This is a genomic window from Streptomyces spirodelae (assembly GCF_017676385.1).
Taxonomy (GTDB): Bacteria; Actinomycetota; Actinomycetes; order Streptomycetales; family Streptomycetaceae; genus Streptomyces; species Streptomyces spirodelae.
Genome location: NZ_JAFFZN010000024.1, coordinates 1 through 113056, shown reverse-complemented (window position 1 = coordinate 113056; position 113056 = coordinate 1). Strand labels below are relative to the sequence as shown.

General features: G+C 71.7%; 98 protein-coding genes and 2 tRNA genes (1 of these 100 cut by a window edge). 43 read left to right on the top strand and 57 right to left on the bottom strand.

Annotated elements, in window-relative coordinates; genetic code table 11:
- The 3 genes from JW592_RS24000 to JW592_RS23990 form a co-directional block, all read right to left on the bottom strand.
- Positions 1-42 carry the beginning of a type II toxin-antitoxin system Phd/YefM family antitoxin gene (locus JW592_RS24000; protein WP_209267286.1) on the bottom strand. It extends 231 nt beyond the left edge of the window, so only the first 42 of its 273 coding nucleotides appear in the window; its start codon is at positions 40-42; the stop codon falls past the left edge of the window.
- Between the two features lie 126 nt (positions 43-168).
- Entirely contained in the window at positions 169-1140 is a 972-nt protein-coding gene (locus JW592_RS23995; RefSeq protein WP_209267285.1) for a nucleoside triphosphate pyrophosphohydrolase, read from the bottom strand.
- Between the two features lie 95 nt (positions 1141-1235).
- Complete coding sequence (locus JW592_RS23990) at positions 1236-1904, bottom strand: SurA N-terminal domain-containing protein (RefSeq protein WP_209267284.1); 669 nt, start codon at positions 1902-1904, stop codon at positions 1236-1238.
- A 289-nt stretch (positions 1905-2193) separates the two neighbouring features.
- On the opposite strand from JW592_RS23990, the gene JW592_RS23985 reads away from it, so the two are divergent.
- Positions 2194-3456: an FUSC family protein gene (locus JW592_RS23985; protein ID WP_209267283.1), complete on the top strand. Its 1263-nt coding sequence runs from the start codon at positions 2194-2196 to the stop codon at positions 3454-3456.
- 44 nt (positions 3457-3500) lie between these two features.
- Here JW592_RS23985 and JW592_RS23980 read toward each other — a convergent pair whose 3' ends face one another.
- The 3 genes from JW592_RS23980 to JW592_RS23970 all read right to left on the bottom strand — a co-directional run bounded on the left by JW592_RS23980 (position 3501) and on the right by JW592_RS23970 (position 7581).
- The gene (locus tag JW592_RS23980) at positions 3501-4787 is read right to left on the bottom strand and encodes a serine/threonine-protein kinase (protein WP_209267282.1); all 1287 of its coding nucleotides are present in this window, start codon (positions 4785-4787) and stop codon (positions 3501-3503) included.
- On the bottom strand, positions 4784-5527 hold the full coding sequence (locus JW592_RS23975; protein ID WP_209267281.1) for a hypothetical protein: 744 nt from the start codon (positions 5525-5527) through the stop codon (positions 4784-4786). Before JW592_RS23975 ends, JW592_RS23980 begins: the two co-directional genes overlap by 4 nt.
- Before the next feature lie 146 nt (positions 5528-5673).
- Complete coding sequence (locus tag JW592_RS23970) at positions 5674-7581, bottom strand: N-6 DNA methylase (RefSeq protein WP_209267280.1); 1908 nt, start codon at positions 7579-7581, stop codon at positions 5674-5676.
- A 244-nt stretch (positions 7582-7825) separates the two neighbouring features.
- On the opposite strand from JW592_RS23970, the gene JW592_RS23965 reads away from it, so the two are divergent.
- Positions 7826-8440: a DUF4352 domain-containing protein gene (locus tag JW592_RS23965; RefSeq protein ID WP_209267279.1), complete on the top strand. Its 615-nt coding sequence runs from the start codon at positions 7826-7828 to the stop codon at positions 8438-8440.
- A 41-nt stretch (positions 8441-8481) separates the two neighbouring features.
- On the opposite strand, the gene JW592_RS23960 is transcribed toward JW592_RS23965, so the two are convergent.
- From JW592_RS23960 to JW592_RS23930, 7 genes are all read right to left on the bottom strand, one after another.
- Positions 8482-9072 (bottom strand): Uma2 family endonuclease, encoded by a 591-nt coding sequence (locus JW592_RS23960; RefSeq protein WP_209267278.1) that lies wholly within the window; start codon positions 9070-9072, stop codon positions 8482-8484.
- 90 nt (positions 9073-9162) lie between these two features.
- A complete protein-coding gene (gene mfd / locus JW592_RS23955) occupies positions 9163-12720 on the bottom strand; it encodes a transcription-repair coupling factor (protein WP_209267277.1) in 3558 nt (1185 codons plus the stop codon).
- Positions 12721-12874: 154 nt separating this feature from the next.
- Positions 12875-13795 carry a coiled-coil domain-containing protein gene (locus tag JW592_RS23950; protein WP_209267276.1) on the bottom strand — a complete coding sequence of 307 codons (921 nt, stop codon included), beginning with the start codon at positions 13793-13795 and terminating at the stop codon, positions 12875-12877.
- Between the two features lie 107 nt (positions 13796-13902).
- Positions 13903-14895 (bottom strand): LCP family protein, encoded by a 993-nt coding sequence (locus JW592_RS23945; RefSeq protein ID WP_209267275.1) that lies wholly within the window; start codon positions 14893-14895, stop codon positions 13903-13905.
- A 131-nt stretch (positions 14896-15026) separates the two neighbouring features.
- A complete protein-coding gene (locus JW592_RS23940) occupies positions 15027-17525 on the bottom strand; it encodes an SUKH-4 family immunity protein (RefSeq protein ID WP_209267274.1) in 2499 nt (832 codons plus the stop codon).
- A gap of 7 nt (positions 17526-17532) precedes the next feature.
- Positions 17533-18546: an SMI1/KNR4 family protein gene (locus JW592_RS23935; protein ID WP_209267273.1), complete on the bottom strand. Its 1014-nt coding sequence runs from the start codon at positions 18544-18546 to the stop codon at positions 17533-17535.
- A 111-nt stretch (positions 18547-18657) separates the two neighbouring features.
- Positions 18658-19524: a hypothetical protein gene (locus tag JW592_RS23930; protein WP_209267272.1), complete on the bottom strand. Its 867-nt coding sequence runs from the start codon at positions 19522-19524 to the stop codon at positions 18658-18660.
- A 186-nt stretch (positions 19525-19710) separates the two neighbouring features.
- Here JW592_RS23930 and JW592_RS23925 point away from each other — a divergent pair, with 186 nt between their 5' ends.
- Together JW592_RS23925 and JW592_RS23920 are read left to right on the top strand one after the other, a co-directional pair.
- Positions 19711-20358 carry a YwqJ-related putative deaminase gene (locus JW592_RS23925; protein ID WP_209267271.1) on the top strand — a complete coding sequence of 216 codons (648 nt, stop codon included), beginning with the start codon at positions 19711-19713 and terminating at the stop codon, positions 20356-20358.
- The gene (locus tag JW592_RS23920; RefSeq protein ID WP_209267270.1) at positions 20355-20903 is read left to right on the top strand and encodes an SUKH-3 domain-containing protein; all 549 of its coding nucleotides are present in this window, start codon (positions 20355-20357) and stop codon (positions 20901-20903) included. The genes JW592_RS23925 and JW592_RS23920 overlap by 4 nt, the downstream gene beginning before the upstream one ends.
- Before the next feature lie 42 nt (positions 20904-20945).
- On the opposite strand, the gene JW592_RS23915 is transcribed toward JW592_RS23920, so the two are convergent.
- Positions 20946-22553 (bottom strand): sensor histidine kinase, encoded by a 1608-nt coding sequence (locus JW592_RS23915; protein WP_229376693.1) that lies wholly within the window; start codon positions 22551-22553, stop codon positions 20946-20948.
- 179 nt (positions 22554-22732) lie between these two features.
- Here JW592_RS23915 and JW592_RS23910 point away from each other — a divergent pair, with 179 nt between their 5' ends.
- From JW592_RS23910 to pth, 6 genes are all read left to right on the top strand, one after another.
- Positions 22733-23608 (top strand): hypothetical protein, encoded by an 876-nt coding sequence (locus JW592_RS23910; RefSeq protein WP_209267269.1) that lies wholly within the window; start codon positions 22733-22735, stop codon positions 23606-23608.
- Positions 23609-23615: 7 nt separating this feature from the next.
- Positions 23616-23687 (top strand) — tRNA-Gln (locus JW592_RS23905).
- 131 nt (positions 23688-23818) lie between these two features.
- Entirely contained in the window at positions 23819-25393 is a 1575-nt protein-coding gene (glmU, locus tag JW592_RS23900; RefSeq protein WP_209267268.1) for a bifunctional UDP-N-acetylglucosamine diphosphorylase/glucosamine-1-phosphate N-acetyltransferase GlmU, read from the top strand.
- Between the two features lie 145 nt (positions 25394-25538).
- The gene (locus JW592_RS23895) at positions 25539-26516 is read left to right on the top strand and encodes a ribose-phosphate diphosphokinase (RefSeq protein ID WP_209267267.1); all 978 of its coding nucleotides are present in this window, start codon (positions 25539-25541) and stop codon (positions 26514-26516) included.
- A 222-nt stretch (positions 26517-26738) separates the two neighbouring features.
- Positions 26739-27338, top strand: coding sequence for a 50S ribosomal protein L25/general stress protein Ctc (locus JW592_RS23890; protein WP_209267266.1), 600 nt, complete (start codon positions 26739-26741; stop codon positions 27336-27338).
- Positions 27339-27593: 255 nt separating this feature from the next.
- Entirely contained in the window at positions 27594-28184 is a 591-nt protein-coding gene (gene pth / locus JW592_RS23885; protein WP_209267265.1) for an aminoacyl-tRNA hydrolase, read from the top strand.
- Between the two features lie 28 nt (positions 28185-28212).
- Here the strand turns inward: pth and JW592_RS23880 are convergent, their stop codons facing one another.
- A complete protein-coding gene (locus JW592_RS23880; protein WP_229376691.1) occupies positions 28213-28932 on the bottom strand; it encodes a DUF421 domain-containing protein in 720 nt (239 codons plus the stop codon).
- A 132-nt stretch (positions 28933-29064) separates the two neighbouring features.
- Here JW592_RS23880 and JW592_RS23875 point away from each other — a divergent pair, with 132 nt between their 5' ends.
- The gene (locus JW592_RS23875) at positions 29065-29580 is read left to right on the top strand and encodes a hypothetical protein (protein ID WP_209267264.1); all 516 of its coding nucleotides are present in this window, start codon (positions 29065-29067) and stop codon (positions 29578-29580) included.
- A 39-nt stretch (positions 29581-29619) separates the two neighbouring features.
- Here JW592_RS23875 and ppc read toward each other — a convergent pair whose 3' ends face one another.
- On the bottom strand, positions 29620-32355 hold the full coding sequence (gene ppc, locus JW592_RS23870) for a phosphoenolpyruvate carboxylase (RefSeq protein ID WP_307805520.1): 2736 nt from the start codon (positions 32353-32355) through the stop codon (positions 29620-29622).
- 396 nt (positions 32356-32751) lie between these two features.
- Here ppc and JW592_RS23865 point away from each other — a divergent pair, with 396 nt between their 5' ends.
- The 3 genes from JW592_RS23865 to JW592_RS23855 all read left to right on the top strand — a co-directional run bounded on the left by JW592_RS23865 (position 32752) and on the right by JW592_RS23855 (position 35309).
- Positions 32752-33891, top strand: coding sequence for an acyl-CoA desaturase (locus JW592_RS23865; protein WP_209267262.1), 1140 nt, complete (start codon positions 32752-32754; stop codon positions 33889-33891).
- 73 nt (positions 33892-33964) lie between these two features.
- Positions 33965-34648, top strand: a complete 684-nt coding sequence (locus JW592_RS23860) for a TetR/AcrR family transcriptional regulator (protein ID WP_209267261.1) — start codon at positions 33965-33967, stop codon at positions 34646-34648.
- Positions 34649-34754: 106 nt separating this feature from the next.
- Positions 34755-35309 carry a GNAT family N-acetyltransferase gene (locus tag JW592_RS23855; protein WP_209267260.1) on the top strand — a complete coding sequence of 185 codons (555 nt, stop codon included), beginning with the start codon at positions 34755-34757 and terminating at the stop codon, positions 35307-35309.
- Positions 35310-35359: 50 nt separating this feature from the next.
- Here the strand turns inward: JW592_RS23855 and JW592_RS23850 are convergent, their stop codons facing one another.
- On the bottom strand, positions 35360-36163 hold the full coding sequence (locus tag JW592_RS23850) for a trans-aconitate 2-methyltransferase (protein ID WP_209267259.1): 804 nt from the start codon (positions 36161-36163) through the stop codon (positions 35360-35362).
- A 71-nt stretch (positions 36164-36234) separates the two neighbouring features.
- Here JW592_RS23850 and JW592_RS23845 point away from each other — a divergent pair, with 71 nt between their 5' ends.
- A complete protein-coding gene (locus tag JW592_RS23845; RefSeq protein WP_209267258.1) occupies positions 36235-36732 on the top strand; it encodes a MarR family winged helix-turn-helix transcriptional regulator in 498 nt (165 codons plus the stop codon).
- A gap of 82 nt (positions 36733-36814) precedes the next feature.
- Positions 36815-37570, top strand: a complete 756-nt coding sequence (locus JW592_RS23840; protein WP_209267309.1) for an SDR family NAD(P)-dependent oxidoreductase — start codon at positions 36815-36817, stop codon at positions 37568-37570.
- Between the two features lie 19 nt (positions 37571-37589).
- On the opposite strand, the gene JW592_RS23835 is transcribed toward JW592_RS23840, so the two are convergent.
- From JW592_RS23835 to galT, 5 genes are all read right to left on the bottom strand, one after another.
- Entirely contained in the window at positions 37590-38021 is a 432-nt protein-coding gene (locus JW592_RS23835; RefSeq protein ID WP_229376690.1) for a PPOX class F420-dependent oxidoreductase, read from the bottom strand.
- 120 nt (positions 38022-38141) lie between these two features.
- A complete protein-coding gene (locus tag JW592_RS23830; protein WP_209267257.1) occupies positions 38142-39068 on the bottom strand; it encodes a response regulator transcription factor in 927 nt (308 codons plus the stop codon).
- A 322-nt stretch (positions 39069-39390) separates the two neighbouring features.
- Positions 39391-40548: a galactokinase gene (galK, locus tag JW592_RS23825; RefSeq protein WP_209267256.1), complete on the bottom strand. Its 1158-nt coding sequence runs from the start codon at positions 40546-40548 to the stop codon at positions 39391-39393.
- Positions 40545-41552: a UDP-glucose 4-epimerase GalE gene (gene galE / locus JW592_RS23820; RefSeq protein ID WP_209267255.1), complete on the bottom strand. Its 1008-nt coding sequence runs from the start codon at positions 41550-41552 to the stop codon at positions 40545-40547. The genes galK and galE overlap by 4 nt, the downstream gene beginning before the upstream one ends.
- Before the next feature lie 64 nt (positions 41553-41616).
- Positions 41617-42741, bottom strand: coding sequence for a galactose-1-phosphate uridylyltransferase (gene galT, locus JW592_RS23815; RefSeq protein WP_209267254.1), 1125 nt, complete (start codon positions 42739-42741; stop codon positions 41617-41619).
- Positions 42742-42951: 210 nt separating this feature from the next.
- Between galT and JW592_RS23810 the strand changes: the two genes are divergently transcribed.
- On the top strand, positions 42952-44622 hold the full coding sequence (locus tag JW592_RS23810) for a sodium:solute symporter family protein (RefSeq protein ID WP_209267253.1): 1671 nt from the start codon (positions 42952-42954) through the stop codon (positions 44620-44622).
- Positions 44623-44662: 40 nt separating this feature from the next.
- Positions 44663-44986 (top strand): hypothetical protein, encoded by a 324-nt coding sequence (locus tag JW592_RS23805; RefSeq protein ID WP_209267252.1) that lies wholly within the window; start codon positions 44663-44665, stop codon positions 44984-44986.
- A gap of 113 nt (positions 44987-45099) precedes the next feature.
- Here JW592_RS23805 and JW592_RS23800 read toward each other — a convergent pair whose 3' ends face one another.
- The 7 genes from JW592_RS23800 to JW592_RS23770 all read right to left on the bottom strand — a co-directional run bounded on the left by JW592_RS23800 (position 45100) and on the right by JW592_RS23770 (position 56304).
- The gene (locus JW592_RS23800) at positions 45100-45774 is read right to left on the bottom strand and encodes a helix-turn-helix transcriptional regulator (protein ID WP_209267251.1); all 675 of its coding nucleotides are present in this window, start codon (positions 45772-45774) and stop codon (positions 45100-45102) included.
- 223 nt (positions 45775-45997) lie between these two features.
- The gene (locus JW592_RS23795; protein ID WP_209267250.1) at positions 45998-47803 is read right to left on the bottom strand and encodes an outer membrane protein assembly factor BamB family protein; all 1806 of its coding nucleotides are present in this window, start codon (positions 47801-47803) and stop codon (positions 45998-46000) included.
- Positions 47804-47963: 160 nt separating this feature from the next.
- Entirely contained in the window at positions 47964-49310 is a 1347-nt protein-coding gene (locus JW592_RS23790) for an outer membrane protein assembly factor BamB family protein (protein WP_209267249.1), read from the bottom strand.
- A 320-nt stretch (positions 49311-49630) separates the two neighbouring features.
- Complete coding sequence (locus JW592_RS23785; RefSeq protein WP_209267248.1) at positions 49631-51502, bottom strand: ABC-F family ATP-binding cassette domain-containing protein; 1872 nt, start codon at positions 51500-51502, stop codon at positions 49631-49633.
- Between the two features lie 55 nt (positions 51503-51557).
- Positions 51558-52418 carry an EamA family transporter gene (locus JW592_RS23780; protein ID WP_209267247.1) on the bottom strand — a complete coding sequence of 287 codons (861 nt, stop codon included), beginning with the start codon at positions 52416-52418 and terminating at the stop codon, positions 51558-51560.
- Positions 52419-52569: 151 nt separating this feature from the next.
- A complete protein-coding gene (locus JW592_RS23775; protein ID WP_209267246.1) occupies positions 52570-54210 on the bottom strand; it encodes a penicillin-binding transpeptidase domain-containing protein in 1641 nt (546 codons plus the stop codon).
- A 297-nt stretch (positions 54211-54507) separates the two neighbouring features.
- The gene (locus tag JW592_RS23770) at positions 54508-56304 is read right to left on the bottom strand and encodes a dolichyl-phosphate-mannose--protein mannosyltransferase (protein WP_209267245.1); all 1797 of its coding nucleotides are present in this window, start codon (positions 56302-56304) and stop codon (positions 54508-54510) included.
- Between the two features lie 104 nt (positions 56305-56408).
- On the opposite strand from JW592_RS23770, the gene rsmI reads away from it, so the two are divergent.
- From rsmI to JW592_RS23745, 5 genes are all read left to right on the top strand, one after another.
- Positions 56409-57263 carry a 16S rRNA (cytidine(1402)-2'-O)-methyltransferase gene (rsmI, locus tag JW592_RS23765; protein WP_209267244.1) on the top strand — a complete coding sequence of 285 codons (855 nt, stop codon included), beginning with the start codon at positions 56409-56411 and terminating at the stop codon, positions 57261-57263.
- 210 nt (positions 57264-57473) lie between these two features.
- Entirely contained in the window at positions 57474-57773 is a 300-nt protein-coding gene (locus JW592_RS23760; RefSeq protein WP_209267243.1) for a hypothetical protein, read from the top strand.
- 101 nt (positions 57774-57874) lie between these two features.
- The gene (locus JW592_RS23755; RefSeq protein ID WP_209267242.1) at positions 57875-58774 is read left to right on the top strand and encodes a TatD family hydrolase; all 900 of its coding nucleotides are present in this window, start codon (positions 57875-57877) and stop codon (positions 58772-58774) included.
- 53 nt (positions 58775-58827) lie between these two features.
- Positions 58828-59775, top strand: coding sequence for a 16S rRNA (adenine(1518)-N(6)/adenine(1519)-N(6))-dimethyltransferase RsmA (rsmA, locus tag JW592_RS23750; RefSeq protein ID WP_209267241.1), 948 nt, complete (start codon positions 58828-58830; stop codon positions 59773-59775).
- Positions 59772-60707 carry a 4-(cytidine 5'-diphospho)-2-C-methyl-D-erythritol kinase gene (locus JW592_RS23745; RefSeq protein ID WP_209267240.1) on the top strand — a complete coding sequence of 312 codons (936 nt, stop codon included), beginning with the start codon at positions 59772-59774 and terminating at the stop codon, positions 60705-60707. The genes rsmA and JW592_RS23745 overlap by 4 nt, the downstream gene beginning before the upstream one ends.
- Before the next feature lie 103 nt (positions 60708-60810).
- On the opposite strand, the gene JW592_RS23740 is transcribed toward JW592_RS23745, so the two are convergent.
- From JW592_RS23740 to JW592_RS23725, 4 genes are all read right to left on the bottom strand, one after another.
- A complete protein-coding gene (locus JW592_RS23740) occupies positions 60811-62025 on the bottom strand; it encodes a serine hydrolase domain-containing protein (protein WP_307805518.1) in 1215 nt (404 codons plus the stop codon).
- A gap of 115 nt (positions 62026-62140) precedes the next feature.
- Entirely contained in the window at positions 62141-62932 is a 792-nt protein-coding gene (locus JW592_RS23735) for an energy-coupling factor ABC transporter ATP-binding protein (protein ID WP_209267239.1), read from the bottom strand.
- Positions 62920-63684, bottom strand: coding sequence for a cobalt ECF transporter T component CbiQ (gene cbiQ / locus JW592_RS23730; protein ID WP_209267238.1), 765 nt, complete (start codon positions 63682-63684; stop codon positions 62920-62922). The genes JW592_RS23735 and cbiQ overlap by 13 nt, the downstream gene beginning before the upstream one ends.
- Positions 63685-63697: 13 nt before the next feature.
- Positions 63698-64810: an energy-coupling factor ABC transporter permease gene (locus JW592_RS23725; protein ID WP_209267237.1), complete on the bottom strand. Its 1113-nt coding sequence runs from the start codon at positions 64808-64810 to the stop codon at positions 63698-63700.
- A 310-nt stretch (positions 64811-65120) separates the two neighbouring features.
- Here JW592_RS23725 and JW592_RS23720 point away from each other — a divergent pair, with 310 nt between their 5' ends.
- Positions 65121-65534: an SsgA family sporulation/cell division regulator gene (locus tag JW592_RS23720; protein WP_209267236.1), complete on the top strand. Its 414-nt coding sequence runs from the start codon at positions 65121-65123 to the stop codon at positions 65532-65534.
- A 119-nt stretch (positions 65535-65653) separates the two neighbouring features.
- Here JW592_RS23720 and JW592_RS23715 read toward each other — a convergent pair whose 3' ends face one another.
- Entirely contained in the window at positions 65654-67912 is a 2259-nt protein-coding gene (locus JW592_RS23715; RefSeq protein ID WP_209267235.1) for an MMPL family transporter, read from the bottom strand.
- Between the two features lie 236 nt (positions 67913-68148).
- Between JW592_RS23715 and JW592_RS23710 the strand changes: the two genes are divergently transcribed.
- Positions 68149-71583, top strand: a complete 3435-nt coding sequence (locus JW592_RS23710; protein WP_209267234.1) for a S41 family peptidase — start codon at positions 68149-68151, stop codon at positions 71581-71583.
- Positions 71584-71690: 107 nt separating this feature from the next.
- The gene (locus JW592_RS23705; RefSeq protein ID WP_209267233.1) at positions 71691-71873 is read left to right on the top strand and encodes a hypothetical protein; all 183 of its coding nucleotides are present in this window, start codon (positions 71691-71693) and stop codon (positions 71871-71873) included.
- Between the two features lie 172 nt (positions 71874-72045).
- On the opposite strand, the gene JW592_RS23700 is transcribed toward JW592_RS23705, so the two are convergent.
- Genes JW592_RS23700 through JW592_RS23690 form a run of 3 tightly spaced genes read right to left on the bottom strand, consistent with a single transcriptional unit; the run spans position 72046 to position 75580 of the window.
- Positions 72046-72936: an SDR family oxidoreductase gene (locus JW592_RS23700; RefSeq protein ID WP_209267232.1), complete on the bottom strand. Its 891-nt coding sequence runs from the start codon at positions 72934-72936 to the stop codon at positions 72046-72048.
- Positions 72933-73958 (bottom strand): alpha/beta fold hydrolase, encoded by a 1026-nt coding sequence (locus JW592_RS23695; RefSeq protein ID WP_209267231.1) that lies wholly within the window; start codon positions 73956-73958, stop codon positions 72933-72935. The genes JW592_RS23700 and JW592_RS23695 overlap by 4 nt, the downstream gene beginning before the upstream one ends.
- Complete coding sequence (locus tag JW592_RS23690) at positions 73955-75580, bottom strand: flavin-containing monooxygenase (protein WP_209267230.1); 1626 nt, start codon at positions 75578-75580, stop codon at positions 73955-73957. The genes JW592_RS23695 and JW592_RS23690 overlap by 4 nt, the downstream gene beginning before the upstream one ends.
- Before the next feature lie 178 nt (positions 75581-75758).
- On the opposite strand from JW592_RS23690, the gene JW592_RS23685 reads away from it, so the two are divergent.
- Positions 75759-76733, top strand: coding sequence for a MerR family transcriptional regulator (locus JW592_RS23685; RefSeq protein ID WP_372446563.1), 975 nt, complete (start codon positions 75759-75761; stop codon positions 76731-76733).
- Here JW592_RS23685 and JW592_RS23680 read toward each other — a convergent pair.
- The 3 genes from JW592_RS23680 to JW592_RS23670 form a co-directional block, all read right to left on the bottom strand.
- Positions 76677-77987: a cytochrome P450 gene (locus JW592_RS23680; RefSeq protein ID WP_209267229.1), complete on the bottom strand. Its 1311-nt coding sequence runs from the start codon at positions 77985-77987 to the stop codon at positions 76677-76679. The genes JW592_RS23685 and JW592_RS23680 overlap by 57 nt on opposite strands.
- Entirely contained in the window at positions 77984-78868 is an 885-nt protein-coding gene (locus JW592_RS23675; RefSeq protein ID WP_209267228.1) for an alpha/beta fold hydrolase, read from the bottom strand. The genes JW592_RS23680 and JW592_RS23675 overlap by 4 nt, the downstream gene beginning before the upstream one ends.
- A 302-nt stretch (positions 78869-79170) precedes the next feature.
- A complete protein-coding gene (locus JW592_RS23670; protein WP_209267227.1) occupies positions 79171-79974 on the bottom strand; it encodes an exodeoxyribonuclease III in 804 nt (267 codons plus the stop codon).
- Between the two features lie 22 nt (positions 79975-79996).
- On the opposite strand from JW592_RS23670, the gene JW592_RS23665 reads away from it, so the two are divergent.
- Positions 79997-80500, top strand: coding sequence for a GNAT family N-acetyltransferase (locus tag JW592_RS23665; RefSeq protein WP_209267226.1), 504 nt, complete (start codon positions 79997-79999; stop codon positions 80498-80500).
- Here the strand turns inward: JW592_RS23665 and JW592_RS23660 are convergent.
- On the bottom strand, positions 80481-81218 hold the full coding sequence (locus JW592_RS23660; protein WP_209267225.1) for a hypothetical protein: 738 nt from the start codon (positions 81216-81218) through the stop codon (positions 80481-80483). The genes JW592_RS23665 and JW592_RS23660 overlap by 20 nt on opposite strands.
- Before the next feature lie 93 nt (positions 81219-81311).
- Between JW592_RS23660 and JW592_RS23655 the strand changes: the two genes are divergently transcribed.
- Positions 81312-81926 carry a DUF1269 domain-containing protein gene (locus tag JW592_RS23655; RefSeq protein WP_209267224.1) on the top strand — a complete coding sequence of 205 codons (615 nt, stop codon included), beginning with the start codon at positions 81312-81314 and terminating at the stop codon, positions 81924-81926.
- Positions 81927-82043: 117 nt separating this feature from the next.
- Here the strand turns inward: JW592_RS23655 and JW592_RS23650 are convergent, their stop codons facing one another.
- A complete protein-coding gene (locus tag JW592_RS23650; protein WP_209267223.1) occupies positions 82044-82625 on the bottom strand; it encodes a class I SAM-dependent methyltransferase in 582 nt (193 codons plus the stop codon).
- A gap of 54 nt (positions 82626-82679) precedes the next feature.
- On the opposite strand from JW592_RS23650, the gene JW592_RS23645 reads away from it, so the two are divergent.
- A complete protein-coding gene (locus JW592_RS23645) occupies positions 82680-83456 on the top strand; it encodes an AraC family transcriptional regulator (RefSeq protein ID WP_209267222.1) in 777 nt (258 codons plus the stop codon).
- A gap of 68 nt (positions 83457-83524) precedes the next feature.
- Here JW592_RS23645 and JW592_RS23640 read toward each other — a convergent pair whose 3' ends face one another.
- Positions 83525-84349: an alpha/beta fold hydrolase gene (locus JW592_RS23640; RefSeq protein ID WP_209267221.1), complete on the bottom strand. Its 825-nt coding sequence runs from the start codon at positions 84347-84349 to the stop codon at positions 83525-83527.
- A 103-nt stretch (positions 84350-84452) separates the two neighbouring features.
- Here JW592_RS23640 and JW592_RS23635 point away from each other — a divergent pair, with 103 nt between their 5' ends.
- A complete protein-coding gene (locus JW592_RS23635) occupies positions 84453-84908 on the top strand; it encodes a MerR family transcriptional regulator (protein ID WP_209267220.1) in 456 nt (151 codons plus the stop codon).
- On the opposite strand, the gene JW592_RS23630 is transcribed toward JW592_RS23635, so the two are convergent.
- On the bottom strand, positions 84905-85879 hold the full coding sequence (locus tag JW592_RS23630; protein WP_209267219.1) for a putative RNA methyltransferase: 975 nt from the start codon (positions 85877-85879) through the stop codon (positions 84905-84907). The two genes, JW592_RS23635 and JW592_RS23630, sit on opposite strands and share 4 nt — an antisense overlap.
- Before the next feature lie 38 nt (positions 85880-85917).
- Positions 85918-86628, bottom strand: a complete 711-nt coding sequence (locus JW592_RS23625; RefSeq protein WP_209267218.1) for a maleylpyruvate isomerase family mycothiol-dependent enzyme — start codon at positions 86626-86628, stop codon at positions 85918-85920.
- Between the two features lie 124 nt (positions 86629-86752).
- On the opposite strand from JW592_RS23625, the gene JW592_RS23620 reads away from it, so the two are divergent.
- Together JW592_RS23620 and JW592_RS23615 are read left to right on the top strand one after the other, a co-directional pair.
- On the top strand, positions 86753-87691 hold the full coding sequence (locus JW592_RS23620; RefSeq protein ID WP_209267217.1) for a LysR family transcriptional regulator: 939 nt from the start codon (positions 86753-86755) through the stop codon (positions 87689-87691).
- Positions 87692-88232: 541 nt separating this feature from the next.
- Entirely contained in the window at positions 88233-89072 is an 840-nt protein-coding gene (locus JW592_RS23615; RefSeq protein ID WP_209267216.1) for a DUF2637 domain-containing protein, read from the top strand.
- 64 nt (positions 89073-89136) lie between these two features.
- Here the strand turns inward: JW592_RS23615 and JW592_RS23610 are convergent, their stop codons facing one another.
- Positions 89137-89745 carry a helix-turn-helix domain-containing protein gene (locus JW592_RS23610; protein WP_209267215.1) on the bottom strand — a complete coding sequence of 203 codons (609 nt, stop codon included), beginning with the start codon at positions 89743-89745 and terminating at the stop codon, positions 89137-89139.
- A 92-nt stretch (positions 89746-89837) separates the two neighbouring features.
- On the opposite strand from JW592_RS23610, the gene JW592_RS23605 reads away from it, so the two are divergent.
- A complete protein-coding gene (locus JW592_RS23605) occupies positions 89838-90833 on the top strand; it encodes an NAD(P)/FAD-dependent oxidoreductase (protein ID WP_209267214.1) in 996 nt (331 codons plus the stop codon).
- Entirely contained in the window at positions 90830-91711 is an 882-nt protein-coding gene (locus JW592_RS23600) for a class I SAM-dependent methyltransferase (protein ID WP_209267213.1), read from the top strand. The genes JW592_RS23605 and JW592_RS23600 overlap by 4 nt, the downstream gene beginning before the upstream one ends.
- Before the next feature lie 322 nt (positions 91712-92033).
- Here JW592_RS23600 and JW592_RS23595 read toward each other — a convergent pair.
- From JW592_RS23595 to galU, 7 genes are all read right to left on the bottom strand, one after another.
- A tRNA-Ala gene (locus JW592_RS23595) sits at positions 92034-92107 on the bottom strand.
- Positions 92108-92179: 72 nt separating this feature from the next.
- Positions 92180-93622 (bottom strand): divisome protein SepX/GlpR, encoded by a 1443-nt coding sequence (gene sepX / locus JW592_RS23590; protein ID WP_307805517.1) that lies wholly within the window; start codon positions 93620-93622, stop codon positions 92180-92182.
- A 184-nt stretch (positions 93623-93806) separates the two neighbouring features.
- Complete coding sequence (locus JW592_RS23585) at positions 93807-94436, bottom strand: GNAT family N-acetyltransferase (protein ID WP_209267305.1); 630 nt, start codon at positions 94434-94436, stop codon at positions 93807-93809.
- Positions 94433-95203, bottom strand: coding sequence for a MogA/MoaB family molybdenum cofactor biosynthesis protein (locus JW592_RS23580; protein WP_209267211.1), 771 nt, complete (start codon positions 95201-95203; stop codon positions 94433-94435). The genes JW592_RS23585 and JW592_RS23580 overlap by 4 nt, the downstream gene beginning before the upstream one ends.
- A complete protein-coding gene (gene moaC / locus JW592_RS23575) occupies positions 95200-95706 on the bottom strand; it encodes a cyclic pyranopterin monophosphate synthase MoaC (RefSeq protein ID WP_209267210.1) in 507 nt (168 codons plus the stop codon). Before moaC ends, JW592_RS23580 begins: the two co-directional genes overlap by 4 nt.
- 65 nt (positions 95707-95771) lie before the next feature.
- Positions 95772-97109, bottom strand: coding sequence for a molybdotransferase-like divisome protein Glp (gene glp, locus JW592_RS23570; RefSeq protein ID WP_209267209.1), 1338 nt, complete (start codon positions 97107-97109; stop codon positions 95772-95774).
- Between the two features lie 3 nt (positions 97110-97112).
- Complete coding sequence (gene galU, locus JW592_RS23565; RefSeq protein ID WP_209267208.1) at positions 97113-98015, bottom strand: UTP--glucose-1-phosphate uridylyltransferase GalU; 903 nt, start codon at positions 98013-98015, stop codon at positions 97113-97115.
- Between the two features lie 108 nt (positions 98016-98123).
- On the opposite strand from galU, the gene JW592_RS23560 reads away from it, so the two are divergent.
- Positions 98124-98738, top strand: a complete 615-nt coding sequence (locus JW592_RS23560; protein WP_209267207.1) for a 5-formyltetrahydrofolate cyclo-ligase — start codon at positions 98124-98126, stop codon at positions 98736-98738.
- 104 nt (positions 98739-98842) lie between these two features.
- Here the strand turns inward: JW592_RS23560 and JW592_RS23555 are convergent, their stop codons facing one another.
- Positions 98843-101665: a penicillin acylase family protein gene (locus JW592_RS23555; protein ID WP_209267206.1), complete on the bottom strand. Its 2823-nt coding sequence runs from the start codon at positions 101663-101665 to the stop codon at positions 98843-98845.
- A gap of 211 nt (positions 101666-101876) precedes the next feature.
- Here JW592_RS23555 and JW592_RS23550 point away from each other — a divergent pair, with 211 nt between their 5' ends.
- The 6 genes from JW592_RS23550 to mscL all read left to right on the top strand — a co-directional run bounded on the left by JW592_RS23550 (position 101877) and on the right by mscL (position 108116).
- On the top strand, positions 101877-103553 hold the full coding sequence (locus tag JW592_RS23550) for a potassium/proton antiporter (RefSeq protein ID WP_372446562.1): 1677 nt from the start codon (positions 101877-101879) through the stop codon (positions 103551-103553).
- Positions 103554-103897: 344 nt separating this feature from the next.
- Positions 103898-105271 (top strand): MFS transporter, encoded by a 1374-nt coding sequence (locus tag JW592_RS23545; RefSeq protein ID WP_372446561.1) that lies wholly within the window; start codon positions 103898-103900, stop codon positions 105269-105271.
- A 66-nt stretch (positions 105272-105337) separates the two neighbouring features.
- Positions 105338-105694: an FmdB family zinc ribbon protein gene (locus JW592_RS23540; protein WP_209267204.1), complete on the top strand. Its 357-nt coding sequence runs from the start codon at positions 105338-105340 to the stop codon at positions 105692-105694.
- 114 nt (positions 105695-105808) lie between these two features.
- Entirely contained in the window at positions 105809-106645 is an 837-nt protein-coding gene (locus tag JW592_RS23535) for an S-methyl-5'-thioadenosine phosphorylase (protein ID WP_209267203.1), read from the top strand.
- Between the two features lie 205 nt (positions 106646-106850).
- Positions 106851-107393, top strand: coding sequence for a hypothetical protein (locus tag JW592_RS23530; protein ID WP_209267202.1), 543 nt, complete (start codon positions 106851-106853; stop codon positions 107391-107393).
- Positions 107394-107567: 174 nt separating this feature from the next.
- A complete protein-coding gene (gene mscL / locus JW592_RS23525; protein ID WP_267878075.1) occupies positions 107568-108116 on the top strand; it encodes a large conductance mechanosensitive channel protein MscL in 549 nt (182 codons plus the stop codon).
- Between the two features lie 217 nt (positions 108117-108333).
- On the opposite strand, the gene JW592_RS23520 is transcribed toward mscL, so the two are convergent.
- Positions 108334-108534 (bottom strand): hypothetical protein, encoded by a 201-nt coding sequence (locus tag JW592_RS23520; protein ID WP_209267201.1) that lies wholly within the window; start codon positions 108532-108534, stop codon positions 108334-108336.
- A gap of 47 nt (positions 108535-108581) precedes the next feature.
- Between JW592_RS23520 and JW592_RS23515 the strand changes: the two genes are divergently transcribed.
- Complete coding sequence (locus JW592_RS23515; protein WP_209267200.1) at positions 108582-109760, top strand: P1 family peptidase; 1179 nt, start codon at positions 108582-108584, stop codon at positions 109758-109760.
- A gap of 167 nt (positions 109761-109927) precedes the next feature.
- Here JW592_RS23515 and JW592_RS23510 read toward each other — a convergent pair whose 3' ends face one another.
- Both JW592_RS23510 and pfkB read right to left on the bottom strand, forming a co-directional pair.
- On the bottom strand, positions 109928-112042 hold the full coding sequence (locus JW592_RS23510) for a PTS fructose transporter subunit IIABC (RefSeq protein ID WP_209267199.1): 2115 nt from the start codon (positions 112040-112042) through the stop codon (positions 109928-109930).
- Positions 112039-113007, bottom strand: a complete 969-nt coding sequence (gene pfkB, locus JW592_RS23505; RefSeq protein ID WP_209267198.1) for a 1-phosphofructokinase — start codon at positions 113005-113007, stop codon at positions 112039-112041. Before pfkB ends, JW592_RS23510 begins: the two co-directional genes overlap by 4 nt.
- Positions 113008-113056 lie beyond the last annotated feature (49 nt).

Sequence of the window (113056 nt, the reverse complement as noted above, 5' to 3'; positions counted from 1 at the left end):
ATGTGCGCGTGCGTCCCTGACGGTCGCGGTGTTCTCAGCCATGGATTCAGTGTACACAACTTCGTGTACACAAGCCTTGGGGGTCGCGTTCGTGAGTCCCCGACGACATCGCCTTCGAGGCGGCCGCCGAGGCCATGGGCTGACGGCGGCGCGTCACCGTGGCCGCGGTCAGGACTCTCGGTCCTTGATGAGGTCGCGGTATTCGCGGGCCGCGGCGCGCAGGGCCGCCTCCGGGTCGATGCCCTCCCGTTCGGCCTGGGCGGCCAGTGCCAGCAGGGCGTAGCCCACCCCCTCGCGGGAGGTCTCCGGGGCGGGGAGGCCGGCGGTGCGGGCTCGGCCGGCGAGCTTCGCGGCGAGGGAGAGGGCCGGCTGGCCCAGTGGGACGCCCTCGGTCACCGATACCCGTCCGGACTTCTCCAGGGCCTTGCGACGCTGCCAGTGCGCCTCCACCTCGGCGGCGGTCTCGGCGACGTCGTCGCCGAAGACGTGCGGGTGGCGGTGGACCAGCTTCTCCACCAGGGTTCCGGCCACGTCGTCGATGCCGAACGGCTCCTCGGGGTCGTCCTGGGCGATACGGGCGTGGAAGACGACCTGGAGCAGTACGTCGCCGAGCTCCTCGCGCAGCTCTTCGCGGTCGCCGCGTTCGATGGCGTCGATGAGCTCGTAGATCTCCTCGACGCCGTACTTGAGCAGGTCCTCATGGGTGCGCAGGGCGCTCCACGGGCATGCGCGGCGGATGCGGTCCATGATCTGGACGGCGTCCAGCAGCCGGGCGCCGGGCAGGTCGTAGGAGCCGGGCAGCAGCTCCAGTTCGGGCATGGCCACCCGTCCTGAGCCCGCCAGCCGGGCGAGGCCGTCGGTGAGCGCGGGCTCGCCCTCGGCGGTGGCCAGCACGACGACCGACCTGCCGCCGCCCTGCGCGCACTCCTCCACCAGGGCCCGCGCGTCCAGCTCGACGCCGGCCTCCGCCTTGACCCCGGCGTCCCGCACATAAGGGAGCTGCGGGTGTGCCGGGTCGGCGCACAGCACCCGGTCGGCGGTGCGCAGTGCTTCCCAGGCGGGCCAGGACAGCAGTCCGGGCGCCACCCGGTGGGTGGTGGTGAGCAGGACGATACGGCCGGTCTCGGGGATCTCGTTCACCCTACGAACGTACTGCGTCCGCGGGGGAGGGACGTACCCGGTTTCCCGCGGGGCTCCGGACGATTCCGCGGGCCCCCGGACCGGGGGCGCCCCGGCTACATCCGCTGGTCCGGGGCCTGGCGGGCCGCCTCACCGGTCACCTCGCGCAGCCACGGGGTCTTCGCTCCCGTGAGGGTGGAGCGGTTCGCGTCCCACTTGCCGTAGCGCGGATTCACATTGATCTTCATGCTCTTGGAGACCTTGGCCAGCTCCGTGGTCAGCCGCTGGTTCCCGTCGGGCGACGTCGGGTCGATGCCCTTCGCCTCGGCGATCTTCCCGACGAGCAGCTGCATCCGGATGCGGTCGTCGATCTCGTCGGGAGCGACGCTCTGCTGCCGCAGCAGCACCGCCTCGAGCTGCTTGCGGCCGCCCGCCTGTCCTTCGAGCTCCGTGCGGACCCGCTGGACCTCGCGGCGGCTGACGCGCACTCCCTCGTCGTCGGCCGCCTGTTCGACGATGCGCTGGCGGATCATGCCGTCGAGGGTGGCCCGGGTCAGCTTGCCGCTCTGCTTGATCATCTGCTCGCCCTGCGGGGTGGCGCGCTGCGCGTCCCGGACGGCACCGACCCGGGACTGGAGCTGCGCCATGCTGATCCGGTCGCCCTTCACCAGCGCCGCCGCACCCGGGTGCGCGTCGTTGCCGCACGCGGTGAGCAGCGGTGCCGCGACGACGAGCGCCGCGACGGCGGAGAGGGTGAGCGCGGACCTGCGGTGACGGCTTTCCATGGGGCCTCCCGGCGGCGGCGAGGGGTCGCGCGTCCTCGCACGACCTGGCGATGATCGATGGTAGGGAGTCGAACGGGTCCATGACCACCGGTTCGACATCAAATCGACCAACGATTCGGGACGAGTTGGGTAGCTGCCGACCCGCCGCCCGTGGGGCGCGCGGTGATTTCCGGGTCACTCGGGTGACCCGGGGCCGATGGAGTCCTGCGAGCCGCCGACCGAACCGGACCTGTCACCCCGACGGCGCTCTCCCTGTGGCAAGGGGAGGAAAACCGGGGAGGGACGCAGGGTGCGCGAAGTCACCGACCCACTGCTGAGCCTGGTGCGGCGGCACCGGGAGCCCGTGGTCGCCCAGACGGCCCGGTCGACCATCGCCGCTGTGATCAGCTACGCCGTCGCCACCCAGCTCAGCAGCGAGGCCGCGCCGCTGACAGCGCCGCTCACCGCGCTGCTGGTCACCCAGGTGACCCTCTACACGACACTGCGGACGGGTATCCGCCGGGTCAACGCGGTCGTCGCCGGTGTGCTGGTCGCCAGCGGCTTCAGCGCCCTGGTCGGTCTGACCTGGTGGAGCCTGGGGGTGGTCATCCTCGCGGCGCTGATCATCGGCCGCTTCGTGAAGGCGGGCGAGTTCGTGCCCGAGACGGCGATCAGTGCGATGCTGGTGCTCGGCGTGACCCAGAACCAGGTGGCGCAGATGGCCTGGGACCGCGTGCTGGAGACACTGATCGGCGCGGTCGTCGGGCTCGGCTTCCAGGTGCTGTTCGTCCCTCCGGTATGGGTGCAGCCCGCCGGGGACGCCGTCATCGACCTCGCCGGCCGGATGCGGCGGCTGCTGCTGGGTCTCGGCGAGGACGTGTGCGGCTTCACCCCCGTCAGCCAGGCCGCCGACCGGCTGCACCAGGCGCGGCGGCTCGACCACGACATCGTGGAGGTCGATGTCGAGCTGCGGCGTGCCGAGGACAGCCTGCGGCTCAACCCGCGCGTGCGGGAGGGGCTGCTCTCCCGCGTCGTACTGCGGACCGGCCTGGACGCGCTGGAGATCTGCGCCGTCGTCCTGCGCACCACCGCGCGGACGGTCACCGACCTGGCCAAGAAGCGCTTGGACGAGCCGCTGTTCAGCGAGGAGATCGCGAACAGCATGCGGGAGCTGTACGTTCATATGTCCGCTGCTGTCGAGGCGTTCGCCGTGCTGATCACCACCCCGGTCAGCGCCAGCGCCGAGGAGGCCGAGGACCGGCTGGTCCGGGAGCTGGAGGCCAGCCGCGCCAGCCGGGACACGGTCGCCTTCCAGCTCCTGGACAAGGTGCGCGAGCACCCCCGGCAGTGGCAGTTGCACGGCGCGCTGCTCGCCGAGGCCGACCGGCTCCTCGACGAGCTGGATGTGGAGAAGCGCTCCCAGCGGCTCTGGGAGGAGCTGGACCGGCAGTCCCGTGAACAGCGCGAACGCAACCCCGTGCTCCGCCGTATCCGCCAGATCCGCAGCCGCGAACGCGCCCACCAGCGCGAACTGGAGGAGGAGCGGGAGCTGGAGTGGGAGGAGGAGCACTGACCGCGGGCGGCGCCGGGCGCGGTCACGGTGTCAGGATCACCGCGTCAGTAGGGGCCGGTATGCGGCGCCGGCGGGGCCAGCTGCCGACGGCAGAGCGCCTCGTCCTGGAGGAGCTGGGCGACGGCGGGGTCGTGCAGCCCGCGCTCGCGGATCAGGTCGCGCAGCAGTGCGCCGAGCTCGGGCAGCGCCTGGGCGTACTGGGCGGTGTCCACCAGCACGGTGGCGTACTGCTTGCGCAGGGTACGCACGACGGACGAGGTCTCGCCGTAGGTGGTGACCGCCACCGGCAGGGCCCGGCCGAGCAGCGCCGCGACCTGGGCGTAGCGGCCCGCGGCCAGCAGCCGGCGGATGTCCTCCAGCACGGCGTTCAGGTCCCCGTCGGGCGTGGGCGCCGCTCCGCGCCGGGGCGGCCACGGTGCGGCGGGGGCCAGGAAGGGCCGGGTGGGGTCGAGCGGCGGCCCGGGCACGCGCTCCCCGGCTCGGGGCAGCAGCGGGGCGAGGGCCGCGTACACCTCGTGGGCGTCGGCGGGACGGCGGGCCGGGTCGCGGTCGAGCAGGCGGCGGACGAGCCCGGGCAGCGGCGCGGGGACGTCGGGGCACAGCAGTTCGAGCGAGTCGGGCTCCTCGTGCAGCTTCTTGTAGAGCAGCCCGGCCGCCTCCGGCGCCTCGAACGGGGTGCGCCGGGCGAGCAGTTCGTACAGCACCACGCCCAGCGCGTACAGATCGGCGGCCGGGCCGACAGCCGCGCCGCCGGTCGCCTGCTCGGGCGCCATGTAGACGGGGGTGCCGACCAGCGCACCGGTACGGGTGAGACGGGTGACGTCGGGCGCGCCGACCGAGGCGATGCCCAGATCCAGGATGACGACCCGGCCGTCGGGTCTGACCATCACATTGCCGGGCTTGAGGTCCCGGTGGACGACACCTGCGGCGTGCACAGCGGCGAGCGCCGAGCACAGCTGCGCGGCGACCGCGACCGCCCACTGCCACGGGTAGGGATCGTGTTCGGCGAGGTGGTCGGCCAGGTCGCTGCCGTCGAGCCGCTGCATCACCAAGTACAGCTCCTCGCCGTCCTGGCCCGCGTCATAGACCGTCACCAGCCCCGGGTGGTCGATCTGCGCGGTCACCCGGCATTCGCGCGCGAAACGGCGCCGCAGTTCCTCGGGGTCGGCGCTGCGCACAAGAGAGGCCATCCGCTCCGAGTGCGCCAGCTTCACGGCGACGGGACGGCTGCCGAGCCCGGCGTCGAGGGCGCCCCACACCTGGCCCATACCACCCTTGCCGAGCGGTTCGGACAGCTCGTACCGGCCCGCGATCAGCCGGCCGGGCGTCACGCCGGGCCCCGGGAGTCGGGCCGCTGCCGCCCGTCCTGCGGCTGCTGCCGCAGCAGTTCACCCAGCTCGTCGAGTTCGGAGGCGACCTGCCGCATCCGGGGTGAGGTCGAGGACGCCGGGCCAGGCTGCGGGGCCGCCGTCACGGTGGGGGCGTACGGCGAGGCGCCACCGTACGGGGGCGGGGTCGGGGACGAGGGCTGCGACGGGGGCTGGGGCCCGGGGGCGTACGACCCAGGCGCGTGGGGTCCGGAGGCGTGCGGCCCAGGCGCGTGCGGGCCTGGGGCGTACGGGCCCGGTGCGGGCGGAGGTGTGTGCGCCGGCGCGTACGCGGTGTGCGCGGCGGTCTTCGGCCGACCGGCGCGCGGGGCACGGTCGGCGAGCACGGCGTGCACCACGGCACCGCCGATCAGCAGCACGATGTAGACCCCGGCTGCGAGCTGCGCGTTGCCCTCCTCCCCCGGTTTCGTCTCCGGTACGACGAAGAGCAGCACGATGTAGACCGCGGTCAGCACGCACGCCCCCGCGAACACCGCCCAGTCGCGCGATCGGCGCCGCAGCACCGCGAACCGCAGCGAGGGCACCCAGGTCAGCAGCCCCAGCGACCAGAGAGGGAACGACGCGAAGGCGATCCGTACCAGCAGGGCACGGGTGGTCGCGCTGCGCGCCCCGGCACCGGCCGCGCCGGCGGTACCGGGACCGGGCGGCGGCTGGGGTGGCTGGGGCGCGGCCGGGCCGTACATCTTTCCTCCTGTTGGACAGGGCGGACAAGGCAGGAGGTGAGCGTATACAGCGGTACGGACTCGCGGATACGCGGCGGCGGAGGGAAGCGGAATCGTTGCCAAGTCCCGCCGCCCGCCGGGCGGTCGCCGGTGGCCGGCAACCGCCGTCACGACGGCGGGACGGTGCCGTCTGCCAGTCCGTCGAACATGCCCTGGACGAACTCCTCGCCCAGTTCACCCACCCGCCGCAGGGCGGCCTCGAACTCGGCGAGGCGGCGAAAGCGTTCCCCGTAGGCGCGCTGCCGCTCCAGCGGCAGCCGCGGCAGCCGCAGTCGGCGCACATCGATCCGGGAGGCGCTGGAGGCGTAGCTGCTGGCCTGCCGGGTGTTGGCGGTTGAGCGCAGGAACCCGACGACGAACCAGGGGTCCAGCGCCGTCGGATCGGGCCGCAGCAGACACAGCGGCTTGCCCAGCCGGGCCCCGCCCTCGCCCTCGGCGACCACATGGGCCGCGCCCCGGCCGGTCACCGGGAGCACGACGTCACCCGGCGCGGTGGTGACCGGTTCGGCGCCGGCGGTGTGCACTTCCAGGGCTCCGCTGCGGGCGAGTTCCCCGACGGTCGCCTCGGGCAGCGCCGCGCCTGCGGGCCCGGGCGGCTGCTCCCCCTCCGGGGCGGACGTGTCGGCTCCGCTCAGCTCCAGGGTGCGGCGCAGGGTGCGCTCCAGATCGGCGCGGACGGAGGCGAGCGCCGCGGCGTCCGTTCCGGTACCGCCCGGCAGCAGATGGCGCGCCGGGCTCAGGTCCACCTCGTCGTCCAGCAGGTCGATCACCGGCAGGGTGGCGCACACCCCGGGTTCCTCGGGCACGCTCCGGCCCGCGTCGTGCGCCCGCCACGCGGCCACCACGGCGTCGGCCGTCCGTTCCCAGGAGGGCGGCTCCTCGTCCTCGGCACGGCCGCCCGCGTCCATCAGCAACAGCCGTGAGGCGGCGCCCGAGGTGCCGCCCGGCTTGCGCAGCACCCACAGGTGGAGCGGCAGGCCGTGCGGGGCCGCGGCGCCCGGCGGGAGCGCGAGGACGGCGCGGAGCGCCCCCTTGCGCAGCAGCGCGGCGCGCACCCGGCGGCCCGTGCGGCGGGCGGCGACGGCGGGCGGCAGCAGCAGTACGGCGGTGCCGCCCGGCCGCAGCCGGGACAGCGCGTGCTGCACCCAGGCCAGTTCGGAGTCGGTGCGGGCGGGCAGGCCGTAGGTCCAGCGCGGATCGTAGGCCAGTTCGTCGTGGCCCCAGTTGCGCTCGTTGAACGGCGGATGGCACAGAACCGTCGTCACCAGCGGTGCGTCGGCCGCGGGTTCGGTGCGCAGCGCGTCCTCGGTACGGACATCCACGGCGGGCGGCCCTGCCCGGCCCGTACCGGCAGCGCGCAGGGTGAGGCGGAGCGCCGCCAGCCGGGCGAGGAGAGGGTCGCTCTCTTGGCCGTGCAGCGCGACGCGGACGCCCGAGGGAGCGCCGCCCGAAGGAGCGCCGCCCGAGGGGCCGGGAGCTTCCGGGTCCGGGGAGGCGGCCAGGAGCAGTTCGGCCGAGCCGCAGGCCGGGTCCAGCACCGCCTCACCGGGTCCGGCGAGCCGGGCCATGAGCGCGGCGGTGGGCTGCGGAGTACGGGCGTACTGGCGGGGGTTGGCGTCGAAATAGTCGGCGAGCAGCTGCTCGAACGCCGCGGTCGGCCCCGCCTGAGCCGCCATCAGGCCGAGTTCGCGCCGGGCCTCGCCGAGCGGGTCCCCGGCCGGCAGCTCGCCCAGGCCCGCCAGGTGTTCCCCGGCCCGCACCAGCGCCGGGCCGTATCCCTCGGGGGCGCTCTCCAGCCGGCGGCGTACGCGTTCCCGCAGCGGGGCCTCGGCGAGCTTGCCCTGGTCGCGGAGCCAGCTCTCCACCTGGGCGAGGGAGAAGGTGGGGCTGGTCTCGGTGCCGCCGACGGGGCGGGGGAAGTCGGCGTAGCGGCGTCGCCAGTTGCTGACCGCGGCCCTGCCGACGCCGGCCAGCCGGGCAATGGCCGCTGCCGTCACTTCCGTGCCGTCCGACACCGTGTTCCTCCGTTCGCCGGGCACACCCGTTCGCTCGTCGTCGTGGCCGTAGGGGTCCGCACGAGCATACCCATCACCCTGCCGCCCCTCTCTGTTCACGGCGTGAATGGCCACGCGTTGGCAAATGCGTGTTGACTCAATTCACAAGCAATGCTGTTATTGACCCAGCGATTCGGCCCGTTCGGTTCACAGCGCGGCGGACCGCTCTGTTCACACCACTCACCACTCGACCGGAGGTCGCAGCATGCCCGTACGCGCACTGCCCCGTAGGCGCCCGTTGTCCGTCGTCGCCGTCACCGCCGCCACGGTGCTCTCCCTCGGCGCACTCGGCGCCTGCTCGATGGAGGAGCCCAGCACCGAGAAGGCCGGGACGAGCCAGTCGGCCAAGAAGGGAAAGGACAAGAAGGGCAAGGGCCGGGCCGGCGAGGGCTCGGCGAAGGGCGGCGGCAGCGAGGGCAGCGGCCCGCGCGCCGCAGGCGAGTCCGCCGTGTACTCCAAGAAGGGGCTCAAGGTCACGGTCGCGGCGCCCGAGAAGTTCACACCCTCCGCCTACGCCGCCGGGCACAAGTCGGGGCAGCAGGCGTACAAGCTGCGGGTGACGCTGGAGAACACCGGTGACGCCAAGATCGACACCGCCCTGGTCACCGTCGGCGCCCGGCAGGGCCGGGACGGCGAGACGACGGCCGGGATCTTCGACGGCGACACCGTCGGCAGCGGCTTCACCGGCCACCTGCTGCCCGGCAAGCGGGCCACCGCCACCTACGGCTTCGATGTGGCACCCGGCGCCAAAACGCTCGACATCGAGGTCAGCGTGAACGACTTCGAGACCGAGCCGGCGCAGTGGAGCCTCAAGCTCTGACCGCGCACCCCACGGGGGCGTCCCCGGCTCCGGAGCCCGTGTCAGCCCTGCCTGCGCTCCGGCCCGTAGCGGGGCAGCCCCTCGGTCGCCAGCTTGGTGCGGAGACCTTCCAGCTCCAGGGGTACCTCCTCGCCGTACTCGCCGCGCAGACTCCCCTGGTAGGCCCCGCCCTTCGGCACGGTGTGCAGCGTCCAGTGGCCCTGCCGGGGATCGATCACCAGGTACGCGGGCACATCGGCTTCCGCGTACCAGCTCACCATGTCCCGCGTGTCCTTGGTGGCGCTGCCCCGCGAGACGACCTCCACGGCCAGCACGGAGCTCCCGGGCTCGGCCAGCCAGTCGTCCGAGTCACCGAAGGCGGCGTCGCAGACGAGCAGGTCGGGGGTGGCGTAGTCGTCGGGGTCGTGCGGGAGGGCGACGGAGGCGAGCTGGAAGGCGTCAAGGCCGTCCGGCAACACGGGCAAGAGCTGCCGTTCCACCACATTGACCACCTTCGCGTGCTTGCCACGCGGGGTGGGAGACATCATGAGAACCCCTCGGATGATCTCGGCTCGCAGGCCCGTGGCCTCCTCCGCCGCCTCTGCCGTACGGCGCAGGCCGGTCATCCCTCGCTCCGGGACAGTCATGTTCATGAAGTCCTCCCTACCGCTGCGCGTGCCGCAAACCTACGAGCCGCGGCACACGCACCGGTGCTAGTGAGCCCTTTTCACACTATCCGGTGACTACGCCCCCGGCACCGCCGTCAAGAACTCCCCCACCCACGCCAGGAGTTCGCGGCCCGTGAGCGGCTTGGCGCCGATCTTGGTGGGCTTGGGGCGGGGGACCAGCACCTGGTGGGTGGCCTGCTTGACGACCGAGCCGGGGTAGAGCCGCTTGAGCCGCAGCTCCTGCGACTCGCGCAGCTCCACGGGGCTGAAGCGGACGTTGTTGCCCTGGAGGGTGATGTCGGTGACCCCGGCGGAGCGGGCCAGCATCCGCAGCCCGGCGACCAGCAGCAGGTTCTCCACCGGCTCGGGCAGCGGCCCGTAGCGGTCGGTCAGCTCCTCGCGTACGGCGGCGATGTCCTCCTCCGTGTTGGCGGCGGCGATCGAGCGGTACGCCTGGAGCCGCAGCCGCTCGCCCGGCGCGTAGTCGTGCGGGACATGGGCGTCGACCGGCAGCTCGATCTTGACCTCCAGCGGCGCCTCCTCCACCGGGCCCGCCTCCAGCGCCGCGCGGTAGTCGGCGACGGCCTCACCGACCATCCGTACGTACAGGTCGAAGCCGACCCCGGCGATATGACCCGACTGCTCGCCGCCGAGCAGATTGCCGGCGCCGCGGATCTCCAGGTCCTTCATCGCCACGTACATACCGGCGCCCATCTCGGTGTGCTGGGCGATGGTGGCCAGCCGCTCGTGCGCCGTCTCGGTCAGCGGCTTCTCCGGCGGGTAGAGGAAGTAGGCGTAGCCCCGGTCGCGGCCGCGCCCCACCCGGCCGCGCAGCTGGTGCAGCTGGGAGAGCCCGAAGGTGTCGCCCCGCTCGACGATGAGGGTGTTGGCGTTGGAGATGTCGATGCCGTTCTCCACGATCGTCGTGGAGACGAGCACATCGAATTTCTTCTCCCAGAAGTCGACCACCACCTGCTCCAGCGCCTGCTCGCTCATCTGCCCGTGCGCGGTGGCGATCCGGGCCTCCGGGACGATCTGCCGCAGCCGGGCCGCGGCCCGGTCGATGGACTCGACCCGGTTGTGGATGTAGAAGACCTGTCCCTCGCGCAGCAGCTCACGGCGGATCGCCGCACCGATCTGCTTCTCCTCGAACGGGCCGACGAAGGTGAGCACCGGATGCCGCTCCTCCGGCGGCGTGGTGATGGTGGACATCTCGCGGATGCCGGTGACGGCCATCTCCAGCGTCCGGGGGATCGGCGTCGCCGACATCGTCAGCACGTCCACGTTGGCGCGCAGCTTCTTCAGCTGCTCCTTGTGCTCGACGCCGAACCGCTGCTCCTCGTCGACGATGACCAGGCCCAGCTCCTTGAACTTCGTCTCCGAGGAGAAGAGCCGGTGGGTGCCGATGACGACATCGACGGTGCCGTCCCGCAGCCCGTCCAGGGTGGCCCGCGCCTCGGTGTCCGTCTGGAACCGGGAGAGCGCGCGGACGTTGACGGGGAACTGGCCGTACCGCTCGGTGAAGGTGGAGAAGTGCTGCTGCACCAGCAGCGTCGTCGGCACCAGAACCGCCACCTGCTTGCCGTCCTGCACCGCCTTGAACGCGGCCCGCACGGCGATCTCCGTCTTGCCGTACCCGACGTCGCCGCAGATCAGCCGGTCCATCGGGACTGACTTCTCCATGTCGTCCTTGACCTCGCCGATGGTGGTGAGCTGATCCGGGGTCTCCGCGTACGGGAACGCGTCCTCAAGTTCGCGCTGCCAGGGGGTGTCCGCGCCGAACGGGTGCCCCGGCGCTGCCATCCGCGCGCTGTAGAGCTTGATCAGGTCGGCGGCGATCTCCTTGACCGCCTTCTTGGCCCGCGCCTTGGTCTTCGTCCAGTCGGCACCGCCCAGCCGGTGCAGGGTGGGCTGCTCGCCGCCGACGTACTTGGTGATCTGCTCCAGCTGGTCGGTGGGCACGAACAGCCGGTCCCCTGGCTGGCCGCGCTTCGCGGGCGCGTACTCCACCAGCAGATACTCGCGGGTGGCGCCCTGCACCGTGCGCTGCACCATCTCGATGTAGCGGCCCACGCCGTGCTGCTCGTGCACGATGTAGTCGCCCGGCTGGAGCGTGAGCGGGTCGATCTGCTTGCGGCGCCGCGCCGGCATCCGGGTGCCGTCCTTGCCGGCGGCCTTCTGGCCCGACAGATCGGTCTCCGTCAGCACCGCCAGCTTGAGGCCGGGGGCGACGAAACCGGTGTCGAGGGAGCCGCACGCCACATGCACGAGTGACGGGTCCAGCGTCAGCTGCGGGCCCGCCGGCCTGGCCGGCACCCCCTCCCCGCCGAGCACCTCGACGGTGCGCGCCGCCGGACCGTGCGCCTCGGTGACGTACACGCACCGCCAGCCGTCGGACAGCCAGCCCTTGGTGTCGGCCAGCGCGCGGGCCGTGTCCCCCCGGTACGACTCGGGGGCGCGCAGTCCGAGCTGGAGGGTGTCCCCGTCTTCCTCGGCCACCCCTTCCACGTCTGCGGCGAACTGGCTCACCGTCCACCACATCATGCCCAGCTCGCGGGCGTGCTCCCGCACCTCCGCGATCCCGCGCAGCGAGGCGGCGCCCACATCGATCGGGGCCCGCGCCCCCTCGCCGTCCCCGGCACCGGCCGTCGCCGCCCAGGATGCCTGCAGGAACTCCTGGCTCGTCGCCACCAGGTCGGCCGCACGGGTACGCACCCGCTCCGGGTCGCACACCACCGTCATGCTGCCGGCCGGGAGCACGTCCAGCAGCAGCTCCATCTCGTCCACCAGCACCGGTGCCAGGGACTCCATGCCCTCGACCGCGATCCCCTCGGCGATCTTGCCGAGCAGCTCGTGCAGCTCCGGGTGGACCTCGGCCAGCTCCGCCGCGCGCCGCCGCACCTCGTCCGTCAGCAGCAGCTCACGGCACGGCGGCGCCCACAGCCCGTGCTCGGCGATCTCAAGGGACCGCTGGTCGGCGACCTTGAAGTAGCGGATCTCCTCCACCTCGTCGCCCCAGAACTCCACCCGGATCGGGTGCTCCTCGGTGGGCGGGAAGACGTCCAGGATGCCGCCGCGCACCGCGAAGTCGCCGCGCTTCTCCACCAGCTCGACGCGCGCGTAGGCGGCAGCCGCCAGCGCGTCGACCGTCTCCTCCAGATCCGCTGTCTGCCCCTGCTTCAGCGCTACGGGCACCAGCTCGCCCAGCCCCTTGACCTGGGGCTGGAGAACCGAGCGGATCGGCGCGACGACGACCGAGACCGGGCCGGTCGCCGGGTCGGAAGGATCGGGGTGCGCCAGCCTGCGCAGGACGGCCAGGCGGCGGCCCACCGTGTCGGAGCGCGGGCTGAGCCGCTCGTGCGGCAGCGTCTCCCACGACGGGTACTCGACGACGCCCTCCTCCGGGAGGAGCGAGCGCAGTGCGGCCCCCAGGTCCTCGGCCTCGCGGCCGGTGGCCGTCACCGCCAGCACCGGCCGCCCCGCCGAGCGGGCCAGCGCGGCCACGGCGAAGGGGCGGGCCGCCGCCGGGCCGACGATGTCGACGTGGTGCCGGTTGCCGTCCGCTGCGGCCTTGACGGCCTCCTCCAGCGCGGGGTCCTTGGTGACGGCATCGAGCAGACCGTGCAGGCTCATGAAGGCTTCGCTTTCGGCTTTCCGTCCGGGGGGCGCACGCGTCGCTGCGCTGGGCGCACACGACGAGAGCCCGGCTCGCAAGCGAACCGGGTCCCTTTCAGGGTACGCCGCCCCCCTGACACCACCGGTCCCGGCGAAAAAGGGCGGAGCTTACTCAGTCCGCGGCGGAGGCGGACTGCTGGGCCGGGACGGCGGGGTCTTCGGGTGCGCGGCCGGTGAGGGCAGCGAGGGAGGAGCGGACATGCGCCATGTGCTGCCGCAGCTCCTCGGCCCGCTCGGCGTGCTCCCTCAGCACCCGCTCGGTCTCCCTCTCGATACCCTCGGCCCGCACCTTGGCCTCCGCCAGGATCTCCGCGCCGCGCGCCTCCGCGTCCTCCTGCCGGTGTCGCGCCGCCTCCTCGGCCTCAGCGTGCGCCCGCTTGGCGTCGGCGAGGGCACGCCGGCCGCGTTCGTCCAGCTCGGCGGCGTACGCCTGGAAGTCGGTCTCCTTCTTGGCCATCTCCCGTTCGAAGGCGTCAGCCTGCGCCGCCTGCTCGTGCTCCTGTTCGGTCAGCAGCGCCGCACACCTGCGGGACATCTCCTGGAGCGCGTCGAATGCCTCCTGGCCGATCTTCTCGGCCTGCGACCGCGCCTCGACGCGCAGCTCGTCGGCGCGGTCCTGGGCTGCGTCCAGTGTCCTGGCCGCGGCGGCCTCGGCGTCCGCGCGCCGACGCGCCGCGGACTCACGCGCGGCCTCACGTACGGAGCGCGCCTCCTCCTCGGCGCGTTCTGTCAGTTCCTGCGCCTCGGACTCGGCCGCTGTCCGTACGTCGGCGGCCTCGGATTCGGCGGTGGCGAGGAGCCCCTGGGCGCGTGGACCGAGCGCCTCGTAGGTCTGCGGTGGCAGCGCGGTGGCGATGCCGCGCAGCTGTTCGGCCTCCTCGGCCAGCTCCTGGGCGCGCTGGGTGAGCTGCGCGGTGCGGTGCCAGGCGGCCTCGCGTTCCGCGTTCAGCTCGGTCACGCGGCCGTCGACCTGTTCGGGCCGGTACCCGCGGCCCCGGACGACGGTGAAGCCGTGCGGCGACGACGCACTCATATCGAGCCCCTTATCTCGGCAAACTCGTCACTCTGGTCACTCTTGGCGATCCGGCGTTCCCGACGCTCACGTCGACGACGCTCGCGTCCGGCCCGCCCCAGGATGCGCTACTTCACCGTGGTTGCCGTAATCGGCACATCATGCCGCAACTGATGAAAAAGAGAACGTGACCCGGATGGCTCCCAAGTGACCACGCTTCCGGCACCCGGCACGCTGAGCCCGGGGTTCGCGACCGGGACGGTCGTCGTACCCCCGTCGCCCTCCGTCAGCCGTCTGATCTTCCAGCCCATTCGTGTGAGTGACAGCGCTGAGCTGCCCCGGTCGACGGTGACCGCGTCCAGGGCCGAACCGAGGAAGGGGTAGAAGCGGAAGGGGTTGCCGACGGTGGCCGGGCCCGTGCCCTCCCGGACGAGCGCGCTCAGCAGCTCCCGCTGCCGCTCGACCCGGCCCAGGTCCCCCTGCGGGTCGCTGTAGCGCGCCCGGACGAAGGCCAGCGCCTGCCTGCCGTCGAGCGTCTGGCAGCCCGCGCGCAGCTCGGCCCCCGCCTTCTCGTCCCGCAGCGGCTCGTCCAGACAGATCCGTACGCCGTCCAGTGCGTCGACGAGGCGGGTGAAGCCGAGGAAGTCGACCTCCGCGTAGTGGTCGAGGCGCAGCCCGGTCGCCTGTTCGACGGTACGGGTGAGCAGCTGGGGGCCGCCGCGTGCGTACGCCGAGTTGATCTTGCCGCGGCCGTGACCGGGGACGTGGACGTACGAGTCGCGCGGGATGCTGACCAGGTACGGGCCCGCATCCCCGTGGTGCAGCACCATCACCGTGTCGGTGTTGCGCCGGCCGCCCCCGCCCACGTGCAGCTTCTCGCGCTGCTCAGGGCTGAGGTCCGCGCGGGTGTCGGTACCGACGATCAGCCAGTTGGTGCCCTTGCCGGGTGCCGGGCGGCCCGGGTAGTCGGCGAACGCGTCGGTCTGCCGCACCCGGTTGTCCGCCCACACATACGTCCCGGCCACCGCCACTCCGCAGGCCAGCAGCAGCACGCCGAGGAGAAGCACGACGACCCGCCACCATCTGCGGCGCGGGCCGCTTGCGCGGTGGACGGTGCCCATGCATCGAGCCTCCCGCACGGAGCGCCGGTCGGCACGTCGGCGCCCCGCAACGGGCGCGGTGAACTGCGCGACAAGCCACAACGCACCGGCGCCCCGCGACGACGGGAAAGGGGCACCCCCTCACCGAACAACTAGAACAAACCGTCCCACATCTGTTCGAGCAGCACCGACCACCAATTCTCCGGCGAGGCCAACGCGGCAGCGTCGAGCGCGGCGAGCTGCGCCTGGAAGTCGACCGTCCACCGGCCGGCCTGCTCGGGCGTCAGCCCGAACCGCAGGCGCCACATCCGCCCCAGCATGGCCATGCACCGCACGAACTCCGGAAGCCCGGTGTTCACGAACTGCGGCGGCGCCGGCTGCCCGCCGGGCCCCGCCTCCAGCGGCACGGCCACGATGTTGGCCGTGCCGTACTGCACGCACAGCTGACGCCCGAAGTCCGTCCCCACCACCAGGTACGACCCCGCGTCGGAAGCGGGCTGTACGCCGCGCTCCTGGGCGAGCTCGGCCAGGGTCGGAATGGGCCTGCCGGGCTGGGCCTGTCCCCAGAAGAAGGGGCCCATGTCCAGGGGGACGCCCGCCCACACGAGGGTCTGCGCCACGATGTCGGGCACGCCCTGCCGGGAGACGGCGCGCTGGTCGAAGCGGAAGACGCCCTGCGGCCCGAACGCCTGCATGAGCTCCTGCCCGACGGCGTCGGGCGGGATCGGCGGCGCTGCCGGAATCTGGCCCGGCGGCGGCAGCGGCACCCGGTTGGGCGCCGGCCGCGCCGGACCGTCGGCGACCTGGTGCAGCTCGCCCTGGTGCTCGATCAGGTGCCGCATGCCCTGCTGCCGCGAGGCGTGGTCGGTGCCGTACGAGGCAGTGTGACTGACCCGCACCTGCGGCCAGGTCTCGCGGATCATCCGGGCGCAGTAGCCACCCGGCAGGTCACAGGGCTCCAGCTCGGTGTGGAGCTCGACCACCTGCTGCGGGGGCACGTTCATGGCCCGCAGCTCGTGCAGCAGCTGCCACTCCGGGTGCGGAGTGCCCGGCGCGGAGCGGCGGATGAGCTGCTGCTCGGAGCCGTCCGGCGCCCGGTAGCGGAGTACGGCCATATAGCCGGGCCCGACCGTGGGCTGACCCGGCTGCGGCTGCGGTGCTCCGGGCGGCGGGGTGCCCGTCCCGGGCCCCATGGCGGGCGCGCCGGGCGGCGGGGTGCCATGGACTCCCGGCGGCGGGGCGCCGGGAGCGCCGGGCGGCGTTCCGGGCGCGCCGGGCGGCCCGGGAGGTGTGGGACCGCCGGGGCCGGGGCTCGCGAGCATCGTCGCCGCCTGGTGCACGCCACCACCGCCCGGGCCCGCGGCGTCGCCGGGCGGCGGGGTGGCCGGGTCGCCGGGCAGGTCCGGCTTGGGCTGCTGCCCGCTCTGGCTGATCTGTTCGGCGAGGTCGTCGGCCGAGACCATCTGCGTGGGCACATACCCACCGCCGGGAGCTCCGGGCGCTCCGGGAGCTCCGGGCGCGGACGGCGGCGGAGGGGTGCCCGCACCGCCGCCGGAGCGGTCACCTGGCGCACTCGGTGCCCCCGGGGTACCGGGAGCACCGGGCGGCGGAGGTACGGCGGGACCCGTGCCCCGGGAGGAGGGCCGGGCGGCCGCCGAGCCGTGCGGGGCCCGGCTGGTGGTGGCATCCGCGATGTCCCCGGCGCCGGAGCCGGGGGCGGCCGGTGCGGCGGGAGCGCCGGGCGCCCCGGGCATCTGGAGGCCGCCCTGGGAGGGGTCGGCCAGCATGGTTGCGGCGTGGTGGACGCCACCACCACCGGTGCCGTCACCCGTGCCTGCGCCGTCCGTGCCGCCGCCGGCGCCCGTGTCGTCGGTGCCGGTCCCGCCGCCGGGCGCACCGCCCTGGGAGGGCGAGCCGGGGTCCTGGGCCGGGGGCCGGCCGAAGTCTGCGCCCGGATCGTCGAGCGCGGGGGCCACCGTGGTCCTGGGCAGGGCGCTGCCCTCGAGCAGCAGTTCGGTGCGTGCCTCGGAGCCGGGGGGCGGCGGGGTGTCGTCCTCGTCGCTGCCCATCAGCGGCGGCGCGAACACGGTCGCGGGCGGCGCCTGCGCCTCGCCGCTTCCGGCGCCTCCGGTGTCGGCACCGTCCCAGGGGCTGGCTGGGGACGTGCTTCCGCCCAGCGAGCCGCCGCCGGCGGGCGAGCCACCGCCGAGCGAGTCCCCGGCCGAGGCGGCCGGCGCGGGCGAGGCGGGCGCGCCGGGGCCGTCGGCGCGGCGGTCCGGAATGCCCATCTTGTCGGCTGCCTGCTGGAGCCACTCGGGCGGCGTCAGCAGGAACGAGGTCGCCTCCAGGTCGAGCCGCTGCTCCGAGGGCGGCGGTGGCGTGACGGCCGGTTCCTCGCCGTACTCCTCCTCGTAGCGGCGGATGACCTCGCCCACCGGCAGCGCCGGCCACAGCGTCGTCTCGCCGCTGTCGCGGGCGATGACCAGCCGGACGTCGCCGCCGTCCGAGGCCGGTCCGCCCTCGCGGTCCTCGGCCCAGGCGACGAAACCCAGGTCGAACTCGCGTACGCACACCTCCCGGTGCTGGTACGCGGGCATGTCGCCGTTGACCCAGCGCTCGGCGCGCTCCTGGGCCTGCGCCAAGGTCACCATCGCGCTCTCACCTCTCCAACGGGACGGCTCGCGCGAAGCCGCCGTCCACCATCAGGTTCGCCACGGTCTCCAGCTCCGGCGGGTTCCCGGCCAGCCGCAGCAGGAACTCGTCGAAGTCCGCGCCGCACGGCCGCAGCAGCCGCTCCACCCGCTCCTGGACCTGCAGACCGTCGGCGTCCCTGGCGTCGTCGTACGCGCAGAACCACACCGAACCGACGGCCTCGCCCCGCACCTTCACCGCGATCAGCCCGCCCTGCACGAAACCGACCCCGAGATAGTCCTTGGTGAGGTGGTCGCGCAGACACTTGTTGATGTAGACGAGGTCGTTGACGGCCGCGTCGTCGCGCACCGTGAAGAACGGCTGGTCGACCAGCAGGCCCAGCTCCGCGTCGAGAGCCACGCCCTGCGGGGCGCAGCCGCCCGCGACCTTCAGGAACATCCGGTAGGCGCCCGGCAGCCGGTAGCCCAGCCGCTCCTCGATGTCCAGGACCTGCCGCTCGCTGACCGCCGACTCGGGGCCGTGCGGGACCGCGAAGTGCGCGGGGCGGGTCTCCTGGAGGGGACGCGTACCGGTCTTCTCGTGGTCGACAGCCGCCGTGGCCAGTCCGCCGTGGTGCCGCAGCAGCGCCTTGACCTCCACAGGGACGAGCTCCATCCGACGGCTGTCCGGCACGTGATGCCACGTCCAGCCGTGCGGGGTCGCCACCGGCGGCAGATCCGCCCACAGCTCGTGCCCCTCGGCGTGCAGCGCGGCGTTGGCCGACACGTAGTCCGTCAGGCGTAGTTCGTCGCCGCCGAAGCCCTCCGGGGGCTCCGCGATCTCCGCGGCCGCGCGGGCGTAGGCGGAGAAGTCCGGGAACCCGCTGTGATCGACCCGCACCCCCTGGGGGTAGCGGGCCGCCCTGACGGGGTCCGGGAAGTTCACGACCTGCCCGGCGTACGCCCGGTTCGGTGGCGGGGCGGCTGGTCCACGGCCCTGAGGGCCGGGAGCTGCCCCCACCCCAAGCCGACCTGTCGTCATGGCGTTGACTCCCTGCTGCTTCTGGCTGGTACCGAACAGCCTATGCGGTACGGCAGCAGGCAGACACCGGCCCTGGTGATCAGCCCCTGAGCAGCGCGCGCTCGCCGCCCGTCACCCCTTCCCCGCGGCCTCCAGTTTCGCCAACTGCTTGTCGATGAGCCGCTTGGGCTGCTCGGGCCCCTTACCTGTCAGCGATGTCGACATGAAGGTCATCGTGTTGGCACCGGAACGGACAACCGTGACCTGCACCCCGTATGGCTTGTTCTTGGCGTTGGTCATACCGAACCGCACCGAATCGTCCCCCATCCCCGGGGACGGCTGCGGCTCGACGACCACCTTCTCCCGCTTCCCGGTGCCATCAGGCTTGTCCTCGATCTTCGGACACTTCTCCGCCCCGGTCTTCAGGTTCCCCAGGAACGTCTCGGCGTCGCCGGGCCGGTAGGCGGAGAGCAGCACCTGGTGGATCGTGCTCCCGGTGGTGAACTGGTCCTTGCCGCCCTTGAGGAGGCCGGCGGCCACCGAGGCGGTGCGCTTCTGCTCGGAGCCCTTGCTGAAGAGGTCGATCAGCGGACGGCACTCCGGGCCGGCCTCCGGCGGGTCGTCGTCGAGCGCTTTCCTGCTCTCGTTCACCCGGTAGCCAGGGGCGTCCTCGGAGTTGAGGAGCGCGGTGCGCAACTGCCGCTCGGTCAGCGGCTTCGCTGAACCCTTGTCCGGCTTGTCCGTCTCATCGCCCTTGCCGCCGCCGGTGCCGGTACCCCCGTCGCCCTTGCCGCCGTCCCCTTCGCCGCCCTTGCCGCTGTCGCCACCCTGGCTCTCACCACTGCTGCCGCCGCTGTTGCCGCCGCTCTTGCCGCCCCCGTCGTCGTCTCCGCCTCCGCAGGCAGTGAGGGGCAGCAGCAGTGCGGGCAGTACGGCGACAGCCGCGAACGTACGGCGCAGCGCAGCGCGGGGGCGCGCGCGCCTCGTCGTGGGGGTCATGGCTATCCCTCTCGGTCGGGACTGGCCATCATCCGCCGCCCCCAGGGGCCCCACAGGGCACCCTTCACAGCACCGCCACCACCGCCACAATTCCATGACATCACCGGCGGAATGATCGACTCATGCGCCACACTGCATACTTGGGCGAGCCCCGGCACAGAGGGGACACTCTGGGAGGAAGCTCCATTGCACACGGCACCACAGGCGCACACACCGCGGCGGCCAGAAGCTCCGCAGTCGCAGCCCGGCGCGTACACCCACGCGCACGACAGCAGCGACCCGCGCATCGGCTGGATAGCCGCAGCCGACTCCCTCAGCGCCACCGCACCGGTCCTGCTCCAGCGCCGCGACGGCATCCTGCCCGCCGTCGCCGCCGCGCTGTCCATCCGGGGCGAGACCCTCACCTGTACCGGCAGCAAGAGCGAACGTCCGCCCGCCCTCCACCCCTTGGTGCAGGACTTCCTCGACACCCTCACCACCGACCGCCGCTCCCGGCGGACCGGCCGCTGCCCCGAAACCGTACTGCTCTCGCGCTATCTGACCGCCACCGAGGCCGCACGCGCGGACAAGCGCGGCGGGCGCAGACCGGCCAGGAGCGGCCGCGCCGGCAAGGGTGCCGCAGGCAAGGCGTCCCGCGCGGCGAAGGCCCCCAAGCCACTCACGCTCAGCGAGGCCAAGCGCGCCCTCAAACACGCCAAGCTCACCGCGCGCCGTATCCGCGAGGACGGCGACCCGCTGCACGGCAGCTACGCGCCCCCCTGCCGCTCCTGCGGAGCGCTGCTGGCCCACTTCGGGGTGCGGGCCGTGGACCCGGCACGGGAGAACGCGCAGTGACCACCCGTTTCCCCGTCGCCGTCGACGACCCGCTGCGCAACGCCGGATGGGAGCCCGGACGGTGGGACATCCGGCAGGCCGAACAGTGGGCCGACACCCTGCGCGGCCACATCTCGCCCGGCGGCCACCGGCACGCGGTCTTCCCCGCCGCCGTCGAGGTCTGGGCCGAGTTCGGCACCCTGCACATCACCCCGACAGGGCCCGGCCGGCACCTCGCACCCTCGCCCGTCTACATCGACCCGCTCCCCGGGCTGCACTCGGCGCGCACCTTCTCCGACCTCGGCCGCGCGCTGGGCACCCAGGTCTGCCCGATCGGCACCGAGGGCGAGGACGAGGCGCTGCTCGCCATCGACGCCGAGCGCCGCGTCTACAGCATCGACGCGACCGGCGACTGGTACCTGGGCGCCGACTTCGACGCCGCGCTCTCCGCACTGATGATGGGACTGGTGCCCGCCAGACTGAGCGCGAGCGCACCACCACCGCCGTCCGCTCCCCGGCAGGAGAGCACCGGCCCGGAAGGGCTCACAGACGCGCGTAGCGGGTGATGGGGGAGCTCGCGGACGCGCGTAGCGCGAGTGTGGCGGAAGTCAGGAGCGCGCGTAGGGGATGATCGCCGAGACACGGAAGCCGCCCGCGTCCGTCGGCCCTGAGACGAAGCCGCCGCCGAGCGCAGTCACCCGTTCCCGCATGCCCACCAGGCCGTTGCCGCCGCTGGGCAGGCCCGCGTCGGCCGCGCCGTCGGCGGCCGGATCGTTCTCCACCTGGAGCGCCACCTCGGCGGCCCGGTGCGCGACCCGTACCCGGGTGGCGGCACCCGCCGCGTGCTTGTGCACATTGGTCAGCGCTTCCTGGACCACCCGGTAAGCGGTCTGCTGCACCGGCTGCGGACAGGCACCGTCGGGGCTGCCCTCCACGCTGAGCTCCACCGTCATCCCCGCCGCACGCGACTGCCCGACGAGCACGTCGAGCTGCGCCAGCGAGGGCGCATCGGAGGGTCCCCCACTCCGGTCGGTGCGCGGCGCGCCGTCCTCGTCCGCGGCCCGCGCTCCCTCTTTACGGGTGTCCGCTGCACCGGCGCTCGCCCGCCCGGCAACCGCCGAGGCGAACTCGGCCAACCGCGAGGGCGCCTCGGCTGCGTCGTCACCGTAGGACCGCACAGCAGCGGTGGCGGCGGACCCGGAAGAGTCCGCCGAGGCCCCGGAACCGGTGGCGGAGGGTGAGGCGGCGCGGGAGCCGTCCTGCGAGCCGGCACGGGCCGGCCCGGAGCCCGCCACCCGCTCGGCGCCCTGCTCCCGCAGTTCCGCCTGCTCGGTCTGCTCGGTCTGCTCGGTCTGCTCGGTCTGCTCGGTCTGCTCGGCCTTCTTCTCCGCCTTCTCCGCCTCGCCGGACCGCAGGACGCCCAGCATGGTGCGCAGCTCGTTCAGCGCCTGCCGCCCCATGTCGCCCACCAGCGCCGCGTTCCTGGCGGCCTTCTCCGGGTCCTTGAGCGCCACCGCCTGCAGCGCCGCCGCGTGCACCACCATCAGGCTCACCCGGTGGGCGACCACATCGTGCATCTCCCGCGCGATCCGGGTGCGCTCCTCGTTGCGCGCCCACTCCGCGCGCTCCTCCGCCCGGTCGGCCAGCAGCGACAGCTCGCGCTCCAGCCCGTCGGCACGCTCCCGCAGCGACTCCACCAGCCGCCGCCGCGCCCCCACGTAGAGGCCGAGCAGCACGGGTGGCGCCGTCACACCGATCGACATCAGCACCGTGACCAAGGGGACGAACCAGGCCGAGGGGTTGAATTCGGGGTCCTGCCCGATACTCTGCTCCAGCCGGAAGGTGGTGATCACCAGCATGCCGACGGCGGCCATGGAGGCCAGCAGCCCGGTGATCCGTCGCGGCACCTCGGTGGCGGCGAGCGTGTAGAGGCCGACGACGCTGAGGAAGGTGCCCATCTCGGCCGGTATGACCGCGATGGCCACCAGGACGACGGCTATCGGCCAGCGGCGGCGCAGCACCAGCGTCGCCCCCGCGAGGGCGCCCAGCACGATCGCGAGCACACCGGGGACACCCGCTTCGCGCGCGAAGCCCTGGCCCTGCAGTGCGCACTCCGCGGCTGAGGCCGCGCCCAGGGCGATGTCGAGCACCGCACTCCGTGGTCTCTCCCACCACCACGGCCCGCCCCGCGTACGGTTTTCCCCCGTCTCGGTCATACCGACCACCCTACGACCGCACACCGTCGGCTTGTCCGGCCGATCCCCGGAATACCCCATTCCGCTCATCTGTCTGCGACCGGATGATTGTGCAATCGAACAGACCCCCTTTCACTCGAACCGAGCAATGGAACACGTTTTCCCGGCACGCCTCACCGGTGGCCGCCGAGACTCACCCCATGCCACGCACATACGACGCCCACCAGTACGAACAACTCCGTGAGCAGGCCGTCGCGCTGCGCCGCGCGGGGCTCAGCCGCCGCCAGATCCGCGACCGCCTCAAGGTCGGCAACAACGACCTCCTCAACCGCCTCGTCCAGGGCGAACCCCCACCCGCCTGGACCCGGCGCCCCAACGCCAAGGACGGCCTGCGAGCGCGGGCGCGCGAGCTGCGGCGGCAGGGGTGGACGTACGACCGGATCGAACTGGAACTGGGGGTCTCCCGCAGCTCGGTCTCCCTGTGGGTCCGGGACCTGCCCAGGCCGCCTCGGCGGTCCCCTGAAGAACAGCAGGCGCTTATGCACGCCGGACTCGTGAAGCGCTACAAGGCACTGGACGCCGAGCGGGAAGCAACCAAAGCAGCTGCGCACGCGGAGATCGCCGATCTCACCGACCGCGAGTTGTTCCTGGTCGGAGTAGGGCTGTACTGGGCCGAGGGCGCCAAGAGCAAGCCGTACCGCCGCTCCGAGACAGTCCAATTCGTCAACAGCGATCCGAGGATGATCCGGCTCTTCCTCGCCTGGCTGGACCTGCTGGAGGTGGAACCGGAGCGGCGCTGCTTCCACGTCATGATCCATGAGTCGGCGGACGTGGCGGCGGCAGAGCGCTACTGGGCAGAGCTGGTGGGGATTGCCGTCGATGGTCTCCTCAAGACGGCGCTCAAGAAGCACAACCCCAAGACCGTCCGCAAGAACGTAGGGGATGACTACCACGGATGCCTTGCTGTCCGTGTCCGACGTGGCGCCAATCTCTACCAGCGCATTGAAGGATGGTGGGCGGGGATCTGCGACGCGCGAACCCCAAAGACGAGCAGGACCGAATCGGGTACGCTCTGAGCCGCAGTCCCCCGTGGTGTAACGGGCAGCACCCTGGATTTTGGATCCAGTAGTCAAGGTTCAAATCCTTGCGGGGGAGCTCATACACGCAAACCCAGGTTCGAGTCCTCACCGGCGGCTGCCGTCCTCAGGCCCCGCCCTCCCTTCACACGGCGAACCCCCCGGTATCCTGCGGGACAGCACCCACCCCCGAAGCCGAAGGGCACACCCGTGAGCGTCACTCGCCCGGCAGCCGTCGTCGTTCTCGCAGCGGGTGAGGGCACCCGCATGAAGTCGGCGACCCCCAAGGTCCTGCACGAGATCTGCGGCCGCTCACTGGTCGGCCATGTGGTGAGCGCCGCGCGGGCGCTGGATCCGGAGCAGCTGGTCGTGGTCGTCGGGCACGCACGGGAGAAGGTCACCGCACATCTGGCGCAGCTCGACCCCGGTATCCGTACCGCCGTGCAGCACGAGCAGAACGGCACCGGGCACGCGGTCCGGATGGCCCTGGAGGAGCTGGGCGGGGACGGCCCTGCCGGGACGGTGCTGGTGACCTGTGGCGACACCCCGCTGCTGACCGGTGAGACGCTGCAGCAGCTCGCGGACACCCACGTCGCGGACGGCAACGCCGTCACCGTGCTGACGGCCGAGGTCCCGGACGCGACGGGCTACGGCCGGATCGTGCGCGAGGGCGGCCGGGGCGATGGCGGCGGTGCGGTCACCGCGATCGTGGAGCACAAGGACGCGAGCGAGGAGCAGCGCGCGATCCGGGAGATCAACTCGGGGGTGTTCGCCTTCGACGGCCGCCTGCTGGCGCAGGCGCTGGGCGAGGTTCGTACGGACAACAGCCAGGGTGAGGAATACCTCACGGACGTGCTCGGCATCCTGCGGGAGGGTGGTCACCGGGTGGGCGCGGCGGTGGCCGGCGATCACCGCGAGATCGCGGGGATCAACAACCGCGTCCAGCTGGCCGAGGCGCGCCGGATGCTGAACGGCCGGCTGGTGGAGGACGCCATGCTGGCGGGGGTCACGGTGGTCGATCCGGCCACCACGTGGATGGATGTGAGTGTGACCTATGAGCCGGACGCCATGGTCCATCCGGGTACCCAGCTGCTGGGCGGCACCCATCTGGGTGAGGACAGCGAGGTGGGCCCGAACACCCGGCTGACGGACACCGTGGTGGGTGCGGGTGCGACGGTCAGCAACACGGTCGCGCAGGGTGCTCGGATCGGTGCGGGTTCTTCGGTCGGTCCGTACACCTATCTGCGGCCGGGTACCCGGCTGGGGCCGAGGGTGAAGGCCGGCAGCTATGTGGAGATGAAGAACGCGGAGATCGGTGAGGGGACGAAGGTGCCGCACCTCTCCTATGTGGGTGACGCGGTGATCGGCGAGCACAGCAACATCGGTGCGGCGAGTGTGTTTGTGAACTACGACGGTGAGAGCAAGCACACCACGACGGTCGGTTCGCACTGCCGGATGGGCGCGGACAACATGTATGTGGCCCCTGTCACGGTGGGGGACGGCGCCTACAGTGCGGCCGGCTCCGTGATCACCAAGGATGTGCCGCCCGGCTCGCTGGCCGTGGCCCGGGGGCAGCAGCGCAACATCGAGGGCTGGGTGGCCAGGAAGCGTCCGGGCAGTGCGTCGGCGCAAGCAGCCCAGGCGGCCCAGGTAGCGAGGGCCGAGGGCTCGGCCCAGTCCGGGCAGTCGGCGGGTGGCGCGGTCCCCGGGACGGCTTCGGACGGGGCCGAAACCGTTCGTTCGGCGAACGGTACGGGCGGGCAGGTTTCCGCCGAGGAGGGTTAAGACCGGGTATCCGGTTGTATGACGTGGGGCGTACGGTTATGGAGAGCCTGATTGGCCATGCGGCCGAAAACCGACGCCGCCCCCGCAACCGACGCCGCCCCCCGCTGAGCCGCCGTGCGGCGCACCACACAGGGAGACAACAGCAGTGACCGGGATCAAGACGACCGGCGAGAAGAAACTCATGCTCTTCTCCGGCCGCGCCCACCCCGAACTCGCCGAAGAGGTCGCCAAGCAGCTCGGTATCGGCGTGGTCCCGACCAAGGCTTTCGACTTCGCGAACGGTGAGATCTACGTCCGCTTCCAGGAGTCCGCGCGCGGCGCCGACTGCTTCTTGATGCAGAGCCACACGGCTCCCATCAACAAGTGGATCATGGAGCAGCTCATCATGATCGACGCGCTGAAGCGGGCTTCGGCGCGGAGCATCACCGTGATCGTCCCGTTCTACGGCTACGCCCGGCAGGACAAGAAGCACCGCGGGCGCGAGCCGATCTCGGCGCGGCTGATGGCCGACATGTTCCAGTGCGCGGGTGCGGACCGTATCCTCACCGTCGATCTGCACACCGACCAGATCCAGGGCTTCTTCGACGGTCCGGTCGACCACCTGTTCGCTCTGCCGCTGCTGGCGGACTATGTGGCGGCCAAGACCGACCGCGACAAGCTCACCGTCGTCTCGCCGGACGCCGGCCGGGTCCGGGTGGCCGACCGCTGGGCCGACCGGCTCGGCGCTCCGCTGGCCATCGTCCACAAGCGCCGCGACCCCGATGTGGCGAACCAGGTGACCGTGCACGAGGTTGTCGGCGATGTGAAGGGCCGGGTCTGTGTCCTGGTCGACGACATGATCGACACCGGCGGCACCATCTGCGCGGCGGCCGAGGCGCTGTTCGCCAACGGTGCCGAGGATGTCATCGTGACGGCGACGCACGGCGTGCTGTCCGGCCCGGCCGCGGACCGGCTGAAGAACTCCAAGGTCAGCGAGTTCGTCTTCACCAATACGCTGCCCACGCCCGGTGAGCTGGAGCTCGACAAGATCACGGTGCTGTCGATGGCGCCGACGATCGCCCGCGCGGTGCGCGAGGTGTTCGAGGACGGCTCGGTGACCAGCCTCTTCGACGAGCAGGCGTAGGCGGCCCGGCCGCGGGCCCGGCCCGCTGATCGATTTCCGACCGGCCTCCTTCGCCGCGTAGACTCTGCGAGTCGCTCGGCGAGGGAGGCCGGTCCTTTTCGACGTCCTACGTCATCTCAGGACCGGATGCTCCGTTATCGACGCGCGCTCTTCGTAGCAGGTCCGTCGGGACCGAGTGGCACCGCAGACATCCGTACCACCGTCGCTAACGAGGAGCGCAGCATGGCTGACGTCAACATCAGCGCGACCATCCGCAACGAGTTCGGCAAGGGCTCCGCCCGCCGTCTCCGCCGCGAGGAGAAGGTCCCCGCTGTCATCTACGGTCACGGCGCCGAGCCGGTCCACGTGGCCCTGCCCAGCTACGACATGATGATGGCGCTCAAGACCCCCAACGTCCTGATCCACCTGGACGTCGCGGGCAAGAAGGAGCTCGTCATCCCCAAGGCCGTCCAGCGTGAGGCCATCCGCGGCTTCCTGGTCCACATCGACCTGCTGACGGTCAAGCGCGGCGAGAAGGTCAACGTCGAGATCCCGATCCACATCGAGGGCGAGCTGGCCCCGGGCCAGAACCTGATCGAGCACGTCTACAACTCGCTGCCGGTCGAGGCCGAGGCCACCCACATCCCCGAGTCGGTGACCGTCTCCGTCGACGGCCTGGACGTCGGCGACCAGATCCTGGCCAAGGACATCGCGCTGCCGAGCGGTACCTCGCTCGCCATCGACGGCGATGAGACCGTCATCTCGATCCTCGCCGCGCAGGCCGAGGAGCCCGCGGCCGAGGGCGAGGAAGCCGCCGAGGGCGAGGCCGAGGCCGGCGAGTAGGACCGCGCGCCCCTGGGTGCCACGTGTGCCGGACGGGTTGGTGGAAGCCGCCCGTCCGGCACACGCGCACACTGTCCGGAGGGCATCGGCTCTTCCGGAGGGCGTCGGCTCTCCGGGAAGGCACCGGCTCTCGGGGAGGCGACCGGCTGTGCCGAGAGCACCGGCTCTCCGGGAGGCCACCGGCTGTGCCGAGGTCACCGGCTGTGCCGAGGACGCCGGTGAGCCGGGAAACAACTGACGACCGGAGGACCACCCATGTCGGCCACCACCCCGTGGCTCATCGCCGGACTCGGCAACCCGGGCCCCGACTACGCCGGCAACCGGCACAACGTGGGCTTCATGGTCGCGGACCTGCTCGCGGGGCGGATGGGCGGCGGTTTCAAGTCCCACAAGGCGGGCCGCGCCCAGGTGCTCGAGGGACGCATCGGTATCCCCGGCACCACCAGCACCCGGGTGGTGCTCGCCAAACCGATGTCGTACATGAACGTATCCGGCGGTCCCGTCAAAGCGCTGCTGGACTTCTACGGCGTCGGCGCCGACCACTTGGTCGTCGTCCACGACGAATTGGACATCGACTACGGCGCCCTGCGCCTCAAGTTCGGCGGCGGCGACAACGGCCACAACGGCCTCAAGTCCCTCACCAAGCTGCTGGGCCGCGACTACTACCGGGTCCGCTTCGGCGTCGGCCGGCCCCCCGGCCGGATGCAGGTCGCCGACTACGTCCTCAAGGACTTCTCCTCGACGGAGCGCAAGGAACTCGACTACTTCGTCGACCGCGCAGCGGACGCCTGCGAAGCGCTGATCCTCGACGGCCTGGAGCGGGCCCAGAGCACCTACAACAGCTGAAGCCGCCTGTACGGCTCACGAGGGCCTCCTACTTGCCCCTGCCCGCCCGCAGCATCTCCTCGATCGCTGCGAGCCGCTCCGCGAGGCGGTCGATGTCGGCGCGGGTCGCCTGCTGGGCCTCGGGGCCGGGGACGATGAGCAGCCTGCCGTCCGGCTCGAGGCTGCCGTGTTCGACGGTCTTGACGGTGCCGCCCGTCTGCAGCCGTACGACCTCCTCGACCTCCCCGGTGCGCAGGCCGAGCCGCCGCATGGCGCGGCGGACGATGTGACCGTCCTCGATCACGGTCGTCGGCTTCCCCTCCAGCAGCCGTGCCATGTTGCCTTCGACCGCGAGCAGCCTGTTGACGAGCGCGTTGACGGCCACCAGCGTCGCGGCGCCCACCAGGCCGCCGAGGAGGCTGAAGTCGTTGCCGATGACGGCGTTCTGCACCACGTTGGACAGTAGGAAGATCACCACGAAGTCGAAGGTGTTCATCGACGCCAGCCCCCGCTTCCCGGCCAGCCGGAACAGCACGATGATGACGACGTAGACCAGGACGGTCCGTACGATCTTCTCGACCACCGGGATCTCGATCGTCACCATGTCGTGCCACATACCCACTGGCCTCCCTCTCGGTTCCGGTCCCGGGTCGGTCCGGGACCGGTCACACATGAGCCGGTATTCCATGCCCAGGCCGAACAGGATGGTGAACAGGAACAGCGGGAGCCAGTTGGCCACGCCGCCGTGGTAGCGCCGCTGCCACGTCATCCCCCTTGGCTCCGGAACGGCGAGCCGTCTCCTCGGTGGCGGCGGAGGACGCGCTTCCGATAGTGGCTCAAGCACCCACAAGCCGGTCGGCCGAGGTTGACCGGCTTCGGTCAAGTGGCCAGGATCTCCGCCATGCCTTCACGAGTCGCACGCACCCAGCCCAAGCGCAGCCGTATGCGGCGGCTCGGCGAGACCGCCTTCGGGATGCTGCTGCTGGCGCGGGCCGCGCTGATGGCGCTGATCGCGCTGGTGCTGGTGGTGGCCGGAGGGTGGACGTCGTGGGAGACGGCGGCCACCGCCATGGCGGGGGACGAACGTGGCACCGTCACCGTCAGGAAGTGCGGGGACGACGAGTGCACCGGGACGTTCCGCGGCGAGGAGTCCTCCGGGCCGGAGAAGGTGACCGTCTCCGAGTTCGTCTCCGGCGGGGAGGGGCAGACCGTGGACGTGGCCGTACAGCCCGGTACGGACCACGTCATACGGACCGGGCCCGCCGGGATTCTCTACGCGTGGGTGCCGCTGGGCGGGGCGCTGCTGCTGGCCTCGCTGGTGATCGCGGGCGGCCTGCGGATGAAGAGGACCGCGGTGCTCACCGGGGCGTGCGGTGCCCTGATCATGGGCGGGGCCTGGGCGCTGCTCGCGTTCTGAGACGAGCGGCACCCAGGCCCCGTAAGCCGCCGGAGGACGTCAGCCGGTGTTGCGCAGGCCCGCCGCCACGCCGTTGACGGTGAGCAGCAGCGCGCGGCTCAGGTTCTCGTCCGGCTCCTTGCCCTCGGCCGCGGCCTGCCGCTGCCGGTGCAGCAGGGAGACCTGCAGGTAGGAGATCGGGTCGAGGTAGGCGTCCCGGATCTTCAGCGTCTTCTGGAGGACCGGGTTGGACTCCAGCAGTTCGCTCTCGCCCGTGATGCGGAGCACTTCCTCCACCGTGCGGGCGTGCTCGGCCTCGATGGTGGCGAAGACGTGCCGCAGCTCCTCGGGGACCAGTGTCTCGACGTAGTGGCGGGCGATCCGCAGATCGGTCTTGGCCAGCGTCATCTCGACGTTGGAGAGGAAGTTGCGGAAGAAGTGCCAGTGGGTGTGCGCCTCTTCCAGCACGCTGTCGAGTCCGGCCTCGCGGGCTGCCTTCAGGCCCGTGCCGACGCCGAACCAGCCGGGCACGATCTGCCGGGACTGGGTCCAGCCGAACACCCACGGGATGGCCCGCAACCCGTCGAGCCCCGCACCGGTGTCGGGGCGGCGGGAAGGGCGGGAGCCCAGGTGGAGCTCGGCGAGCTGGTCGACGGGGGTGGAGGCGAAGAAATACGCGGGCAGGTCCGGGTCCTCCACCAGCTCGCGGTAGGCCCGGTGCGCGGCGTCGGAGACGGTGTCCATGGCCGCGTCCCAGCGGGCCAGCGCCTCGTCGGACTGGCGCGGCGCGGTGTGCAGCGCGGATGCCTGGAGGGTGGCCGAGACGGTCAGCTCCAGGTTCTCCCTGGCCAGCGAGGGCACCAGGTACTTGTCGGAGATGACCTCGCCCTGCTCGGTGACCTTGATCTCGCCCTCCAGGGTGCCCCAGGGCTGGGCGAGGATCGCGTCGTGGGTGGGGCCGCCGCCGCGGCCGACGGTGCCGCCGCGGCCGTGGAAGAGCCGCAGCCGGACGCCGTGCCGGTGTGCGACGTCACGCAGTCGGCGCTGGGCGCGGTGGATCTCCCACTGGCTGGTGGTGATGCCGCCGAACTTGGAGGAGTCGCTGTAGCCGAGCATGACCTCCTGGAGGTCGCCGCGGAGCGAGACCAGCTTGCGGTAGGAGGGGTCGGAGAGCATCGCGTCGAGCAGTTCGTCGGCGATCTTGAGCTCGTCGGTGGTCTCCAGCAGCGGCACGATGCCGATCTTGGCCCAGCCGCCGTGCAGGTCGATCAGTCCGGCCTCGCGGGCGAGGACGGCGGCGGCGAACACGTCGTCGGCGCCCTGGCACATCGAGAGGATGTACGACTCGATGACCTCGGGTCCGAAGGTCTCCAGCGCCTTGCGGATCGTCTCGAAGACGCCGAGGGTCTTGGCGCCGGCCGCGTCCAGCGGCGCCGGGCTCGGGGCGAGCGGGCGGCGGGAGCGCAGCTCCTTGGCCAGCAGCCGCTGCCGGTAGTCGCGCGGCATGTCGGCGTAGCGCCAGGACTCCTCACCGAGCCGGTCGAAGAGCTGGCCGAGCGCGTGGTGGTGGGCCTCGGCGTGCTCGCGTACGTCCATCGTGGCGAGCTGGAGGCCGAAGGCCGCCACTGTGCGCAGGGCCCGCTCCAGGCGGCCGTCGGCCACCAGACCGCCGCGGTGTTCGCGTAGCGAGTCCTGGAGGAGTGCGAGGTCGGCGAGCAGCTCTCCGGTGCCCAGGTAGTCCCGGCCCTCGGTGTGCGGGAGCTTCTCGGCCAGCCGGGTGCGGGTGTTCAGCAGCTTCTGCCGGATGCAGGTGGCCTTGAGCCGGTAGGGCTCCTCCGCGTTGAGCCGCTTGTAGCGGGGGCTGATCTCCGGAAGCCGGGCGAGGTCTCTTTCGAGTGAATCCAGCAGCGGCTGCGTGGCGCCGCAGTTGCGGATCGAGTTGGAGAGGGCCCCGCGCAGCTCGTCCACGTGTGCGAGGGCGTCGGTGATGCCGTGCTCGTGCTGGAGCAGCAGCACATCCCAGGTGACCTCGGGGGTGACGTTGGGGTTGCCGTCGCGGTCGCCGCCGATCCAGGTGCCGAAGGTCAGCGGGCGGGTGCCGGAGGGCAGCGGCGCGCCGGCCCGCTCCAGCTCGGCTGCCAGGTCCTCCAGCACGTCGCCGACGGCACCGCGGTGCAGCTCGTCGAGGTAGTAGATGGCGTTGCGCGCCTCGTCCGCCGGCTCGGGACGGGCGACGCGCAGCTCGTCGGTCTGCCAGACCAGGTCGACGTTCTCGGCCAGCCGCAGGTCGGTACGGCGGCGCTCGGCCCCGCCCGGCTGCCCGTCGGCCTCGTCCAGCAGCTCGGCGATCTTGCGGAGCTTGGTCAGCACCGAGCGGCGGGCCGCCTCGGTGGGGTGCGCGGTGAAGACGGGGCGTACGGAGAGGTGACGCGCTGTGTTCGCCAGATGGGCCGGGTCGGCGTCCTTGAGCATGTCGGCGGTACGGGCGAGCATCCCGCCGTCGCCCGCGCGGCGGCGGCGCAGCTCGCGGCCGCGGTGCACCTGCTCGGTGACGTTGGCGAGGTGGAAATAGATGGAGAAGGCCCGCACCAGCTTGGTCGCGGTCTCCAGGTCGGTCTCGCCCAGGAGTTCGGCCGCCGCCTCACCGTCACTGCGGGTGAGTGCGCGGACGCGCTCCACCAGGTCGAGGAGCTCGGCGCCCTCCTGGCGCACCAGCGTCTCGCCCAGCAGATCACCCATCCTGCGGATGTCCGCACGGAGGGCCGAGTTCGACTCGGCCGCGTCCACGCTGTCCACGGTGAGGCTGTGGCTGCCGGGGGACTCCCCTGAGCTGCCACCGCCGGCGGCCGGGCCGCCGCCGACGCCTCCCACCGTCCCGGGGTCACTCGATCCGGGCAGGTTCTCCGGCGGCTCGGGGGTTCGCTGGTTGCTGTCGGCGCTGCTCACAGGTGCGGCTCCCTTGCGGGGTTGCTTCCCTTGCGGGGTTGCTTCGGGCAGGTGGCGGACCGCGCTGTCCGACGGAACAAGGATAGGTCGGGCTCAGCGTGGTACAGGACTCCCGTCCGAGGGGTGGGCAGCGCGGCGGGCCCGCCCCGCTGTGCACCCCTCTTGTCCCGTGACCTACGGCTGCCATACTTACGTCGCCGTAGGTTACGGAACCGTAGCCAAGCCGAGGTCCAATGAGGGACATCTATGACGACAAGCCCGGACGTGCTCGACAGTTCGCCACAGGACGCCCCCGCCGACTCGCCGGGGGCCACCTCCACCACCGGACAGGCCGCAGGTGCCGCCTCCCCGACCCCGCTGCCCTCCGCGACGCTGGGCGGTGAGAAGCGGCGCTCGGCGGAACAGCTCGCGCTGCTGATGTTCATCACCGTCCCGTTCGTCGCGCTGGTGGCCGCGGTGCCGCTGGCCTGGGGATGGGGGGTGAGCTGGCTCGATCTGGGGCTGATGGTCGCGATGTACTTCATCGGCTGCCACGGCATCACGATCGGCTTCCACCGCTACTTCACACACGGCTCGTTCAAGGCGAAGCGCCCGCTGCGGATCGCGCTCGCGGTCATGGGCTCGCTCGCCGTCGAGGGCCCGCTGGTGCGCTGGGTCGCCGACCACCGCAAGCACCACAAGTTCTCCGACGCCGAGGGCGACCCGCACTCGCCGTGGCGCTACGGGGAGACGATCCCCGCGCTGATGAAGGGCCTGTGGTGGGCGCACGTCGCCTGGATGTTCGACGAGGAGCAGACTCCGCAGCACAAGTACGCGCCCGACCTGGTCAAGGACCCCGCGCTGCGCGCCGTCTCCCGCCAGTTCGTGATGTGGACCGTCGTCTCGCTGATGATCCCGCCGGTGATCGGCGGCCTCGCCACCTGGTCGTGGCAGGGCGCGGTGACCGCCTTCTTCTGGGGCTCGCTGGTGCGCGTCGCGCTGCTGCACCACGTCACCTGGTCGATCAACTCCATCTGCCACGCCGTCGGCAAACGCCCCTTCAAGTCCCGGGACAAATCGGGCAACGTGTGGTGGCTGGCGATCCTCTCCTGCGGCGAGTCCTGGCACAACCTGCACCACGCCGACCCCACCTGCGCCCGGCACGGCGTCCAGCGCGGTCAGATCGACTCCAGCGCGCGGATCATCCGCTGGTTCGAGAAGGCCGGCTGGGCGTACGACGTGCGCTGGCCGAAGCACGACCGGCTCGACTCGCGGCGCAACACGGAGGGCTCGCGCCGCCGCAAGGCCAAGCAGGGCGCCCCCCACACCGCTGAGCAGGACCCGGCAGCGGCCGGCGCCGTGGGCGACGACTCCCGCCGTCCGGAGCAGCCGGCCAGGGCGGCATGATGGCGTGCTGACCCAGGGGCCTCAGCAGGCCCCCGGGTCCCGAGACAGCCGGACAACAGGGAAGGCCCACTCCGTGCCGACCGACGAGACCACGCCGCCGTTCGGCGGTGGGACGCCGCCGTCCAGCAGCCCGAAGAAGCGCACCCGCCGCCGGATGACCGGCAAGGAGCGCCGCGAGCAGTTGCTGGACATCGGCCGCACTCTCTTCGCCGAACGCGGCTTCGAGGGCACGTCGGTGGAGGAGATCGCCCATAAGGCCGGGGTGTCCAAACCGGTCGTCTATGAGCACTTCGGCGGCAAGGAGGGCCTGTACGCGGTCGTCGTCGACCGCGAGATGCGACGTCTGCTGGACATGGTGACCGGGGCGCTTACGGGGGGCCACCCCCGTGAGCTGCTGGAACAGGCCGCGTTCGCACTGCTGGACTACATCGAGCAGTACACCGACGGCTTCCGCATCCTGGTGCGGGACTCCCCGCTCCCCCAGTCGACCGGCACCTTCGCCTCGCTGATCTCCGACATCGCCACCCAGGTCGAGGACATCCTCGGCCGCGAGTTCAAGACCCGGGGCTTCGATGCCAAGCTCTCGCCGCTGTACGCCCAGGCGCTGGTCGGCATGGTGGCCCTCACCGGCCAGTGGTGGCTCAACGTCCGCAAGCCCAAGAAGGCGGAGGTCGCGGCCCACCTCGTCAATCTCGCCTGGCACGGCCTCGACGGCCTGGAGCAGAAGCCGCGCCTGATAGGCCACAGGCGCTCCTGAGTCCCCCGGGCTCGGCAAGAAATTCCTCGGTCCAGTGGCCGGGCGTGTGCGAAGCTCCCCCTCGTGGTGTGCCGAGGTGTGCGCACCCCGAGCGCGAAGGACGAGGATGTTCGCGATATCCCTGGGTGACGACGGCGCCGAGCTGCGCCCGCTGGAGCCGTGGCAGGCGGAGGAGTTCCTGGCGCACATCGAGCGCGGGCGGGAGTTCATCGGGGCCCATGTGGGGCTGCCGGACGCCAACAAGGATCTGCCCTCGGCCCGTGCTTTCCTCCAGTCGTACGCGGAGAAGGCCGCCACCGACACCGGGCGGATCCACGGCATCTGGACGGCCGACGGCAAGCTGGTCGGCGGGGTGCTCTTCCGCACCATGGACGTGCCCCAGGGCACCGCGGAGGCGGGCTGCTGGCTGGAGCCGGCGGCGGTGGGCAAGGGCCTGGTGACCCGGGCGGTACGGGTCATCATCGACTGGGCCTTCGAGGAGCGCGGCATCCACCGCGTGGAGTGGCACGTCTCCTCGGCGAACGAGCCCAGCATCGCCGTGGCCCGCCGCCTGGGAATGCGGAAGGACGGCGTGCTGCGACAGAGCTTTCTGTACCGGGGCGAGCGGGCCGACATGGAGGTCTGGTCGGTCCTCGCCCCGGAGTGGCGCCGCACCCCGTAAGGGCATGAGCTGACTGCCGGCCCTCTTGCCGGGCAACAAGGCATGATGCCTCAGCGCTTGGCGGCGATGACGAACACGCGGCGGAACGGGAACGCCGTCGTACCGTCCGCGTCGGCCGGGTACGCCTCCCGGAGGGCTTCCGCGTACTCGGCCAGGAAACGGTCCCGCGCGTCGGGGTCGTCGGCCAGGCGTTCCAGTACGGGGCGCAGCGCTGTGCCCTTGGTCCATTCGAGTACCGGGTCGGGACCGGTGAGCCGGTGGAGATAGGTGGTCTCCCAGACGTCGACGTCGCAGCCGTCGGGCCCGAGCGGCGCGAGGAGTTCGGCGTAGGCTGCCGGGGTGAGGACTGCGTCGGTGCGCGATGCGGCACCGACGCGGCCCCGCCAGCGCGGGGAGTCGCGCAGTTCGGCCAGCAGGGTGTGGCTCGGAGCGTGGAAGTTGCCGGGCACCTGGAAGGCGAGGACGCCACCGGACGGCAGGGCGGCGAGCCAGTCGGGGAAGGCGTGCTGGTGGCCGGGCACCCACTGGAGCGCCGCGTTGGAGAAGAGCAGGCCGAAGTTCTCGGCCGGGTCGGGGCGCCAGTGTGCGAGGTCGGCGTGGGCGAAGTCGAGCCGCCCGGTCCGGGTGTGCGCCGCGGCCTCGGCGAGCATCTCGGGGGAGTTGTCGTACCCGGTGATGTGCGCCCGGGGCCACCGCCGGGCCAGTGGCTCGCTGGGTCCGCCAGGGCCGCAGCCGAGGTCGGCGATCCGCACCTGGGGATGACCGGGCAGGTGATCGGGTACGTGTGCGAGAAGATCGAGAACGGGACGAAGGCGAGGTCCGGCGTTCCGCAGATACTGCTGGGGGTCCCACATGGCAGCAGCGTGCCCGCACGCTCTCTTGACGTCAAGAGACTTCACGTCGACACAACCTCTACACTGATCCCATGGAGGACGAGGTCGACCGTTTGGTGGCAGCATGGCGCCGGGAGCGCCCTGACCTCGACGTCGAACCGCTCGAGGTGCTCAGCCGGGTCAGCAGGCTGGCCCGGCACCTGGACCGGGCGCGGCGTATCGCGTTCTCCGAGCACGGTCTCGAGCCGTGGGAGTTCGACGTACTGACAGCGCTGCGCCGTGCGGGCACCCCCTATCAGCTCTCCCCCGGCCAGCTGCTCACCCAGACGCTGGTCACCTCCGGGACGATGACCAACCGCATCGACCGCCTCGCCAAGAAGGGGCTGGTGGAGCGGCTGCCCGACCCCAGTGACCGGCGGGGTGTCCTGGTCCGGCTCACCGCCGAGGGACGGGACCGCGCGGACAGCGCGCTGGCCGGGCTGCTCGACCAGGAGCGCGCCATCCTCGTCGAGCTCTCCCCCGTGCAGCGCGGCGAGCTGGCCGGGCTGCTGCGCCAGTTGACGGCGCCGTTCGACAACATCCCCACCTGAGCGGCGGCCCTCCGGGCAACCCACCCGGCCGAAGCGCCCTACCCTCCGTGCCCGCCCGGGCCGTACGATCACGCGCATGGCCATGGGCGCGCGGTTCGAGGGACGGACGGTCATCATCACCGGAGGCGCATCCGGTATCGGTGCCGCGACGGCGCACCGGCTGGCAGACGAGGGGGCGGCCGTCGTCATCCTCGACACGGCGGAGGCCGGGGCGCACCGCACCGCGCGGGAGATCACGGCCTCGGGCGGCCGGGCGGCGTTCGTGCTGGGCGACGTCACGGACGAACCGGCCTGGACGCGTGCCGTGCAGACGGCGCGTGAGGGGTTCGGCCCCGTCGACGGGCTGGTCTGCAACGCGGCGCTGGTGCGCGGCGGCGCGGCCGACGAGATCTCCGTCACCGACTGGGAGGCCCAGCTCGGCACCAATCTGACCGGGGCCTTCCTGGGGGTGCGGGCCTGCGTCGGCGATCTGCGCGAGCGGTGCGGTGCGGTGGTGCTGACCTCCTCCGTGCAGGCCCTGGTCGGACTGCCCGGACGGCCCGCCTACGCCGCGAGCAAGGCGGGCCTGACCGGGCTCGGCAGGCAGCTCGCCGCGGACTTCGGCCCCCGGGTGCGGGTCAACTCCGTGCTGCCGGGCCCCATCATGACGCCTGCCTGGGACGGGATCGGCGCCGAGGAGCGGCGGCAGGCGGCCGGTGAGACGGTGATCGGCCGCCATGGCCGCCCCGACGAGGTCGCAGCCGCCATCGCCTTCCTGCTCTCGCCGGACGCCTCCTATGTGACGGGCGCCGACCTGGTGGTGGACGGAGGCTGGAGCGTCTACAAGAACTCGGTGTGAGCGGGCCCGGCTTGCCCCCTCAGTCGGCGAGCTCCGCGTAGGCGACCGCTCGTTCGATACGGGCCCGCACCAGATACTCGCCGGGAACGGCGTTGCGCTCCCCGAACTCCGCGGCGCGGTCCGCTCCCATGTAGCGGCCGCCGATCCGGGTGGCCCACTCGCGCATCAGCTCCAGATCGTCCGCGAACTCCTCGACGACGCACTCCAGCATCACAAAGCTGAAAGGCGGCTCCTGGTCGTCCACGCACAGGGCGAAGCGGGGCTCGCGGCGCAGCGCGTGGTACTTCAGCGAACTGCCACCCGTGTTGAAGACCAGTCGGCCCTCCCCGTCCAGCAGAAACCACACGGGGGTCACATGGGGGCGGCCGTCCTTGCGGTTGGTCGCCAGCTTGCCGGTGCGGGTGCCCGTCAGGACGAAGTCCCGCCACTGGGCTTCGGTCATCTGCTGCATTGCCACATCTCCACGGTCGTCGGGCTCGGCGATGCGATCAGAAGTGATCGGACCGCAGAGCCTAGAGCGAGGAGCCGACGACCGGCCCGGCACCACGCAGGATGCAGGCGCGTCAGCCGGTCAGCGCGCTGCTGCCGGTTCCAGTTCCGCCGGGCCGACTCCGGCGCGCCGGGCCAGCGCGACGGCCTGAAGCGTGGAGTGGACGCCCAGCTTGCCCAGGACGTTCTGCATATGGGTCCGTACCGTGTGCGGCGACAGATACAGCCGCTCGGCGACGGCCTTGCGGCCCAGCCCCGCCACCATGCACCGCAGGACCTCCCGCTCGCGCGGCGTCAGGGACTCCACCAGGCGTTCGCTCTCGGTGCGGTGCTTGCGGCTGGCGGTCAACTCCTTGAGTACGCCGGTGAGAAGGGCGGGCGGCAGATGTGTCTCGTCCTTGAGGACGCCGCGGATCACCTGGAGGAGCCGGGAGAGGGAACAGTCCTTGGCGACCCAGCCGCCCGCGCCGGCCTGCAGCGCGGCCGCGGCGTGCCGGGGGTCGTCCCGTTCGGCCAGGACGACGGTGCGTACCGCCGGATAGTCGGCGCGGACCCGGGCCACCAGCGGTAATCCGCCGGTGGCGGGCGGGGAGGCGGGCGTTTCAGGCGCCGGGGCGCCCGCCGCGGCGCTGCTCACCGCCGCCGGGTCGTCCTGCGCCGTGCCCAGCGCTCTGCCGTGTGCGTGCCTCTCGCCGTTGGTGCGGGGCGCGCCCTGGTGGGGCGCCGGAGCCTGCGCGGGCACCGGAGCCTGCGCGGGCACCGGTGCCGGACCGGCCACCGGGGGCTGGCCCGGCTGCGCTGCCCCGTTCAGCGGTGCGCCCAGGTCCGCGTCGACGAGCAGGACGTCGAACCGGCGGCCCTCGGCCGCGCCGCGCTCCAGATGACGCAGCGCTGCCGCACCGCTGCCCGCCGCGCCAACTTCGACATCCTGTTCGGCCGCGAGCGCGGCGGCCAAGGACTCGGCGAAAATGCGGTGGTCGTCGACCACCAGCACACGAATACGTTGCATGCCACCCCCTGGCAGTGCGGGCACGGCGCCCATGCGCGGGAAAGCGCGCCATCGACACGGCCGCCGCCGTGTTCGCTGTCTACCCCGCCCCTGGGCGTCGTACCCGGCTGTCTCGCCCCCTGATCAGCACCGGCCCCCACCGGCGCTGTACAAGATTCAGGGTACGGCCGGGCTGTGACAACGGAAGGCAATTAACAAAAATCGTTCTACTCGTGACCCTGTGGGGGCGCGTCAGGGCGTGCCAGGGCGCGTCAGGAGCGCACCTGCGCGGTGGAGCACACCCGCCCGGCACGAGCCGGCCCCCGCCGCCCGTGCACCAGCCTCACAGCCGGCGCGCGCCCGCGCTCGGCACCGCCTCGAACACCTGCGGCACCAGATGACCCGCGGCCTCGAAAGCCGAGGTCACCGCCTCGATGATCTTCTCGGTCCCGGTCTCCTCGGCCAGCACGACCGCCGAGCCGCCGAAGCCCCCGCCGGTCATCCGGGCGCCGAGCGCTCCCGCGGCCAGCGCCGACTCGACCACCAGGTCCAGCTCCTCGCAGGAGACGCGGAAGTCGTCGCGCAGCGAGAGATGTCCCGCCGTCAGCACCGGGCCCACAGCGCGGGTCTCACCGGCGTCCAGCAGCGCGATCGTCTCCTCGACCCGCCGGTTCTCCGTGACGATGTGCCGCACACAGCCGCGCACCCCCGGGTCGTCCAGCCTGGCGTCCAGGCGTGCGAGGGCGGTGCCGAGCTCCTCGTACGCCACATCGCGCAGCGCCGGGACGCCGAGCGCCGTCGCACCCGCCTCGCACGCCCGGCGGCGTTCCGCGTAGGCGCCGTCGGCCAGGGTGTGCTTGACGCGGGTGTCCACGACGAGCATGCGCAGCCCCTCGGCGGCCAGGTCGAAGGGGACCTGGCGCCGGCTCAGGTCGCGGGTGTCCAGGTGCAGCACATGGCCCTCGGTGCAGCACGCCGAGGCCATCTGGTCCATGATTCCGCAGGGCATGCCGACGAAGTCGTTCTCCGCCCGCTGGCACAGCCGTGCCAGCTCCGCCCTGCACAGCCCCAGCCCGTACAGCTCGCTCAACGCGAAGCCGGTGACGACCTCGAGAGCGGCCGACGAGGACAGCCCGGCGCCGGTGGGCACGGTGCTGGTGATCTGCACATCAGCGCCGTTGACCGGCAGCCCCGCTGCACGCATCGCCCACACGACGCCCGCCGGGTACGCGGCCCAGCCGCCGTCAGCGCCCGGCGTCAGCTCGTCGAGCCTCAGCTGGTAGGCGGCGCCCGGCACATCGGCCGAGTGCAGCCGCAGCACGCCGTCGTCGCGCCGCGCCACGGCCGCGTGCACGGTGTGCGGGAGGGCCAGCGGCATCACGAAGCCGTCGTTGTAGTCCGTGTGCTCACCGATGAGGTTGACCCGGCCGGGCGCCGCCCAGGTGCCCTCCGGCTCGGCGCCGTAGACCTCGCGGAAGCCCTCGCGCGCTCCCTGGCTCACGCGGTGCCCTCCGGTGTCCGCTCCTGGGCGGCTGCCGCGGCCCGCTGAGCGAACCGCCAGGCGTCGGCCACGATCTCCTCCAGTCCGCTGCGCTCGGGCCGCCAGCCCAGTTCTGTGCGCGCCCGGTCGGCCGAGGCCACCAGGACGGCCGGATCGCCGCCCCGGCGCGGGGCGACCTGCTCGGGCACGTCGTGCCCGGTGACCTTGCGGACGGTCTCGACGACCTCACGTACGGAGAAGCCGTTGCCGTTGCCGAGGTTGCAGATCAGGTGCTCACCCGGGGCGGTGTGGTCCAGCGCGAGCAGGTGCGCCTCGGCCAGGTCGGCGACGTGGATGTAGTCGCGCACACAGGTGCCGTCGGGTGTGGGGTAGTCGTCGCCGTAGACCGAGATCGCCTCGCGCCGCCCCTGCGCGACCTGGAGGACCAGCGGGATCAGATGCGACTCGGGGTCGTGACGCTCGCCGTAGGCGGCGCCGTCGGCGGTGAAGTAGGCGCCCGCGACGTTGAAGTAGCGCAGTGAGGCGGCGGCCAGGCCGTGTGCCCGGCACTCGCCTCCGATCATGTGGTCGACGGCCAGCTTGGAGGCGCCGTACGGACTGGTGGGCGCGGCGGGGTCGGTCTCGGTGATGGGGGTGCGCTCGGGCTCGCCGTAGACGGCGGCCGTGGAGGAGAAGACCAGCCTGCGTACGCCCGCCTCACGCATCGCGGCCAGCAGCTCGACGGTGCCGCCGACGTTGTTGCGCCAGTACTTCTCGGGCTGCTCGACGGACTCGCCCACCTTGGAGTGCGCGGCGAAGTGGAGCACGCCGTCGTACGAGGCGTCCAGTACGCGTGCGGCGTCCTGGATGCGGCCGCTGACGAACTCGGCGCCGGACGGCACACCCTGCGCGAAGCCGGTGTCGAGGTCGTCGAGGACCGTGACGGTGTGCCCCGCCTCCAGCAGACGTGCCGCCACCACACTGCCCACATATCCGGCCCCGCCGGTCACCAGGTACTTGGCCATTGCCCCATCTTTCCGTTCGCTTCTTCACCGACGGCGCCCACGAAACCACCCGTTGCTGTGTGTTTCATGAAGCCACCTCGCGCAGGCGCCGCGCCGCGGCCTCCGGTGGTACGTCGTTGATGAACACGTTCATGCCGGACTCGGAACCGGCGAGAAACTTCAGCTTGCCGGGAGCCCGTCGGATGGTGAAGAGCTCCAGATGCAGCGCGAACTCCTCGCGGGGCGCCAGGTGCGGGCCGCGGCCGTCGCCGTCGCAGTCGCCGAACGGTGCCTGGTGCCAGGCGGCGATATAGGGAGCGCGGGCCTCCTGCTCGCCGAAGATGCGGTCGAAGCGGCGCAGCAGCTCCAGGTAGATCCCGGGGAACTCGGCGCGCGCCTCCTCGCCCAGTCCCAGCAGGTCGGGCACCCGGGACCTGGGGTACAGGTGCACCTCGTACGGCCAGTGCGCGGCGTAGGGGACGAAGGCCGTCCAGTGCTCGCCTTCGATGACGACCCGCTCCCCCGCGGCACGTTCCGCAGCGACGAGGTCGTCGAAGAGGTTGCCGCCGGTCTGTGCGCCGTGCTCGGCCAGTGAGCGCAGCATGCGGGCCGTGCGCGGGGTGGTGAACGGATAGCCGTAGATCTGGCCGTGCGGGTGGGAGAGGGTCACCCCGATCTCCTCGCCGCGGTTCTCGAAGCAGTACACCTGCTCGACACCGGGCGTCCGGGACAGCTCGGCCGTGCGGTCCGCCCATACGTCCAGGACGAGACGGGCCTGCTCCTCGTCGAGGTCGGCGAAGGAGGCGTGGTGGTCGGAGGTGAAGCTGACCACCTCGCAGCGGCCGGCGCCCGGCGCGTGCCGGAAGAGCCCGGCGGCGTCCTCGTTCTCCTCCTTGCCGGGCGCCCCGCGGAAGGAGGGGAAGCGGTTCTCGAAGACGGCGACGTCGTAGTCGGCCTCCGGGATCTCGCTCATCCGCCCCTCGCGGGACGGGCAGAGGGGACACTCGTCGGCCGGCGGGTGGTAGGTGCGCGCGTTGCGGTGCGCGGTGACACCGACCCACTCGTCCAGCAGCGGGTCGTGCCGGATCTCGGAGTGCGCCTCCATACCGGGCATCGGCCGCCGGTCGGCAGCGGTACGGACGGTGTCGTCGCTCAGGTCGTAGTAAACGATCTCGCGGCCGTCCGCCAGACGGCCTGAGGTCTTCTTCACCGGGTGGCTCCTCGTTCCTGGACCTCAAACATAATCACACACAAGGAACCAGGAGCCAACAGAAGAGCCGAGACGGCTCCGGCTCCGGGCTGCACGGAGCGCTCGTTAATCATCACAATCAAACAAATTCCTGCAACAAGACCTTTCAAAAGTTGAAACACCGGCGGTACGTTCGCGTCCGTTCCGATCGCGCGATGAAGCGAGTGACCCATGTTGCACCTGGCCGAAGGGCTACGGCTCCCCACCAACGGACTCGACTACACACTTCTCGGCATCTACTTCGCCGTGGTACTCGGGATCGGCTTCGCCGCCCGGCGCAGTGTGAAGACCAGCCTCGACTTCTTTCTCTCCGGCCGGTCGCTCCCCGCCTGGATCACCGGTCTCGCCTTCGTGGCCGCCAACCTCGGCGCCACCGAGATCCTCGGCATGGCCGCCAACGGTGCCCAGTACGGCGTCTACACCGTGCACTGGTACTGGATCGGCGCCATCCCCGCCATGGTCTTCCTCGGCCTGGTGATGATGCCGTTCTACTACGGCTCCAAGGTCCGCTCGGTGCCCGAGTTCCTGCTGCACCGCTTCGGGCCCTCCTCCCACCTGCTCAGCTCGATCATCTTCGCGGTCTCCTCCGTGCTGATCGCGGGCGTCAACCTCTACGCGCTCGCCCTGGTGCTCAAGGCGCTGCTGGGCTGGGAGCTGTGGATATCCGTCGTGGTCGCGGGCTTCTTCGTGCTCGCGTACATCACCCTCGGCGGCCTCTCCTCGGCCATCTACACCGAGGTGCTGCAGTTCTTCGTCATCCTCGCCGCGCTGATCCCGCTCACCGTCGTGGGCCTCAAGCGCGTCGGCGGCTGGGGCGGCATCACCGACACCCTCTCCGGTGAGAAGGGCGGCGCCTTCATGACCGCCTGGGACGGCACCGGCATCGGCTCCGCCAACCCGCTGGGCGCCAACTGGCTGACCATCGTGCTGGGCCTCGGCTTCGTGATGAGCTTCGGCTACTGGACGACCAACTTCGCCGAGGTGCAGCGCGCGCTCTCCGCCAAGAACCTCTCAGCGGCGCGGCGCACCCCGCTGATCGCGGCCTTCCCGAAGATCTTCATCCCGGCGGTCGTCGTCATCCCCGGTCTGATCGCGCTGGTGATGGAGCCGACACTGGGCAAGACCGAGAAGGGCCTGCAGTACAACGACGCCATCCCGGTACTGATGCGCGACCTGCTGCCCAACGGCGTGCTCGGCATCGCGGTCACCGGTCTGCTGGCGGCGTTCATGGCCGGTATGGCGGCGAACATCTCCTCCTTCAACACCGTCTTCACCAACGACATCTACGCGGCGTACCTGAAGAAGGACCGTCCCGACGAGCACTATGTGGCCACGGCCCGCTGGGTCACCGTCGCCGGCGTGCTGATCGGGATGGGGACGGCGTTCATCGCCTCCGAGTTCAGCAACATCATGAACTACCTCCAGACGCTGTTCTCCTTCTTCAACGTGCCGCTGTTCGTCGTCTTCATCATCGGCATGTTCTGGAAGAAGACCACGCCGGCGGCCGGGTTCTGGGGCCTGCTGACGGGCACAGTCGGCGCGATGGTGAACTACTTCTGGCTCTACAAGCAGGGCGTCATCGACATCCCCACCGACCAGGGCGCCAACTTCGTCTCATCGATCGTGGCCTTCGCCGTGGGTGCCGTGGTGATGGTGGCCGTCACCCTGTTCACCAAGCCCAAGCCGGCCGAGGAACTCGCGGGGCTCGTCTACGGAACCCGCTCGCCCGGCGAACCCGAGCCGCTGGGCGAGGGCGACGACGCGTGGTACCGCAAGCCCGCGCTGCTGGGCTGGGGCGCGCTGATCCTCGCCGCCGTCTGCTACGTCCCCTTCTCCTTCTGAGCCCCGACGCGGAGGACACTGAAGCTCCATGAGTAGCCCCATGAGTCATGACAGCACCCCCTCGAAGCCGGCCGCTCAGCAGGTGGCCAAGGACGTGGAGGAACTGGAGCGGCGGTCGCAGACCGCGGCCCGGCTCTTCGACGTACGCCGCATCATCGGCGGCCTGTTCGTGGTGTACGGCGTGATCGTCACCCTCGCCGGGGTCTTCGCCTCGGAGGAGGACCTGAGGAAGGCGCAGGACATCAACATCAATCTGTGGACGGGCATCGCCATGCTGATACTTGGCGTGGCCTTCCTCGTATGGCTGAGGCTGAGCCCGACGGTGCCGCCGCCCGCGGTGCGGGACGGCGACGCCGCCGAGTAGGGGCTGCCCCTTTGTGCCGTCGCCGGTCTGCGGGCGCGTTCTGGCTGTGGGGGTACCTCCCGGCCGGAGGCTGGGGGAGCAGTTCCCCGCGCCCCTTGCAGGGCGCCCCCTCCTTACGGGGCGCCCCCACCCGCGCGGTCCAATAAGCCGGTGCGGGCGGCCAGCGCTGCGGCTTCCAGGCGGGAGCCGACGCCCAGTTTCATCAGGACCCGTTGCACATGGGTGCGGGCCGTCGAGGGGGCGATCCCCATGCCCGCGGCGATCAGCCGGGTGTCCTCGCCCTCGGCGACCCGTACCAGCACCTCCACCTCCCGCGGCGTGAGCATCTGCAGCAGCCGGGCGCCCTCGTCGTCCGGCTCCGCTGCCGGGTTGAGCAGTTCGGCGAAGGACTGCGTCAATAACTGCGGTGCCACGGCGGCCTCTCCGGCCCTGGCCTTGACCATGGCACGCTCCACGCCCTCGATCCGCTCGTCGTGCCGCACATAGCCGGACGCCCCCGCCGCGAAGGCGGAGGCGATCCCCCGCGGGCTCGGCACCGGACCGAGCACCACCACCGCGATCTGCGGCTTCTCTCTTTTGATCCGCACCACCGGGTCGAAGACCCCCGGTTCGGCCGGCGTCGCCGTGCCCAGCAGACACACCTCCGGCGCCCTGCTGATCACCAGCTCGGCGGCGCCGCCGCTGGGCGCGGCCGCCGCCAGCACGCGGTGTCCGCGCAGCTTCAGCGCCGAGGCAAGAGCCTCGGCGAGCAGGCGGTGGTCGTCGACCACCATGAGCCGCACGCTCATCAAGCTCGCTCCCCCCACACACTCCCGTTGGCCCCGCACCCCCCGGCGCAGCCCCTCTCTTGTTCTCCGGGAAGCTACACGCTCACTCGCCGTTCCGCGCCCCTTACGGGCTGAAATCCCCAAGGGAGGGCTTGAACCGATCCTGCCCGAGCAGCACCGGCCCGGCACGGAAGAACCGTGCCGGGCCGGTGCTGCTGTGGCCTCAGGAAGGGCTACTCAAGGGCTACTCACCGCTCGGCGCGAAACCGACCGCCAGCCGGGGCTCCTCGTCCCGGAGGCTGGAGCGGTTCTCGGAGAGGGTGTTCTCCAGCAGGAAGAACCTGTTGTGCTCGAAGATCAGCGGGGTGTCCAGCGAACCGGGGGAGACGGAGAACGCCTGCTCGCCCTCGTCGAAGTCGGAGGCCGGCATCTTCAGCAAAGTGGTCTGCTTGCCCTTCTTCGGCTCGATGGTGACGATCTCGCCACCGTGCCCGATGCTGGGCGTCTTGTACGCCACCACGTTGGAGCCCTGCATCTTGAACGGGACGATCTCGCGGCTGTCGCCCGAACTCGACTTCCACTTGGTGCGGCCCGTGTTGAAGTCGAAGGCCATCACCTCGTTGATCCGGGACAGGCTGTCGGAGCCCCCGTCGTGCTCGGTGGTCGCCAGGTAGACCGAATCGGGGCCGACGGCGATGCTGTAGCAGCTGTTGACCTCCACCCGGCAGGGCCTCTCGTAGCGGTCGCCCAGCGAGATCTTCGCCTTGAGCTTCTTGTCCTCGCCGACGGTCAGCACATCGCTGGTCAGCTCGTCACCCGCGCCGGCCACCAGCACCAGCGGCTCGGTGGAGGCGATACGGACGTTGCGCACGCCCTTGGGCGGGTCGTACTTCCACTCGGACTTGCCGGAGTCGGGGTTCAGACGCTGCACGGAAACCTGCGGGTTCCTGATGCTGCTGCCGCACTCCACCACGGCGAACAGCTTCTTGCCGCCCGCGTAGCCGACGTCACGGCACTCGCTCGGCTTGGCCTTCCACAGCTCCTTCTTTGTGGAGATCTTGTAGCCGACGGAGCCACCGATCCACGCGGCCGCGACGGTGTCGCCGCTGATGGCGACGCTGTCCACGGACCGGGTGTCCGCGTTGGGCATGGTCTTGTCCCAGGCGATCTTCTTGGCGTCCAGGTCCACGATCACCATGCGGGTGCAGTCGGCGCTGTTGGAGATGGTCTCCTGTACGACGACGGCGACCTTGTGGTCCTCCGTCATCCCGTTGGAGGCCGCGCAGACATTGCCCTTGAGCGAGATCTTGGTCTCACTGCCGGACTTGAACTCCTTGATGATCATTTCCCGGACCGAGGACTTGGCGAACACCTTGTCGGTGGCCCAGCCGCCTCCGACGTCGGTGTAGTCCTTGACCTCCGGCGCCTTCAGGTCCACGATCTGCTTCGCCTGCGGGTCCTTCGGCGGCGTGTTCGGGTCCTTCTGCTGGGAGTTCTTCTTGTCGTCGCCCTTGGACTCGTTCTTCTTGCCGCCGTCGTCCTTCGTCACGAAGAAGACGACACCGACGGCTATCACCGCGACGGCCACCACACCGGCGACCACGGCAATGATCTTGGAGTTGTTCCTGCCACCGCCTCCGCCACCGGGCGCCCCGGCAGCGGTGTTGGCGTACGGGTAACCGGCCGGCGGCTGCTGCCCGTAGCCGCCCGGCGGCGGACCGGGAGGGCCGGGAGGACCAGGGGGCTGCCCGGGCGGGCCCGGCGGCGGGGGTGTCACAGCGCCGAAGGCGGCCTGCGTGGGCGCCGCGTGGGCGTTCTGCTGCGGATAGCCGTAGCCGGAGGGTGCCGCGGGCGTGGGAGGCTCCGACGGCGTTCCGGCCGGGCCCTGGGGAGGCTGCGGGGGCTGCTGGGGGTAGCCGTACGACTGGTCGGAGCCGGGCTGCTGCGGGTAGCCGTAGGACGGCTGCCCCTGCTGATCACGCGGCGGTTCCTGCGGTGCGCCGAAGCCTCCGGGTGGCGGCTGGCTAGGCGGCGGAGGCGGCTGCGACATGAAAATCCCTCGTTACGGGCAGACCGGCGCCGGACCTTCAACCCCCGTAGGGCAAACCCCCGTAGGGCCGAGCGAATCGGACATGTGGTCTACCAATGGCAGACTTCAGAGCGGAAGTTCTTTCTACCATCGGACACCGAGGACCCGGATCGCGGTTCCGTCACCGTCCGGTACCGAACCCCATGGCCATCGGCGCGCTCTCCTTCTCCGACAGCTCGTCCTTCCCGTACAGCAGGCTCCGCTGGAGGAAGAGCCGGCCGCCCTCGTACAGCGCCGGTGCGCTGGTGCTCATGGTCGGTACGCGGAAGCGGCCCTGCTGCTCCGCGGTCTTGTCCGGCAGCCGCAGCAGCCCGCGCTGCTTGCCGTCGTCCGCCGAGACGCTGACGACCTGGCCGCCCTTCTCCAGGGTCGGAGTCACATAGGCGATCGCCTTGTCGCCCTCGGTCCCGATGGGGTAGACCGTGCGGTCGTCGCCTGAGCTGGACTTCCACTTCGGCTCGCCGCTGTGGAACCCGAAGCCCATCACCTCGTTGGTCCGGGCCAGGCCGTCGCCCTTGCCGCTGTGCTCCTTGGTCGAGACGAAGACCGTCTTGTCGGTCGCCACGACGTTGAAGCACGACTCGCTGCCCATGTTGCCGATCCCGCAGCCCGGTTCGTAGCGCTTGCCCAGGCTGAAGGTTGCGGCGACGGAGCCCTTGTCGTCGATCGTCATGACCTCCGACTCGACCTCGTCACCGGTTCCCACCACCAACACGATCGGCTCCGTGTCCACCACCCGTACCGAGCGTCCGTCGTCCACGCCCCGGGGCAGTTTGACGTCCCAGGTGGAGTGACCGGTCTTCGGGTCGAGCTGATTGACGGTCAGTGTGCTGCCGCACTCCAGGACCGCCAGCAGCCGGGCGCCGCCTCCGTAGCGGGTGTGCTCGCAGGTCTCGCCCGTCTCCTTGCTCTTCCACAGCGGGTCGCCGCCCTCGATCGGGTAGGCGGCGAAACCGCCGATCCAGGAGAGGGCGACGGTGTCCTGTGCAACCGTCAGGTTGAGGTCCCCGCCGCCGAAGATGGTGTCTCCGAACGGGACCGGCTTCTCCCAGAGCTTCTCGCCGGTGTCCACGTCGAAGACCGCGACGCTGTTGCAGCCGTGGCCGCCCTTCTCGAAGCCGACCGCCGTGAGGTGGTCGTCGGTCATGTGCGGCGACGCGGCGCACACCGGGCCGCCCAGCGGTACCCGCCAGGCCCGCTTGCCGTCCATGTGATAGCCCTCGACGGCGTTGATCGTGGACTTGGCGTAGATCTTCTCGGTGGCCCAGCCCCCGTCCGCGCCCTTGGCGTCCTTGACGTGGGTGTTGGGCTGCTCCAGCGTGAACAGCTGCTTGGCGGTGCTGCCGCCGGCGACCGCGCCGCCGTCGGCCTGGCCGCCCCCGCCTCCGCCCCCGTCGTCACCGGTGAACATCCATATGCCGCCCGCGATGAGCACCACGGCGACCACAGCCGCGATGGCGGCGAGCACCTTGGTGTTGGCACCGCCGGGCCCGGACGGCGGACCGGAGGGAGGGTGCGGCCCGTACGGACCCTGCGTGCCCGGGGGAGACGGCGGGACCGGCGGCGCCGAAGGGTGGGCGCCGTACTGCGGCGGGCCGACGCCGCCACCGGGCGGCGGCTGGGCCGGCGGCGGCCCGGGGGGCGAGGAGGGGGGCTGCGCCGGCGGGTGAGGCGGATTCCAGCCACCGTGCGGAGGCTGACCAGGCGGCGGAGGCGGTGGCTGTGTCATCGCGGGTCCTCAGAACGGAGCAGGGCGTTTCTTTCTACCACCGGCCCCGTGTGCGATTGTCATGCACCCTCACTGTCCGCCAGTTCAAGCCAGCGCAGCTCCAACTCCTCGCGCTTCTCCCGGGTCTCGCGCAGCTCGGCGTCCAGCCCCGCGACCCGCTCGAAGTCCGTGGCGTGCTCGGCCATCTCGGCGTGCAGTGCCGCCTCGCGCTGCTCGGCCTTCTCCACCTGGCGCTCGATCCGCTGCATCTCCTTCTGCGCCGCGCGCGAGAGCCCCGCCGGCTTGGCGTTGGCCTTGGCGGACTCGGCCGGTGGGGTGGCCGCGCTGCCGCCCGGCGCGGCGGCGGGGGCCGCCGCCGCGGCCCTGGCCTCGATCCGGGCCCGGCGCTCCAGGTACTCGTCGATACCGCGCGGCAGCATCCGCAGCGTCGCGTCGCCCAGCAGCGCGAAGACGCGGTCCGTGGTGCGCTCGATGAAGTACCGGTCGTGCGAGATGACCACCAGGGACCCCGCCCAGCCGTCCAACAGGTCCTCCAGCTGGGTCAGGGTCTCGATGTCCAGGTCGTTGGTGGGCTCGTCCAGGAAGAGGACATTGGGCTCGTCCATCAGCAGCCGCAGGATCTGCAGACGCCGCCGCTCGCCGCCGGAGAGGTCGCCGACCGGCGTCCACTGCTTCTCCTTGACGAACCCGAACCGCTCGCACAGCTGCGAGGCCGTCATCTCGCGGCCCTTGCCCAGATCGATCCGGGAGCGTACGGCCTCGACCGCCTCCAGGACCCGCAGCGCCGGGTCCAGCTCGGCGACCTCCTGGGAGAGGTACGCCAGCTTCACCGTCTTGCCGACCTTGATCCGGCCCTCGGTCACCAGCGGGGAGGTCTGCTCGCCGCCGGTGCGCGCGGTGTCGGCCAGGGCTCGCAGCAGGGAGGTCTTGCCCGCGCCGTTGACCCCGACCAGGCCGATCCGGTCACCGGGGCCGAGCTGCCAGGTCAGATGCTTGAGCAGCATCTTGGGGCCGGCCTGCACGGTCACGTCCTCCAGGTCGAAGACGGTCTTGCCCAGCCGCGAGTTGGCGAACCGCATCAGCTCCTGGCTGTCGCGCGGCGGCGGCTCGCCCTCGATCAGCGCGTTCGCCGCCTCGATCCTGAAGCGGGGCTTGCTGGTACGGGCCGGGGCACCGCGCCGCAGCCAGGCCAGCTCCTTGCGCATCAGATTCTGCCGCTTGCTCTCCTCCTGCGCGGCGATGCGCTCCCGCTCCGCGCGGGCGAAGACGTAGTCGGAGTAGCCGCCTTCGTACTCGTGCAGAGCGCCGCGCTGCACATCCCACATCCGGGTGGCGACCTGGTCGAGGAACCAGCGGTCGTGCGTGACGCACACCAGCGCGGAGCGCCGGGAGCGCAGATGGCCTGCCAGCCAGGAGATGCCCTCCACGTCGAGGTGGTTGGTGGGCTCGTCCAGCACGATCAGGTCCTGCTCGGCGATCAGCAGCTTGGCGAGCGCGATACGGCGGCGCTCACCGCCGGAGAGCGGCCCGATCACGGTGTCCAGCCCCTGGGGGAAGCCGGGCAGGTCCAGGCCGCCGAAGAGTCCGGTGAGCACATCGCGGACGCGTGCCACGCCCGCCCACTCGTGGTCGGCCATGTCGCCGACCACCTCGTGCCGGACGGTCGCCTCCGGGTCGAGGGAGTCGTGCTGGGTCAGTACGCCCAGCCGCAGGCCGCCCGCGTGCGTGACCCGGCCCGCGTCGGGCTCCTCCTCGCGGGCCAGCACCTTGATGAGGGTGGTCTTGCCGTCTCCGTTGCGGCCCACGACGCCGATCTTGTCGCCCTCGCTGACACCCAGCGAGAGGGCGTCGAGGATGGTGCGGGTGCCGTGCACCTTGTCGACGGCTTCGAGGTTGACGAGGTTCACCGGGGTACCGCGGTTGCCAGCCATCTCACTCCTGTTGGGGACCAGCCCCCAAGGGTAGCCCCCGCCGCGAATCCGCCGTTCAGGTGCCGTGCAGCATCAGCGCTATGCCGCCCACCATCAGGACGCTCGCCGCGGTACGGGGCCAGCCGAAGCGCTCCTTGAAGAAGAGCGCGCCTATCGCGGCCCCCGCGATGATCGAGGACTCCCGCAGCGCGGCCACCGGGGCCAGCGGCGCCCTGGTCTGCGCCCACAGCACCAGCCCGTAGGCCAGCACGGACAGCGCGCCGCCCAGCAGCCCGCGCAGCGCGATCGGGCGCAGCTGCCCGGCCAGCCGACGGCGTCGGGTGGCGAGCGCCCAGGCGGGGATGGCCAGCCCCTCCAGGATCATCAGCCAGGCGATGTAGCCGAGCGCGGTGCCGGAGGCCCGTACGCCCACGCCGTCCACGACGGTGTACGAGGCGATGGCGAGCCCCGTGCACACCGCTGCGGCCAGGGCCGGCCACTGCGCCCCCGCGGCCGTGCTCCGTGCGGACCGCAGCCCCCACAGAGCGACCCCGACCAGCCCCACCGAGGCCATCAGCACCCCGGCGAGCTGCCAGGGGCCGGGCATCTCATGGACGAAGACGGCGGCAAGCACGGTCACCACCAGCGGCGCCGTGCCCCGCGCGATGGGGTACATCTGCCCGAACTCGCCCATCCGGAAGGAGCGCATCAGCAGCGCCTGGTAGACGACGTGCAGCAGGGCCGAGAAGAGGAGCGGCGGCCAGGCCCCGGCGGCGGGCAGCGGCGCGAAGCAGGCGAGCACGCCGCCGCACAGCGTTCCGCCGCCGCCGACCAGGGTGAAGGCGAGCAGCTGGTCGCGGATGCCGTGCGCCAGCGCGTTCCAGGTGGCATGGGTGAGCGCCGCGGCGAGCACCGCGGCGACGACCAACGGCGTCACCGGGCACCGCCGGACGCTGCACATGCACCGCCGGACGCTGCGCGGGCACCGCCGGACGCTGCACGGAGGCGGGGTTGTCGCGTCATGCGTGAAGACGCTATCGCCCGTTACAGCGGCCGCCGCCGCGGGGGATCAACAGCCGGGCACCGGGTCAGCCCGCGGCGTCCAGGACCTTGCGGACGACAGGGCCGGCGTTCTCGTTGCCGTGTCCGGAGGCCGGCACCACGGCCGCGGCTGCGACGTCACCGGAGTAGGCGGTGAACCAGGCGTTCGGCTTCTTCTGCCCGTCGACCTCGGCCGAGCCGGTCTTGGCCCCGAAGTCCCCGCTCAGCCCGGACATCGGCTTGGCCGCCGTGCCGCCGGTCGCGGTGACCTTCATCAGGGACTTGAGGTCCTTGTGGACACCGGGCTTGAGGGAACGCGGGGCCTTGGCGAGGGTCCGCTTGTCCAGCGAAGGGGAGACCAGGTACGGCTGCTTGAAGCTGCCGTGCTGCACGGTGGCCGAGACCGACGCCATGTTGAGCGGGTTCATCCGCACGCCGCCCTGGCCCATGAGGGAGGCCGCCATCTGGGCGCCGGACTGCACCGGGACCCGGCCGTCGAACGTGGCGGTGCCGGTCTTCCAGTTGAGGCCGATGCCGAAGACGTCGCGGGCCTCCTTGGTGAGGTCGTCGTTCTCCAGCTTGGGCGCCTGGCTGATGAAGGCGGTGTTGCAGGAGCGGGCGAAGCTCTGCGCGAAGGTGCCGTGCTTGATCTCGAACTTGTCGTCGTTCTGGAACTTCCAGCCGCCGTACTTGAAGTACTTGGGGCAGGGATGTGCCTTGCCCGGGGAGGCGAGGCCCTTGTCGAGCAGCATGGCGCTGCTGACGACCTTCATCGTGGAGCCGGGGGCCAGCGAGCCCTGGAGGGCGCTGTTGAAGCCCTTGGCGGGCGAGTTGGCGATGGCCAGGATCTCGCCCGTGCTGGGTTTGACGGCGACGACGGAGGCTTTCGGCTTGCCGCTGACTGCGGCCTCGGCCGCGCGCTGCGCCTTGGCGTCGATGGTCGTCTGCAGCTTGCCCGGGGTGGGCTTGGACAGCTGCCGCAGCACGTCCTTGGTCTTGCCCTTGGCGTCGACGATGCGGGTCTGCACGCCCGGGGAGCCGTCGGTCTTGTCGCCGTAGCGCTTGCCGAGGTCGCTGATCACATTGGCGAGCGCCGGGTGGTCCTTGGCGGTGAGCGGCGAGCCGTCGCGGTCGACAGCGGTGACGGGCGGGGTGCCCGACTCGTCGGTCCTGATGGTCCGGCCGTCCTTGAGCTCGGGGTGCAGCACGGACGGCTTCCAGTCGACGACCGGCTCGCCGGTGCCGGAGGCGCGGACGATCTCCAGCGCGGAGTCGTAGTTCCAGGCGGAGCGCTTCTTGCCGTAGGCGATCTGCGCGGTGACGTCGAAGGGCACCTTCTCGCCGTCCGCCGCCTTGGGGCTGACGGTGACCTTGGCGATGTGGGCCTTGCTGCGGAAGGTGGCCAGGGCCTTGGCGGCCGCGGCGGAGTCGTCGGTCAGCGCGGCGGCCTTCTTGGCGTCGCCCTGGGACCAGGCGCCCAGGAACTCCTTCGCGGCGGTGCGCACCTCGCGGGCGCTGAGCGGGCCCTGCTTGACCTTGTCCGGCGCCTTGCCCTCGTCCTTGGCCGTGACGGTGCCCTTGCCCTCCTCACCGTCGCTGCCGACCAGGGCGTAGACGCCGACGCCGGTGAGCCCGACGACAGCGGCGGCGACCCCGCCGATCACGGCCATCTTCTGTGTGTCGCGCATCCGAGTTCTGCCCCTCCACCCCGCCTTGGCCCTGTGCGGCCGAAGTCCTGACGCGAGGCACCCTAGAGCACGTCCATGACAGAACGTGTCCCGGTATGCCCGTTTGGACCTGTCTTTCGGGGATCTGGTTTCCAGGTTTCACCGGTTCCGGGAATCCGGTCCGGAGAGCGGAACCACCGCACCGCGGCGGCCGCGGCCCGGTGGCCTCTGGGGCAGACGAGCAGCGCGGGGCGATCGGTTCCAGATCACGGCTTTGTGTCCGAATCGCGATCTTCGGGTCATCCGAACGTTGTGCCGTCAGATCCACGAATCCAGCCACATCCGGTGCCGCCACTCGCTCAGCGGGATGGTCTGCCCGGTGTAGATCGGCCAGAAGTAGATGAAGTTCCAGACGATCAGCAGCCCGACGACGCCCACCGCGACCACTCCCAAGGTGCGGCGTCTGTCGTCCGCGCCCGGTGGCCCGGCCAGCGCTCCGGCCGCCATCGCCAGGCCCAGGCACAGGAAGGGCAGGAACACCACGGCGTAGAAGAGGAAGATGGTGCGCTCCTGGTAGAGGAGCCAGGGCAGATAGCCCGCCGCGACGCCGCACAGGATGGCACCCGCACGCCAGTCGCGGCGGAAGAACCAGCGGTAGAGGACGTAGGCCAGCGCCACGCACGCGGCCCACCACAGCAACGGGGTGCCCAGCGCGAGGACTTCACGGGCGCAGCCCTCGGCCTTGTCGGTGCAGCCGTCGGTGCCCGCCTTGGGCGACTCGTAGAAGTAGGAGACGGGACGGCCCAGGACCAGCCAGCTCCACGGGTTGGACTGGTAGGTGTGGTGCGAGGTGAGGTTGACGTGGAAGTCGTAGACCTCGCTCTCGTAGTGCCACAGGCTGCGCAGCGGCCCCGGCAGCCAGCCCCAGGGCCCGGCGGCGCCCTGCTTGTCCGCCCAGTCGCGGAAGTAGCCCCCCGAGGTGGCGAACCAGCCCGTCCAGGAGGCGACGTAGGTGACCACCGCGACCACCGGCAGCGAGACGAAGGCGGGCAGCGCGTCCTTGCGGAGCATCGCCGGCAGGGGCCGCGAGGCGCCGGCGGTGCGGCGCGCGCCCATGTCCCACAGGACCGTCAGCAGCCCGAAGGCGGCCAGCACGTACAGCCCGTTCCACTTGGTGGCGCAGGCCAGTCCCAGGCACACCCCGGCCGCCAGCCGCCACGGCCGCAGTCCCAGGCCGGCCCGGTCCCCCACGAAGGCGTCCGGCAGCGGCACACCGGTGCCGGGCCCCTCATCGGTGCCACCGCGCGGCAGCCGCGCCGCGAGCCCGGCCCGGCTCTTGTCCCGGTCGACGAGCAGACAGCCGAAGGCCGCCAGCACCCAGAACATCACCACCAGGTCCAGCAGCGCGGCGCGGCTCATCACGAAGTGCAGCCCGTCCACCGCCATCAGGGCGCCCGCCAGGCACCCCAGCGCCGTCGAGCGGAACAGCCTGCGCCCGATGCGGCACAGCATCAGCACCGAGAGGGTGCCCAGCAGCGCCACCATGAACCGCCAGCCGAACGGGTCCAGCCCGAAGACGGCCTCGCCCAGCCCGATGATCCACTTGCCGACCGGCGGGTGGACGACGTACGAGCCCTCCGGCGAGAGGGGGATGTGCTGCGGATCGCCCAGGATCTTGTCGTTGGCGTTGTCCGGCCAGGTTCCCTCGTACCCGAGGTGGATGAGCGACCAGGCGTCCTTGGCGTAGTACGTCTCGTCGAATATGACGGCGTGCGGGGAGCCCAGGTGCCAGAACCGCAGCGCCCCGGCGACCAGCGCCACCAGCAGCGGCCCGCCCCAGGCCGCCCAGCGCGCCAGCCGCACGGAGACCTCGGGCGCCAGTCCGAAGACGGCGCCCAGCCGCGGGTCGGGTTCGGGGAACGGCGGGGTGAGCCGTTCGCGGACACCGGCGCGGGGCCGTGCCGTATAGCCGAAGCGCCGCAGCCGCGCCTGCCACCTGGGCGGCAGCGCAGGATCGCCGGCACCCTCGGCGCTGCCCTCGGTGCCAGGGCTGCCGGGCACGCCCTGCCTGCGGTCGGCGTCCCCCACGGTGTCACTGGTCGTCACGCGGGCCATCGTAGGGATCGGGAGGGCGGCGCGCGCGGCCGCCGTCGCCGCCGCCGCACGGTTGGCGGGGTGAGGCCGCGCGGCGCGCGCCGGGGCACTGCGAGGATGGGCGGGTGACTGGAACGCTCGTACTCGCCGGAACGCCCATCGGTGACCCCTCGGACGCACCGCCGCGGCTCGCGGCCGAACTGGAAGCCGCCGATGTCGTCGCCGCCGAGGACACCCGGCGGCTGCGCAAGCTGTCCCAGGCACTGGGGGTGGTCCCGGCCGGGCGGATCGTCTCCTACTTCGAGGGCAACGAGGCGGCGCGTACGCCCGAGCTCGCCGAGGCGCTGGCCCGGGGCGCGCGGGTGGTACTGGTGACGGACGCGGGCATGCCCTCGGTCTCCGACCCGGGCTACCGGCTGGTCGCCGCGGCCGTGGAGCGCGGGGTGCGGGTCACCGCCGTACCCGGGCCCTCGGCTGTGCTGACCGCGCTGGCGGTCTCCGGGCTGCCGGTGGACCGGTTCTGCTTCGAGGGGTTCCTGCCCCGCAAACAGGGCGAGCGACTCAGCAGGCTGCGGGAGGCCGCCGAGGAGCGGCGCACCCTGGTGTATTTCGAGTCGCCGCACCGGCTGGAGGCGACCCTCGCCGCCATGGCCGAGGTCTTCGGCGCCGAGCGCGAGGCCGCCGTGTGCCGGGAGCTGACCAAGACCTACGAGCAGGTGCGGCGCGGGCCGCTGGGCGAGCTGGCCCGGTGGGCCGCCGAGGGGGTGCGCGGCGAGATCACCGTCGTCGTACGGGGCGCCGAAGCGCCCGCCTCGGGCCGTGCCGACGCGGCGGAGCTGGCGCGCCGGGTGGCGGAGCGCGAGAAGGCGGGCCAGCAGCGCAAGGAGGCCATCGCGGAAGTGGCCCGCGAGGCGGGAGTGCCGAAGCGTGAGGTCTTCGACGCGGTGGTCGCAGCCAAGAACAACGGGGGCGGCCGGTGAGGGGCAGGGCACCGGCAGCGGGTGAGGCCCGGCACACAGGTAAAGGACTTGCCGGATAACGCAAAGGGAAGCCCCATGGACGCCCTTTACCTTGACGCTTGGGCCAAATTTCACCAAACGGAGGGAAAGCCCTGCCGAGATTCCTTCCGGTGCGTTGATATGAGGAGTGCACTGGCAGTGGGCGTGAACCGCCCCCAGGAAGGAGCTGCCATGAAGCACGAGAGCGGCAACGGCAAGTCCGCGGCGAACTCCGCCATATCCACGCAGGACACGGTGCGTGAGGCGTACTCGTTCGCCTGCATGAAGTGCGGCCACGGATGGGAGCAGGAGTACGAGATCCGGCACTTGGAATACACCGACGGCAGGCCATTGGTCGTGTATTACACGGACGGTGAGCGCGTTCCCTCACCGCTCACGAAACCCACGTGCCGCTTTTGCGACGGGCATGTCGTCCGCATCATGCGTTCGGGACGCGTCTCCACAGCAGAAGCCGCGCTTCCGCACCACTGATATCCGCTGAAGGCTCCCCGCCGAGATCCCCGGGCACTCCCCGCTGCTGTGCCGGTCGCCTCCCCCGAAGAGGCGCGACGCCGCGCTTTATCATCGCCGGTATGTCCACCTCCGCGACCCCGCACAACGCAGCGAACACAGCGGCGAAGAACGCCGCCAAGGCTCGGGCGGCCCAGGCGCCTCCGCCGCCGCCCGAGCCACTCGCCTTCCCGGTCGCGGACTCCCACACCCACCTCGACATGCAGGAGTCAGCGGTCGCCGACGCGCTCACCGCTGCCGCCGCCGTGGGAGTGACCACGGTCATCCAGGTCGGCTGCGATCTGGAGCGCTCCCGGTGGGCCGCCGAGACGGCCGCCACCTGGAAGAACGTATGGGCCGCCGTCGCCCTGCACCCCAACGAGGCGCCCCGGCTCGGCGCCGAGGGCGGCGACGGCGGCGAGAAGGCGCTGGACGAGGCGCTCGCGGGCATCGAGAAGCTCGCCATGCTCCCCCAGGTGCTCGCCGTCGGTGAGACCGGCCTGGACTACTTCCGTACCGGCCCTGAGGGCGTCGCCGCGCAGCAGCGGTCCTTCCGCGCCCACATCGAGCTGGCCAAGCGGCTGGACAAGGCCCTGGTCATCCACGACCGCGACGCACACGACGACGTGCTGCGCATCCTCCAGGAGGAGGGCGCCCCCGAGCGCACCGTCTTCCACTGCTACTCGGGCGACGCCGAGATGGCGAAGCTGTGCGCCGAGAAGGGCTACTTCATGTCCTTTGCCGGGAACATCACCTTCAAGAACGCGCAGCCGCTGCGCGAAGCGCTCGCCGTGGCGCCGCCTGAGCTGCTGCTGGTGGAGACGGACGCGCCGTTCCTCACCCCGGCGCCCTACCGCGGGCGCCCCAACGCGCCCTATCTGATCCCGCTCACGCTGCGTGCCATGGCCGAGGTCAAGGGCATGGAGGAGGAGCGCCTGGCCCGCCACGTGGCCGCGAACACCGCACGGGCCTTCGGCTACTGACCGCCGCCCGGGCGGCGGTCCGCGGGGTCCGGGCGCGGCCGTAAACTGGGGCGGTGAGCGCTGCCCCTTCCGACCCGTCCACCGCCTCCGACACCTTCGGCAGCGGCGTGCTGCTCGGCCCCGCTGAGGTGCGGGAGCTGGCGGAAGCGCTGGGGGTGCGGCCCACCAAGCAGCGCGGCCAGAACTTCGTCATCGACCCGAACACGGTGCGCCGGATCGTGCGCACGGCCGAGGTCCGCGACGACGATGTCGTCCTGGAGGTCGGCCCCGGACTCGGCTCGCTGACCCTGGCGCTGCTGGAGACGGCAGCGCACGTCACCGCCGTCGAGGTGGACGACGTGCTGGCGGCCGCCCTGCCCGCGACCGTACGGGCGCGGCTGCCCGAGCGCGCCGCACGCTTCCGCCTGGTGCACGAGGACGCCCTGCGCGTCACCGAACTGCCCGGGCCCGCACCGACCACGCTGGTCGCCAACCTCCCCTACAACGTGGCCGTCCCGGTGCTGCTGCACCTGCTGGCACGGTTCCCGAGCATCGAGCGGACGCTGGTGATGGTGCAGTCCGAGGTCGCCGACCGGCTGGCCGCGCCACCGGGTTCCAAGGTGTACGGCGTGCCGTCGGCGAAGGCCGCCTGGTACTGCGAGGTCAAGCGCGCCGGAGCCATCGGGCGCAACGTCTTCTGGCCCGCGCCCAATGTCGACTCAGGGCTGGTCTCGCTGGTGCGCCGCCCACACCCCCCGGCGACCGGCGCGAGCCGCGAGGAGGTGTTCGCCGTCGTGGACGCGGCGTTCGCCCAGCGCCGCAAGACACTGCGGGCCGCGCTCTCCGGATGGGCCGGCTCAGGGGCAGCGGCCGAGGAGGCGCTGCGCGCCGCCGGGGTCTCGCCGCAGGCACGCGGGGAGTCGCTGACCATCGCCGAGTTCGCCGCGATCGCGGAGCACGGCCCGCGCCGGGAGACCGCGCAGGGCAGCCCGAACTCAGACGTCGAGGAGCGCACCGAGTGAGCCAGCCAGCCGCCACCCCCACCGGCCCCGCGGGGACGGTCACCGTCCGGGTACCGGCCAAGGTCAATGTGCAGCTGTCGGTCGGCCCGCTGCGCCCCGACGGGTTCCACGACCTGGCCAACGTCTTCCTCGCCGTCGGCCTGTACGACTCGGTGAGCGCGACCCGTGCCGAAGCGCCGCTGCTGACCGTCTCCGGGCCGGACGCCGCACAGGTGCCGCAGGACCGCACCAACCTGGCGGCGCGCGCCGCCGAACTGCTGGCCCGCAGGAACGGGCTGGCCCCCGACGTCCACCTGCACATCGCCAAGGACATCCCCGTCGCCGGCGGCATGGCGGGCGGCAGCGCGGACGCCGCGGGGGCGCTGCTGGCCTGCGACCGGCTGTGGGGCCTGCACACGCCCCGCGAGGAGCTGCTCGCGCTCTGCGCCGAGCTGGGCTCCGATGTGCCGTTCAGCCTCGCGGGCGGCGCCGCGCTCGGTGAGGGCCGGGGCGAGGTGCTGACGCCGCTGGAGGTGGGCGGCGACTTCCACTGGGTGTTCGCCGTCGCCGAGGGCGGCCTCTCGACGCCGGACGTCTACCGCGAGTGCGACCGGCTGCGGGAAGCCGCCGAGGGCGGCGTACCCGAACCGGTGGCCCACGAGCCGCTGTTGGCCGCCCTGCGCGCGGGCGACACCCAGGCGCTGGCCCCCACGCTGCGGAACGACCTCCAGCCCGCCGCCCTCTCGCTGCGGCCCGCCCTCGCCGAGACCCTCGACACCGGCCTCGCCGCGGGCGCGTTGGCGGCGCTGGTCTCCGGCTCCGGCCCCACCTGCGCGTTCCTGGCCGCCGACGCGGACTCGGCGATCCGCGTCGCCCACGCCCTCACCGCCTCCGGCACCTGCCGCGCCGCTCGCGCGACGTCCGGCCCCGCGCCGGGCGCGACGGTGGTGTGACGGCGCGCACCCTCAGGGGCGTCCCGTCAGGGGAGCGGGGAACTGCGCGACCAGCCGACACGAACCAGCGGACCGTGTACGGCGGACAGGGGCAGCCTCCTGGTCAGCCCACAACGGAGCGCAAGGCGCGGATCACAGCCTGCGGACGCGGATCGCTGGTCACCGAACGGTGCAGGGTCCCGGTGACATAGCCGAAGGAGACCCCCGTCTCCGGATCGGCGAAGCCGAGGGAACCACCACGCCCCGGGTGCCCGAAGGACCCGGGGCCCAGCATCGGGCAGGCCGGGCCGTGCAGCATGTAGCCCAGACCGAAGCGGGTGCCCACGACCAGCACCCGGTCGGGCCCGTCCGACTCCAGGGAGCGGGCCTGGGTCAGTGTCGCGGGCGTGAACAGCCGCCGCGCCCCGCCGAGTGGGCCCAGCAGCGCCGCGTAGAACGCGGACAGCGCGCGGGCCGTGGCGATGCCGCCGGAGGCGGGCAGTTCGGCTGCGCGCCACTCCGGGGCGTTCTCGTCGGGCTTCGGCGCGATGACGTCGAAGGCGCGGCGGGTGAGCGAGGCCGGATCGGCGTACGCCTCGGTCACCGAGCGCTTGGGGCGGGTACGCAGCGCGCCCGGTTCCGGTGCGGGCGCCTCCTGTTCGGCGACCCTGGCCGCCCGGCCCTCGGCCGCCACCGCTTCAGGCAGCCCGATCCACAGATCGAGTCCAAGGGGAGCCGCCACCTCGTCGGCGAACCAGCGCCCCAGGGTGCGACCGCCGCTGGCACGCGCCACCAGTTCGCCCAGCAGCCAGCCGAAGGTGTGCGGGTGGTAGCCGTGCGCCGTGCCGGGCTCCCACGCGGGGGCCTGTGCCGCCAGGGCACGCACGGCCCGGCCCGGCTCCAGCGCCTCCTGGGGCGTGAGCGGAGCGTCGAGCGCCGGCAGCCCGGCGCGGTGCGCCAGCAGATGGCGGACCAGGACGCGCTCCTTGCCGGCCGCCTTGAACTGCGGCCAGTACGCGCCGACGGGCGCGTCCAGATCGAGTTGGCCGCGCTGGTGCAGCAGATGCGGGACGGCTGCCGCCAGACCCTTGGTGGCCGAGCGGACGACCACGGCGGTGTCCTCGCTCCACGGCGCCGCGTGCGGGTCGGCCGGGTCGGTGGTGCCGGCCCACAGGTCGACGACCTTGCGGCCTTCCCGGTGCACGGCCAGCGCGGCGCCCCGCTCGCCGCGCCGCTCGAAGTTGCGTATGAAGGCGTCCCGGACGGGCTCGTACCCGTCCGCCACCGTGCCGTGCACAGTCGGCTGTGTGCCGTGCGCTGTGTCAACGACCTCTGCCACGTTTCCTTCGCTCCTGTCGCCTTGAGGGCGCCTTTCGCCACGAGAGCGCGATTTTGTGACGCCGCGCCCCCATGGTCCTACGGGGCGGACGAAGCCGTGCGGCTGGGGCACCCCCTCAAGCGGCGGGCACCGTCACCGAGCGGGGGTCGAAGCCGAAGGGGAGTTCCAATCGGTGGGCCCGCATGAGCTCGGCGTCGGAAAGAAGGTCCTGCGTGTGGCCGTCCGCAACAAGGACACCGTCGCTGAGCACCACGGACCGCGGGCACAGCTCCAGCGCGTACGGCAGGTCGTGGGTGACCATCAGCACCGTCAGATCCAGCGACCGGATCAGATCGGCCAGCTCGCGGCGGGCTGCCGGGTCGAGATTGGAGGACGGCTCGTCCAGTACGAGGATCTCGGGGTGGCCGGCCAGCACGGTGGCGACCGCCACCCGGCGCCGCTGCCCGAAGGAGAGATGGTGCGGCGCCCGGTCGGCGTGCTCGGCCATCCCGACCCGCTCCAGCGCCTCCTGTACCCGCGCCTCCAACTCGGCGCCGCGCAGCCCCGCGGCGGCGGGTCCGAAGGCCACGTCCTCGCGGACCGTCGGCATGAACAGCTGGTCGTCCGGGTCCTGGAAGACGATGCCGACCCGGCGCCGGATCTCCGCCAGGTGCGGGCGCTCGGCCTTCAGCCCGGCGACGGTGACCGATCCGGCACCCGGCGCCAGGATGCCGTTCAGGTGCAGCACCAGCGTGGTCTTTCCCGCGCCGTTGGGCCCGAGCAGCGCGACCCGCTGGCCGCGCTGCACGGTCAGGTCGACGCCGAAGAGCGCCTGATGGCCGTCGGGGTAGGCGTAGGCCAGGCCCCGCACCTCCAGCGAGGGAACGTCGGGGGAAGGGGAAACAGCGGCGGAGGTCACAGGGTCCATCCCAACAGGCAGATTGCGAGGGCGGTCAGCGGGAGCGCTGCCGAACGGGCCCACTCGGCACGGGCGGCGGGCCCGGCGCCGAGTGCGGGGGGCATGGTGCCGGCGTACCCGCGGCTGAGCATCGCCAGGTGCACCCGCTCGCCGCGCTCGTAGGAGCGGATGAACAGCGATCCTGCCGACTTGGCCAGCACTCCCCAGTGGCGCGGCCCGCGCGCCTCGAAGCCGCGGGAGAGCCGCGCTGTGCGCATCCGGCGCATCTCCTCGCTGATGACGTCGGCGTAGCGCACCATGAAGGTGGCGATCTGGCACAGCAGCGGCGGCATCCGCAACCGCGCCAGCCCCAGCAGGAGTTCGTTCAGCCCCGTCGTCGAGGCGAGCAGCACCGAGGCGGCCACCCCGAGGGTGCCCTTGGCCAGTACGTTCCACGCACCCCACAGGCCCGGCTCGGACAGCGAAAGGCCCACCACGGTGATCCGCTCGCCCTCCGCGACGAACGGCAGCAGCACCGCGAACGCCACGAACGGCACCTCGATCGCCATCCGGGTCAGCAGATGGCGCGGCGGTACCCGGGAGACGGCCGCGACCGCGGCCAGCAGCACCGCGTAGGCGCCGAACGCCCATACGGCCTCGCGCGGTGTGGCAACGACCAGCACGACGAAGCAGAAGACGGCCGCCAGCTTGCAGTGCGCGGGCAGCGCGTGCACGGGCGAGTGGGCGTGCTTGTAGAGCTTGTGCGCGTGTCCGGCGCCCATCCGGCTGCCCTCCCTAGCGCTCGGTACCGGCGGGAGCCGTGGCGGCGGCGGTCCCGTTCCGAGCCGTACCACCGCGTCGGCGGCGCAGTACGACGAAGACACCGGAGCCGACGGCGAGGGTGGCGCCCGCGCCGATGACGCCCGCCAGGCCACCGGACAGCCGGGCGTCGGCGATGTCCTTCACACCGTAATCGGCCAGCGGGGAGTCCTCCGCCGCGTGCTTCTCCGCCTGCTTGTCGATGCCGTTGTCGGCGGCGACCTTCTCCAGACCGTCGGGGCTGGAGGAGGCGTAGAAGCTGAGCCCTCCCGCGCACAGCAGGGTGACCACGAGGCCGGTGATCCACAGCGGGCGGGTGGAGCGCCTGCGCGCTGCAGCGGGCACGGGCTGCGGCGCGGGGCCCGGTGCCGCCTCGGGGTCGGCCGACAGCGGCGAGGGCCGCAACTCCAGCCGTACGGCGAGCCGGTCGCGCGCCGCATACACCAGATCGGGGCGGACGGCCACCACGGCGCCCACCGTCGCGGCCGTGATCGCGGCCTCGCCGATGCCGATGAGCACATGCACACCGACCATCGCGCCGAAGACCTTGCCCAGCGAGACCTCCGTCGTCCCGCCGAGCGCGTAGATGCCGGTGAAGGCGACAGCGGCCGCAGGTACGGAGACGAGCGCGGCCACGAAGGAGGCGCCGGTCACCATGGAGCGCCGCCGGGGCAGCACCCGCAGCAGCGCGCGGAAGACGCCGTAGGCGACCAGGACGGTCACCACACCCATGTCCGTGATGTTGGTGCCCAGCGCCGTCAGCCCGCCGTCTGCGAACAGCACGCCTTGAAGGAGCAGTACGACCGAGACGCACAGCACGCCCGTGTACGGCCCCACGAGTATCGCGGCGAGCGCACCGCCCAGCAGGTGGCCGCTGGTGCCTGCCGCGACGGGGAAGTTGAGCATCTGGACGGCGAAGATGAAGGCGGCGACCAGCCCGGCCAGCGGTGCCGTCCGCTCTCCCGCCTCTCCCGGGCCGCCGCCCAGTTCGCGCCTGGCTCCGCGCAGCGAGATGGCGACAGCCGCGGCGGCGACGACTCCGGTACCGGCCGAGACGGGGGCGTTGATGAATCCATCAGGTACGTGCATCGAGGCGCTCCGCTTTCTCACGGCTTCTGATCACCGGCTTGTCCAACCGGCTTGTCCAACGGCCCGGCAATGGCCTGGCAGCGGCCGTCTCCAGCCTTTTGAGAATAGCGGTCAGATGCAAAGAGTTCGCAAGAGGGCGTTTCTTATGCCCGGAATGGGAGGGGAAGCGGCCTCGTGTCCCCCGCTCTGTGGCAGAGCTCACCAGGTCGTTCGGGTGACTGTGCCGCTTCGGTGAGCGTCTGACACGACGAAGGGGCAACCCGGCCCGAGCGATGAGCGCACCGGGAACCCCCGACCCAGAGGAGCAGATGTGTCCAAGGTCATCACCCGCACCGTGCAGGCTCAACTGATCGCCCGGCCGCCCGCGACCCGGCCTCTGACACCTGCCCTCAGGTACGAGACGGACGACCCGCTGGCCGTGCGGATCGTCTTCCCCGCGGAGATCTCCCTGGATGGCGAGGAAGTCGCCTGGGCCTTCTCCCGCGACCTGCTCGCGGAGGGGCTGCGCGGCCCCGCGGGCGAGGGTGACGTCCACATCTGCCCCTGCGGTCAGGAGCGGACGGTGATCGAGCTGCACGCCGGTGAGGGCGTCGCCGTACTGGAGTTCCGCGCCACCGACCTGTCCCTCTTCCTGCAGCGCAGCTACGACCTGGTGCCGGCCGGGGCCGAGCCGGCGCTCCTCGACCTGGAAGAGGGCTTCGCCGCGCTGCTGCGCGGCGTGTGACACGGGGGCGTGTGACAGAGGGGCGTATGACACGAGGGGCGTGTGACACAAGAAACCCGCCCGCCCACCCCTGAAAGGGACGGACGGGCGGGTGAAGCGTCGGCCAGGGCCCCGTGGGCTCACACCCCCGTGCGCTCCGGCTCACGCGGCGGCGGCACCGTGGCGACGGCCTCCTTGTCGAGCCGCAGCTCCTTGTTGAGCTTCTCGCCCTCGACGTCGACGTTGGGCAGCACCCGGTCCAGCCAGCGCGGCAGCCACCAGGCGCGGTGGCCCAGCAGGGCGAGCACCGCGGGAACGATGGCCATCCGCACCACGAACGCGTCGAAGAGGATGGCGATGGCAAGGCCGAAGCCCATCATCTTGATCATGGATTCGGAGGAGCCGATGAACCCGGCGAACACGCTGATCATGATGACGCCGGCGGCGGACACCACCCGCGCGCCCAGCCGGAACCCGCTGACGATGGCCTGACCAGGCTTCTCCCCGTGCACATACGCCTCGCGCATCCGCGTCACCAGGAAGACCTCGTAGTCCATCGCGAGCCCGAAGATCACACCGATCATGAAGATCGGCATCATGCTCATGATCGGCCCGGTCTGTTCGACACCGAGGAGGCCGGCCAGCCAGCCCCACTGGAAGACCGCCACCACGGAGCCCAGCGCCGCCAGCACCGACAGCAGGAAGCCCAGGGCCGCCTTGAGCGGCACCAGCACCGAGCGGAAGACCAGCATCAGCAGCACGAACGCCAGGCCCACCACCAGCGCCAGATACGGCACCAGGGCGTCGTTCATGACCTGCGAGAAGTCGATGGCGACCGCGGTGGCGCCGGTGACCAGCAGGGTGGCGCCGGTCTTCTTCTCGATCGCGTCCGACTGGTCCCGGATGTCGCGCACGATGTCCTCGGTGCGCGCGTCGCTGGGGCCGTACTTCGGGATGGCGGTCAGCGTGGCGGTGTCAGCGGCGTCCCACTGCTTCTTGTTCGGCTGCGCCGGGGAGACGGCGACGACGCCGTCCACCTTCTGCAGCCGCTTCTGGATCTCGGCGGCAGCGGCCTCCGGGTCGTCGGCGCCCTTCAGATCGGCCACGGCCATCAGCGGACCGTTGAAGCCCGCGCCGAAGCCGTCGGAGAGCATGTCGTACGCCTTGCGCTGGGTGGTCTTCTCCGGCTGGTTGCCCTCGTCGGGCAGGCCCAGCTTCATGGCGCCGACGGGCAGCGCCAGGGTACCGAGCGCCAGTACGGCGGTGACCAGCACCAGGATCGGACGGCGCAGCACGAAGCTGGCCCAGCGGGCCCCGGCCTTGGGGCGCTGGCCCTCGGCGTCCGCAGCCGGCGGCACCCCGGTGGCGGGGTTGGCCTTGCGCACCCGGCGGCCGAAGATCCGCTTGCCGACCATGCCGAGCGCGGCGGGCACCAGGGTGAGCGCCACCAGCACGGCGATGACCACGGTGCCGGCCGCGGCCATACCCATCTTGGTGAGGACCGGGATGTTGACGACGGAGAGCCCGACGAGCGCGATCACCACGGTCAGGCCGGCGAAGACCACGGCGGAGCCGGCGGTTCCGACGGCGCGGCCCGCCGCCTCCTCACGTTCCCGGCCCTCGGTCAGCTCGGCGCGGTAGCGGGAGGCGATGAACAGCGCGTAGTCGATACCGACCGCGAGGCCGATCATCATGGCCAGCGTCGTGGTGTTGGCCGACAGCCCGAGGGTGGCCCCCAGCGCGGTGATCGAGGAGATGCCGATCATCACCCCGATCAGCGCCGTGATCAGCGGCAGCCCGGCCGCGATCAGCGAGCCGAAGGTGAGGATCAGCACGACGGCGGCGACACCGATGCCGATGATCTCGGCGTTGCCCATCTCGGGCTCGACCAGGAGCGCGTCACCGCCGGTCTCCACCGTCAGACCGGTGGCGCGGGCGTCCTTGGCGGCGTCCTTGATGCCCTCGCGGGTCTTGTCGGTGATCTCCTGCGCCGGGACCTTGTAGGTCACCGAGGCATAGGCGATGCTGCCGTCCTTGCTGATCGCCCCGCTGTTCTTCACGAACGGGTCGGAGACGCCCGCGGCCTGTCCGCCGCTCAGCTCCTTGCGCGCCTCCTGGACGGCCGCCTTGTTCTCGGCGGCGGTGATCTTCTCGCCGGTGGGAGCGCGGAAGACCATACGGGCGGTGGCGCCTTCGGCGTTGGCACCGGGGAAGCGCTCTTCCAGCAGGTCGAAGGCTTTCTGAGCCTGGGTGCCGGGCAGCGCGAAGTCGTCGTCGGGCGGGCTGGAGGCGGTGGACGCGCCACCTATGGCGGCCGCCAGCAGCGCCACCCATATCAGGGCGACGATACGGCGGCGCCGGAAGGCGAGTCTGCCGATCTTGTACAGGAAGGTGGCCACGAGAGAGGTTCTCCGGTCTCGAGGTCGGACAGTCGGACGGATGGCACAGTCGGGGGGTGGCGCAGAGCAGCTACAGCGTCGGGAACCGAGGGAGCACGGCGGGGAGGTGCCGCGGCCCGGCAATGAGAGCTCATGTCAATCGACGCCGACTTGCACTCGCAGGGTGAGTGGGGGCCCGAAAATGAGGGACAGGTCACAACTTGCTTGGGTGCAAATCCACGCGAAACATGGAATAGATGACCGACGACGGCGCGTATCTCCGCTTTCCGCACCTGCACGGCGATCTGCTCTGCTTCGCAGCCGAGGACGACCTGTGGGCCGTCCCCGTGCCCGACGCGGGTCAGCCGTCCGGGCGGGCCTGGCGGCTGACCGTTGACCGCACCCGGATCAGCCACCCCCGCTTCTCCCCCGACGGACGGCACATCGCCTTCACCACCTGGCGCAGCCTGGACCCGGAGGTCCATCTGGTCTCCGTGCAGGGCGGCCCGGCACGGCAGCTGACGTACTGGGGCGCGACCGACACCAGGGTGCGCGGCTGGACCCCGGAGGGCGATGTGCTGGCGGTGGCCTCGCACGGGGAGCCGTTCGCCCACCGTGCCTGGGCCTACCGCATCCCCGTCGACGGCCCCGACGGCCCGCCCGCCGACCGCCCCGACGCCTCCTGCCCGGGCAGCAGACTGCCGTGGGGGCCGGTCTCGGACATCGCCGTGGCCGAGCAGGAGGGCGAGCGGCGCACCCTGCTGCTGACCGGGACACCGCCGCACGAGCCCGCGAGCTGGAAACGGTACCGGGGCGGCGCCACGGGGCGGATGTGGCTCCAGGGTGAGCGGCTGCTGCCGGATCTGGACGGCCATCTGGACTCGGTGATGCTGGTGGGCGACCGGATCGCCTTCCTCTCCGACCACGAGGGCGTCGGCAACCTCTACTCCTGCCGCCCCGACGGCACCGACCTGCGCCGCCACACCGACCACGACGCCTTCTACGCCCGGCACGCGGCCACCGACGGGCGGCGGGTGGTCTACCAGTGCGCCGGCGAGCTGTGGCTGGTCGACGACTTCTCCCACACCGCACGCCCCCAGCGGCTCGATATCCGCCTGGGCGGCCAGCGCGCGGGCCGCCGCCCCTACCAGGTGCCCGCGGCCGCCCATGTGAACGCGCTGACCGTGGACCCCACCGGGCGGGCCAGCGCGGTCGGCGTACGCGGCAGCCTCTACTGGCTCACCCACCGCGACGGCCCGGCACGAGCGCTGGCGGACACCCCGGGGGTGCGGGTGCGGCTGCCCACCATGCTGGGCGACACCGGGCGGATCGCGTATGTCACCGACGCGGAGGGCGAGGACGCCGTCGAGATCGCGGACCTGCCTCGCGCCTCCCGCCCCCGGCCCGCCTACCGGATCGCCGCCGGCCGGCTGGGGCGGGTGCTGGAGCTGGTCGCCGCACCGTCCGGGGAACGGCTCGCCGTGGTGACGCACGACGGGCGGCTGCTGCTTCTGGACGTGCCCGAGGTGGCCGACGCGCCCGAGGTGGCCGACGCGCCCGAGGTGGCCGACGCGCCCGAGGTGGCCGACGTGCCCGACGGGGGCGGTGCCGGGGCTGGTGGCGAGACCGGTGAACCGGAACGAGTTATTCCGGAAGTGCCGATCAGCGAGGTGGTGCGCTCCGTCAACGGGCCGGTGCGCGACCCGGCGTTCTCGCCCGACTCGCGCTGGCTCGCCTGGGCGCACCCAGGGGTGGGCCGGTCGCTGTCCTGCATCCGGATCGCCAAGGTCGCCGAGGACCTCTCGGGGCCGGAGGGCGAGCGCACCGTTCTCGACGTCACCGACGGGCGGTACGAGGACGAGCAGCCCGTCTTCACCCGCGACGGGCGCTACCTCGCCTTCCTCTCCTGGCGCGGCTTCGACCCGGTCTACGACGTCCACACCGGCGACCTGTCCTTCCCGCTGGGCTGCCGCCCGTATCTGGTACCGCTCTCCTCAGCGACGCTCTCGCCGTTCGCGCTGACCCCGGAGGGGCGTCCGGCAGCGGGCGGGCTCGACCCGCAGGACCGCCCGGCCGGCGAGGAGGAGGGGCCGGACGCCTCGGTGCTGGTGGAGGCCGAGGGGCTCGCCAACCGGGTCACCCCGTTCCCGGTGACGGCCTCGAAGTACGCGGCGCTGTGCCCGGTCGCCGGAGGCGGACTGATCTGGCTGCGGTACCCGATCTCCGGCGCGCTCGGCGAGACGTTCGTCAACCCGGCCGACACCTCGGGCCGCCCCACGCTCGAACACTTCGACCTGACGACCGCCAAGCGCACCGAACTCACCAGCGACGTCGACTGGTTCGCGCCCAGCGGCGACGGCACCCGGCTGGTCGTCAACGACGAGGGGCTGCTGCGGGTGATCCCGGCCGACCAGCAGGCCGACTCCGACACGACCACCTACATCGACCTGCGCCGCATCCTGCACGACGTCGACCCGGCGGCCGAGTGGCGGCAGGCGTACGAGGAGGCGGGGCGGCTGATCAAGGCGTACTTCTGGGACCCGGGGATGAGCGGTATCGACTGGGAGGCGATCCTCGGCCAGTACCGCCCCCTGGTCGAACGCGTCGCCTCGCCCGACGAGTTCGCCGACCTGCTGCGCGAAGTGCTCGGTGAACTCGGCACCTCACACGCCTACGTCACCCCCGCACGGCGCGACGAGGGTCCGCCGCACTACCAGCGGCCCATCGGTTTCCTGGGCGCCGACCTGATCCACACCCCCGAGGGCGACTGGGAGATCGCCCGCATCCTGCCGGGCAACTCCTCCGACTCCCGGGCCCGCTCCCCGCTCGCCGGATCGCCGGTACGGGAGGGCGCTGTGCTCACCCACGTGGACGCGCGCCCCGTCGACCCCTACAGCGGTCCCGCGCCGCTGCTGGCCGCCGCCGGTGGCACCACCGTGGAGCTGACACTCCGGCAGGCGGGGCCGCGCCGGGTCGCCGCCGTTCCGCTGATCGACGAACGCCCGCTGCGCTACCAGGACTGGGTGGCCCGCCGCCGGGACATCGTCCGCGAGCTGAGCGACGGCAAGTGCGGCTATCTGCACATCCCCGACATGGGCGGCTCCGGCTGGGCGCAGTTCAACCGGGACCTGCGCCTGGAGATCTCCCGGCCCGCGCTGATCGTGGACGTACGGGGCAACGCGGGCGGACACATCAGCGAGCTCGTCCTGGAGAAGCTCACCCGCACCATCCTGGGCTGGGACCTCACCCGCGACGCGCAGCCGGTCACCTACACCAGCAACGCGCCGCGCGGCCCGGTGGTCGCCGTCGCGGACGAGGCCACGGCGTCCGACGGCGACATGATCATCGCCGCGTTCCGGCTGCTGGGGCTGGGCCCGGTGGTCGGCGCCCGCACCTGGGGCGGGGTCGTCGGCATGACGGGACGGCACCGGCTCGGGGACGGCACGGTGATCACGGTGCCGATGAACGCCGCCTGGTTCGAGGGCTACGGCTGGTCGGTGGAGAACCGCGGCGTGGAGCCGGACATCGAGGTGCTGCGCACCCCGCTGGACTGGGCCGAGGGCCGCAGCTCCGTGCTGGGCACCGCCGTGACCACCGCCCTCGACCTGCTGGAGAGGCACCCGGCACGGACGCCGCCCGACTACCGGGACGCGCCCGACCGGTCCCGTCCGCCGCTTCCCCCGCGTTACTGATCCACACCATTCCGCACCTTCTGATGCGGAATGCGGGTTATGTCGTGGCGTGGCAGGGTGGAAAGTGCCCGTGAGGAGACACTTCCGAGACCTCCGAAGGAGTGACGATGGGCATCGCAGACCAGTTCAAGTCCAAGGCCGAGCAGCTTCGGCACAAGGGCAAGGAGAAGAAGGAGCAGTCCGGCGGCAAGCAGCGCGGCGGTGGCGGCCAGGACGCCCGCGAGAAGGCGCAGGAGCTGAAGGACAAGGCCCAGCAGCGCGCCCAGGACTGGAAGGACAAGAACCGCTGACGCGGTGCGCCGCCGATGAGGGCACCCTCTTCCTTGCCGGGAGGGTGCCCCCTGCTGCGCGTCGCGGACTGCGGCTGCGCTGTCGCTCCGGGGGCACCTTCCGGCCGAAGGCCGGGGGAGCAGGGTGGGCGAGCGCAGGGTGGGCGAGCGCAGCCCCCGCGCGGGGCAAGCCTTACCGCGAGGCCCGCGCCTTCTCGTCGGCCTCGCCACCCGCGCCGACGAGGCCCATGGAGAGCCCGCCCGCGGCCTCGATCCGGGGGGCGACAGCCTTCATTTCACGCTGGCCCAACGGGCCACCGATCAGCGGTGGCAAATAGCCCCGCAGGGCCTGCATCCCGCGCAGCCACCACTGCCCGTACACATGCGGCGCCCGCCGCTCTATCCCCGCGACGATCCGGTCCACGGCAGGGCCGAGCGGATACGTCTTGTTCGTGGGCCACGGCAGCCGCTGCCGTACGTCGCGCATCACCTCGTCCGCGTCGGCGCCCCGCACCATGTCGGTGTCGGTCCAGCTCAGATAGCCGACGCCGACACCCACACCCTTGTAGCCGACCTCGGCGCGCAGGCTGTGCGCGAAGGCTTCAGCACCGGACTTGGAGGCGCAGTACGCCGTCATCATGGGTGCCGGTGTGATGGCCGCGAGGGAGGCGATCTGGAGGAAGTAGCCGCGCGACTCCTCCAATACGGGCAGGAACGCGCGCCCGGTGACGGCCCCGCCGATCAGATTGACCTCGATCACCCGGCGCCAGGCCACCGGGTCGGAGTCCACGAAGGGGCCTCCGGTGGCGACCCCGGCGTTGGCGACGGTGATGTCGACCTTCCCGAAGTGCTCCTTGACCTCGCGGGCGACCTCGGCCATGCCCTCGTGGTCGGTGACGTCGGCGTGCCAGTACGCCGAGTCGGTGTGCAGTGAGGCGCTGACCCGCTTCAGCTCGTCCGGTTCCAGACCGACGAGTGCGATCTTCGCCCCGCGCGCGGACATCTTCCGGGCAAGCAGCGCCCCCACGCCCCGCGCCGCACCCGTGATGACGGCTACCTGGCCCTCCAGACCGACCCTGCTCATGCGCTCGGCTCCCTCATGTCCTCGTGCATGTCGGCGGCCCTGTCCTCGGCCCTGTCCTCGGCCCGGTCGGCGGCCCTGTCGGCGGCCCTGTCGGCGAGATGGTCCCGTACGAGCCCCGCGAGCACGCCGCTGACCGTCTCCGGCTCCTCCAGCGGCGTCATGTGCCCGCGCCGCTCCAACTCGTGCACTCCCGCGCAGTGCGGCAGCGCGGCCGCCAGCCGGTGGGCGTGCGGGAGCGGGGTGAGGCGGTCGTGCGTGCCGATGACGACTGCCGTGGGCACATCCAGCCGCGGCACGTCGGCCGCCAGGTCGAGCCCGGCCAGCACTCCGCCCCACGCCGACCTGACGCGCCGCGGACAGGCGTGCACGATGCGCGCCGTCGCCTCGACGGCCGCCGGCTCGGGGGCCGGCCCGAGCGTGCCGTACGCGAGGGCCTTCCGGGTCAGCGGAGTGACGGGGCCCAGCGGCGCCGCCGAGCCCAGCAGCGCCCGGTGCGCGACAGCGCGCAGGCGCTCGGAGCGGAACGGCAGCACCCGGGCCTGCCCTGTCAGCTGCTCGGCGCCGGTGCTGCACAGCAGCAGCGCGGCGCCGTGCTCGCGCAGTTGCCTCCTGCCGGCCGCCGCCATGAGGGTCATACCGCCCATGGAGTGGCCGCCGATGACGGCCCGTTCGCCCGGTTCCAGTGCCGCGTCCAGTACGGCGCACAGGTCGTCGGCGAGCATGGCTGTGCTGTAGGCCATGGGCGCAGCGGCGGCCGGGCTGCGGCCGTGCCCGCGCTGGTCGTAGACGACGACGCGGTGGCCGCTCGCGGTCAGTTCGCGGATGACGGGCGCCCAGAACAGCGTCGAGCAGGTCCAGCCGTGTGCGAGGACGACGGCCGGGTCGCCGGCGCGGCCGTGCACCTCGACGGGGAAGCGCACTCCGTCCCCGGAGCACGCGGTCAGCTCGCGCGCGGGCGCGGGCGGCGCATAGCGCCCGGTGAGTCCCTTGCGGGTGCCTGCGGTGGCGGCGGTACGGCTCATCGCGCGTCCTCCCCCACTGCGGAGGGCAGGTCTGCAGCGGTGTGGAAGGCATCGGTGGCGGCTCCCCTGCCGACCGTCCCGGCGAGCTGCGGCGCCGGGCGGCGCGCGGCACCCGCCCCGGCAGCCCCGCCGCCGAGCGGCGCGCGCAGCACCTCGTACTCCTCCAGCCACACCTCCCGGGTCACCTTGCGGAACTCCGCTGTGGTGCCGGGCCACACGGCCACCGGTCGTCCCTGGGCGTCCAGATACCAGCTCGTACAGCCGGTCTCCCACACGCTGGACTTGATGCGCTCGCGCAGTTTGGCGTTGTAGGTGTGCTGCGCGATGGGCCGTACGTCCAGCGCGACCTTGTCGCCGCCGCCGAGGGTGTCCAGCTTGCGCACGTAGTCGATCAGGTAGTTGAGCTGCGCCTCGATGATCAGCACCATCGAGCTGGTGCCCAGACCGGTGTTGGGGCCGATGATGAACAGGAAGTTGGGGAACCCCGTGGTGGTGGTCCCGCGCAGCGCGTTCATCCCGTCCTCGGCCCACGACTCGGCCAGCGTCTGGCCGTCCGCGCCCTTGACGCGGCGGGCGACGGGCATGTCGGAGACGTGGAAGCCGCTGCAGAAGACCACCGCGTCGACCTCCGCCTCCCGGCCGTCCGCCGAGACCAGCGTGTTGCCGCGGATCTCCTTCAGCCCGGAGTCGATGACATGCGCGTTGGGCTGGGCGAGCGCCGGATAGTAGTCGTCCGACAGCAGCGTGCGCTTGCAGCCGACGCGGTAGTCGGGTGTCAGCTTGCGGCGCAGCCCGGGGTCCTTGACGGCCCGCTTCATGTGCAGCTTGGAGACCTGCTCCACGGCGGGGAGGAGTTTCGGGTAGTTGGCGAAGACCTGCGTCTCCAGCTCCCGTACGCCCCACAGCGCGAAGCGGCGCAGCTTCTGGGTGGCGGGGAAGCGGGCGTGCAGCTTCCGTTCGGCCCTGCTGATCCGGCGGTCGCCGCGCGGCAGCACCCATGCCGGGGTGCGCTGGAAGACGGTCAGCTCGCCGACGACCGGCTGGATGGCGGGGATGATCTGGATGGCCGAGGCCCCGGTGCCGATGACGGCCACCCGCTTGCCGCGCAGGTCGTAGTCGTGGTCCCAGGTCGCCGAGTGGAAGACCTTGCCTTCGAAGGAGTCCAGTCCCGGGACGTCGGGCAGCTTGGGCTCGGACAGCGGTCCGGTGGCTGAGACGACGACATCGGCCGTCAGCGTGCCCGCCGAGGTCTCCACCCTCCAGTGCAGTTCCTCCGCGTCCCAGCTCATCTGCTGCACCTCGGTGTTGAAGCGGATGTGCTGCCGCAGCCCGAAGGTGTCGGCGACCCGCTCCAGATACGCGCGGATGTCCGGCTGGGGCGAGAAGCTGCGCGGCCACTCCGCGTTGGGTGCGAAGGAGAACGAGTACAGGTGGGAGGGGATGTCACAGGCGCATCCCGGATAGGTGTTGTCGTGCCAGGTGCCGCCGACGGCATCCCTGCGCTCCAGGAGGACGAAGTCCGTCACTCCCGCGCGGCGCAGCCGGACAGCGGCCCCCAGGCCGCCGAATCCGGTACCGATCACCGCCACCCTTACGTGCTCCTGCTCGTGCTCGGCCGCCATGCCGCGCCTCCCGGGATCTGTCGCGTGCTGCGCTTTCGGACCCACAACCGTGCCAGTAATTACTGGCACGGTCACGAGAGTAGGGCAGCGGAATACTCATGGGTAGGGGTCGGCGCGAGGAAAGTTACCGGCGGTTGCACCAGAGTGCCGGGTCCGGCCGGACGCCTAGGCTGGTCATGTGGCGAGCAGGAAGCAGCAGCACAGAGGCGACGGACGGGGCGGCCCTGGCGGGCCGGGTGAACCGGGCGGGACACCCCCGGCCGGGCGCCCACCCGCTGAGCCGGCCGACAGCACACGCGAGGCGGCACCGAAGGAGCGCGAGACGGCACCGCACCAGCGCGAGGCGGCAGCGCACCAGCGCGAGACGGCAGCGCACCAGGGCGAGTCCGCGCCCGGGAAGCGGGAGTTCCGCGCGCACGAACTGGCGGAGGCCGCCGGCATCACCACCCGCACCCTGCGCTTCTACCGCGAGCGCAAACTGCTCCCGCCGCCTCGCCGCGAGGGCCGCATCGCCTGGTACGACGAGCACCACCTGGCACGGCTGCGCAGCATCACCGCGCTGCTGGCCCGGGGCCACACCCTGGGCGGTATCGCCGACCTGCTCGACGCCTTCGAGAAGGGCCGCGACGTCCGCTCGGCCGCCGAGGTCATGGGGCTGGACAGCTCGGTGGTTACCCCGTTCTCCGAGGAGACCCCCGTCCGGCTCACCCCCGAGGAGCTCGCCGACTACTTCAAGGGCGAGGTGACCGTCGACAACCTGGCCGCTTCCCTGGACCTCGGCTATGTGGCCATCGACGGTGACGAGTTCGTCCACACCAGCCGCCGGCTGCTGGAGGGCTCCGCCGAACTGGTCGCCAAGGGCATCCCGCTGGCGGCCGTCCTGGAGGCAGGACGTGAACTGCGCGCCCAGACGGACGAGATAGCCGCCACCTTCGCCCGCCTGCTCCGCTCCCACCTGCTACCCGCGCAGCGGTCCACAGATCCGGCGGAGCTCAACGCCCTGCTCGCCCGGGTGGCTCCCGTCGCCAAGCAGATCGTCGAGGCGGAACTCGGCCTCGCCCTGGACCGGCGAGTACGCGCCGATCTGGAGGAGTGGCTAGCCGACCGTCCGGACGGGGAGGGCCTTGATGCCGTGGATGAAATTGGAGACTAGACGGCGCACCTCCCCCCGGCCGCCCGGCACCCGCTCGGACGGCGGCAAAAGCTCGTAAGGCGGAAGTTGCCTGGCCGCCTCCTGGTACAGGACGCGCAGTTGGAGACGTGCGAAGTGGGCGCCCAGGCACACATGCGGTCCCTCGCCGAACGCCACGTGCGGATTGGGCGTGCGGGCCAGGTCCAGGGTGTGCGGCGCGTCGAAGACCCGCTCGTCGAAGTTGGCCGAGGCGTGGAAGACGACCACCTTTTCCCCGGCACTGATGCGACGTGACGACAGTTGGAGATCCCGCACTGCGGTACGCCGGAAACTGAGCACCGGGGTGTGCCGGCGCAGCAGCTCCTCGACGGCGAGTGACTGCGCCCCGATGTCCCCCTGCCGCACCAGGTCGCGCATGGTGCGCTGCGCCGCGGGATGTTCCGCCAGTGCGAGCAGCCCGCCGGGTGCCGCGCTGCGCACGGTGTCGTTGCCCGCGACAGTCAGCAGGAAGAAGAACATCTCCAGCTCGGCACCGGTCAGCTCGTGGGCGAGTGCCGTCATCACATCGTCCGCCGGATGTGCGCGCTTGTACGCCGCCAGCCGGCGCGCGTAGTCGAACATCTCCCGCAGCATGGCGGGCGAGCGCGGGTTGGCCGGACGCCCGTCCGGACCGAGCACCGTGACAGCCTGGTCGGGGTCCTGGTATCCGATGATCCGCTCGGTCCACTCCAGTAGCAGCTTCCGGTCCCCGGCCGGTACGCCCAGCAGGTCGGCGAGGTTCAGCAGCGCGAAGTCGTCGGTGACGGCGGCGACCAGATCACAGCACCCCCGCTCGTGCGCCTCCTCGCGCGCCGCCGCCAGCGAGCGCCGCGCCCGTGCCCGTACATCCGCCTCGAACCGCTCCACCCGGCGCCGGGTGAAGGCCCGGCTGACCAGAGTGCGCAGCCGGTGATGCGCGGGCGGGTCCTGGTTGAGCATCATCCGGCGGATGAACGGCAGGTCCTCCGGGTCCGGATCACGGATCTGGGTGGCCCCCTCCCAGGAGGAGAACTCGGCGGGCGAGCGCAGCACCCGCAGCACGTCCGCGTGCCGCGTCACCGCCCAGAACCCCGGCCCGGCGGGCCAGCCCAGCACCTCGTACTCCTCCTGCCAGGCGACGGGATTCCCGTCCCGCAGCGTGCGGAACGCCTCGTGCGGCAGGCCAGCGGCGTAGCGGCGCGGATCGAACACATCCACATCGGGCGAGGCCGGGACGGCCTCGGGCGCTGCGCTCATCCCACGCCACCCTCCGCACGGGGCTCGCCCTCCGCACGGGGCCCTGCCTCCACACAGGGCTCGGCCTCCGCACGGAGCCCGTCGTCGCGCGTCCCGTCCTCGGCGCGGAGGAAGTCCTCCACAGCACGCACCGTCTCCAACGGCGTCTCGTCGAGCGGATAGTGCCCAGCGGCGGGCACCTCCACCAGCTCGGCTGCCGAGTACCAGCGCAGCCAGGTCGTACGCACCACTTCCGCCGACAGCACCGGGTCGCCGTCCCCCACCACCAGCCGTACCGGCACGCGGCAGTCGCGCACCTGCTCGTGGAAGTCCTCCAGGGCCCACGAGTCCAGCCACGCGCGGAAGGCCCCCGGGTCCGTGCACGAGAGCGACCGTTCGACCATGAGGTCCAGCCACGCGTCGGGGCGGCGGTTGCCCGTACTCAGATCGATGATCGCCCTGCGGTTGGCCGGGCGCTGCGCGGCCTGCGCGAACAGCTCCCACTGTTCGCCCCGCAGCGGCACCCCGCTCGCGGGCACCGGCGCGATCCCCACCATCCGGCGCACCCGCTCCGGGGCCGCCAGCACGACACGCTGGATGACGGCAGCCCCCATCGAGTGCCCCACCAGCGAGAACCGCTCCCAGTCGAGCGCGTCGGCCAGCGCGAGGATGTCCCCGGCGGCCTCCCCGGTCGTCCAGTCTCCGGGGATGGCGCGTGCCTCGCCGTAGCCGCGCAGGTCTGGGACGGCGTAGCTGAACGAGGCGCGGTCGAGCACATCGAAGACGGGCGCGTACGCCCGCCGGTCGGCGAACCAGCCGTGCACGGCGATCACATGGTGCGGCCCTTCACCGATCCGGGCGGCGGGCAGAACAACGGCACCGGGTCCGACTCCAGCGTCCATGGCGGCCTCCCCCTGGGGCGGCAGGGCCCCTCGCCCCGCCCGGCTCCACGGTGGCCCTCGCCCGGCCACCGGCACAAGACCACGGCAGCCGCACACCTCCCCGGTCCACCCCCGCACCCGGCGCCGCCCTCACCGCCCGCCTTGCGGGCCTGCACCGGGCTCCAGAGAGCCCCGGAGCCCGGGCCTGCTCCCCGGGGCCCGCGAGGCGCCCCGGACGCTCCTGGAAGCGCCAGAGGCGCGCCAGGGCACCCAGGACAGGTGCCAGAGGTGCCCGAGGAGCCCTGAGGGCCGTCCGAAGCCCCTCAGGACCCGAAGTCGACCGTCACCGGCGCGTGGTCGCTCCACCGCTCCGCGTGGGTGGCGGCCCGCTCGACGTACGCCTTCACCGCCCGGCCGGCCAGCCCGGGCGTGGAGACGTGGTAGTCGATGCGCCAGCCCGTGTCGTTGTCGAACGCGCGGCCGCGGTAGGACCACCACGAGTACGGTCCGGCCACGTCCGGGTGGAGCGAGCGGACCACATCCGTGTAGCCGCCGTCGGCCGGGTCGAAGACCCTGGAGAGCCAGGCGCGCTCCTCGGGCAGGAACCCGGAGCTCTTCTTGTTGCCGCGCCAGTTCTTCAGGTCGGCTTCCCGGTGGGCGATGTTCCAGTCGCCGCAGACCAGCACCTCGCGCCCGGTCGCCGCGGCACGCTCGCGCAGGTCGCACAGGTAGGGCAGGAACGCCGCCATGAAGCGCTCCTTCTCGTCCTGCCGCTCGGTACCGACCTCTCCCGAGGGCAGATACAGGCTCGCGATGGTCACGCCGGGCAGATCCGCCTCCACATAGCGCCCCGACGCCTCGAACTCGGCCTCGCCGAACCCCACGCGCACGCTGTCCGGCTCCCGACGGGTGAGCAGGGCCACACCGGCCCGGCCCTTCGCGCAGGACGGTGCCCAGAAGGCGTGCCAGCCCTCGGGCTCCCGCACCGCCTCGGGCAGCTGCTCGGGCTCCGCGCGCACCTCCTGCAGACAGATGACATCCGCCTCAGTGGTCGCCAACCACTCCGCATAGCCCTTCTTGGCCGCCGCCCGCAGCCCATTGACGTTCACCGTGCTCACCTTGCGCATCCGAGCACCTTACGATGCCCGCATGCAGATCGTTTCCGCCCCTTTCGACCACCCGGATGCCCTGAAGCTGAACGATCTTGTGCTCCAGGAGTACGCACAGCGCTACGGCGATCCGGAAGGCGACGCGACAGTGCTGGACCCCTCGATGTTCCAGCCGCCGCGGGGGCTCTATCTGCTGGCCTATGACGAGGCGCAGCGGCCGGTCGCCACCGGCGGCTGGCGCTCGATGGACGCCGCACGGGGAGCGGACGAGGAGGACGAGAACTACGCGGACGGCGACGCGGAGCTCAAGCGCATGTTCGTCGTACCCCAGGCGCGCGGTCAGGGCCTGGCCCGCCGCATACTCGCGCTGCTGGAACAGGACGCGCGGGAAGCGGGCCGCACCCGCATGGTGCTGGAGACGGGAATGAAGCAGCCGGAGGCCATCGGGCTGTACACCTCGGCGGGGTACGAGCCGGCTGTGGAGAAGTTCGGCTTCTACCGGTTCCACGAGGACAGCCGGTGCTTCACCAAGCTCCTTCGGTGAACCCCGTCCCTCCCCGCGCGAAGTCCGCCGCCTCGGCAATCCCCCGCTCCTCCACCGAGACCACCCGCACACCCGGACCCGCCGCGTCGGCTCCGCCGCCCGTCAGGAGCGCGGTCAGAGCGCGTCCGGGCGGGAGCTCCACCCAGCGGTCGGCGCCTGTCCCCCGCAGGGCCGTCGTCATCTCCTCCCAGCGCACCGGCAGCGCCACGGAGCGCGCCAGGTCGTCGAAGACGCCGTTCGCGTCCGACTGCAGACACGCGCCGCTCGTGGAGGCCACATAGGGCAGCGCGGGCGTACGGCGCGGGATGGTGGCCAGGTGCTGCGCCATCCGGATGCCGATGTCGTGTACGGGCTCCTCGGCGCGCTCCAGCAGCTCGGCGCGCAGCCGGACAGCGCGCAGCGCCTCCGGGAAGGTCAACAGCTCCGCCACGACGGCCGCCGCGAAGCCACCGAGGCCGTGCCCCGCCACCGCCGAGGGCAGTACCTTCTCGTCCTCGGTCAGCGCCCTGGCCCCGGCCACCCCTGCGACCAGCAGACTGATGTGCCGCGCCACCTCGGATTGCGCCAGCGCCTCGGCGGAGTCCAGCTGCGCGACCCCGCCCGGGTGATTCCACTCGGCCTCCGCGAGCACGGTCGCCGAGGCGGCGGTGTCCGGCAGCCGGTGCAGCATGCCGGCGCGCAGCGAGGCCGGGCCGGGGAAGAGGAACGCGACATTCATGGGGCCACCCTCACCCGCGGCGCCCCGGCCGTGCCAGTCCACCTCCGCACGGCTGCGGATGCCGGACGCCGCGCGAGCGCCGATGGTAGGCGTATGACCGAAAACCTCTTGTTCGCCGATTTCACCGAGCGGGGCACCCGGGCTGCGCTGCTCGCGCTGGACAAGCTGGAGAGCGCACACCAGGCCGGCGCGCTCGAACTGCGCGAGGCCCGGGTCATCGGCCGGAACGCGGACGGGAACGCCGAGGTCGTCGGGGAGGTGGACCATACGGTGGCCGTCACCGGGCTGGCCGTCGGCGGGCTCGTCGGCGCGCTGCTGGGCCTGGTGGGCGGTCCTCCGGGCGCGCTGCTGGGTTTCGGTGCCGGGGGGCTGATCGGGAGCGGGCACGACGCCCGGCGGGTGGTCGAGACGAACGAGGGGCTGGAGGAGCTGACGGCGGAGATCCCGCCCGGCAGCACGGTCGTGGTGGCCGATGTACGGGAGACCTCCACCGGTCCGGCCGACGAGGCGCTGGGCCCGGGGGTGAGCCGCTATCTGGCCGCCACGGTGCGCCAGGAGCTGGAGGAGATTCTCACCACCCCGCAGCCGGCGCCCAACCCGTCGGACGCTCCCACCGGCCCGCCGACCGCCGGGCACGAGACCGGGCCGCACGGTGAGGGCGAAAGGGCACGGGCGAGCGGGCGCGAGGAGCACTGGTGGCGGCGCTAGCGGTGGTGTACGGGCGCCGGGAGGCCGGTGGGGCTGAAGCTGCTCCACTGACCGCTCCACTGATCGCCCACTGACCGCTCCGCTGATCGCTCCGCCGGGGAGCGGGTCGCCGCCGGCTCACCCCTCCGCCGGGCGCCGGGCGCCGAAGCGGAGACCGCCGCTGTCCGGGTGAAGGTCAACGGCGATGTCGGTGAACCCGGCCCGGGACAGCCGGGCGGGCAGTTCGCCGGGATCGAGGGTGTTCATGGTGTCCCCGATGTGCAGCAACCGGAAGCGGAAGTTCGGCTGGCTGTCGGCCCCCGCGAACGTCCCGCCCGGCCGCAGTACCCGGAATGCCTCGGCGAAGATGCGGTCCTGGAGAGCGTCGGTGGGCACGTGGTGCAGCATCGTGAAGCACACCACGGCGGAGAAGGCCGCGTCCGGCAGCGGCATGTCGGCCCCGTCAGCGTGCAGGACGCGCGCCCGGTCGCCCCACTTGTCGCGCAGCAGCGCGGCCGTCCCGCCGTCGATCTCCACGGCCGTCACCCGGGGCACCCGCTCGATCAGTACGCGCAGATTGGCCCCGTACCCGGGACCGATCTCGACGATGTCCTCGCCCAGTTCGACGTTCTCCAACGCCCACGGCAGCAGGTGATCCCGCACTCCCGCGGCCCACTTCTCCGAACTGCACAGTCTCCGGTGCGCTCTGTTCATCGGCATACGGAAAGCCAAGCAGCGCCGACAGCCGTTCACTACGCCGTACGCTGCCAACTGATGCCGCCATACGGACAGTCTCCGCCTCCGCCGCCCGCCTGTGAGGCCGCGCCCGGACAGCAGGCCCTCGTAGTGCGCAGCTTCCCCCTGCGGCGCGGATCGTGGTTCGAGGAGCACCACCACCCGGCACACCAACTCGCCTGGTGCACCAGCGGCCTGCTGTCGGTGCGGACACCGGGCGGCACCTGGCTGCTGCCGCCCTCGGTCGCCCTGTGGATACCCGCGCACACCCCGCACGCGACGGGCGCCACCAGTACCGCAGTGCTGCGCAGTCCGTACATGTCCCCCGGCCACTGTCCGGTGGTCTGGTGCGAGCCCACGGTGGTGTCCGTACCTCCGCTGTTGCGCGAACTCATCAACCACCTGGCCGAGCCCTCGCTCTCCAGGCCCGCCCGCGAGCGTGCGGAGGGGGTGCTGTTCGACCTGCTGGAGCCGGTACCGGCCCGCGACATCGGCCTGACGTGGCCGGCCGATCCGCGGGCCCGCACGGTGGCCGAGGCGCTCCACGCCGACCTGGCCGACTCCCGGCCGCTCGCCGCCTGGGGCCAGGTGGCGGGCGCGAGCGCCCGTACGCTGGCGCGGCTGTTCGTTGCCGAGACCGGGCTCGGCTTCGGCCGCTGGCGGGAGCGGCTGCGGGTCCAGGAGGCGATGCCGCTGCTGGCGCAGGGGCGTTCGGTCGAGTCCGTCGCACACCGGGTGGGCTACGCCTCCGCGAGCGCCTTCATCGCCGCGTTCCGCCGCACTGTCGGACTCACTCCGGGGCAGTTCTTCGGGTGACCACCGCTCCTCAGGTGACCGCCGCGCCCCGGGCGGCCGGCGCGCTCGGGCCACCGGCCGCTGCGGCTTCACGGCAGCTGGGCCAGGAACTCCCGCACATGCTCGAGCCACAGCTTGCGGTGCTGCTCGCCGAGGATGTGGGCGCCACCGGGGATCTCCAGCAGGGTGGCACCTGGGATGGCCTCGGCGAGCTGTCGGGAGCTGTCGGGAAGGACGAGACGGTCACCGGTGGGCATCACCACGAGAGTGGGCACCGAGAGCCGTGCGAGTTCGCCGCGCACATCGACTCGTCGCACCAGGTCGAAATGGTCCACCATTCCCGGCGGCATACCCTCCCGGGTCGCCCCGACGGCGGTCTCCAGCGCCTCGGCGGTGAGCACGCTCAGGTCCTGCTCCGTGAGGACCGACTGGATGGCCACCCGCGCCGCCGAGTCCCACTCGCCCTCCCGCCCGAACCGGACGATCAGGTCGGACGCGAACGAGAGCACCGGATCGGCCACCGCGAACCCGGCGGTCAGCACCATGCCTGTCACCCGGTCCGGATGGCGGGCCGCCGCCCGCACGGACACCGCGGACCCCAAGGACTCTCCCAGCAGGGCGAACCGCTCGTGTCCGCGCGAGACGGCGGCCTCCACGACGGCGTCCACCAGCGCGTCGAGCTCCAAGGGGTTGGAGGGGAGGGGCGAGGCGCCGGCGCCCGGGTAGTGCGGGCCGACCAGCGTGTGGTCTGAGGCCAGGTCGTCGAGCACCTGGCCGAAGTTGGGCAGGATGCCCCCACCCGCCCCGTGCGCCAGCAGCAGCGCCGGGCCGCTGCCCTGTACGTGGACGTCGAGGGTGGAGGGATCGATCCGGGACGTGGATACGGCGGTTGCCGCGGTGTGCTCCTTGGTCATGTACCAGAAGCTAAACTCCGACATCAGTGTCAGAGTCAAGCCGAGTCGGGGCAGACACCGAGTCGGGCACAGGTGAGGACCTCACCGGACAGGAGGCGGCTGTATGCGGATGAAGGAGATGGTGCGCCGCACCGGCGTCCACGAACGGCTGCTGCGCTACTACGAGCAGCAGGGGCTGCTCAGCCCCCACCGACTGCCCAGCGGCTACCGCGAGTACAACGAGACCGACGTCGAGACAGTGCGCAGGGTGCGCTGTCTGCTGACCGCCGGGCTGTCGACCTCGGTGATCGCGCAGCTCCTGCCGTGCCTGCGCGACGAACAGGGCCGCCTGGTGCCCACCTGCCCCGACCTGGTCGCTGAACTGCTCGCCCAGCGCGACCGGATGACAGCTCAGATCGAGGCCCTGCACACCTCACGCGGTCTCCTCGACGACGTTCTGACCGCCACCCCCGACGCTCTCAAACAGGCCGCGTCTGCGGCTGGGGCCGCAGCTACGGCTGGAGCCGCGTCCACGGCTGGCGCTGCGGTGGTGTCGGCGGCTGCGGCTTCGTCCGGTTAGGCAGCGCGGTACACCGCGAGGCCGAACGACACCGTCACCCGCACCGGCCCGCCCAGCCCGGCGACCCGTGCCTGCAGTTCCTCCGGCGCCACGTGCCGCGCGGCAGGCCCCATGGCGGCGAGGTTCTCCACCTCCTGCGGGGACAACTCCACGGTGTACTCCAGTGCTTCGGCGCGCTCCCGTACGAAGTGCCCGGACAGTGCGCGCTCCAGGCGCTCCTCCTTGTCCGGGTCGACCTCCAGCAGCCCCAGCCGGCCGCGCAGCTCGCCCAGATGACGTTCGGTGGGCGTGACGACCAGCAGCACGCCCCGGGGTCTGAGCACCCGGTGGAACTCACCCCCGTTGCGCGGCGCGAAGACGTTGAGCACGAGGTCCACACAGTTGTCCCGTACCGGGAACGGCCGCCATACGTCCCAGCTGGCCGCGCCCGCCCGGGGGTGCGCCCGCGCGGCGCGGCGCAGCGCGTACGGCGAGGCGTCCAGCGCCAGCCCCACGGAGTCCGGCAGCGCTTCGAGTACGGCGGCCAGATAGTGCCCGGTGCCCGCCCCGGCGTCCAGCACGACGCGGCCCTCAGCGCCCTCACTGCCGCCCTCGCCGCCGCCCTCACGGCGCTCGCCGCCCGCTCCGCCCCCGGGAAGTCCGAGGAAGGCGCTGAGCCGTGCCAGTGCCTCCGTCAGCGGTGCATAGTGGCCTGCCTCAAGAAACGCGGTGCGCGCCTGCACCATGGCTGCGCTGTCGGCGTTCACGGTGCGCTTGCCGCCCGACAGCAGACTCACGTACCCCTGCCGGGCGATGTCGAAAGTGTGCCGCCGCGGACAGCGCAGTGCCCGCTCCGCGACCTCCAGCGCGTCCCGGCAGACGGGACACCGCACCACTGCGGTCAGCGCCTTCCAGGGGCCACGGCGTACCGGGTCGCGGCCTACGGGACCGGCTCGTCGGGGCTCGTGACGCGCGGTGGGGGGTTCGGACATGCTGCGGCGGCTTCCTCGGGCGGTGGGGCGCCCCCAGGCTACCGCCGTGCCGTTCCGGTCCCGCCCTCAGGAGCGGCGGGCGACGTCGGGTCGCATGTGAACCGGTCGGCCATGGACGGTCCCACCGCGAACCGGTCGTCCGTGAACCCGTCGGCCGCCTCGCCGCGCAGCCGTCCGGGCGGCACCCTGCGCCCGAACGCGACCAGCAGCAGGTCCTGTGCGGCCCCTGTGACCGGCGTTCCGGTGCCGTACGACCAGTCGATGTCCTCGGCCCGCAGTCGGACACCGCTCAGGTCGGCGCCGAAGAACTTCAGGCTCCGGGGCGTGACCCCGCCCAGCAGCACCCGTATCCGGTCCCGCGGTACGCGCCGCGGGTGACCGAGTGCGACGGTGATGTCCAGCCCATGCACCACGTCGTGGCCCAGAGCCGCCGGGCGGCCGCCCACCGGAGGCTTCCAGGGGTGCTCTGCGTTGTCCCGCAGCGCTGCTGCGAGCTCGTCCGTGCTCAGTGCGGCAGCGTCGCGGCGCGCGCACTGGTCGGTCATCCGGTGCAGGTTGCCCCGGGCCCGCAGCAGTTCCCGCAGCATCTGGGAGCGCGACGAGCGGAACCCGGACGACATGTGCGCCGCCACTTCCCGCACCCGCCATCCGGCGCACAGGGAGGGCGCGTCCCAGTCGGCTTCCCGCAGACCGTCCAACAGGTCGGCAAGCTCCGTACGTTCGGCTGCGATGGCGCGCTCGATGTCCATGTCCGCTCCCGTGAAGCCTCGGCGGTGATCTCTCCCAGAGTGGCCGCGGGCTGGTGCATAAGTCCAAGACAAGCTTCTTCTGGCCTCCAGAAGTGCTGGTTATGCGAGTGGATAGGCTCCGGGCATGGATCTGCGGCAGCTCCTGTTCTTCGTCACCGTGGTCGAGGAGGGCAGCTTCACCAGAGCCGCCGAACGCCTCCACCTGGCCCAGCCCGGCCTCAGCGCCCGCATCCGGCAGCTCGAACGCGAACTGGGCCACCCGCTGGTGGACCGAACGGGGCGCTCGGTGACGCCTACCGAGGTCGGCGACGCCGTGCTCCCGTACGCCAGAGCGGCACTGGAGGCCGTCGAGAACGTACGGCACACCACGGAAGCCTTCACCGGGCTGCTGCGCGGCCATGTGTCCGTGGGACTGGTGTCGGGCGCGACCGGGCAGTTCGACATCGCCGCCGTCCTGGCCGACTTCCACAGCGAGCACCCGGGCGTCGATATCGCCCTGACCGAGGACACCTCGGAACGCATGCTCCAGGCGCTGCGCCGGGGCGAGCTCGACATCGGCGTGCTCGGGCTGATGGACGAGCACCCGCCCGAGGGCACCACAGCCGAGATCGTGATCGACGAGCCGGTCGTGGTGGCCGTCGCACCCGGCGACCCACTGCTGGCACAGAGCGACAGGCCCCTGCCGGTGGCGGCCCTGCGCGACCGCGCCCTGATCAGCCTGCCGCGCGGCACAGGTCTGCGCGGCGTACTGGAACGCGCCTGCGCGCAGGCGGGGTTCCGGCCCCGGGTCGCCTTCGAGGCTGCCGCGCCGCCGCTGCTCGCCCGGCTGGCGGCTCGCGGACTGGGAGCCGCCGTCATCCCGGCCATGCCGCCGGCCACGGCTGCCACCCTGGGGCTGCGGACGCTGCACCTGACGCCTCAGCCGCGTGCACGGGTCGGCCTCACCTGGCGCACCGGCGGCCCGGCGAGCCCGGCCGCCCGCGCTCTGCTGCCCCGGCTTCGCGCTGTTCTGGGCGTGCCCCGGAAGGGCGACAGCGGCGCCCCGGACGAATACGGCGCCTGACGTTGTCCCCGCAGCCGGGTTGACCGAAAATCGGAATTCCGGCCATCGCGATATGGGACCGCTGGGCAGCCGTCCGGATGACGCACGGGCCCTGTGAAAAGGGTGGGGCATAAGTGGTCACTTGGCGCCACCTCCACGGTTCGCACTGCGGCGAAAAAGGGGTGCCCTGTTGTGCGTTGCGCGCGTGCGCCCGGTGCGCGGGGGTCGGGCGGGGCGCCGCCCGCGCACGCCAGTCGCCGATTCGGTGAAAATACATTTCTGCCACCATAAGAACAGCCCGCATCCACACTCAGGAGTTACATACCTCGTGAAAACCGCATGCTCATAAGTCTGAGTACTGCGAACGGGAGTTTCCGCTGGCTGGAGTAGTCGTTGACGGGGTTGTACCCGAGACGGTCATACCCGGCATCCGCCGCTGGCGCGGGTCATCGCGGACGACACAGGGCTGCGCGCCGTCGGTCACCACCGGAAGCGTCGTACGCATGCGGGACCGGTCTCGACACAGTCGTCTGAACCTGCCCGCAGAGAAGAGAGTTCAGTCTTGACCGAGACGCCGCACTCGTACGCGTCCTACGCGCCCCCCGATCCGGACACCGGCCTCACCGGGCCGAGACAACCGACAGAACCGGACGCGCACTCAGTACACGCGTACGGTGCCTCGACGGTCAGGAACAACACAGCCCTGCGCCTCGGCCTCGTGGATCCCCTGGACACCGGGACCCTCGGGCTGACCCGCTTCTCGCCGCAACCCGAGCGCGGCGAGCGCGCCGGGCACACCGAGCCCCCCGACCTGGACGCGGAGCTCGCCCACTTCCTCGACACGGTCGAGCACCAGGGCCTCGTGGACTCCACGGGCGCTCTCGCCCGGGCCAAGCACCGCAAGGAGCGCCCCCTGGAGCGGATCAAGCAGAAGCGCCAGACCGAGTTCAACTGGCGGCGGGTGCTCAGCGCCTTCTCCGTCGCCCTGACGGCCATGATCGTGATCCTGGTCAGCTTCCTGGGCGCCAAGGCGTCCTACCCGTCGCTCTACAACCTCGCCCAGGAGTCGGCACCGCCGGGTGTCGCCCACGCCTGGCCGCTGCTGATCTACGCGCCCTGGGTGGCGGCCACGCTGTCCATCCTGCGCACCCGCGCCTACCGCCGCCGCACCGTGCACTCCTGGCTCGTCGTTCTCTTCTTCGCCGCTGTCGCCTCCCTGCTGTGTGTCGCCGACGCGCCGGCCACTCCCGCGGGCATCGCCGTGGCCGGTCTGCCGCCCATCACCGCGCTGCTCTGCTTCCACCAGCTCGTCCGGCAGCTCGATCTCCCGCCGGTTCCCACCCCGGCCTCTCGGCACGCCCGCCCCCCTCGCGCGACCAACCGCCACCGGTCGGCGGGCTGAGACACCGGTCAACCTGGTTGACGGCACCGGTCAACCAGGTTGACCGGTGCCGTACTGGCACAGCTCAGATGTCGGCACTGTCGGCGGGAGCGTCACGCCGGGGCCTCGCCCGGACGTGCATCCGCTCGCCCTGCCGGCCGAAGAGGCTGAGTATCTCCACAGGCCCGCTGCCCGTGCTGCCGAACCAGTGCGGCAAGCGCGTGTCGAACTCGGCGACCTCACCCGGCCCCAGCACCAGATCGTGCTCCGCCAGCAGCAGCCGCAGCCGCCCCGAGAGGACGTACAGCCACTCATAGCCCTCGTGCGTGCACTGTTCGGGCTCTGTGCGGTCGCCAGGGAGCACCATTTTGAACGCCTGCTGCGGCCCGGGCTGACGGGTCAGCGGCAGCACCGTATTGCCGTTGACGTGCTGCGGCTTGAGGCGTACGCGGGGGTCACCGGTCTCGGGCGCGTCGACGAGTTCGTCCAGCGGAACCCGGTGGGCCTGCGCGAGGGGCAGCAGCAGCTCCAGGCTGGGGCGGCGCTGGCCGGACTCCAGTCTGGAGAGGGTGCTCTTGGAGATGCCGGTGGTCCGGGCGAGCGCGGCCAGGGTGACACCGCGCCGGGTCCGCAGCTGCTTGAGCCGGGGGCCGACCTGGTCGAGCGCCCGAGCGAGGGCGGAAGACTCTGTCACCCCGCCATTGCACCCCACTCTTCCCGGAAACGGCAACAAAGGTTGCCGCTTTTGCACATGCGGTCGCAGCCTGCACCCAGGAGGTGATCGCGATGAGCGACACAAGAGCCCCCCGGCACGGCGCCGGAGCGGCCGGGAAGGTGTACGACGCGGTGGTCGTCGGCGCGGGAGCGGGCGGTCTCAACGCCGCCCTGGTGCTGGCGCGGGCGCGCCTCACGGTGGCCGTTGTCGACGGAGGGCGGCCCCGCAACGCGCCCGCCGCACACATGCGGGGCTTCCTCTCCCGGGACGGCATGTCCCCGGCCGGGCTGCTGGAGGCCGGCCGGGCCGAACTCACCGGCTACGGCGTTCCCCTCATCGACAACCACGTTGACCAGATATCGCCCGGCTTCTTCGTCCGGCTCTCCGGCGGCGCGGTTCTGCGCGCCCGCCGACTGGTGGTCGCCACGGGCCTGCGCGACCAACTGCCCGATCTCCCCGGCATCCGCGAACGGTGGGGTCAGGACGTGCTCCACTGTCCGTTCTGCCACGCCTACGAGGTCCGGGACCGGCCGCTCGGCGTACTGGGCACCCACCCGGCAGGCGTCGACCAGGCACTGCTGCTCGCCCAGTGGTCCCCCGACATCGTCTACTTCCCGCACACCCGGCCACTGAGCGACCGTGACCGCGAGCGGCTGACCGCACGCGGAGTCCGAATCGCCGAGGGCGCGATCAAGCGTCTTGCGGTGACCGACAACCGGCTGCACGGCGTCGAGCTGGCCGACGGACAAGTGGTGCCCCGCACCGCGGTCTTCGTCTTCCCGCAGACGGTCCCGAACGACTCCCTGCTGACCGGACTGGGCTGCGCCAAGGACGAGCAGGGCCTGGTGACCACGGACCGGTCGGGAGCCACCAGTGCGTTCGGTGTCTGGGCGGTCGGCAATGTCGTCGATCCACGCGCCCAGGTGGTGACAGCGGCCGGGATGGGAGCTGCGGCCGCCTTCGCGCTCACCCACGACCTGGTGAACGAGGACATCGAACGCGCCGTCGAGGAGCACCGCACGCCCCGCGACAAGGCCGGTGCCGTGCCACAGGAGGCCGCCGTATGACACACAGCCACGCCGAGGACATCGACTGGGAAGCGCTGGGCGCCGCCCTGGAGCGTGAGGCCGAACTGCACCTGCCCGCACTGGAGACGGCGGCCGACTGGCTGCGCGGCCTGCTGGGCGCCGACTCGCCCGGCGACGGCCGGGTGGGCCGCGTCCTGGACATCGGCAGCGGACCGGGCGTCCTCACCTGCCTGCTCGCCCAACGATTCCCCGGCGCCGAAGCGGTCGCCGTCGACCAGGCGCCCGGCTTGCTGGACCGCGCCCTGACCCGCGCGTCCGAGCAGGGCCTCAGCGGCCGGGTCTCCCCCCTCAGGGCCGCGCTGCCCGAGGACCTGGACACCCTGGGCTCCGCCGACCTGATCTGGACCAGCCACGCGGTCCACCACCTCGGCGACCAACAGGCCGCGCTGCAGGCCCTGGCCACCCGCCTGCGCCCCGGCGGCGTACTGGCCGTCGCCGAACGAGGACTGCCCCCGCGCTTCCTCCCCCGAGACATCGGCCTGGGCCGACCCGGCCTCCAGGCACGCCTTGACGCGGCGCTGGAGGAGAGGTTCACCGCCATGCGCGCCGCACTCCCCGGCTCGACCTCCACCGTGGAGGACTGGCCCGCCATGCTCTCGCACGCCGGCCTGGTCCCCACCGGCAGCCGCACCTTCCTCACCGACCACCCGTCCCCCCTCTCCCTGCCCGCCCGAGAACACCTGCACAACGCTCTGACCCGGCTGCGCGACCACTTGGCCCCCTATCTGGACGAAGAGGACCTCACCACCATCGACAGCCTTCTCCACGGTCATGCCTGCTCCGGCATCCTGTGGCGCCCCGACGCCTTCTTCCTCTCAGCCACCACAGTCCATACAGCCCGCGCCTGCCCAAGCTGACGGTCTCCCGGGGGAACGCAGGAAGCCCGGCAACTCCACCTGGAAGTGCCGGGCTTCCACCGTCCGACTGCCCGACCTGTCCGGAACGCTGCCTCGACACGATCACCGCCGCGGCGACAGCGGACTACGGGGCTGTCACGCTGATCGTCGCCCTCCTGCTGGGCCCACGTAACCGGTCAGCCTGTCCGAGAATTCTCTCGGCAGAGGCCCTCTTCGGTCAGGCCGTTCCCCTCCACCGAGAACGACAAAGATCCCGCGCGATCACGATGATCGACGGGATCTCATCAACTGCTCCCGAGCGAACTCGAGAACAGTCGTGCGGTGGACCTGAGGGGATTTGAACCCCTGACCCTCTCGTTGCGAACGAGATGCGCTACCGGACTGCGCCACAGGCCCTTGCGACGGATGAAACCTTAGCATCCTCGTCGGGGCGGGAGGAAATCCGTTCCTGCGCTGGTCATGGGGCGGTCATTCGTTGGCGGCGCGGGGGCGGTGCTCGTCCTCGTACTGGTCGAAGAGGGGCGTGCGGTCGCGCCGCTGGTGGGCTGCGCCGCCGTCGTGCGGTTCCGCCTCCGGGGGATGCGGCTCGGCGACGGGAGCGGTGCTGGAGCGCGCTGAGCTCCACGCGTCCGGTGCCTCCAGGTCGACGCCGCGGGTGGCCCGGGGGGCGACCGGGGCGCTCACATAGGTGGGCAGCGGTACGGGCACAGGGTCCCAGCCCTCGCCTTCGGAGGAGTCGCTGTCGCGGGCGCGCTGCTGGTCGACCCATTCGGCGTGGTCGGTCTGCTCGACCAGGGCGCGCCGTTCGGCGGCCTCCTGCTGCTCGGCCCGGGCGCGTGCCCCCTGCCGGGCGTCCGTACGGTCCTCACCGTGCGCCTCCGCACCTGCGCCGTCGGGCTCGCGCTCGGGCGGTGCGGTCCGGGCGACGGCGCCCGCACGGGGCCGTCGGCCCTCGTCTGAGGCCCCTTGCGGCGGGCCGGCGGCGAGCCCCGGCTCGGTGTCCACGTCCTGCGCCGCGCCCCGGCGACGGCCTGCCGTGCCCTTGGCGCCGCCGCGCGGCCGCTGGGCGTGCAGGTTGCGCGCCGCCGCCTCGGCCTGGCGCCGGTCCATGGTGAAGGCGAAACGGCGCCGCTCCTGGGCGCGGAGGTAGACGATGTAGGTGCTCAGCAGGACAGCGGGGATGGCGGGCACCCACAGGAGAGCGAGTCCCCGGACGGCAGCGACGACGGTGCCGACAGTGAAAGCCAGGAAGAGCATCATCGTCGTACGCCGTCGGCGAGCCAGCAGCTTGGCGCGTTTGGCCTGCTTGGCTCGTCTGCCCTCCTGGGCGGCGGACCGGGCCTCGGCAGTCTGCCCCCGCGCCTCCTCCAGGCGCGCTCCCGCGGCGGCGGATCCGTCGTCCTGTCCGGCGCGCGGACGGTCCTGTGCGGACGGCGCCTGCCCGGGACGGTCCGCGGCTTCCTCGCGGCCTTCCGCAGCTTCGGGGTCGTCGTGTGCGGCAGGGCCCCGGTGAGCATGCACCTCGGTCCTCGCCTCCGAACCGGGGGCACCGACCATGGTCTTGGGGTCGGCGAAGGCCCGGACGTCCACCGCCTGCTCGGTGACGGCGTCCGGGTCGCTCCCGTACGCGGCATCGTCGTAGCCGTACTCGGCGGGGAGGCCGGATTCGGCTGCGGCTCTCCGCGCGTACGGATCGTCCGCTGCCCACCCCTCGCGTGCCCGGCGCCGCTCCGCTTCTCTCGCGTAGCGGCGCTCCATGCCGGCCTTGCCGGACAGCAGCCGGATGGCGGTGCTGAAGCGTTCCGTCGGACGAGCTTCGTTCAGCTCGTCCTGTCGGCGAAGCCACATCGGCACCAAGTAGGCGGCCCAGGCCCCGACGATGACTGCGTAGATGAGGCCACTGCTGCTCACCCTCACACGGTAGAGGGGATCCCATGAGCCCATCTGCCAAATAGCCCGGTGTGTCGCACGATCTGGCTGATCCCTCGAACTTTTTTTGTGACCTTGCGTCCGGGCTACACGGAAATGGCCGATAAATGGCCGCGCGGAGGGTGGGCTTCCGGAGAGTATCCGGACAGCACCTCAATTCGAACGTCTATTTTATTTCTGTGGAGCGGCCGGGCTGCGACCGGTGCCAGCGTGCCAGCAGGCCACCCGGAACCTCCTCCGCGGTCAGTGCGAACACCAGGTGGTCGCGCCAGGCCCCGTCGATGTGCAGGTAGCGCGGGCGGGTGCCTTCTTCGCGGAAGCCGAGCTTTTCCACCACCCGGCGGCTGGGGAGGTTCTCCGGCCGGATGCAGACTTCGACGCGGTGCAGTCCCACGGAGTGGAAACAGTGGTCGACGGCGAGCGCCACAGCTGTCGGCATCACGCCCCGTCCCGCTACCGCGCGGTCGATCCAGTAGCCGATGTGCCCCGAGCACATGGAGCCCCAGGTGATACCCGCGACCGTCAGCTGTCCGGCGAGTCTCCCCTCGTATTCGACGACAAAGGGAAGCATCCGGCCGGCCTGCGCCTCGGTCCGCAGATGGCGCACCATCTGGCGGAAGGTGGGGCGGCGCGGTGGAAGGTGGCCAGGGGGCGCGGGCGGGATGGTGGCCTCCCAGGGGCGCAGCCAGTCGCGGTTGCGCTGGTTGACCTCACGCCAGGCGCGCTGGTCGCGCAGCCTTATGGGGCGGAGGGTCGTGGGACCGTCCACCAGCTCGGCCGGCCACGGGGCGTTCAGCGCGGGTCGTCCCCTCTGGAACCGCCGGACCGGCCGACGGTCTTGTGCCGCGCGCCCGGCTCGGCGGACGGACCCGGTTCAGCGGTCGGGTCCGCCTCGGCGGACGTGCCCGCCTCCGCCGACGTGCCCGGCTCGGCGGGGTGGTCGCCGCCGTGGATCTGGTCGACGGCGTGCGGCAGCAGGCGGGTGAGGACGGCCAGCCCGTCCTTGACGCCCCCCGTCGAGCCCGGCAGGTTGACGATGAGAGTGCGGCCCGCGACACCGGCGACACCGCGCGAGAGCGCGGCTGTGGGGACCTTTGCCCGCCCTTCGGCGCGGATGGCCTCGGCGATCCCCGGGATCTCGTAGTCCAGGACGGCGCGGGTCACCTCCGGCGTCCGGTCGGTCGGGGAGATCCCGGTACCGCCCGTCGTCAGGACGACGGCGTAGCCCGCCGCCACGGCCTCCTCCAGAGCCTCCCGGACCGGTTCCCCGTCCGGGACCACCCGCGGCCCGTCAGCGTCGAATCCCAGGGCCGTCAGGCCCGCCACGAGCAGCGGCCCGCCCTTGTCTGCGTAGACCCCCGCCGAGGCGCGGTTCGACGCCGTGACGGCGAGTGCGCGGCGGGCGGGAGCGGGACGGGCGGTCGCCCCGCCGGGACGGCTGGGCTCCACGCCGGAGCGGCCGGGCTCCCCGCCGGGACGGCGGGAGCTCTCGTGGCCGTGCGGGTGCTGCCCGTTCCCTGGGCGTCCGGCACCGAGCCGCACATCATCGTGGTGACCGCTCATGTGCCTTCCTCCTCGGGGAACGGCCGGCGCGTCCAGTCTCCCGACTTGCCGCCGGTCTTCTCCTCCACTCTGACGTCGGTGATGGCTGCCGACTTGTCGACGGCCTTCACCATGTCGATGACCGTCAGCGCGGCGACCGTGACGGCTGTGAGCGCTTCCATCTCGACGCCGGTGCGGTCGGTGGTCTTCACCCTGGCCGCGATCTCGACGGCGTCGTCGGCGACCGACAGGTCGACCTTGACGCCGGAGACGGCGAGAGGGTGACACAGAGGGATCAGTTCCGGGGTCTTCTTGGCACCCATGATGCCCGCGATACGGGCGGTTGCCAGTGCGTCACCCTTGGGCACACCCTCACCCCTGAGCAGCGCGACGACCTCCGGCGAGACGAGCACACGTCCCGTGGCACGGGCCGTCCTGGCGGTGACGTCCTTCTCGGACACGTCGACCATCCGCGCGGCCCCGGACGCATCGACGTGGGTGAGGTGCTGCTGGGGGCTGGTCATGGTTCTCCCGGTCCTGTGTGTGCCCCGACACGGTACCGGCAGCGGCAGGAGTGCGGTCTGGTGCCTCAGTCCAGAGGGACGACGGTCACTTCGTCCCCGGGGGCCAGCCGGCCGGTCTTCTCGGGGATGTCGATCAGAGCGTTGGCCTGTGCGAGGGCTGCGATCAGGTGGGAGCTCGCGCCTCCGACCGCGCGGACAGTCCCCAGATCCTCCTCGCCGGGCGGGCTGTAGTCGCCCCGCAGGAACTGCCGCTTGCCCTCCGGCGAGGTCAGCCCGGAGTCACCGGTCAGGCGGGCGCGTACGGTCCGGCGCCGGACGGGCTCTTGGCCCATCAGGGTGCGCAGTGCCGGACGGACGAACAGTTCGAAGGAGACATAGGCGCTCACCGGGTTGCCCGGGAGGGTGAGGATGGGAGTGCGGTCCGGCCCGATCAAGCCGAAGCCCTGGGGCTTGCCCGGCTGCATCGCCAGTCTGCGGAACTCCACCACGTCGCCGACGGCATCCGCGCGGTCCTCCTCATCGCTGCCCCGGAAGGTGTCCACCCGGGAGAGTGCCTCCTTGACGACGTCATAGGCGCCGACACTCACCCCGCCGCTGGTGACGACCAGATCGGCGCGGATCAGCTGGTCCTCGATGGTGGCGCGCAGCGAGTCCGCGTCGTCGGTCACCGCTCCGACCCGGTACGGGATGGCTCCGGCCGCGCGCGCCGCGGCGGTCAGCACGAAGCTGTTGGCGTCGTGGATCTGCCCGGGGCCCAACGGCTCTCCTGGCGTGACCAGTTCGCTCCCGGTGGAGAGGACGACCACACGGGGGCGCGGGCGGACGGTGACCGTGCCCCGCCCGATGGCCGCCAGCAGACCCACCTGTGCGGGGCCGAGGACGGTGCCCGCATTGAGTGCGACAGTGCCCGCTTTCACATCGCTGCCCTTGGCCCGTACGTGCTGGCGGGCCTGGACCGGACGGTGCACGCGCACCTGGCCTGTCGCGCCCTGTGGTGCGGCGCTGTGCGCGGGCATGGCGTCCGCCGGGCCGCCGCCAGTGCCGCCGTCGGTCCACTCGACCGGGACGACGGCTTCGGCCCCGGGCGGGAGCGGCGCACCTGTCATGATGCGCGCCGCCTCGCCGGACGCCACGGTGGGCAGCCCGGAGCTGCCCGCCGCGATGTCCCCGATGACGCTGAGCACCGCTGGGAATTCCTCGCTGGCTCCCTCGACATCCGCCGTGCGTACGGCGTAGCCGTCCATGGAGCTGTTGTCGAACGGCGGGAGGGCGGCGGGGACGATGACATCGTCGACCAGGGTGCAGCCCTGTGCGTCGAGCAGGTTCAGCTCGATGGGGTCCAGCGGGCGGATGCTGCGGAGGATGTCCTCCAGGTGCTCATCGACGGACCAGGTCTTGCTCAAGACTTACATCTCCTCGGTGACGTAACCGCGCAGCCAGTCCCGGAACTCCGGGCCCAGGTCCTCACGTTCGCACGCGAGCCGGACAATGGCACGCAGGTAGTCTGCCCGGTCTCCGGTGTCGTAGCGCCGACCGCTGAAGACGACACCGTGCACCGGGCCGCCCAGGGACTCGTCTGCGGAGAGGGCCTGCAGGGCGTCCGTGAGCTGGATTTCGCCGCCCCTGCCCGGCTCGGTCTTGCTGAGGACCTCGAAGACCGCCGGGTCGAGCACGTAACGGCCGATGATGGCCAGATTGCTGGGTGCCTCCCCCGCCGACGGCTTCTCCACCAGGTCGGAGACCCGGACCACGTCGCCGTCGGAGGTCGGGGACGCTGCCGCCGCGCCGTACAGGTGGATGCTTCCGGGGTCGACCTCCAGCAGCGCGATGACGCTGCCGCCGCGCTCCTCCTGGACCTCGATCATGCGGGACAGCAGCGGGTCACGCGGGTCGATCAGGTCGTCGCCGAGGAGCACGGCGAAGGGCTGGTCCCCCACGTGCGGGGCTGCGCACAGGATGGCGTGTCCCAGGCCGCGCGGGTCGCCCTGCCTGACGTAGTGCATGGTGGCCAGGTCGCTGGACTCCTGCACCCGGGCCAGCTTTCCGTCGTCACCCTTGTCGCGCAGTACCTGTTCCAGCTCGTAGTTGCGGTCGAAGTGGTCCTCCAGCGGACGCTTGTTGCGGCCGGTGACCATCAGAACGTCCGAGAGCCCGGCTGTCACGGCTTCTTCGACCACATACTGGATGGCGGGCTTGTCGACGACCGGGAGCATCTCCTTGGGTGTGGCCTTGGTCGCAGGCAGAAAACGCGTGCCCAGGCCGGCGGCGGGGATGACTGCCTTGGTGATCCGTGCGCGGGGAGAAGTCATGTCCCGCACCATAACCGCTGACTTTGTGAGGAAGATAAGCGTCCACGACGTTTATCGCGTCTGTTGGGTTTGTTGCGTTTTACGGCGCGGAAAGGGGCTGGGCGTTCCATGGGCGAGCCGGAGGCCGTCGGCAACCGTAGTAAGCGTGAGTTGCGCCGCGCTGTCCTCGCGGTGAGGAGGACGTTGACAGCGGACGACCTCCAGGCGGCAGCCCGCTCCCTGGCACGGCATGTGCTGGACCTGCCGGAGATGGCAGGCGCCCGTACGGTTGCCGGATACGTGTCGGTCGGCAGTGAGCCGGGCACCGGGCCGCTGCTGGAGGCGTTGCGCAGCCGGGGCGTACGGGTGCTGCTGCCGGTGCTGCAGAAGGACAACGACCTCGACTGGGCGGACTACGAGGGCCCCGAGGCGCTCGTGGAGGCGGGGCGGGGGCTGCTGGAGCCGTCCGGGACGCGGCTCGGCCCTGAGACGGTCGCCGAGGCCGATGTGGTGCTGCTGCCAGGGCTGGCCGTGGACCGGGGCGGACTGCGGCTGGGCCGGGGCGCCGGCTGTTACGACCGGGTGCTCGCCCGGCTGGCGGCCCACAGGGTGCGGCCTTTCTGTGCGGTGCTGCTGTACGACGGCGAAGTGGTCGACCGTCTCGAGGGCGAGGAGCACGACCGCCGGGTGGCGACGGCTGTGACGCCGGGCGGAGTGCACCGCCTCGAAGTCACCGAAGGCTGAACAGCCTCCCGGGGCGCACCGGGACATCAGTCGGCCCGGGACGCCGTACGGGCGGCGCCCCGGGCCGGGCTGTCAGACCGTGAGCGTGGGGAGCCTACGGCTGGTCACGGTGTGAGGGCCATCTCGTCCTCGGTCGCCTTCTTGACTGCCTTCTCGCTGAAGGGCCACTTGAGGAACTCGCCCTTTGCCCACTTGTCCGTCTGGTCGGTGTAGTGCGCGTTGTAGGCGTGTCCTGAGGCACCGGTGAGGTTGATCCACCGGGAGTTGTCCAGGTCATCCAGGTCGACGACCATCCGCATCGAAGGCACCCAGGTGACGTCGTATCCGCCCGCCGCGTTCCAGCCGGTGGCGTTGACGGCCGCCTCGCCTCCGCCCAGGTCCCAGGGGCCGCGGTTGAGGAGCCACTGCATGAAGCCGGGACCGTCGGTGCCGATGGTCTGGTTCTTGAGCATCAGCCGGTGCAGCCTGCCCCAGCTCCAGGTGTTGATGTCCTTGCCGAGCTTGGAGGTGAGCTCCCAGCGGGCGTCCTTCATGGCGTGTGCCAGCAGTTCGTCGCGGTTCTTGTCGCCCTTGTGGGTCGAGGTGTCGCGCGTCTTCCACCACTGGCTGTCGGGCTGCTTGAGCAGCTTGCGCACCACCTCGAACCAGCGGTCGCCACCGTCGGGCTGGGCGTCGTCGGCCGAGCGCTGCCCGCACTCGCGCACCAGTCGCTGGTTGCCGTCCAGATCGTCGACCGGGCCGGAGTCGTCGGAAGGTACGACGTACAGACAGTCGCCCTTGACCCGCAGTTCCTTGGGGAGCTTGTCGCCGAAGGCGAGCTTGAGGAGGTTGCGCCAGACGGCGTTGAAGTAGGCAGCGGAAGCCGAGTCGGAGTCCTGGGTGTAGTCCCAGCCCTCCAGCAGCTTCTGTGCGTTGCGTACGTACTTGTCGTTGATCTCGATCTTCAGCAGATAGGGCACCAGCAGCTTGGCGATCTCGCTGCTGTTGTCCATCTGCATCGTCTCCATGTCGTCCATGGAGATCTTCCCGCCGTCCTTGATCTTCGACTGGATGAGGTCGTTGATCCGCTGACTGCGCGCCCCGTAGCCCCAGTCGTCGGTGAGCAGGTAGGGGTACTTCTCACGGTCGACAACGGCCTGGTTGGCGGTCACGATGTAGCCGCGCTTCGGGTTGTACTCCCAGGGCAGGGCGCGCTGGGGGATGTAGCCCTTCCAGCGGTAGTCCGGGTCCCAGCCGGGGGCCGGGTAGCGCCCGTCACCCTTGCCGCGCACCGGGATGCGGCCCGGTGCCTGGTAGCCGATGTTGCCCTTGGTGTCGGCGTAGATGAGGTTCTGCGAGGGCACGGCGAACTCGCGGGCCGCTGCGCGGAAGTCGGAGAAGTCGGTGGCCCGGTTGAGCTTGAAGAGCGCGTCCACGGTCTTGGAGGGCTGCAGCGCGGTCCACCGCAGGGAGACCGCGTAGCCGTCGCCGCGGTCGGGAGCGGCGTTGCCGACGGGGGCGTCGTCGCCGACCTTGCGCAGTTCCTTGTTGCGGTCCGAGACGATGGGCCCGTTGTTGGTCTCACGCACGGTGATGGTGCGGTCCTTGCCGCCGGCGACCTTGATGGTCTCCTCGCGGGTGCGGTACGGGACTTCCTTGCCGTCGTAGAGGTAGTGCCCGTCGCGGACCTTCTCCAGGTAGAGGTCGGTCACATCGGCGCCGAGGTTGGTCATGCCCCAGGAGATGTGCTGGTTGTGGCCGATGACGACACCGGGCATGCCGGAGAAGGTGAAGCCGGAGACGTCGTAGGGGCAGGACTTGTCCACCGAACGGCAGTGCAGGCCCATCTGATACCAGACGGAGGGCAGTTGCGGCGCCAGGTGCGGGTCGTTGGCCAGCAGCGGCTTGCCGGTGGTCGTGTACTTACCGGAGACGACCCAGGAGTTGGATCCGATGCCGCTGCCGTTCGGGCCGAGCAGTCCCGGGATCTCGTCGAGCTTCTTGGCGACGGTGCCCATCTGGGTGCTGACGCCCTGAGACGCTCCACCGGCCCTCTGAGCGCCGTTCGCGGCTCCGGAGGCATCTGGGGTCGTCCCGCCCGTCCCGGCGCCCGCAGCGGGCTGCTCAGTACCACCTGCGCCCGGCTGTCCGGTGCCGGTGCCGGCCGATCCGTCGGCGGTGCCGGCCTGGCCGCCCTCGGCCTTCGGGTCGAACTTCTTGCTGGCGGGGTCGACGGCGCCCTTGTCGACGATCGGCTTGTTCCGCTCGTAGGGGTACTTCGGGTACAGGTCCTCGATCTGGTCCTTGTCCAGGCGGCTGGTCATCAGCGCCCGGTCGATCTCGTCCGACATGTTGCCGCGCAGGTCCCAGGCCATCGCCTTGAGCCAGGCGACCGAGTCGACGGGGTTCCAGTCGGCGGGCTGGTAGTCCTTGCCCGCCAAGTCGAGGGCCGCGTACTCGACCGAGATGGCCGAGCCCTTGTGGTCCTTGAGGTAGGCGTTGACGCCCGCGGAGTAGGACTTGAGCAAGTCCTTGGTCTCGGCCGGGAGTTGCTCGTACTCCTTCTGGGCCACCCTGCGCCACCCGAGGGTGCGCAGGAACGCGTCGGTCTGCACCTGTTCGTCACCGAACATCTCCGACAGACGTCCGGCGGTCATGTGGCGGCGTACGTCCATCTCCCAGAAGCGGTCCTGTGCCTGGACGTACCCCTGGGCCAGGAAGAGGTCCTTGGAGTTGTCGGCGTAGATCTGCGGGATGCCGCTGCTGTCCCGCTGCACGCTCACCGGCGCGGTCAGCCCTTTGAGTTTGAGGGTGCCAGTGGTCTGCGGGAAGGAGTCCCGGACGGTGCTGACGCCCCAGTACGTGCCGCCGCCGATGCCTGCCACGAGCAGCAGCACGACGACGATCACGATGAGGCGGGCGCGTCGCGAGGTCTTCTTGGCGGGCATCGCTGTCCTTCGAGGGGCAGGGTGAACCTTGGCTGAGAGGACCGGACGGGCTCGGTCCGTACGGAGCAACCATAGGCCGCCCCTCGACGGGCCCGGACAGCGAGTCACCCCCTGGGAATTCTCCCGGCGGCATATTCAAGCAATGGTAAATTGTTAGCTACCCAAACGAACTAGCCACTGCCGGACATCCGTCCGGGAGCCGCGCTCCGCCATGGCCGGCGCGTTAAGAACGCATCAGGAAAACGTCAGGAGGCCGTCAGAACCATCACGCGCAACGCCTCACCCGCTCAAGAAACCGCGCCCCGGCGCCGATTCCCGGCGACCGGAGCACCCGACTCGTGCACTCAAGGAGAGAGCCCCGGCCAGAGAGGACCGTGCCCTGACCGTCCACAGCCTCAACCAGCTCCTGCTCTTCAGCGCCCTCGTCCTGCTCATCGCCGTCGTGGCGGTCCGTCTCTCCTCGCGCAGCGGGCTGCCCAGCCTGCTCGTCTACCTGGGAATAGGCATCGCCATAGGGCAGGACGGCATCGGTTTCGGCTTCTCCGACGCCGAGCTGACCCAAGTCCTCGGATACGCCGCCCTGGTGGTGATCCTCGCCGAGGGCGGACTCGGCACGAAATGGCGTGACATCCGGCCTGCCGTGCCGGCGGCTGCCGTGCTGTCGACGTTCGGTGTGGCCGTCAGCGTGACGGTCACCGCGCTGGCCGCGCACTACCTCATCGGACTCGGCTGGCAGGCGTCGCTCCTGATGGGCGCTGTGGTCTCCTCGACGGACGCCGCCGCGGTCTTCTCCGTGCTGCGCAGGGTGCCGCTGCCCAAGCGGCTCACCGGTGTGCTGGAAGCCGAGTCCGGGTTCAACGACGCACCCGTCGTGCTGCTGGTCGTGACCTTCTCCTCGCTCGGCACGGAGCACCACACCTGGTACTTCCTGCTCGGCCAGATCTTTCTCGAGCTCGCCATCGGACTGGTGGTGGGGCTGGTCGTCGGCAAGCTCGGCGAGCTGGGCATGCGCCATGTGGCACTGCCCGCGTCCGGGCTGTACCCCATCGCCGTGCTGGCGCTGTGCTTCCTGGCCTACGCCGGAGGCGCGATGGCTCACGGCTCCGGCTTCCTGGCCGTCTACGTCGCCGCGCTCATCCTCGGAAACGGCAAACTGCCGCACCGTCCCGCCGTGCGGGGCTTCGCAGACGGCGTGGCCTGGATGGCGCAGATCGGCCTGTTCGTACTGCTGGGCCTGCTGGTGACCCCGCACGACCTGTGGAAGGACTTCTGGCCCGCCGTGCTGATCGGGCTGGCCCTCACCCTGGTCGCCCGCCCCCTGTCGGTCTTCCTGGGCCTCCAGCCGTTCCGCCTGCCCTGGCAGGACAAGGCGCTGCTCTCCTGGGCCGGGCTGCGGGGAGCCGTGCCCATCGTGCTGGCGACCATCCCGATGGTCGCCGACGTCAAGGGGAGTCAGCGCATCTTCAACATCGTCTTCGTGCTGGTGGTCGTCTTCACCGTGCTGCAGGGGCCCACTCTTCCCTGGCTCGCGCGGAAACTGCGGCTGGACGAGAGGGACGAGGCAGCGGATCTGGACATCGAATCGGCGCCCTTGGAGCGGCTGCGCGGCCACCTGCTGTCCGTGGCCATTCCGCCGTCGTCCCGGATGCACGGCGTCGAGATCACCGAGCTGCGTCTTCCGGCCGGTGCCGCGGTCACCCTGGTGGTGCGCGAGGGCGCGAGTTTCGTCCCGCTGCCCTCGACGGTGCTGCGGCACGGCGACGAGCTGCTGGTCGTCACGACCGACCAGGTGCGGGACGCGGCCGAACGGCGCCTGCTGTCGGTCAGCCGGGGCGGCAAGCTCGCCGGCTGGCTGGGCTCGTCCGGGAGCACCGCGATGCGGCAGTGACCGTGGTGGCTGGCGGCGGAGGAGTGGGCTCGACCGTCGACTGCTGCCGCCTGCTCGGCGTTCTCAGCGTGCTCGGCGTCTCAGCATGCTCGGCGGCAGGTTCTTGCCGCGTTCGACGCCGGGCTTGTGGCAGGTTTTACGAAAAACTGCCTCTGACCGTTATCCTCAAGGCGGTAAAGATTCACCCCGACTCTGCCTGACGCAGAGCTGGCGCGACCGCTCGGCGGCCACGGTCCGGAATGCCCACCCTGCACCGGACCGGGTATCTACCCCGGTCCTGCGCGAGAGGACAGCTCTCGGCGCGTCACCCACAACGCGCTACCAGGCGGCAGAAAGGCCCGGCCGTGGAATCCCCGGCCACCGAGAACAACCACGCAGAGACCGACGAGGCACACGGCGACCGGCGCTCCCGGCGCTCCTCCGAGCGCCCCGGTTACGGACAGCTGCTGCGCACCGAGGGAGCCTGGTCCTTCCTGCTGCCGGGCTTCCTGGCCCGCCAGCCCTACGCGATGCTGACCATCAGCATCGTCCTGCTCGTCGAGCACACCACCGGATCGTTCGGCCTGGCCGGCGCCGTCTCCGCCACGGCGGGCATCTCCATGGCCCTGATCGCGCCGCAGAGCGGCCGGCTCGCCGACCGGTTCGGACAGGGGACCGTCCTCGTCCCCCAGGTGTTCTTGCACATCCTCACCGTCGGAGCGCTGATCGGCGCCGCTCTTCTGGACGCGCCGCTGTGGGCGCTGTTCGTCGCGGCCGTGCCGGCCGGTGCCACCGCTCCGCAGATCAGCCCCATGGTGCGGGCCCGCTGGGCGGCGCGCCTGCAGGGGACACCGTTGATGAACACGGCGGCGGCCTTCGAGTCGGTGACCGACGAGTTCACCTTCGTGGTCGGCCCTGTGCTCGCAACAGCGCTGTGCACGGGCGTGCACCCCGCCGCGGGTCTCGCCGCTGAGGCGGGCGTCTCACTGGTGGGCGGGCTGGTCTTCGCCGCCCAGCGCCGCACCCAGCCCCCGGTGGCCCGCGCGGCTGCGGGCGCCGGCAAGTGCGGGGCCGACGAGGCCGCTCAGGGGCGCGCGGACCGGCCGGCTTCCGCGTTGGCCGTCCCTGGGGCCCGCGTGCTGATTGCCGCGTTGCTCGGTATCGGGATGGTCTTCGGCGGGATGCAGGTCTCGCTCACCGCGTTCACCGAGTCGATCGGCCGGCCGGGCATCAACGGCGTGCTGTACGGCGTCTTCGCCGGCGGCAACATGCTGGCGGCCGTCGCCGTGGGTGCCATCCGGTGGAAGCGCGGGCCGCAGACCCGGCTGCTGACCGCCTACCCGGCGCTGGTGGCCGCGGCCGCCCTGATGGCACTCGCAGCGCAATTGGGGCCGTGGGCGATGCTGCTGGGCGCGCTGGGGATGCTGACGGGACTGTGTGTGGCGCCGTGCATGATCACGTGCTTCACACTGATCGAGTCGCTGGTCCCCGCGGGCGCCCGCACGGAGGCGCTCACCTGGCTGACGGGCGCGGTGGCGCTGGGGCAGGCGACGGGCTCGACGGTGGCCGGCCAGCTCGCGGATCACTCGGGTGCTGGTACCGGTTTCCTCACTCCGCTGGCCGGTACGGGCCTCGCGCTGCTGGTGCTGCTGACCTTCAGGAAGGCGCTGCACCCGCAGCACGGCGGACTGGTCGCTGCACGTGGGCTGGGTCACCGAACGGCCGTCCCGGTGGACTGACGCGCTGGAATGCTGCACTATGGAGCGTTGTTAGCACTCAACAAGTGAGAGTGCCAGGAGGAGAACGTGCCGACCTATCAGTACCAGTGCACCGAGTGCGGCGAGGGCCTCGAGGTGGTGCAGAAGTTCACTGACAACTCGCTGACCGAGTGCCCCAACTGCCAGGGCCACCTCAAGAAGGTCTTCTCGGCGGTCGGCATCGTCTTCAAGGGCTCCGGCTTCTACCGCAACGACAGCCGCAGCTCCTCGTCGAGCAGCAGCCCCGCTTCCGGCAGCTCCTCCTCGGACTCGTCCGCGAAGAACGGCGACTCCAAGAGCTCGTCCTCCACTTCCGGCTCGTCGTCCTCCAGCTCGTCCTCGGAGTCGAAGTCCTCCGGCAAGAGCGACAGCAAGAGCACGGCCAAGGCGGCCACTTCCGCCTGAGGCGGACGTCAGCCCGGGCCCGAGCCGCTGGACGGACCGCCCCGCCGCGGGCCCGGGAGCAGGCCCGAGTCTTCCCCCTGCCCAGCTCTGGGCGTGCGCCCTTAGGGTGACCGCATGAGCGAACAGGCAGAGATCGGCATCATCGGCGGTTCCGGCTTCTACTCCTTCCTCGACGATGTGACCGAAGTCACCGTCGAGACGCCGTACGGACCGCCGAGCGATACGCTCTTCCTGGGCGAGACCGGCGGCCGCCGGGTCGCCTTTCTGCCGCGCCACGGCCGCGGTCACCACCTGCCCCCCAATCGCATCAACTACCGCGCCAACCTGTGGGCACTCCGCTCGGTAGGTGTGCGGCAGGTCATCGCGCCGTGTGCGGTCGGCGGCCTGCAGCCGCAGTTCGGCCCGGGCGCTCTCGTGGTACCCGACCAACTGGTGGACCGTACGAAGTCGCGGCAGCAGACCTTCTTCGACGGCCAGCCCCTCGCCGATGGCAGTGTTCCCCAGGTCGTCCACGTCGCCTTCGCCGACCCGTACTGCGAAGGGGGCCGACAGGCCGCGCTGCGGGCCGCCCGCGGCAAGGGCTGGGAGGCGGTGGACGGCGGCACGATGTGCGTGATCGAGGGCCCGCGCTTCTCGACCCGCGCCGAGTCCCGCTGGCACGCCGCGCAGGGCTGGGCCGTCGTGGGGATGACCGGACACCCCGAGGCGATACTCGCCCGCGAACTGGAGCTGTGCTACTCGTCGCTGGCCCTGGTCACAGACCTGGACGCAGGCGCGGAGGCCGGCGAGGGCGTCTCCCACGAGGAGGTGCTGCGCGTCTTCGGCGAGAACATCGGCCGACTGCGCGAGGTCCTCTTCGACGCCGTACGGGAACTGCCCGCCCTGGACGAACGCAAGTGCGAGTGCGGGTCTGCGCTGGGCGGGCTGGAGCCGGGGATCACCCTGCCCTGACCGGGCCGGTCACCCTTCCGGGTGGCGGAGTTTTCCACAACTGCCCACTCATCCACAGATCTGCGGGCGTCTCAGCGGGATTCCGCGAAGGGGTTCACCGTAGTCATCGAAGGCCGCGACCAGGCGGTTCTTCTCCCTGTGATGGCTGGTGGTGAGCGTCGTGGACCGATCCCGGAACCCGGTTCCCGAGGAGTTTCCTCCTCGTATGCCCCTGCGCTCCGCTGTTCCCGACTTCCCCCCGGTGCGTGCCGGAGGCGGCCGGCGGCGACTGCGGCGGGGAGCCCCCGGGCGGCACAGGGCCCTCTCGGTCGCGTTGGCCGTCTGCGCCGCGGGGCTCGCGGTCGCCGCCCCGGACGGCGGGGCGACCGGCGGATCAGGTGCGGCCTCTGGCGGCGGGGGCGACAGGACCTCCGGGCCGGGGTCGGGCGGGGGAGGCGTTGAGAGATCCGTCACGCAAGAGGGGGCTCCGACGGCTCCCGTCTCCGCGCCCGTTCGGATCGCCGACCCCGCGACGGTCCGGCTGCTGAGCCCTGGCGACCGGATCGATGTGCTGGCGAGCCCGTCCAAGACGGCTTCCGCTCGGATCGTGGCCGCAGGTGTCCGAGTGGCCCACGTGCCGAAGTACCGCGACACTGTCTCGGGCGACGGAGCCGAGGGCGCGCTGATTGTTGTCGTTGTGCCCCGGCGGACGGCGGCAGCGCTGGCGGGCGCGGCGGCGAAGTCCCGGCTGGCGGTGACGCTGTGCTGAACCGCCTTCTGTCTCCGCCACGCCGACGTCGGGGGGTTCCCCTGCACACGGAACCCGGTGGTCCGGGGCAGCCGAGCCGCCGGTCCCGGCCGTGGAGCGGCTGGGCAGTCCCCTGTGCCCTCGGTGCCCCGCTCGCAGTCAGCATCGTCACCTGGTTCTGGAAGAGGAAGTCCGTTGAGCAACGACGCGTCCCAAGCCGAGAAGAAGGGCGTCCTGGCCGGCTTCAAGGAATTCCTGATGCGCGGCAACGTGGTCGAACTGGCCGTCGCCGTGGTCGTCGGGGCAGCCTTCAGCAAGATCGTCGACGCCGTTGTCAACGGATTCATCAACCCGCTGGTGGGCGCCATCGGGACGAAGGACCTGGACAGGTACCGCTACTGCCTCAAGGATCCCTGCACCGTCGGTCCCACGGGCGAGGTGACCGGCGTCGCGATCAAGTGGGGCCCGGTGCTCAGCGCCACGCTCACCTTCGTCATCACGGCGGCGGTCGTCTACTTCCTGATGATCCTGCCGATGAACAAGTACAAGGAGCGCCAGCAGGCCAAGGCGGGCCCGGTGGAGGTGCCCAAGACGGAGGTCGAGCTGCTCACCGAGATCCGCGACGTACTGCTCGCGCAGCGCGCGGACGGGCACGGCTCCCCCGTCCCGGGTGGTTCCGCGCCGGGCGGCCAGGACGGCTCGGTAGGGCCGCAGCGCGGCGGCGGCGTCAGCACGAACGGCTGACGAGACGGTCTCCAGGACCAGGGCCCGGCCCGGGACCCGTCAGCGGAGGTGGCCTTCTGCCGCACGGTGGCGTCGGCCACCGTGCGGAGGACGGCAACGCATCCGGACCGTGCGGCCGCGACGGCGATCGCACGGACGGCGGTGAGCCCAGGAGCGGGGAGCAGGCAGCCGCCGGAGGAGGCAGTGAGCGGGCGTGGCCGTGGCCGCCGGGCCGACCTCAGAGGTGGTGGGGCGGCTTCTCGTCGAGGAAGCGCGCGAGGTCGGCGTCTCCTCCGCCGGAGGTGCCGCCCGCTCCCTCGCCCCAGCCCCGGTCGGTGTCGTCGGAGGACGGGCGGCTCAGGGGGTCCTCGAAGACCAGCGAGGCCGCCGCGTCACGCGGGGTGTCCGGCAGGGCGGAAGGCTGCGGGTCGACGCTCATGGCTCAAGCGTACGGCCGCCTGACGCGGCTGCTGGTATTGATGCCCCATGGACACTCACGACGCCAAGGAACCGCGCCCACCGCAGGGGCCGCCACCGACCGGTACGCGGGACGCGCTGACCGACGTACCCGGCCTGCGCGTAGGCCACGCGCAGCGGACCGGGAACGGCTGGCTGACCGGTACGACCGTGGTCCTGCCGCCGGCGGAGGGCGCCGTCGCCGGGGTGGACGCGCGAGGCGGGGCCCCGGGGACCCGCGAGACGGACGCTCTGGACCCGCGCAATCTGGTGGAACGCGTCCACGCCGTCGTCCTCAGCGGCGGCAGCGCTTTCGGCCTGGACGCGGCCTCGGGCGTGATGAGCTGGCTGGAGGGGCAGGGCCGAGGCGTGCAGGCGGGCCCCGACCCCGCGCAGGTGGTCCCGGTGGTCCCAGCAGCGGTCATCTTCGACCTGGGGCGCGGGGGACGCTGGACGGCCAGACCGGATGCGGCGCTGGGGTGCGAGGCAGTGGAGGCGGCGGCTGCCACGGAGCCGGGCGCACCGGTTGCGGAAGGCAGCGTCGGTGCCGGAACGGGTGCTGTGGTCGGCGGCCTCAAAGGCGGCATAGGCACGGCGAGCGCCCGGTTGGCCTCGGGGGCGGTGGTCGGCGCGCTGGTGGTCCTGAACGCGGCGGGCTCGGCGACGGACCCGGCGACGGGCGTGCTCTACGGCGAGCTGGCCGACGGCCTGCCGCACATCCCGACCGAGGACGAGCACGCCGAGGCCGAGATGCTGCGCTCGGAGGCGAAGGAGGAGACCGCCAGACGCACCGCCGGAACACTGCGGCCCGCGCTGAACACCACCCTGGTGGTGGTGGGAACGGACGCGGGGCTCACCCGGCCGCAGGCACAGCGGCTGGCGGGCAGCGCCCACGACGGGCTGGCGAGAGCGGTGCGCCCGGTGCACATGATGCACGACGGGGACACGGCCTTCGCGCTGGCCACGGACGCAGGGGAGCTGAAGAGCGCCGAGTTCAACGAGGTGCTGGCGGCAGGGGCCGACGTGGTGACCCGGGCCGTGGTCAAGGCGATCCGGGCCGCGGACGGCGTGGACGGTCCCGGAGGGGTCTTTCCCTCCTACAACGATCTCTACGGCGCCTCGCTGTCCGGGCGGGAGGGGGACGGCTCCCCGGAGTCGGACCGTGCGGAGGGCCCCGAGGAGGACGGGGAGGACGGCGCCGACAGCTGACAGGGACCCCGCGCACAGGACGGGAGAGGCGACGGCTCCGGAAGGACTCCGGCACGCGGCCTCGGCGGCACGCAGGAGTACAGCTCCGGGGGCGCACGGCACCGGCGAACCCGGCGGCGGACCGTGGAAAGGTGCCGCCGCCGGGAGCACCGCGGGGAAGTGCGGGCTCAGACGCCTGCCGGGACGCGCTCCTCGACGCCGTCCGCCACCGGGGCGCCTTCCACCTTCGGCGCCTGCTTACGGGCGCCCTTCAGCAGCAGGGTCGTACCGGCTGTGACGACGGTCCCGGCCGCGATCGCCACCAGGTAGAGCAGCGGGGACCCGATCAGCGGCACGACGAAGATGCCGCCATGGGGCGCTCGCAGCGTGCTGCCGAAGGCCATCGAGAGGGCGCCGGTGACAGCTCCGCCGGCCATCGAGGCGGGGATCACGCGCAGCGGGTCGGCAGCGGCGAACGGAATCGCTCCCTCACTGATGAAGGAGGCGCCGAGCACCCAGGCGGCCTTGCCGTTCTCCCGTTCGGTCTTGGTGAAGAGGCTGCCGCGCACGGTGGTGGCGAGCGCCATGCCCAGCGGCGGCACCATTCCGGACGCCATGGCGGCTGCCATCACCATCAGGCTGCCGTTGCCGGGGTCGGCGCTGGCGATGCCTCCGGCGGCGAAGGTGTAGGCGACCTTGTTGACGGGGCCGCCCAGGTCGAAGCACATCATCAGACCGATGAGCAGCCCCAGCAGGATGGCGTTGGTGCCGGTCAGCCCGCCCAGCCAGTCCGTCAGGGCCTTCTGCGCGGTGGCAATCGGCTTGCCGACGACGACGAACATCAGCGCGCCGACGATTGCCGAGGAGATCAGCGGGATGACGACGACCGGCATGATGCCGCGCAGCACGGCCGGGATGTTGACCTTCTGAACGGCCATCACAAGGGCACCGGCGAGCAGACCTGCCACCAGGCCGCCGAGGAAGCCGGCCTGGATCTCCACGGCGACGGCACCGCCTACGAAACCGGGTACGAGGCCGGGCCGGTCGGCCATGCCGTAGGCGATGTAGCCGGCGAGAACGGGGACGAGGAAGCTGAAGGCGAGCCCGCCGATCTGGTTGAGCAGCGCGGCCCAGCTGTGGGCCTCGGTCCACACGAAGTGGTCGGCGACGGACTTGGCGTCGGCGATCTCGTACCCGCCGATGGCGAAGGACAGGGCGATCAGCAGCCCGCCCGCGGCGACGAACGGAACCATGTAGCTGACACCGGTCATCAGCCACTTGCGCAGCCTGGTTCCGAATCCATCCCCGTCCTCTGCCCCCTTGTCCATGGGGGCGGCGGCCGACGGCTTGGAGGTGATCTCACCGCGCGCGGCCTTGGCCCGTGCTTCCTCGATGAGTTCGGCGGGGCGGTTGATGGCCGCCTTGACCCCGACATCGACGGTGGGCTTTCCGGAGAAGCGGTCCCGCTCCCGTACTTCGACATCGTGGGCGAAGATCACGGCATCGGCGGCGGCGATCACCGAGGGGTCGAGCCGCTGGAATCCAGCAGAGCCCTGGGTCTCGACGGTGATCTCAGTGTTCGTCGCGCCCTCTTCGGCCGCTCTCTCGAGGGATTCAGCGGCCATGTAGGTGTGGGCGATGCCGGTGGGGCAGGAGGTGACGGCCACGATCCGGAAGGGCTCGCCGGCCGCGGCCCCGGGGCCTCCGGCACGGGTTTCCCGCGATTGCGCCGATGGTCCGCTCGCCTGGGTGCTCTCCGGCTCCGTCTGCTGCGGCTGTGGCCTGTCGTCGCCGTCCGTCGGGCCGTCGGCCGCCTCGCCGGACGTCTCGGACTGCTGGGCCGACGAGGAGGTGTCCGCATCGGCGTCCCCGCGTATGAGCGCCGCCGCACGGTCCGGGTCCGACACGGAGCGGAGGGCCGCGGCGAACTCGGGGTCGGCCAGGTGGCGCGCGAGCGAGGACAGAATGGACAAGTGGTCGCTGTCCGCGCCGTCGGGGGCGGCGATCAGGAAGATGAGGTCTGCCGGGCCGTCTGTGGCACCGAAGTCGACGGGCGAGCTGGGACGGCCGAACGCGAGTGTGGGTTCGGTGACGTGAGTGCTGCGGCAGTGGGGTATGCCGATGCCTCCTTCGAGACCTGTCGGCATCTGTGCCTCGCGGGCCTCGACATCGGCGAGAAAACCTTCGAGGTCGGTGACGCGGCCCAGCGCCACCATCCGCTCGGCGAGCGAACGGGCGGCGTTGGCCTTGGTGGTTGCGGACAGATCGAGATCGACCAGCTCGGCTGTAATCAACTGGCTCATCGGACGGCTCCGTTGACATCGGGGAGAAGGGGGAGGTCCAAGGGGACGTCGGTGGTCACGGTGACCGATTCCGGACGGATGTCGTCCGGGGTGGGCATCTGGCTGCCGGGCAGCTGGACGGCGGCTGCGCCGTGCGCCACGGCCGAGACGAGCGCCTGGGCCCGGGCACCGCCGGCCGTCAGAAAGCCCGCCAGTGAGGCGTCGCCCGCGCCCACATCGCTGCGGACGGTGGCGACGGGGGCGGTTGCGAAATAGCTGCCAGTGGCGTCCACGAGGAGTTGTCCTGTGGCGCCGAGGCTGGCCAGTACCGCTCCCGCTCCCGCGCCCCGTACCTCGTCGGCCGCCTTGACGGCGTCTCCGACCGTGGTGAGGGGGCGGCCGACGACCTCGGCGAGTTCGTAGGCGTTGGGCTTGACCACGTCCGGCTGCGCCGGAAGGGCTGCGGCGAGAGCGGGTCCTGAGGTGTCCAGCGCGACACGGACACCGTTCTCCCGAGCCCGGGCCACAACCGACGCGTACCACTCGTGGGAGAGGCCACGCGGCAGACTGCCGCAGCACACCAGCCAGCGGGCGCGGCCCCGGACGGCTTCGGCGGCGAGCGTGTCCAGGAGCGCCTGGGATTCCTCGGGGCCGATGTCGGGCCCGGCGGCATTGATCTTTGTCAGGGTGCCGTCCGGTTCGGCCAGGGAGATGTTGACCCGGGTCGAGCCCCGCACCGGCACCCCGGCCACCGCGATACCGAGATCGCTGAGAAGCTGCGAAAGGAGAGCGCCTTCGGGGCCGCCGACGGGGAGCACGGCAACCGTGGGGTGTCCCGCCGCAGCCACCGCGCGGGAGACGTTGACGCCCTTGCCGCCGGGGTCGACACGGTCGGCGCCAGCCCGCAGCACGGCCCCTCGGTCGAGGCCCGGGATCTCGTATGTGCGGTCGAGGCTGGGGTTGGGGGTGACGGTGAGGACGGTCATAGGGGTTCCAGATCGTTGCGTACGTGCGCCGGAGCGACGGCGGGGCGGA

Excerpts from the sequence above, each read along its gene's own strand:
- JW592_RS23830 (WP_209267257.1), bottom strand. The coding sequence starts at position 39,068 with ATGCAACGTATTCGTGTGCTGGTGGTCGACGACCACCGCATTTTCGCC.
- JW592_RS23700 (WP_209267232.1), bottom strand. The coding sequence starts at position 72,936 with ATGAGCAGGGTCGGTCTGGAGGGCCAGGTAGCCGTCATCACGGGTGCG.
- JW592_RS23865 (WP_209267262.1), top strand. The coding sequence starts at position 32,752 with ATGACGACAAGCCCGGACGTGCTCGACAGTTCGCCACAGGACGCCCCC.
- JW592_RS23640 (WP_209267221.1), bottom strand. The coding sequence starts at position 84,349 with ATGACCAAGGAGCACACCGCGGCAACCGCCGTATCCACGTCCCGGATC.
- JW592_RS23915 (WP_229376693.1), bottom strand. The coding sequence starts at position 22,553 with ATGACCGAGACGGGGGAAAACCGTACGCGGGGCGGGCCGTGGTGGTGG.
- JW592_RS23580 (WP_209267211.1), bottom strand. The coding sequence starts at position 95,203 with ATGAGCGGTCACCACGATGATGTGCGGCTCGGTGCCGGACGCCCAGGG.
- JW592_RS23535 (WP_209267203.1), top strand. The coding sequence starts at position 105,809 with ATGAGCGAACAGGCAGAGATCGGCATCATCGGCGGTTCCGGCTTCTAC.
- JW592_RS23600 (WP_209267213.1), top strand. The coding sequence starts at position 90,830 with ATGACACACAGCCACGCCGAGGACATCGACTGGGAAGCGCTGGGCGCC.
- JW592_RS23550 (WP_372446562.1), top strand. The coding sequence starts at position 101,877 with ATGGCCGGCGCGTTAAGAACGCATCAGGAAAACGTCAGGAGGCCGTCA.
- JW592_RS23775 (WP_209267246.1), bottom strand. The coding sequence starts at position 54,210 with ATGCGCGACACACAGAAGATGGCCGTGATCGGCGGGGTCGCCGCCGCT.
- JW592_RS23805 (WP_209267252.1), top strand. The coding sequence starts at position 44,663 with ATGAGTCATGACAGCACCCCCTCGAAGCCGGCCGCTCAGCAGGTGGCC.
- JW592_RS23785 (WP_209267248.1), bottom strand. The coding sequence starts at position 51,502 with ATGGCTGGCAACCGCGGTACCCCGGTGAACCTCGTCAACCTCGAAGCC.
- JW592_RS23990 (WP_209267284.1), bottom strand. The coding sequence starts at position 1,904 with ATGGAAAGCCGTCACCGCAGGTCCGCGCTCACCCTCTCCGCCGTCGCG.
- galE (WP_209267255.1), bottom strand. The coding sequence starts at position 41,552 with ATGGCCAAGTACCTGGTGACCGGCGGGGCCGGATATGTGGGCAGTGTG.
- JW592_RS23935 (WP_209267273.1), bottom strand. The coding sequence starts at position 18,546 with ATGACGACAGGTCGGCTTGGGGTGGGGGCAGCTCCCGGCCCTCAGGGC.
- JW592_RS23945 (WP_209267275.1), bottom strand. The coding sequence starts at position 14,895 with ATGGGCACCGTCCACCGCGCAAGCGGCCCGCGCCGCAGATGGTGGCGG.
- JW592_RS23930 (WP_209267272.1), bottom strand. The coding sequence starts at position 19,524 with ATGACCCCCACGACGAGGCGCGCGCGCCCCCGCGCTGCGCTGCGCCGT.
- JW592_RS23555 (WP_209267206.1), bottom strand. The coding sequence starts at position 101,665 with ATGCCCGCCAAGAAGACCTCGCGACGCGCCCGCCTCATCGTGATCGTC.
- JW592_RS23910 (WP_209267269.1), top strand. The coding sequence starts at position 22,733 with ATGCCACGCACATACGACGCCCACCAGTACGAACAACTCCGTGAGCAG.
- JW592_RS23940 (WP_209267274.1), bottom strand. The coding sequence starts at position 17,525 with ATGGTGACCTTGGCGCAGGCCCAGGAGCGCGCCGAGCGCTGGGTCAAC.
- galU (WP_209267208.1), bottom strand. The coding sequence starts at position 98,015 with ATGACTTCTCCCCGCGCACGGATCACCAAGGCAGTCATCCCCGCCGCC.
- JW592_RS23705 (WP_209267233.1), top strand. The coding sequence starts at position 71,691 with ATGGGCATCGCAGACCAGTTCAAGTCCAAGGCCGAGCAGCTTCGGCAC.
- JW592_RS23560 (WP_209267207.1), top strand. The coding sequence starts at position 98,124 with ATGGGCGAGCCGGAGGCCGTCGGCAACCGTAGTAAGCGTGAGTTGCGC.
- JW592_RS23950 (WP_209267276.1), bottom strand. The coding sequence starts at position 13,795 with ATGAGTGCGTCGTCGCCGCACGGCTTCACCGTCGTCCGGGGCCGCGGG.
- JW592_RS23680 (WP_209267229.1), bottom strand. The coding sequence starts at position 77,987 with ATGAGCGCAGCGCCCGAGGCCGTCCCGGCCTCGCCCGATGTGGATGTG.
- JW592_RS23760 (WP_209267243.1), top strand. The coding sequence starts at position 57,474 with ATGAAGCACGAGAGCGGCAACGGCAAGTCCGCGGCGAACTCCGCCATA.
- JW592_RS23690 (WP_209267230.1), bottom strand. The coding sequence starts at position 75,580 with ATGGCGGCCGAGCACGAGCAGGAGCACGTAAGGGTGGCGGTGATCGGT.
- moaC (WP_209267210.1), bottom strand. The coding sequence starts at position 95,706 with ATGACCAGCCCCCAGCAGCACCTCACCCACGTCGATGCGTCCGGGGCC.
- mfd (WP_209267277.1), bottom strand. The coding sequence starts at position 12,720 with ATGAGCCTGCACGGTCTGCTCGATGCCGTCACCAAGGACCCCGCGCTG.
- JW592_RS23625 (WP_209267218.1), bottom strand. The coding sequence starts at position 86,628 with ATGGACATCGAGCGCGCCATCGCAGCCGAACGTACGGAGCTTGCCGAC.
- JW592_RS23670 (WP_209267227.1), bottom strand. The coding sequence starts at position 79,974 with ATGCGCAAGGTGAGCACGGTGAACGTCAATGGGCTGCGGGCGGCGGCC.
- JW592_RS23755 (WP_209267242.1), top strand. The coding sequence starts at position 57,875 with ATGTCCACCTCCGCGACCCCGCACAACGCAGCGAACACAGCGGCGAAG.
- pfkB (WP_209267198.1), bottom strand. The coding sequence starts at position 113,007 with ATGACCGTCCTCACCGTCACCCCCAACCCCAGCCTCGACCGCACATAC.
- cbiQ (WP_209267238.1), bottom strand. The coding sequence starts at position 63,684 with ATGGGCGCCGGACACGCGCACAAGCTCTACAAGCACGCCCACTCGCCC.
- JW592_RS23810 (WP_209267253.1), top strand. The coding sequence starts at position 42,952 with ATGTTGCACCTGGCCGAAGGGCTACGGCTCCCCACCAACGGACTCGAC.
- JW592_RS23630 (WP_209267219.1), bottom strand. The coding sequence starts at position 85,879 with ATGTCCGAACCCCCCACCGCGCGTCACGAGCCCCGACGAGCCGGTCCC.
- JW592_RS23620 (WP_209267217.1), top strand. The coding sequence starts at position 86,753 with ATGGATCTGCGGCAGCTCCTGTTCTTCGTCACCGTGGTCGAGGAGGGC.
- JW592_RS23875 (WP_209267264.1), top strand. The coding sequence starts at position 29,065 with ATGCCTTCACGAGTCGCACGCACCCAGCCCAAGCGCAGCCGTATGCGG.
- JW592_RS23710 (WP_209267234.1), top strand. The coding sequence starts at position 68,149 with ATGACCGACGACGGCGCGTATCTCCGCTTTCCGCACCTGCACGGCGAT.
- JW592_RS23975 (WP_209267281.1), bottom strand. The coding sequence starts at position 5,527 with ATGTACGGCCCGGCCGCGCCCCAGCCACCCCAGCCGCCGCCCGGTCCC.
- JW592_RS23530 (WP_209267202.1), top strand. The coding sequence starts at position 106,851 with ATGCCCCTGCGCTCCGCTGTTCCCGACTTCCCCCCGGTGCGTGCCGGA.
- pth (WP_209267265.1), top strand. The coding sequence starts at position 27,594 with ATGTCGGCCACCACCCCGTGGCTCATCGCCGGACTCGGCAACCCGGGC.
- JW592_RS23770 (WP_209267245.1), bottom strand. The coding sequence starts at position 56,304 with ATGGCCCGCGTGACGACCAGTGACACCGTGGGGGACGCCGACCGCAGG.
- JW592_RS23520 (WP_209267201.1), bottom strand. The coding sequence starts at position 108,534 with ATGAGCGTCGACCCGCAGCCTTCCGCCCTGCCGGACACCCCGCGTGAC.
- JW592_RS23695 (WP_209267231.1), bottom strand. The coding sequence starts at position 73,958 with ATGAGCCGTACCGCCGCCACCGCAGGCACCCGCAAGGGACTCACCGGG.
- JW592_RS23665 (WP_209267226.1), top strand. The coding sequence starts at position 79,997 with ATGCAGATCGTTTCCGCCCCTTTCGACCACCCGGATGCCCTGAAGCTG.
- JW592_RS23795 (WP_209267250.1), bottom strand. The coding sequence starts at position 47,803 with ATGTCGCAGCCGCCTCCGCCGCCTAGCCAGCCGCCACCCGGAGGCTTC.
- JW592_RS23605 (WP_209267214.1), top strand. The coding sequence starts at position 89,838 with ATGAGCGACACAAGAGCCCCCCGGCACGGCGCCGGAGCGGCCGGGAAG.
- JW592_RS23650 (WP_209267223.1), bottom strand. The coding sequence starts at position 82,625 with ATGCCGATGAACAGAGCGCACCGGAGACTGTGCAGTTCGGAGAAGTGG.
- JW592_RS23880 (WP_229376691.1), bottom strand. The coding sequence starts at position 28,932 with ATGACGTGGCAGCGGCGCTACCACGGCGGCGTGGCCAACTGGCTCCCG.
- JW592_RS23645 (WP_209267222.1), top strand. The coding sequence starts at position 82,680 with ATGCCGCCATACGGACAGTCTCCGCCTCCGCCGCCCGCCTGTGAGGCC.
- JW592_RS23960 (WP_209267278.1), bottom strand. The coding sequence starts at position 9,072 with ATGAACATGACTGTCCCGGAGCGAGGGATGACCGGCCTGCGCCGTACG.
- JW592_RS23655 (WP_209267224.1), top strand. The coding sequence starts at position 81,312 with ATGACCGAAAACCTCTTGTTCGCCGATTTCACCGAGCGGGGCACCCGG.
- JW592_RS23835 (WP_229376690.1), bottom strand. The coding sequence starts at position 38,021 with ATGCAGCAGATGACCGAAGCCCAGTGGCGGGACTTCGTCCTGACGGGC.
- JW592_RS23855 (WP_209267260.1), top strand. The coding sequence starts at position 34,755 with ATGTTCGCGATATCCCTGGGTGACGACGGCGCCGAGCTGCGCCCGCTG.
- JW592_RS23515 (WP_209267200.1), top strand. The coding sequence starts at position 108,582 with ATGGACACTCACGACGCCAAGGAACCGCGCCCACCGCAGGGGCCGCCA.
- JW592_RS23735 (WP_209267239.1), bottom strand. The coding sequence starts at position 62,932 with ATGGACCCTGTGACCTCCGCCGCTGTTTCCCCTTCCCCCGACGTTCCC.
- JW592_RS23845 (WP_209267258.1), top strand. The coding sequence starts at position 36,235 with ATGGAGGACGAGGTCGACCGTTTGGTGGCAGCATGGCGCCGGGAGCGC.
- JW592_RS23890 (WP_209267266.1), top strand. The coding sequence starts at position 26,739 with ATGGCTGACGTCAACATCAGCGCGACCATCCGCAACGAGTTCGGCAAG.
- JW592_RS23510 (WP_209267199.1), bottom strand. The coding sequence starts at position 112,042 with ATGAGCCAGTTGATTACAGCCGAGCTGGTCGATCTCGATCTGTCCGCA.
- JW592_RS23635 (WP_209267220.1), top strand. The coding sequence starts at position 84,453 with ATGCGGATGAAGGAGATGGTGCGCCGCACCGGCGTCCACGAACGGCTG.
- JW592_RS23660 (WP_209267225.1), bottom strand. The coding sequence starts at position 81,218 with ATGAATGTCGCGTTCCTCTTCCCCGGCCCGGCCTCGCTGCGCGCCGGC.
- JW592_RS23800 (WP_209267251.1), bottom strand. The coding sequence starts at position 45,774 with ATGAGCGTGCGGCTCATGGTGGTCGACGACCACCGCCTGCTCGCCGAG.
- JW592_RS23675 (WP_209267228.1), bottom strand. The coding sequence starts at position 78,868 with ATGGACGCTGGAGTCGGACCCGGTGCCGTTGTTCTGCCCGCCGCCCGG.
- JW592_RS23850 (WP_209267259.1), bottom strand. The coding sequence starts at position 36,163 with ATGTGGGACCCCCAGCAGTATCTGCGGAACGCCGGACCTCGCCTTCGT.
- JW592_RS23725 (WP_209267237.1), bottom strand. The coding sequence starts at position 64,810 with ATGCACGTACCTGATGGATTCATCAACGCCCCCGTCTCGGCCGGTACC.
- JW592_RS23840 (WP_209267309.1), top strand. The coding sequence starts at position 36,815 with ATGGGCGCGCGGTTCGAGGGACGGACGGTCATCATCACCGGAGGCGCA.
- JW592_RS23965 (WP_209267279.1), top strand. The coding sequence starts at position 7,826 with ATGCCCGTACGCGCACTGCCCCGTAGGCGCCCGTTGTCCGTCGTCGCC.